The following is a 111,852-nucleotide window of genomic DNA, read 5'->3' on the forward strand; positions in this document are numbered from 1 at the left end:
GTCAATGCGGCGGGCAATTATGCGCTGGTGTTCGGCCATTGGGGGATGCCCGCGCTGGGCCTGCAAGGTTCGGCACTTTCCAGCGTGATTACCGGATGCGTGACGGCGCTGGCCTATACGGGGGCGATTTTCGCCAATCGGCGGCTGCGGCGGCATTATCTGTTCGGCCATCTGTGGCGGCCTGATTGGCAACGCCTGCGCGAGATTGCCGCGATTGGTGCGCCGATCTTCTTTCAGGTGCTGGCCGAGGCGGGCCTGTTTGGGGCGGCGGCCTTCCTGATGGGGCGGATTGGCGAGGCGGAACTGGCCGCGCATACGGTGGCCTTGCAGATCGCCGCCTTCACGTTCCAGATCCCGATGGGCATCGGCCAGGCCGCGACCATCCGCGTGGGATACCATTACGGCGCGGGCGACCGGGCGGCGATGGGGCGCGCGGGCTGGGCCTCGTTGCAGATCGGCCTGTGTATCGCGCTGTTCTCCTCCTCGCTGATGGTGCTGGCCCCGCGCCTGCTGCTCTCGGCCTATATTGACGTGAACGCGGCCGAGCGCGCGGTGATGGTGGCGCTGGCGGTGCGCTATCTGGTGGTGGCCGCCGCATTTCAGTTGGTCGATGCCACACAGGTCATTCTGGCGGGAGCGCTGCGCGGATTGCAGGATACCAAGGTGCCGATGGCAATTGCCTTGCTGGGCTATTGGGTGCCGGGGTTTGGGGTTTCGGTGATGCTGGGTCTGGGCACGGGGCTGCGCGGGTTTGGCGTGTGGATTGGCCTTGCCACGGGCCTTGCCGTGGTGGCCGCGATGCTGCTGTGGCGCTGGAACCGGCGCGAAGCGCTGGGGCTGCTGCACGCGCGGGGCTGAATTTTTCATCGGGCTCGATTTTTTGTTGGGGGCAAGCCTTGACGCCCCTTGGCCCCGCACCCATATCCAGCGCGTTGGCACTCTCAGGGTGGGAGTGCCAAGAAGCATTTTCAACTTGAGAGAGGTAACACTCCCATGTCGTTCCGTCCTCTGCACGATCGCGTGCTGGTCCGCCGCGTCGAAGCCGAAGAAAAGACCGCCGGTGGCATCATCATCCCCGACAGCGCCAAGGAAAAGCCCGCTGAAGGCATCATCGTTTCGGCTGGCACCGGCGCCCGCAACGAAGCTGGCGTTGTGACCCCGCTGGAAGTCAAGGCTGGCGATCGCGTGCTGTTCGGCAAGTGGGCCGGCACCGAAGTCAAGGTTGGCGGCGAAGACCTGCTGATCATGAAGGAAAGCGATATCCTCGGCATCATCGGCTGAGTTGATACGCGTCTTTTAACAATCTCATTTCAAAGGATTATATCATGGCCGCTAAGGACGTGAAATTTGGTCGCGACGTTCGCGAACGCATTCTCAAGGGCGTGGACACGCTTGCCGACGCCGTCAAGGTGACGCTGGGCCCCAAGGGCCGCAACGTTGTCATCGAAAAGTCGTTCGGCGCCCCGCGCATTACCAAGGACGGCGTTTCGGTCGCCAAGGAAATCGAACTGAAGGACAAGTTCGAAAACCTGGGCGCACAGATGCTGCGCGAAGTGGCCAGCAAGGCCAATGACAAGGCCGGTGACGGCACCACCACCGCCACGGTTCTGGCTCAGGCCATCGTGCGCGAAGGCCTCAAGGCCGTTGCCGCCGGGATCAACCCGATGGATCTGAAGCGCGGCATCGACACCGCCGCTGCTGCTGTGGTCGCTGATCTGGCCGCCCGCTCGAAGCCGGTGGCTGATTCGGCCCAGATCGCTCAGGTCGGCATCATTTCGGCCAATGGCGACACCGAAGTCGGCCAGAAGATCGCCGAAGCGATGGAAAAGGTCGGCAAGGAAGGCGTGATCACCGTCGAGGAAGCCAAGGGCCTCGAATTCGAACTCGATGTCGTCGAAGGCATGCAGTTCGACCGCGGCTACCTGTCGCCCTACTTCGTGACCAACCCCGAAAAGATGACCGTGGAACTGGATAATCCCTATATCCTGATCCACGAAAAGAAGCTCTCGTCGCTCCAGACGCTGCTTCCGATCCTCGAAGCCGTGGTTCAGTCGGGCCGTCCGCTGCTCATCATCGCCGAAGACATCGAAGGCGAAGCGCTGGCCACCCTCGTGGTCAACAAGCTGCGCGGTGGCCTCAAGATCGCTGCCGTCAAGGCTCCCGGCTTCGGCGACCGCCGCAAGGCCATGCTGGGCGATATCGCCACGCTGACCGCCGGTGAAATGATCTCGGAAGATCTGGGCATCAAGCTGGAAACCGTCACGCTCGGCATGCTGGGTCAGGCCAAGAAGGTCACGATCGACAAGGACAACACCACGATCGTCGACGGTCTGGGTTCGGCCGACGACATCAAGGGTCGCGTTGAGCAGATCAAGGCGCAGATCGAAGTCACCACCAGCGACTATGACCGCGAAAAGCTGCAGGAACGTCTGGCCAAGCTGGCCGGCGGCGTGGCCGTCATCAAGGTCGGCGGTTCGACCGAAGTAGAAGTCAAGGAACGCAAGGATCGCGTTGACGATGCCCTGCACGCCACGCGCGCTGCTGTCGAAGAAGGCATCGTCCCCGGCGGCGGCACGGCTCTGCTCTATGCCACCAAGGCTCTTGAAGGCCTGAAGGGCGTGAACGAAGACCAGACCCGCGGCATCGACATCGTCCGCAAGGCGATCACCGCTCCGATCAAGCAGATCGCTGAAAACGCCGGCGTCGATGGCGTCCTCGTGGCCGGCAAGCTGCTGGATCAGGCCGATGAAACGCTGGGCTTCAACGCTGCGACCGAAACCTACGAAAACCTGCTGGCCGCAGGCGTGATCGACCCGACCAAGGTTGTCCGCACCGCTCTGCAGAACGCTTCGTCGGTGGCTGGCCTGCTGATCACGACCGAAGCCGGTATCGTGGAAAAGCCTGAAGACAAGCCTGCCATGCCCGCAATGCCGGGCGGCGGCATGGGTGGCATGGACTTCTAAGTCCACGCTTTATCCAAGGCAAAATGAGGAACCCGGGGGGAGCGATCCCCTCGGGTTTTTCCTTATGTTTAGGGAGGTTCCCTAGGTCTATCGCAGGCACGGGGCGCTTCATCGACAGGCGGGATGACATTGGACAGAAATTGGAGTTTACGGGAAATTAGCTTAAACGGGCCTATTTCCAGAACATGCTAAAAGCTCAGAACGCGATTCTCGGCGCTTTGGCGCTCACCGTGGCAATTGCCGCTCCCCCTGTGCTGGCCAAAGGCGATGTCGATGGTCTGGAACAGGCTTTCGACCGCGTGTTCAGCGGCAATGTCACACGACCGCCTCAACCCGCGCCTCTGCTGCCCCGGCAGAACCCCACCAGCATCAGCGGCTTCGAAGCACGTCTGGCTCAATTGGCGGGCGCTTCGCAGGGCCGGATCGGCGTGGCGGCGGTGGACCTTTCCTCCGGGCGCGGCGTCTCGGTGATGGGCGATCAGCCCTTCCCGCTGGCCAGTACGGGCAAGATCGCCGTGGTCGCCACCTTCCTCGAAGGGGTGGATCAGGGCCGCTACAAGCTGTCCGACCGATTCCCGCTGATGATGCCGGTACCCTCGGCGCGATTCTCGACCGCCGTGGCCCCCGTGCGCCCCGGCGCGATGCTTTCGGCCGAACAATTGATCGAACTGGCCATCACCCGCAGCGACAATCACGCCACCGATGCGCTTCTGGCCGCGATGGGCGGGCCGCAGGTGGTGACACGCTGGCTGCGCCGCAATGGAATCAACGGCATCCGGCTGGACCGCGATATTGCCACGATGGTGCGCGACGATGGCGAGGTTGACCCCGCCCGCAAGATCGATCTGCGCGATTCGACCACGCCTCAGGCGATGGCCGTGCTGCTGGCGGGCCTGTATCAGGGCCAGTGGTTGAGCGCGCAGAGCCGCGAAGTGCTGCTGGGCGCGATGGCGCGTTGCCGCACGGGCGTTCACCGTATGCGCGCCGCCCTGCCCGGCGATGCGATGGTGGGCCACAAGACAGGCACGCTGTCGAACACGTCAAGCGACGTCGGCCTTATCCGCAGCACCGATGGTCGCACGATTGCCGTGGCGATCTATGTGACGGGTCAAGGGGGCAAGCCCGGCCGCGATCAGCGGATCGCCAGCATCACCCGTGCGATCTATGACGGCTATCAGGCCGAACCGATGGCCAGCGATCTGGCGATGATCGGCGGGTCGCGCTAGGGCGCATCACACAGTTTCAGCAAAAAGGCGCTGGCGATCTATCGCCCGGCGCCTTTTTTATGGCCTGTCCCGGCCCTTGGGGGCGCGAACAGGCGCCTATGCCCTGTTCGGAGCGAATCTGCCCTTTTCAGGCAAAGGAAAAGGCGCGCAGGAAACCCCACGCGCCCTGACCTCTAAAACTTCGCGCTTTCGCGCAGAAGAATTAGTTCGACGAAGCAGCCGAAGCAACTTCCGAAGCAGCCGAGTCAGCAACCGAAGCAGCCGAGTCAGCAACCGAAGCAGCGTCCGAAGCAACCGATTCAGCCGAGGTAGCGGCTTCTTCAGTCTTCGAGCAAGCGGCGAGCGACAGAGCAGCGCCAGCAACGGCAGCGGCGAGAATGATCTTGCGCATGTGTGTATCCTTGAACAGCGAGTGGACCACGCGCGACACTGTCCACCGGGGTGGTCGCGCCGTGCGGAAAGCCTACCGCAGGAGTAGACTTCACGCGCCAAATAAACGGCTTGTTCATTCGATGCAAGCTCTAGTCGCATTTACCTGTGCATCCCATCGCATTTGCATCAGGATAACCGGGTTGGCTCGGCCTATTTTCCCCCCGAATCCGGCCCCCCTGCGCCTTTTCGTGGGGCCGCCTTGGCCCTATGGATAATCCATGGAAAACACGACACCGCGCCGCCCCCATCTCTATCTGGTCGATGGATCGGCCTATATTTTCCGCGCTTATCACCGGCTCCCCCCCCTGACGAATCCGGCAGGGACCCCGGTTGGCGCGGTGTTTGGCTATACCACGATGCTGTGGAAACTGGCCGAAGACCTGCACAAGGCCGATGGGCCGACTCACCTTGCGGTGATTCTCGATAAATCGGGAAAAAGTTTCCGTAATGACATCTTTCCCGCTTATAAAGCGAACCGCCCGCCCGCGCCCGAGGATCTGGTTCCGCAATTTCCCCTGATTCGCGACGCCACGCGCGCCTTCTCGCTGCCCCTTATTGAGGAAGCAGGGCTGGAGGCCGACGATATGATCGCCTCCTATGCCCGCGCCGCGCAGGCGCAGGGGTGGGATGTCACCATCGTTTCCTCGGACAAGGATCTGATGCAGTTGGTTGGCGATGGCCCGGATGGTTCGCGAGTCGATATGCTCGACACGATGAAGAACCAGCGCATCTTCCTCCCCGAGGTGGCCGAGAAATTCGGCGTGGCGCCCGAACTGGTGGGCGATGTGCTGGCGCTGATGGGCGATGCGGTGGACAATGTGCCCGGCATTCGCGGCATTGGTCCCAAAACGGCGACCAAGCTGATCCAGGAACATGGCAATCTGGATAATGCGCTGGCGGCCGCGGCTACGATGAAACCCAGCAAGCTGCGCGAGAACCTGATCGAACATGCCGATATGGCTCGTCTGAGCCGGGTTCTGGTGGCGCTGAAGGAAGATTGCACCCTCCCCCTGCCTCTGGACGCCTTCGAGCTGGGTGCGATCCCGCCGCAGCCTCTGGCGGCCTTCCTTGGCGAACATGGCTTTACCAGCCTGCTCAAGCGCCTTGATGGCGGGCGGGGCAGCCCGGAGCGGGCCACCCAGTTGCATCCGCCCAAAGCCGTCACGGCCGGCAACACGCCCGCCACCGGCGCCGCGCGGCAGGACACCGCCGCGATGCCCGCCGTCGACCTTGCCGCCTATGAATGCGTGCAGAGCCTTGAAGCACTGGACCGCTGGATCGAGCGGGGCTTTGCCGCGCGCCTTGTGGCCTTTGACACCGAAACCAGCGCGCTGGACGCGATTGGTGCCGATCTGGTGGGCATCAGCCTGTCGGTCGGACCGAATCAGTCCTGCTACATCCCTCTGGGGCATCGCGGCAGCGATATGTTCGCCGAAAAACCCGACCAGATCGATCGCGACGAGGCTTTGCACCGCTTGAAGCCGCTGCTCGAATCGGACGCGGTGATGAAGGTGGGTCAGAACATCAAATATGACCTCAATGTCATGGCCCGTTTCGACATCACCGTTTCGCCCATCGACGACACGATGGTCATCAGCTTTGACATGGACGCGGGCCGCAGCGAGGAAGGCATCGGCGGCGGGCACGGCATGGATGAACTGGCCCAGCGCCACCTTGGCCACACCTGCATCGCCTTTAAGGACGTTTGCGGCACCGGCAAGAAGCAGATCAGCTTTGCCGAAGTCCCGCTGGAACGCGCCACGCACTATGCCGCCGAGGATGCGGACGTGACGTGGCGCCTGCATCGCCTGCTCAAGCCCCGCCTCTCCGCCGAGGGCGCAAGCCGGATCTATGAGCGTGTTGATCGCCCGCTGGTGCCCGTGGTGGCCCAGATGGAGCGCTATGGCATCAAAGTCGACCGCGAGCGTCTGGCTGGCCTCTCGCAGCAATTTGCCGAGGCGATTGCCGCGCTGGAGGGCGAGATCCACGCGCTGGCGGGCAATCCCTTCACCATCGGCAGCCCCAAGCAATTGGGCGAAATCCTGTTTGACCAGATGGGGCTGAAGGGCGGCAAGAAGGGCAAGTCGGGCCAGTATTCCACCGATCAGTCGGTTCTCGAAAAGCTGGAGGCCGAGGGCGTACCGATTGCCCGCAAGGTGCTGGAATGGCGCCAGCTCGCCAAATTGCGCTCGACCTATACCGAGGCGCTGCAGGCCGCGATCAGCCCGGTCACGGGCCGCGTTCACACCAGCTACAGCCTTGTTGGGGCACAGACGGGCCGTCTTTCCTCGACGGAGCCGAATTTGCAGAACATTCCGATCCGCACCGAAATCGGCCGCCAGATCCGCGATTGCTTTGTGGCCGAGCCGGGCAATGTGCTGATGGCCGCCGACTACAGCCAGATCGAGCTGCGCCTTGCAGCCCATATGGCCGATGTGCCCGCCTTGAAGGAAGCCTTTGCCAGCGGCGCCGACATTCACGCTGCAACCGCGCAGGAATTGTTCGGCGAGGTCAACCGCGAGACGCGCGGGCGGGCCAAGACGATCAATTTCGCCATCCTCTACGGCATCTCGCGCTGGGGCCTCGCACCGCGTCTGGGCGTGACGTCCGAGGAGGCGCAGGCGATGATCGACACCTATTTCGCCCGCTTCCCCGGCATTCAGCGCTATATTCACGAGACGCTCAGCACCGTGCGCGAGAAGGGCTATTCCGAAACGCTGTTTGGCCGCAAATGCTGGTTCCCGCGCATCAATTCCAAGAATCAGGCCGAAAGGCAGGGCAGCGAGCGCGCCGCGATCAACGCCCCGATTCAGGGCACCTGCGCCGACATCATCAAGCGCGCCATGGCCCGGATGCAGCCCGCACTGGCCAAAGCGGGCCTGCCCCATGTGCGGATGTTGCTGCAGGTGCATGACGAACTGGTGTTCGAATTGCCCGAGAGCGATGTCGAAGCCGCCAAAGCCGTCATCCGCGCCGTCATGGAGGAAGCCGCCGGGCCATCCGTGGCGATTTCCGTGCCGCTGGGCGTGGAAATCGGCGTGGGGGCCAGTTGGGGCGCCGCGCACTGATGATCACCATCACCAACCTTACCAAGGGCAAATTGCCGCTGGCGCTGCCCGCCGATGCACTCGATCCCGACCAATGGCCCTCGATCGACGAGGTGATGCATTGGTCCAGCCGGATGACTCACGCCGCCGTGGTGCTGGGGATCGGGCTGGGCGTGGCGCTGGTGCTGCATCTGGCCTGCTTTGCTTTCCTGCGGCGCATGGCGCGGCGCAGCGAGAACCCTGCCGAGGCGGTGGCCGCCGCGCAACTCTATCATGCCTTCCGCTGGGCCTTTCTGGCGGGCGGCATGGCCTCGGCGGCGGGCGGCAACAAGCTGATCGGCAAGCTGTGGAGCGGGATCGAAGGCTTTGTCGTCCCCGCGCTCACCGGCTGGGTGCTCTATGCGCTGGTCAAGACCGGCGCCGAATTGATGGCCCGCCGCGCGATCACATCGGGCGATGAATTGACCGCGCGCAGCCGCACCACGCGAATCGCGCTGATTTCGCGCTCGATGGCCTTTGTCATCATCTTCATCACCGTGTCGCTGATGCTGCTGGGGGTGCCGGCGGTGCGCCATATTGGCGCGACGCTGATCGCTTCGGCCGGTTTGATGGGTCTGGCGGTCGGCGCCGCGGCCCAGCCTGCGCTCAAATCGCTGATCGCCGGTTTGCAGATCGCGCTGACCGAACCGATTCGCATCGGTGATTTCGTCGTGGTCGAGGGCGAGCAGGGCCGCGTCGAGGACATCCGCCTGTCCTATGTCGTGATACGTACCGGCGACGAGCGGCGGCTGATCGTGCCAACGGTCAAATTTCTTGATGCCACCTTTCAGAACTGGACCCGCGTGGGTGGGATCACCGGATCGGTGGTGCTGCCAATTCGCCCCGGTTTCGCCATTGATCCCATCCGTCAGGCGTTTCGCGCCGCGATTGACGAGATGGAGACATGGGATCGGCGCACCGGCGATCTGGTGGTGTCGGAGTCGCGCGTTGGCTCGGTCGAACTCAAGCTATTGGTCAGCGCCGCGAACCCGGCCGACCTTGGCGCTTTGCGCAGCGGCTTGCGTGAGGTGATGCTGGAATGGCTGCGGGTTAACGCACCCGATGCGCTTTGCACAGAAACCTGATTGCGCGCGGAGCATCTGCGCGCAATCATTTGCTCCGCCGCAGTTGCGCGCAACGCGGGCAAAGAAAAACCCGGCCGAAGCCGGGCTTGGAAGTTTGGGAGAGGATGCCTGAAAGGCATGCTCTTTATGACCCCAGCCGCGCTTTTGTGCAAGTGCGAAATCTGAGACGCTTGTTGCAAATAGCGCAATCTTAGAAAATGGCGAGAATCTGCACTTCCACGCCCCATGGACGCATCGCGCATCCCCGCGCTGCACCGCAAAAAGCGATGGCGCAAAAAAAGGCCCAACCGTTGCCGGTCGGGCCGTGGAAGTTTTGGGAGAGGATGCCTGAAAGGCCTCGCCTCTATGCCTATCGTGGTGCCTTGCAGCAAATGCACATTCATCATGGCCGATTGCGAGAAACGCAACGGTCAAACTTTCAGTGATTTCCTTAGGTAAATCATCGCGTTACCAATCGCCCATCATGATGCATTTTTTTGGCAATACGTATGCAAGACAAATCAAAGGCCGAAGCATGCCCCCACATGCTCCGGCCCCCAATATTAACGATGCCCGCCATCAATGGGCAAACAGCAGACTCGGCCCTTCCTTGAGGTCGAGAAAATAGCGCGTTACCCCGCCCAGCAGGAATTCGCGCAACCGGCTGTGGCCAAAGGCCCCCATCACCAGCAATTCGGCCTGCAAGCGGGCCACCGCCGCCGCCAGAGTTTCCTCGATCGAGCCGACTCGGACCAGCGAATCGATTTCCGCCTTCACGCCATGGCGCGAAAGATATTGCACCGCGTCCAGCGGCGGAAACACGCCCGCCTTGTCGCCCACGGTCAACACATGCACCGATTCGGCAAGCCGCAACAAAGGCAAGGCCCCGCGCAGCGCCACCGCCGCCTCATGCGAACCATCCCAAGCCACCGCCACGCAATTGACCGGCGTGGTCAACGGGCGGTCCTGATCAACGACCAGAATCGGCGCCTTGCCATCCACCGCCAATTGCCCGGCAAATTCACACCCGCGCGACAGCACGATCACATCGGACAGCAGCGAAGCCTCGGTCATCGCATCGACCGGCTCCTCCTCGCCGCGCAAGATGTCGAAAGGCACATCCTCGCCGCGCAGCCGCTGGGCCAGTTCCTCGGCGAATTCATCGTCGCGCTTGACCGCCTCGCGCACCGCGTCCGCCGCCAGATAGCCGCCGCCCAGCGCATCCATCGCCATAAAGCGGGCCACCGGCGTATCGATCAGCACGCTGACATGGCCGCCCGTGGTGCGCGCCAACGACAGCGCGGTTTCCAGCCTTGCGGGGGTTTCCTCGGTTTGGTCGGCATAAACCAGAATAGAGCGCATATTCGGTCTCCCTTTTTTCTATGGACCGTGTCCCATCCGTGGGGGCAACAATACTCCTGCAAAAGTAACCTACCATGACTCAGGTCAAGCCACGCCATCCAATAGAGCGCACACGAAAAAAGGCGGCGATGCGCAATGCACCGCCGCCTCCAATCCTTAATGGCGCAAGGCTCAGGCCAGAGCGGCCTTCAGCGCATCGGCCAGATCGGCGCGTTCCCACGGGAAGAAGTCGCCATCCGGGGTGCGGCCAAAGTGGCCATAGGCGGCGCTGGGGCCATAGATCGGCTTGTTCAGGCCCAGACCCAGACGGATGCCGCGCGGCGTCAGACCGCCCAGCTTTTCTTCCGCCACCTTGGCAATCGCGGCTTCCAGCGCGGCGTCAGCCACGGTGCCGGTGCCATCGGTATCGACATAGAGCGACAATGGCCGCGCCACGCCGATGGCATAGGAAAGCTGGATCGTTACGCGCGAGGCAAGGCCCGCCGCCACGACATTCTTGGCCAGATAGCGCGAAACATAGGCCGCCGAGCGGTCAACCTTGGTCGGGTCCTTGCCGCTGAACGCGCCGCCGCCATGCGGGGCCGCGCCGCCGTAAGTGTCCACGATGATCTTGCGGCCGGTCAGGCCAGCGTCGCCATCGGGGCCGCCGATTTCAAAGCTGCCGGTGGGGTTGATGTGCCACACGGTTTCGTCCGAAATGAAGCCTTCGGGCAGGATCGCGCCGACAGCCTGCTTCACATAGGCTTCCAGTTCGGCCTTCTTCGCGCCTTCGTCATAGCCCGCCTTGTGCTGGGTCGAAACGACGATGGCGGTGGCGCCCACCGGCTTGCCATGGTGATAGCGCAGCGTGACCTGGCTCTTGGCGTCGGGTTCAAGGAAAGGCGCCGCGCCCGAATGGCGGTCAGCGGCAAGCTGTTCCAGAATCTTGTGGCTGTAATAGAGCGTGGCGGGCATCAGGTCGGGGGTTTCATCGCAAGCGTAACCGAACATAATGCCCTGGTCGCCCGCGCCCTCGTCCTTATTGTCGCCCGCATCCACGCCCTGCGCGATATGCGCCGACTGGCCATGCAGGCGGTTGATGAATTCCAACTTTTCCCAGTGGAAACCGTCCTGTTCATAGCCGATGCGCTTGACCGTATCGCGCACGGCCTTTTCGATTTCGGCCTGCGCGCCCGGCGCCCATGCGCCATTCTCATACACGCCCTTGCAGCGGATTTCACCGGCCAGCACCACCAATTGCGTGGTGGTCAGCGTTTCGCAGGCGATGCGCGCCTCGGGGTCCTTGGACAGGAACAGGTCGACGATAGCGTCCGAAATCTGGTCCGCCACCTTGTCGGGATGACCTTCCGAAACGCTTTCGGAGGTGAAGAGGTAATCGCTGCGCACGTTATCGGACATGGAAATCCTGCCATATAAAGGTTTCTTTATGCGAGCCCCCTACTAGCTCCGAGTGCGCCGCAACACAAGGGCGGCCAGCATAAGAAGAACTAATCCGATCCCAATCGAAAGCATGTTGCCCCAACGCGCAAACAGCGTGGGCGCCAGCGCCGGCGGCACCATCCCGTCCAGCCGCGCCGCCTGCCCGCGCAGGGCCTTCTGGCGGATCACACCATGCCCATCGACCACCGCGCTCACACCATTGGTGGTCGAACGCAGCACCGGCAGCCCCTCCTCGATCGCGCGCAGACGGGCCTGCGCCAGATGCTGGGGCGGGCCCCAACTGCCGAACCAGCCATCGTTGGAGGGGTTGAAAATATAATCGGGCCGATGCGTCCGGTCGACCACCGCGCCGGGAAAGATGATCTCATAACAGATCTGCATCCCCGCCTTGCCCAGCGCCCCCAGATCGAGCGTTTCCGGCCCCGGCCCCGGCCTGAAGTCGAAATCGCCCGGCACCAGCCGCTCCAGCCCGATCTGTTTCAGCCAGTCACGCGCGGGCAGATATTCGCCAAAAGGCACCAGATGCGCCTTGGCATAATGGGCCGTGATCCGGCCATGATCGTCGATCCCGGCAATGACATTCTGGCCCCCGATGGCATTCACGCCCTTCAGGTCCAGATCGACCGTGCCGGTCAGCAGCAGCCCCCCCGCCCCGATCGTGCGCGCCAGACGCCAGCGCGCCAGCCACGGATCGCCGCCAAAGGTGAACTGATAATACCACGCCGGATAGCCATCGCGGACATAATCGGGCACCCCCGATTCGGGCCACAGCACCAACCGCTTCTGCCCCGGCGTCTTGGGCGCGGACAATTTGGCCGAGGCGACATATTGCGCCTCGAAATGATTGGGATCGTCCAGATCCTCCTGCGCGATATTGGGCTGGATCAGCGTATAGGCGATATGGCCCTGCGGCGTGGCCGGTCCCGGCAGGGCCATGGCCAGCAGGCCCGCCGCGAAAGGCCCCGCCATCATCGCGCCGCCGCCTCGCCGCTGCCCCGCAAACCACAGCATCCGCCCCTCGGCCACCACGCCCGCCATGGCCACCACCAGCCCCGACAGGCCATATGTGCCCAGCCACGCCCCCAGCGATGCCAGACCCGGCCGCGCATCGCCGCCCAGCAGCGCCGCGCCCAGCGGATTCCAAGGGAAACCGGTAAAGAGAAACCCGCGCAAAGCCTCGGCCAGAATCCAGCATCCGGCAAAGCCCAGCACCCGCGAGACGCCTTTTCCACGCAGGAACCATCCCCCCGCCATCGCCATGGCCGGAAACAACGCCAGATAGAGCGAGAGCAGGAACACCGCCAACCCGCCCAGCCATGGCGGCATCTTGGCCTGATAGGTGAAAGCCGTGGCGATCCAGTTCAGCCCCAGCGTAAAATGGCCCACGCCCCACAGCCAGCCCGCCAGAGCGGCCCAGCCCGCATGGGGCAGACGCGCGACGATCCACAGCAACAGGGCAACGCTGAACAGGGTGAGCGGCCAAAGGCCGAGCGGCTGAAAGCCCAGCGCGCCAATCGCGCCGATGGCGGCCAAGGCCGCTCCCCGCCAGCCCCAATGCCAGCAGGCGCGCGCGAAAAGCTTCGCCTTGCGCTTGTATTTGCCGAAATATTTGTCGTGCCAAGGCTTTGCCGCGTCATCCATGGCGGCATGCTTTAGCGGGGGCGGCCTATGCCGTCACCCCGCCTTGGCAATATCAACGCAGATTACTCTGCGCTCTCGCTGGGCGCGGCCACCTTGCGGCGGGGCGCGCGACGCTTGGGCGCCGGAGCGGCTTCGGCCTCAACGGCGACCGGAGCTTCAACCACAGGAGCCCGAGCTTCAGCCTTGGGAGCCTTGGGCTCGGCCACCTTGCGGGGGCTGGAGGAAATGGCGGGCGGCAAAGACGCTTCCAGACCCGAACCATCCACCGAAACGGCAGGCTTTTCCGCCGCAGCGCGCGGCGCACGCGGAGCGCGTTCTTCGCGGGGGGCGCGTTCCTCACGAGGAGCGCGTTCCTCACGGGGCGCACGTTCTTCGCGCGGGCGATCATCGCGGCGGGGGCGGCGTTCCTCGCGGCGGCCACGCGGCGCACGCGGGCTGCGATTTTCGCGCAGGAACGGGTTTTCCGCCGGCTCATAAATATTGCCCTGCGCATCGCTCGTCTCGCCACCGGCTTCGCCTGCATCCTCGGCCTGCTCTTCGCTGGCCTCCTGCGCGGGTTCCTCGGCGCGGCGCGGCGCTTCCTGACGGGGTTCGGGACGCTCTTCGCGCTCGCGGCGGGTATAGACCGGCGGCGCGTCGAAAGCGGGGAAATCGCTGTCCACGCCAAAGTCGCCCTGATCGTCGCCATCGTCGCGACCGGCATCGCCATTGTCCTGCCAGCGATCATCGCGGCGTGCGCGCGATTCTTCCTGACGCAGGCGCGTATCGGCTATCACGCGAAAGTAATGGTCCGCGAATTGCAGATAATATTCGGCCTGAACACGGTCGCCATTAAGATGAGCGTCCTGTGCCAGCTTGCGATATTTTTCCAGCAATTGCGGAGCATTGCCCCGCGCCCGGCTATCGATCCGGTTAAGCTGCTGACCACCATTTTGCGGCCGACCATTGTTGTTGCCCCGGCCACGGCGGCGGTTATTCCCACGATTGTTGTTCAAGGGTGAGTATTCCTTAACCCCGGATCGCCGCTCGGCCTCTTTGCCGGCGTGCTCCTCGTCCTGTCTTACGCCTCACCGCGAAATCGCGGCGTGGCCCTGTTTCGTCGGGTCCAGCCTTAATCGGCATATCCTGACGAAGATGCTGGAGTAGCACCAGCCAGAGGGGAAGATCCCATCCCTCGGCGGTCCTGTTGCTCAATTAAAAGCCCCGCCCGCAAAAGCCAAGCGGAATCTTACGTCATCGCCTGTCTTTCCTGCGAAAGCACCAGCGCGCGGGGGCGATCGGCCAGATCAAGCCGCAATTTTACGGCAAAACCGGCCTGTGCGGCGATTTGTCCAACTGCTTGGGCCTGCTGATAGCCTATTTCAATTACGGCCAGCCCGCCCGGATGGAGCAATTCGGGCAATTGGGGAATCAGGATGCGATAATCATCGAGACCCTCGGCCCCGGCAAACAGCGCGCTGGCCGGTTCATAATCGCGCACGCTGGGATCAAGCGCGGCAGAGGATTCCACATAGGGCGGATTGGCCAGAATGAGATCGAAGCGCCCCAACCCATCGGCCCAGCCCGCCTGTGTCCAGTCGGCCAGCACCATCTGCGCCCGCGCGGTCAACCCCAGCGCCTCGGCATTGCCCTGCGCCACGGCCAGCGCATCGCTCGAGGCATCGACGCCCACGCCTTGCGCCCCGGGCCGTTCGTGCAAGACCGAGAGCAGCAAGGCCCCCGTCCCCGTGCCGCAATCGAGCACGCGGGCGGGCGCAGGGAAGGCCTCCAGCGCCGCCTCGACAATCGTCTCACTATCGCCGCGCGGGATCAGCGTGGCGGGCGTGACGCGAAAGGGCAGGCCCCAGAATTCCTGATGGCCGGTGATATAGGCGACCGGCTCATGAGCGGCCCGCCGCGCGATCAAAGCATCGAACCCCTCAGGCGCGGGATCGCCCATATGGCGCAGCAACAGATCGGTGCGGCTGCATCCCAGCGTATGGGCCATCAGCACCTCGGCATCCAGCCTTGCGGTGTCGCTGGTCGCGCTCAGGCTCTCGGCAGCGGCGCGGATCGCCAATGCGACGCTCATTCGCGCGTGATTATTCACCCAGCGCCGCCAGCCTTTTGGCCTGATCCTCATGGATCAACGCCGAGACCAGTTCACCCAGACCCGGCCCTTCGAGGATCTCGGGCAGGCGGTGGAGCGTCAGGTTGATCCGGTGATCGGTGACGCGACCTTGCGGGAAATTATAGGTGCGGATGCGTTCGCTGCGATCCCCGCTGCCCACCATGGCCTTGCGGGCCTCGGCTTCCTCGCCCTGGGCCGCGTCGCGCTGGGCCTCGAACAGGCGGGCGCGCAGGACCTGCATCGCCTTGTCCTTGTTCTTATGCTGGCTGCGCGCATCCTGACAGGTGACGACGGTGCCGGTCGGCAGGTGGGTGATGCGCACGGCCGAATCGGTGGTGTTGACGTGCTGCCCGCCCGCGCCGCTCGCACGATAAACGTCGATCTTGAGGTCCTTGTCCTCGATCTGCACATCCACCTCGTCCGGTTCGGGCAGGATGGCCACCGTGGCAGCGCTGGTATGGATGCGCCCGCCGCTTTCCGTCACGGGCACGCGCTGTACCCGGTGAACCCCGGATTCGAACTTCAGCTTGGCGAAAACGCCCTGCCCGCTGACATGGGCGACCACTTCCTTGAAACCGCCGATCTCGCTGGCGTTCGCGCTGACCATTTCGACCCGCCAGCCCTGCTCGGCGGCAAAGCGTTCGTACATGCGGAACAGGTCGGCGGCAAACAGGGCGGCCTCGTCGCCCCCGGTTCCGGCGCGGATTTCCAGCATGGCCGGGCGGCTGTCGGCATTGTCACGCGGCAGCATGGCGATGGACAGCGCCCGCTCGGCCTCGGGCAGCGCCGTGCGGATGCGGGCGATCTCCTCCTCGGCCAGCTCGCGCATGTCGGGATCGTCGAGAGCGGCAAGGCTTTCCAGCTCGCCGCGCATCGTCGCCACTTCCCCGGCAGCGCGGGCCACCGGCTCCAGCTCGGCATAATCGCGGCTGGCGGCCACAAAATCGGCCCCCTCCAGCGTGCCGGAGGCCAGACGCGCCTCCAGCTCGGCAAAACGCGCCGAGATTTGCGCAAGACGGGTGGAAGGGATGCTCATTTAGGCGATCAGCGCCTCGATCCGCGCGGCATCGGCATCGACATTGCGCAGACGCTGCGTCACGCCATCTTCGCCCCAGCCCAGCGCGAGAATGGCGCGGGTGTTGGTCTTGACCGCCTTGTCGAAACGCTTGCGCGGGCTGCCGGTAGCGACCAGTTCAGCCGACAGGCCGCCACGGCGCAATTTCGCGGCAATCGCCACGCCTTCGGTGATCGCGCGGTCATCCTCGACCACCACGGTCACATCGGTGCGATCCTCGGCAATCAGCCCGCTGCCCGAAACCAGCATCGCCAGCCGCTCAACGCCCGCCGCCCAGCCGACCGCCGGGGTGGGCGCGCCGCCAAGGCTTTCCATCAAACCGTCGTAGCGCCCGCCGCCAAGGACCGTGCCTTGCGCGCCCAGACGGTCCGTCACAAATTCAAACGCGGTGTGGCGATAATAATCCAGCCCGCGCACCAGCGCCCCGTTGCGCGTCCATGCCACGCCCGCTGCGTCCAGACCGCCCGTGACGGCGGCGAAGAAATCCTGCGCTTCGGACGACAGGTAATCGTCGATACGCGGAGCGTTCGGCAGGAAAGCCTTGTCGCGGGGGTCTTTGCTGTCCAAAATCCGCAAAGGATTCTTTTCCAGCCGCTCCTGCGAATCTTCCGAAAGTTCGCCCTTCACCGCGCGGAAATATTCGATCAGCGCCGCGCGCCATGCCTCGCGGCTTTCCCCATCGCCCAGCGTGTTGAGCGTGAGGGTGACGCCCTCGGCAATGCCCAGTTCCTTGAGCAACTGATCGGCCATCACCAGCAGTTCAACGTCGGCGGTGGGTTCGGCGGCGCCGATCACTTCGGCGTCGATCTGGTGAAACTGGCGATAGCGGCCCTTTTGCGGGCGTTCATAGCGGAACAGAGGGCCGTGCGTCGCCAATTTCACCGGCGCATATTGCTTCCAGCCATTCGTCAGATAGGCCCGCGCCAGACCAGCGGTAAATTCCGGGCGCAAGGTCAGCGATTCCCCGCCGCGATCCTCAAAGGAATACATTTCCTTCGACACCACATCGGTTGTCTCGCCAAGGCTGCGCGAAAACACCGTGGTCTTTTCAAAGACCGGCATTTCCACCCGGCGGAAACGGTACAATTTGCGCACGCGCTCGAACGTCTCCACCACAAAGGCGAAAGCGTCGGCATCGGCGCCGAAAATGTCCTGGGTGCCGCGGATGGCCTGCGGCGTTTCGATCTGGGGCTTGCTCATGGATTTGCCCCCTATACGCAGGCGCGCCCAAGGTGAAGCCCCCTGATGAGCCGGGGTGAAAACCGGCCTTGCTGACAATACGGTAAATATCCCGTTCAGCCCTCTTGCTGGCGGCCCTGCTTCGCGTCATGAAGTCATCATGACAAAACCCATGAATTCATGCGCCCGCATCGCTTTGGGCCTTTCCGCCGCCCTCGTGTTCTCCTCGCCCGCGCTGGCCGAACGTTCCGCGCCCACGGCTATTCCCGTGGTGCAGGGCGTGCCCGATGCCAAGGATACCCCCTATCCGGGCGGGACGATCACGCTGGATATTGACGCGACCGACATTGCGCGCGGCCTGTTCCGCGTGACGCAGACCGTGCCGGTGGCGGCGGGCGCGAAAAGCCTGATCCTGCAATTGCCGCAATGGATTCCGGGCGGCCACAATCCGCGAGGCTCGATCGACCAACTCGTCGATGTCAAATTCTATGCCGATGGCAAGCTGCTGCATTGGTGGCGCGATCCGGTCGAGGTCTTTGCCTTTCACATCGATGTGCCCGCAGGCGCCAAGGCGGTGGTGGCCAAATTCGTCCACACCTCGCCTTTGCAGAGCAGCGAGGGGCGCATCACGATGACGCCCGAAATGCTCAATCTGCAATGGAACCAGATGAGCCTCTATCCGGCCGGTTATTACACCCGCCAGATCAAGTATAAGCCGACAGTCACCTTCCCCGAAGGATGGCAGGTCGCCACAGCTCTGGATGGCAAGCAGGTGTCGGGCAACAAAGTCACTTGGGATGTCATCGATTATGAGGCGCTGGTCGATTCGCCGATCTTTGCCGGTGCGCATTTCAAGCGTTTCGACCTTGGGCGCGGGGTGGCGATGAATGTCGTGGCCGACAAGCCCGAGCTGCTCGATATCCGTTCGGAAAATCTGAGCACTTACAAGGCGCTGGTCGAGGAAGCATGGGCCACCTTTGGCGCGCAGCATTTCGACCATTACGATTTCCTGCTGGCGCTGACCGACCGGTTGGGCGGGATCGGGCTGGAGCATCACCGCAGTTCGGAAAACGCGATGATGCCCAAGGCCTGGACCGACTGGAAGGACATGGACTGGGCGCGCAATGTGATCAGCCATGAATTCACCCATAGCTGGGACGGCAAATTCCGCCGCCCGGACAAATTGTGGACCCCCGATTATCGCCAGCCGATGCAGGGCAATCTGCTCTGGGTCTATGAAGGGCAGACGCAGTTCTGGGGCTATGTGCTGGCCGCGCGCTCGGGCATCCAGAGCAAGGAAACGATTTTGGGCGCGATTGCTGCCAATGCCGCCATGTTCACCCAATGGCCGGGCCGCGACTGGCGCAGCGTCGAGGATACCGGCTTTGATCCGGTCATCTCGGGCCGCCGCGCCAAGCCCTATGCCAGCATCAACCGCAACGAGGATTATTACACCGAGGGCGCGCTGATGTGGCTGGAGGCGGATCAGATCATCCGTGAAGGCACCAAGGGCAAAAAGGGCCTCGACGATTTCGCCCGTGCGTTCTTTGGCATCAAGAATGGCGACTGGGGCGAGGTTACCTATAATTTCAAGGATGTGGCCGCCGCGCTAAACGGCGTCTATGCCTATGATTGGGAAACCTTCCTCGACAAGCATATGAACCAGCCCGGTCAGCCCGCGCCTTTGGCCGGAATCGAAAAGGGCGGCTACAAGCTGGTCTGGCGCGACACGCCCAACCCCTATGACAAGGGCCGCTTTGCCGCCGCCAAGGTGCTCAGCCTTGCCCATTCGCTGGGCATCGTGGTGAACCGCGAAGGCGTGATCACCAGTACCTTGTGGAACAGCCCGGCCTTCGAGGCCTCGCTGGTGACCGGCACCAAGATCGTCGCCGTCAATGGTGCGACCTATAATGAGGATGTGATGAAAACCGCCATCATCTCGGCCCGCAGCAGCGACAAGCCCATCACGCTGGTCACCCAGCGCGGCGAGAAGGTGCAGACCGTATCGCTCAATTATCACGACGGGCTGCGCTACCCCTCGCTCGAACGGGTGGGCGACGGCAAGGAGCCCAACGGGCTCGACCTGCTGCTGGCGCCCAAGCGCACGGCGGGCAAGTAAATGAAAAAGCGCGCAGGTTTGCGCTGGCCGCTGCCTGCGCGCTTTTCGCTGTTTCTGGCCCTGTTCGCGCTGGGCACAGGGCTGCTGGGTTTTAACGGGCTGCGCTGGGGTCAGGCGGTGCTGGGCGGGTTTGATCTGGGGGCGCTGGTGTTCATCGCGTCGCTCTGGCCGCTTTCGCGCGATAATAATGCGGCCCAGATGCGGCTGCATGCCCGCCAGAATGACGCCAACCGCTTTGCCGTGCTGGTGATCAGCGCGATGATCATGCTGGTGATCGTTACCGCGCTTTTCGTCGATCTGCCCCATGCCAGAGGCGATACCGGCTATGCCAAGGGGGCAGCGCTGGTGCTTATTCTCGCCAGTTTGGTTCTGGCATGGCTTTTTTCGAACCTTATCTACGCGCTGCATTACGCCCATATCTATTATGGTGCAGAACATGAAGGTGGGCTGCGCTTTCCCGCGCCGGACCATGACGGATCGGCCCCCACCTCATCGCATTGCCCTAATTTCTGGGACTTTTTCTATTTCGCGCTGACCATCGGCATGGCCTTTGCCACATCGGATGTGGAAATAACCAGCCCGCGTCTTCGCCGGGTGGCAACGGTCCATGGCGCGTTGGCCTTTTTCTACAATCTGGTTGTGCTGGCTTTTACCATCAACGTCACGGCGGGCAGTTAATCACTTCACCAATTCGGTGCAGGTATTAAGACCGCGCCGCTGTTGCAATGCAATACAGCGACCGCTAGGGCTTTCCCCGCAGATTCCTGCGCGGCACCCGCAAGGGGCGGTGTCGCTCACATATAAAAATGACGGTGCCATGGACATCAGCAAAATTTCGGTCGGCAAGAGCCCGCCTGACAACCTGAACGTCATCATCGAGGTTCCCACTGGCGGTGAACCTGTGAAGTATGAGTTCGACAAGGACTCGGGCGCTCTGTTCGTGGACCGTATCCTGCACACGCCGATGCGCTATCCCGCCAACTATGGCTTTGTACCGCACACGCTTTCGCCCGATGGCGATCCGCTTGATGCGCTGGTGGTGGCCCGTTCACCCTTCGTGCCCGGTTCGGTGGTGCGCTGCCGCCCGATCGCGGTGCTCAACCTTGAGGACGAAGCCGGCGGCGATGAAAAGCTGCTCTGCGTCCCCGACGACAAGACCTTCCCCTACTATGCCAACGTGAAGGAAAAGGAAGATCTGCCCGACATCATCGCGCAGCAGGTCGAACACTTCTTCACCCACTATAAGGATCTGGAATCCGAAAAGTGGGTGCGCGTGGGCACCTGGGGCAATGCAGCCGACGCACGCCAGATCGTGATCGAAGCGATCGAACGCTATCAGGCCGGCAAGAAGGCCTGAGGCAAGAAGGGGCGGGATCATTTCCGCCCCTTTTTTGGCGCCGCCTTCGCCCGCGCCATGAATGCAAAGGTCAGAATGCAAAGGTTCAAGGTGCAAAGCCCCAGCCTCAGAAGCAATCTTCCGGCTCTTACCGGCATTCGATTCTTTGCAGCCTTTGCCGTTCTGCTCTTCCACTACGGCTCGTCCTTTGCCCAAAGCCATGGCGCGCCCGTGGCCATCGCCAATATCCTGCATAATGGCAGCCTTGGCGTGCCCCTGTTCTTCATCCTTTCCGGCTTTATCCTGAGCTATGCCCATGAGGGTGAGCGGATCGACGGGGCCTTTATTGTCCGCTTCTATGTGGCGCGACTGGCCCGCATCTATCCGGTCTATCTCTTCGCCCTGCTGATGGCGCTGCCCGTGCTGCCCAATCCCTTGCCGGGATCCGTGGCGGTAAAATCGCTGCTGCTGGTGCAATCATGGCAGCTTCCGGGCGACACCCACGATCATGACTGGATATTTCAGGCATGGTCACTGTCGGTCGAATGGTTCTTCTACGCGTTTTTCCCGCTGATCCTGCCGATCAGCCGCTGTTTCAATCTGGCGGCGACCATGGCCGCCATGCTGGTTGCCTGCGCGCTGATTTATGGTCTGGGCACCCCGCTGGGCGCGGCGGCCCCTTTGCCCATTTCTCTGGGCGGATTTTCCGTGGCGCCATGGATACCCGTGCTGCGGTTGCCCGAATTCATCTATGGCATGGGCCTGTGCCGCCTGTTTCTGGTCCTGCGGAACCCGCTCTCGGCGGCACAGTCAACGCTGGTCGAAGGGCTTTTGGCGCTGGCTACGCTGGGGCTGCTGACGCGCGATCTCGATCCGCAGGCGAGCGGGCTTTTCGCGATTCTGGTGGGCCTGCTGCTGCTGGCGCTGGCCTATGGGCGCGGGTTTTTGTCGCGTCTGCTGGGCGGGCGGGTGCTGGGCCTGCTGGGCGGGGCCAGCTATGCGCTCTATATCCTGCAAGGCCCGGCCAGAAATCTGTGCCGGGCGCTGGTGCCCTCGCCCTATGACCGCGTGGTCAGTCCGGTTTTCACCGTCGCCCTTTCGGTCGCGGTCTTTCTGCTGATCGAGAAACCGGCCCGCAAATTCCTGATGAAGGCTCTGGCCAGAGCGCAGCGCGGGGCAACCCAATCCCCCGCGCTCAATCCCCCGCAATAGTCATGCCGTCGACGCGGATGGTCGGCACGTTGATCGTGCGATACCATTCCAGATCGTTGGCGGGCGTCATGGCGCGGAACATATCGATCAGATTGCCCGCCACGGTAAATTCGGCCACTGGCCCGGCGATCTGGCCGCCAAGGATGCGATAGCCCGAAGCGCCCCGGCTGTAATCGCCCGTCACGCCATTGACGCCATGCCCGATCAGCTCGGTGACATAAACGCCATCCTCAATATCCGCGATCAGTTCGGCCACAGAGGCGCTGCCTGCCTCCAGATGCAGATTGCCCGGCGACACGCCCGGCGCGCCACCGCCGCCGCGCCCGGCATGACCGGTGGGCGCAAGGCCCAATTGCCGCGCCGAAGCGCATTCCATCAGCCATCCCGTGATCCGCCCATCGCGCACCACATCGCGCGGGGCCGTCTGCAAACCCTCGCCATCAAAGGGGCGCGAGCGGAACCCGCGCAGGCGCAAGGGATCATCGACAATCCGCACCGCGCTGTCGAACAATTGCTCCTCCAGCCGCCCGATCAGGAAACTGGAGCGCCGGGCAATCGAGGCGCCCGACATCGCGCCCAGCAAATGGCCGACCAGCGAGCCGCCCACGCGCGGGTCCAGCACCATCGGCGCAGGGCCGCTCTTCATCCGCCCCGGATTGAGCCGGGCCACCGCGCGCTCACCGGCCTGTCGGCCGATCTCGGCGGGCGGGATCAGATCTTCGCGGTGGCGCGCCATGCGGTGCGCATAGTCGCGCTGCATCGAACCACCCTCGCCCGCCACCACGCTGGCCGAAATCGAGCGGCTGGTGGCGGCATAGGCCCCGGCAAAACCATGGCTGGTGGCAAGTGCCATGACGGCCCCGCCGCTCGATGCGCCCGCGCCCTCGCTATTGGTCACGCCCGCAATGGCGCGCGCGGCATCCTCGGCCTCTTCGGCAAGGGCGCGCAATTCCTGCGGGCTGGGCTCGCCGCCATCAATCAGATCGAGGTCGGGAAACGGCCCCTTGAACAGCAATTCTTCGGGCGCGAGACCCGCATAGGGATCTTCGGGCGCGCCCTGCGCCATGGCCAGCGCCCGCGCGGCCAGCTCGGCCAGCGCATCATCGGAAAGATCCGACGACCCAATCGAGGCCGACCGCCGCCCGACAAACACCCGCAGGCCGATATGCTCGCTTTCCGACCGCTCAACATCCTCCAGCCGCCCCAGCCGCACCGACACGCTTTCCGAAGCATCGGCGATATAGACCGCATCGGCGGCGTCCGCCCCTGCCTTGCGCGCGCGTTCGATCAGGGCCTGCGCCCGTTCCTGTGCCTGAAGCGTGGTAAGCATGGCGGTCTGGGCAACTCCTGAAGCCTTGGTAGGGGGCAGGCTCTAACGCCCCCTCCGGCCAAGAGCAATCATCCCATGATCATGACGATCAGACGAAAGCCGCCGGTGACGATAAAAGGCAGGCCAATCGCGGCGGCCCAGACCATCGCGCGATCGCGGGCAAAGGCCCCTGCACGCGCCGGATCGCCCGCCTCGGCATCGCTCAGCCTGGTCCAGCGCCGCTCCATCATCCGGCATGCCGGAATGATGGCGCCCACCAGCACCACCAGCGCCAGCCCCGGCAGCACCGAGGCGCTGCCCTCGCGCAGGGCGGCAATGGTCACGAAGATCTGCAGGCCGGTGTAAACCAGCAAGGCATAAGCGATATGATCGCTGATCCGCTTGCGCCAATCCAGCAAAATGCCCCCCTGTTTGCGAGGGGCCCATACGTGATCCGCATGCGGGCGCGATTTACGCGACACCGCGTCGGCAAACGCATCGGCAGGCGCATCAAGGCGTGCCTTGGCCATGAACCCTCTTCCCCTATCCCGGCCTGTTGGCCGCTGGCCCTATTGGCCTTTGGTATGAGTAAAACATCCTTGGCCGGTCCGATCAAGCGCAATCGCCCCGTCGCGCATGGGCGATTTGTCCCAGCCATGCATGAAACCTGCCAATCGGCCGCATCGCCCTTGCCCAATGCGGCCGCGATGCCTAAAATGATCCCAGATGACCCAGACAATCGCCCCCGAAGCTGGCCAGGCCGGCCGCCAGTCCGATCCCAATGGCTCGTTTTCCGGGCTTCAGGTCGTGTCCATCGCCAAAAGCTATGACAAGCGCGCGGTCCTGACCGACATCTCGCTGGAGGTGGCCAAGGGCGAGGTGATGGGCCTGCTCGGCCCCAATGGCGCGGGCAAGACGACGTGTTTCTATTCGATCATGGGGCTGGTGCGGCCGGATTCGGGCCGCATCCTGCTCGATGGGATCGATATCACCAACCTGCCGATGTATCGCCGCGCGATTCTGGGCCTTGGCTATCTGCCGCAGGAAACCTCGATCTTTCGCGGGCTGACGGTGGAACAGAACATCGCCACGGTGCTCGAGCTGGTCGAGCCCGACCCCGCCACGCGGGCGGGCGAACTCGAACGCTTGCTGGAGGAATTTGGCCTCACACGGCTGCGCGCCAGCCCGTCGATGGCGCTGTCGGGCGGCGAACGCCGCCGTGCCGAAATCGCCCGCGCGCTGGCGGCCAAGCCTTCGATCATGCTGCTCGACGAACCCTTTGCGGGCATCGATCCTCTGTCCATCGCGGATATCCGCCATCTGGTGCATGACCTGAAGCAGCGCGGCATCGGCGTGCTGATCACCGACCACAATGTGCGCGAAACGCTGGAAATCTGCGACCGCGGCTGCATCATCTATGGCGGACAGGTCTTGTTCGCGGGCACCCCCGAGGCGCTGGTGGCCGATGAAAACGTGCGCCGCCTCTATCTGGGCGAGGGCTTTACGCTGTGATGCCAGCGGGGGGCGCGTAACGGATTATGGCGCTGGGGCCGCGCCTCGATCTACGCCAGACGCAATCGCTGGTGATGACGCCGCAGTTGCAGCAGGCGATCAAGCTGCTCACGCTGTCCAATCTGGAAATCGAGGCGTTCATCGGCGATGCGCTGGACGCCAACCCCCTGCTCGAACTGGGCGAGGCCGCGCCGGTCGAGCCCATCGAAATCGAGGCCCGCCGCACCAGCCTTGAAAGCAGCCCCTGCGACCAGCTGATCGGCGAAGGCATGGCCGCCGAGGACCGCCCTCTGGACATCAGCGCCGAGACGCTGGACGTCGATCACGACACGGGGGATGCGCCCGAACGATACGAATCCGTCTTTGAAGGCGAAGCGCAGGTTTCCGGCGGGGGCGAGGCCCCGGCGATGGAGGATTACGGCGCCTTTGACGAGACACTGGCCCAGCATCTGCACGATCAGATCGGCGCGGTAGCACGCGATGCCAAGCTGGGCTTCATCGCGCGCTTCCTGATCGATCAATTGGATGATGCTGGCTATCTGGCCGTTTCCCTGCGCGAAGTCGCCATGGATCTGCAAGTCACGCCCGCCGAGGTCGAAGCCGCGCTGGCGCTGGTGCAATCGCTCGACCCCACAGGCGTCGGCGCGCGCAGCCTGTCGGAATGTATCGCGCTTCAAGCCAGGGAAGCGGATCGTTACGACCCAGCGATGGCCAAGCTGATCGACAATCTGGAAATGATCGCGCGCGGAGAACTCCCCCGCCTGCGCCGCATGTGCGGCGTGGATGAGGAAGATTTCGCCGATATGCTGGCCGAATTGCGCGGTTATGATCCCAAGCCGGGCCTGCGCTATGGCGGCGGGGCGGCCGCGCCCGTGGTGCCTGACATTCTGATTACGGCGCGCGCCGATGGCGGCTGGAATGTCGCGCTCAATCAGGCCACCCTGCCCAAGCTGATCCTCAACCGCAGCTATTATCTGGAAATGCGCGGAGCCTGTTCGGGCAAGAATGGCGCCGGAAAAAGCGCTGCCAAGGAGGATCGCGGCTGGTTGTCGGAAAAGCTGGCCGATGCCAACTGGTTGGTGAAAGCGCTGGATCAGCGGCAAAAGACCATCCTGAAAGTGGCCAGCGAATTGGTGCGCCAACAGGAAGGCTTTTTCCGGCATGGCGTCAGCCAGTTGAAGCCGCTGACCCTGCGCGCGGTGGCCGAGACGGTGGGGCTGCACGAATCCACCGTCAGCCGCGTGACCAGCAACAAATATCTGCTGTGTGATCGCGGCACGTTTGAGCTGAAATATTTCTTCACCAGCGGCGTCTCGGGCGCGGATGGCGAAGGCGTTTCGGCCGAGGCGGTCAAGGCCGCGATCAAGCAATTGATCGACAATGAGGACCCCAAGAAGATCCTGTCGGACGACACGCTGGTCGATCTGCTCAAGGCCAAGGGCTTTGAACTGGCCCGGCGCACCGTGGCCAAATATCGCGAGGCGATCGGGCTTGGCTCCTCGGTGCAGCGGCGCCGTCAGAAAGCGCTGGTTGGCAAGCGTTAGGCCGCCAGATCCTCGGCCCGCTTGCGCCAGGCCTGCGCCAATACGGGCATCGCGGCCAGATCGGGCAGCACGCTCGGGTCCGCCTTGTGCCCGCCCCCGATCAGCACATGGAACAGGCGCGACACCGGCCATTCGGCGTGCCCCCGCTCGACCAGTTCGAGAGCATCGCCCACCTGCACCGCGCCCTCCTCAATCACGCGATAATACCAGCCGCTGCGCCGGTTCTTGACGATCCGCGCGGCCAGCGGCGCATGGTCGAAGCGATGGCCCAGCTTCCAGCAAGGCTGACGCCCATGGCTGACCTCGATCAACGCGCTGCCCAGCCGGAATCGGTCGCCCAGCAGCACATTGTCCTCGGTCAGGCCCAGCGTGGAAATATTCTCGCCAAAACCGCCCGGCGCGCTCAGCAGGGGATGATCGCCCAGATCGGCCGCCCATGTGGGATAATGGTCAAAGGCATAGTGATGGATCGCCTTGTCCGGCCCGCCATGATGCTTGCGGTCGGCCTGCTCATCGCCCTCGATCCCCAGAAAGCCGACGCGCACGGGACCTTCAACAGGCTGCTTGGCAATCGCGCTGTGTTCGTCGGCGCCATGTTCATCAGCAAAGCGGAAACGGACGGCGCGGCCGGTCATCACTGCAAGAATGGGGGTGGAAAAAGCGTTCATAGGCCAAGATTTGCGCGCGCCGCACCGAATTCGCAAGCGTGAAATTAGCGCTGGGACGGCATGAAATTTATGTTACGATACACCATCACCCAATCAGGTCGGCATTGACGGACGTAACAAAACAGGGTGGACCGGATCGGGTGACAGAAGGGGAGATCTGTCATGACGTATACTGCACAGACAAGTCTTAAATCCCGTATGGCCTCGCTCGGGGCGGTCGCGCTGCTCCATGTCGGCGCGGCGGTGGTGCTGGTCTCGGGCCTTGCCGCCTATCGCGTGATCGCGCCCGAGCATCATACCGATGCGGTCAATATGCCGCTGGCGCCCCTGCCCCAGCCCGAGGTCAAGCCCAGCCAGAAGGCCGATACCAAGCCGGTTCTGGCGCCCGAAACCGTGATTACCCTGCCGCTCGACCCCATGCCGCAGCTCACGGTCGATCCCATGCCCACGCAGGGGGTCGAGATCACCCCCATCGCCACGCCGGAGCCGCGCTTCACCCCCGAACCGGCCCGCCCCCATGGCCAGCCCAAGATTGCCAGCCCGCGCACGCGTCCGGGCGAATGGGCCAATGAGGATGATTATCCCGCGATGGAACTGCGCATGAACCATGAGGGCGTGGTCCGCTTTCAACTCTCCATCGGCAGCGACGGCCGCGTCTCCTCCTGCACTGTGGTGCAGAGCAGCGGATGGCCGGGGCTGGATGCGGCCACCTGCACGCTGGTGGCGAAACGGGCCCGGTTCAACCCGGCGCAGGATGAAAGCGGCCAGCCGATGGCGGGCAGCTACAGCAATGCGATCCGCTGGATGATCCCGCGCTGACCAACTGCGAGCTGGGGACCTAGGCCTCCAGCTCGACATCCCAATAGAGCCAGTCGCGCCATGTCTCGTGCAGATAATTGGGCGGAAAAGCGCGGCCCCGCTCCTGCAACTGCCAGCTTGTCGGCCGGATGGGATGAGTGAGCAGCGGCATATGCGCCTCACGCGGGGTGCGCCCGCCCTTTTTCAGATTGCAGGGCGAGCATGCCGCGACGATATTTTCCCAGCTTGTCCGACCGCCAAGACGGCGCGGCAACACATGGTCAAAGGTCAATTGATGCGGATTGCCGCAATATTGGCAGGAGAACCGGTCGCGCAGGAACACGTTGAAGCGGGTGAAGGCGGGAAACTCCGAAGGCTTCACATATTGGCGCAGCGCGATCACCGAAGGCAAGCGCATCGCCCAGCTTTGCGAATGCACCTCGCGCTCGTAACTGGCTATAATATCTACTCTTTCCAGAAAAACCGCCTTGATCGCGGTCTGCCATGGCCAGAGGCTTAAGGGATAATAGGAAAGCGGAGTAAAGTCCGCGTTCAACACCAATGCGGGACAATCGCTCAAATGGCGGGAGGGATCCTCCCCGGCGCTGCGGAACCGGGCCGCGCGCTCTATCAGCTCCGCCTTGAGCATGGCTCCTGATAACAAGCGGGAATGACGGTTTGGCGACAATTCATAAGCGCAATCAACACTGACTTGCCGCCAAGGTCAAGGGGTGCCAGAGGGCAAAATGCGATGATCCGAACCCGTTTCGCCCCCAGCCCGAATGGCCTGCTGCATCTGGGCCATGCCTATGCGGCGATTGTCGCGCATGATCTGGCACGGTACCATGGCGGCGAGTTCCTGCTGCGGATCGAGGATATTGACGCCGCACGTTCGCGCCCCGAACTGGCCGAGGCGATGATGGCCGATCTGCAATGGCTGGGGCTGGAATGGGATGGGCCGGTGGTCTGGCAATCCTCGCGGCTGGGCTCCTATGGCGCGGCGGCGGATCGCTTGCGGGCGATGGGGCTGCTCTATCCCTGCATCTGCACCCGTGCGGAAATCGCGGCGGTGGCGACGCAGCATGGCCCCGACGGGTTGATCTATCCCGGCACCTGTCGCGGGCGCGACATTGATCCGGCGGGTGCGGCATGGCGGCTGGATATGGCGCGGGCGGTGGAGATCGCCGGGCCTTTGGTGTGGGAGGATGAACTGGCCGGGCCGCAGACCGCCACGCCCGAGATCTTCGGCGACATCGTGCTGCTGCGCAAGGAGGCGCCCGCTTCCTATCATCTGGCCGCGACATTGGACGATGCCGGCGATGGCATCACACTGGTCACGCGCGGCGCCGATCTGTTTGCGGCCAGCCATGTCCATCGCCTGCTTCAGGGCCTGCTCGGCCTGCCCGTGCCGCGCTGGCATCATCATGGGCTGATTGTCGAAGGCGACGGGCGCAAACTGGCCAAGCGGCGGGGCAGCCCTTCGCTGGCCGATATGCGCCGCGATGGCGTGGATGGGCGGGCCTTGGCCGATGACCTGCGTCATGCCCTTTTGCCCGCTGGCCTTTCGTTGATAACGGGCATAGGCTGCGTCCCATAAGAAATTGGGAGACGGGCGATGCTGAAATATATCCTCATTCCGGTGATTGTGGTGGCCATGGGCTTTGTCGTGGTCAGCCTGGCCAAGGGGATCATCGCCTTTCTGCAGACCACGCGCGATGATCTGGAAAGCGGCGGCGGAAACGGCCCCAGCCCGATGCAGTTGAAACAGAACGAGATGATGTTTGCCCGCATCAAATATCAGGCGCTGGCGGTGATCGTGGTCGCGGTGCTATTGGCCGCGTCGAGATAGTTGCGAACAGGACATAACCTTGGTCAAGCTGAACAAGATTTACACCCGCACCGGCGATAATGGCACCACCGGTCTGGTCGATGGGTCGCGCGTGGGCAAGCACGCCGCACGGATGGAGGCCATAGGCGCGGTGGACGAGGCCAACAGCGCGCTGGGTCTGGCGGTTCTGGCGGTCGATGGCGCGCATCGGGCGGCGCTGCTGCGGATTCAGAACGATCTGTTCGATCTGGGCGCGGATCTGGCCACGCCGGGCGATGATTTCGCGCCCGGCCCAATGAGCCTGCGCATCATTCCCGCTCAGGTGGACTGGCTGGAAAGCGCGATCGACGCGGCGAATGCCGACCTCAATCCCCTCACCAGCTTCATCCTGCCCGGCGGATCGGAAGGGGCCGCGCGCACCCATATCGCCCGCGCCTCCGCGCGCCGGGCCGAACGCGCCTGCGTGGCGCTGGCTGCGGATGAGCCGGTCAATCCGGCGGCGCTGGCCTATATCAACCGTTTGTCGGATTATCTGTTTGTGCTGGCACGCGCGCTCAATAACAATGGCGCAGACGATATACTGTGGGTGCCGGGCGCAAGCCGGGGTGCCTGAATACTAAGGGGTTGATGCAGATGACGACTGTTGGGGTGATCGGCGCGGGCCAGATGGGTTCGGGCATTGCGCAGACTTCTGCCGCGTTCGGCCATGAGGTTTTGCTGGCCGATGTGTCGGTGGAATTGGCGGAAAAGGCCAAGGCCAAGATCGGCAAGGGGCTGGACCGGCTCGTCGCCAAGGAAAAGATCTCGGCACAGGCGGCCGCCGAAACCCTTTCACGCATCACCCCGGTGGGCGATTATGCCGCCATGGGCGAGGCCGGTTTCATCATCGAGGCCGCCACCGAGCGCGAAGATATCAAGGCCAAGATCTTTGAAGCCGCTGGCAAGGTTCTAAACCCGCAGGCCGTTCTGGCCAGCAACACGTCATCCATCCCGATCACCCGCATGGCGCGGCAATCGCCCGATCCGGCGCGCTTCATCGGGCTGCATTTCTTCAATCCGGTGCCGGTCATGCAACTGATCGAGATCATTCCCGGCCTTGCCACCAGCCCAGAAACGATTGCCGCGACCCGCGAATTTGCCACCGGATTGGGCAAGACCGTGGTGCTCTCGCAGGACGAGCCGGGCTTTATCGTCAACCGCATCCTGATGCCGATGATCAACGAGGCGGTGTTTACCCTTGGCGCGGGCACGGCCAATGTGGTGGACATCGACACGGGGGCAAAGCTGGGCCTCAACCATCCGATGGGGCCGCTCGAACTGGCCGATTTCATTGGCCTCGACACCTGCCTCGAAATCACCCGCATTCTGCTCAACAGCACGGGCGACAGCAAATATCGCCCCGCCCCGCTGCTGGCCAAATACGTCGAGGCGGGCTGGCTGGGTCGCAAAACCGGGCGCGGTTTTTACGATTACAGCGGCGAAACACCCGTACCCACGCGCTGAAACGCGCAAGGGCAAGGGAACCTGAGGCTGCCCCGGCGGCTTTCCTGTAGGCAGCGTCCTTTCGGGCGCGACAGGAGAGCCCCATGGCCAGCACGCCAAACCAACCCGTCCCGGAAAACCCCGTTCCGCAAATCCCGACGCCCGACATTCCCCCCGCCATCGAGCCACAGGTGCCCCCTCCGCCGCAGCCCGGCCCCGGCCTGCCCGATCTGACCGACGATCCGCCGCCCGAAACCGTCAACCGCTCTCAGGAAGATGAGCCGACACAGGCCCAGACCTATGGCGAGGCGGCGCAGCAGCTCGACAGTGAGAAATTCGTGCTGGAGGACAGCAGCAAGCCGGTCAGCGGCGAGGTCAGCGACGATGTTCAGGATCTGGTCGATCACATGCGCGACATGGAGGCATCAGGCCGCATCGACATGGATGCCTATCGCGGCGAACGCAATGACGATGACGAAGAGGAATCGCTGGGCCCGGCCGCAGCGCGGGAATAGGCTTTATTTGGCCCAGGGCGAGGACGGGTTGCCGCCGGAGGAAGGTTGCACCACCGGAGCGGCATGGCTGTCGGTCGGGCCGTCATGCTTGGCTTCGCTGGCGGTAAAATAGGCCGTCGCCATCACCCCCGCCGCCCAGAACAAAGCCTTCCAGCGGCTGGCGAAAACGGTGGTCAGGCGGGGGCCGAAGGGAAGCATGGCGCAAGGTCTACACCCGACCCGGTTAAACCTTGCGCCGCCAAGAATGGTTAACCGATCTCACGTTTCAATTCATAAAGCCAGCCCAGCGCATCGCGCGGGGAAAGCGCGTCAATATCAAGCGCCGCCAGCTTTTCACGCAAGGGGTCGCCCTTGGGCGCCTCCTCGACCACATTGGCAAAGAGCGGCAGATCGCCAAGGCCTGCGGCAATGCCCCCGGTTTCCGCTCGGCCCTTCTCCAGCTTGGCCAGCACCGATTTGGCGCGGGAAACCACCGGTCCCGGCACCCCCGCCAGTCGCGCCACGGCCAGACCGAAGGAGCTTTCCGCCGGACCGGTCGTGACTTCATGCAGCAGCACAAGATCGCCCTTCCATTCGCGCGCGCGAACATGGTGGAGGGTCAGCGCCTCACACGTATCGGCCAGCCGCGCGAGTTCGTGATAATGGGTGGCGAACAGGCATCGGCAGCGGTTGACCCCATGCACCGCCTCGGCCACCGCCCATGCCAGCGCGAGGCCGTCATAGGTGCTGGTACCGCGCCCCACCTCGTCAAGGATAACGAAGCTGCGCGGCGTGGCCTGTTGCAGGATGGCGGCGGTTTCGACCATTTCGACCATGAAGGTCGAGCGCCCCCGCGCCAGATTGTCCGAGGCGCCGACACGGCTGAACAGGCGGTCGACCAGGCCAATGGTGGCGCTGCGTGCAGGAACAAAGCCGCCCGCCTGCGCCAACAGGACGATCAGCGCGTTTTGGCGCAGAAAGGTCGATTTACCGCCCATGTTCGGCCCGCCCAAGAGCCAGAGCCGGTCGAACTGGCTGAGCGTGCAGTCATTGGCGACGAAACGCTCACCCTGCGCGCCCAGAGCGTTTTCGACCACCGGATGGCGACCCTCGACAATGGCGAGTTCGCATTTCTCGCTGATCAAAGGGCGACACCAATTGCCCTCGGCGGCGCGCTCGGCCTGTCCGGCGGCGACGTCAATGCGGGCCAGCGCAGCGGCGGTTTGCGCAATCTCGTTGCGCGCGCCAATCGCGGCGGCGGTCAATTCCTCGAAATGCGCTTCCTCGGCGGCCAGAGCATGGCCGCCCGCCTCGGCAATCCGGCTTGCTTCCTCATGCAGCGCCAGCGCGTTGAAGCGCATCGCACCCGCCATAGTCTGGCGATGGGTAAAGCCGCTGTCGGGCGCCATCAACTGATCGCCATGGCGGGCAGGCACTTCGATATAATAGCCAAGCACGCCATTATGCTTGATTTTCAGCGCGGAAATGCCGGTCTGCTCGCGGTAATTGGCCTCCAGCGCGGCAATGGCGGTGCGGGCGTCCTTGGAAATGCGGCGCAGGTGGTCAAGATCGGCATCATAGCCCTCGGCGATGAAACCGCCCTGAGAACGTTCGGTCGGCGGAGTGGCCACCAGCGCGCGCGAGAACAGGTCGATCAAGCCATCATGGCCCACCAGCGCAGGCAGCAGGCCATCGAGCATCGCAGGGCGACCCTCCACCCGCGCCAGTCGCGCCGCCAATCGCGCCGCGCCCGCCAGACCATCGCGCAATTGCCCCAGATCGCGCGGAGATCCGCGCCCCGCCACCACGCGGCCCAGCGCCCGCCCGGCGTCCGGCAGGCTGCGCAATTGCCCGCGCAGATCCTCGCGCAGCAGAGCGTCATCATAGAGCCATTGCACCAGTTCGAGCCGCGCCTCGATGGCGGCGCGATCCAGTAAGGGCGCCGAAAGATCCTCGGCCAATTGCCGCGCGCCGGCACCCGTGACGCAGCGGTCCACCGCCTCGATCAGGCTGCCCGAACGGCCCCCGGTTGATGAGCGCAAGATTTCCAGACTGCCGCGCGTGGCCTCGTCCATCGCCATATGCGCCTCGCCATGGCGGGCAACGGGGGGCAGCAGCAGCGGCAATTTGCCCCGGCCCACATGGTCGAGATAGGCCAACAGCCCGCAGGCCGCCGCCAGCATGGGCCGCGTGAATGTGCCGAAACCATCGAGCGTGGCCACGCCGTGAATGCCACAGAGCCGGTCCGTCCCGCCCTCGCTGGAAAATTCATGAGCCCCACGAGGGATCGAATCGAAAGGCGCCTCGCCCCAATTGTCGGGCGCAATCGTCTCGCTGGCGCCAAGGCGGGCCAGCGCCGCGCCCATATCCTCGGGCGCGCATTCCTCCAGCTCCATGCGGCCCGTGGAAATATCCACCGCCGCCACGCCTACCCTGTCGCGCAGCAAACAGGCTGATGCGAGCACATTGGCCCGGCGCGGTTCGAGCAGGGCTTCTTCGGTCAAAGTCCCGGCGGTGACGAATCGCACGATGTCGCGCATCACCAGCGCTTTGTATCCGCCGCGTTTTTTGGCCTGTTCGGGGGTTTCGACCTGTTCGGCAATCGCCACCCGGCATCCGGCCTTGATCAGGCGGGCCAGATAGGATTCGGCGGCATGGACCGGCACGCCGCACATCGGGATCGGCGCCCCGCCATGTTCGCCACGGCTGGTCAGCGCGATGTCGAGGATCTGCGAGGCCTGTTTCGCATCCTCGAAAAACAGCTCGAAGAAATCACCCATGCGATAGAACAGCATACAACCATCGGCCTTATCCTTTAGACCAAGGTATTGCGTCATCATGGGCGTTGCGGCTGGGGGGGCGGATTTCTCACTCATGCTGATGGGTTAGCCGTAGAATCGATACGATGGAATGCTTGATACCCACGCTTTCCCCTATCGCGGCGCGTTCTCTTTGGTTAGGGCAGCCTTGCAAGAAGGAGAAAGTTTCGGTGTCCGAGGAAAGCCCCGAGCAAGCCAACGTCCGGTTTACCGAGCGCGAAGCGCTGTTCTACCACAACACGATCCGCCCTGGCAAAATCGAGATCATCGCATCCAAGCCGATGGCCACGCAGCGAGACCTCAGCCTGGCCTATTCGCCCGGCGTCGCGGTTCCGGTCGAAGCCATCGCCAAGGATCCCGCCACCGCCTATGATTATACCGCCAAGGGCAATCTGGTCGCGGTAATTTCCAACGGCACGGCCATTCTGGGCCTTGGCAATCTGGGCGCGCTGGCGTCAAAGCCGGTGATGGAGGGCAAGGCGGTCCTCTTCAAGCGCTTTGCCGACGTCGACTCGATCGACATCGAGCTGAATTCCGAAGACCCCGACGCGCTGATCGAAGCGATCGCGCTGATGGAGCCCAGCTTTGGCGGGATCAACCTTGAAGACATCAAGGCCCCCGAATGTTTCGTGATCGAACAGGCTCTGCGTGAACGGATGAAGATCCCGGTCATGCATGATGACCAGCACGGCACCGCGATCATTTCGGCCGCCGGCATCATCAACGCCTGCATGATCACCAACCGCAAACTTGATGAGATCAAGGTCGTGGTCAATGGCGCGGGCGCGGCGGCGCTGGCCTGCACCTCGCTGATCAAGTCGATGGGCGTGCGTCACGAAAACGTGATCGTGTGCGACCGCGACGGCCCGATCTATCGCGGCCGTGAAAAGCCGGTGAACCAGTGGCAGAGCGCCCATGCGGCCGATACCGATGCGCGCACGCTCGAACAGGCGCTGGTGGGCGCGGACGTGTTCCTTGGCCTGTCGGCGGCGGGCGCTTTGCCTGCGGCCTATGTCAAGGAAATGGCGCCCGAACCGATCATCTTTGCGATGGCCAACCCGGTGCCCGAAATCACCCCGCCCGAGGCCAAGGCCGCGCGCCCCGACTGCATCATCGCCACCGGCCGTTCGGATTTCCCGAATCAGGTGAACAATGTGCTGGGCTTCCCCTTCATCTTCCGCGGCGCGCTGGACGTGCGCGCCACCGCGATCAACGAAGAAATGAAGATCGCCGCCGCTCATGCGATCGCCGAACTGGCGCGCGAACAGGTGCCCGAAGAAGTCGCGCTGGCCTATGGCAAGAACCATAGCTTTGGCCGCGATTACATCATCCCCGCCCCGTTCGACCCGCGCCTGATGGAGGTGGTGTCGATGGCCGTGGCCAAGGCCGCGATGGACAGCGGCGTGGCGCAAAAGCCGATCGAGGATTTCAACGCCTATCGTCATCAGCTCAAGGGCCGTCTGAACCCGACCACCTCGGTGCTGACCAATGTCTATGATCAGGTCAAGGCCAACCCCAAGCGCGTGATCTTTGCCGAGGCCGAGAACGAAGTGGTGCTGCGCGCCGCGATCCAGTTCAAGGATTTCGGTTATGGCACGCCGGTTCTGGTGGGCCGCACGCAAGCCGTGCGCGACAAGCTGGTCGAACTGGGCGTGGGCAAGCCGGATTCCTATGAAATCCACAATGCCGCCGACAGCGAGCATGTCGCCGAAATGGGCCTGATGCTTTACGAGCGTCTGCAGCGCCGCGGCTATCTGGAGCGCGACATCAAGCGCATGGTCAATCAGGACCGCAACGGCTTTGCCGCAGCGCTGCTGAAGATGGGCGTGGGCGATGCGATGGTGACGGGCGCGACCCGCCCCTTTGGCCAGACCATGCGCGAAGTGCGCCATGTGCTGGACCCCAAGCCGGGCCACCTGTCCTTTGGCATCCATGTGATGGTGGGCAAGAACAACACCACCTTCCTGGCCGACACGACCTGCAACGAGCGCCCCAGTTCGGAAGAGCTGGCGGTGATCGCCAAGGAAACCGCCAATGTGGCGCGTCGTCTGGGTCATGAACCGCGCGTGGCGTTCCTGTCCTTCTCGACCTTTGGCAACCCCACGGGCAAGTGGCTGGAGCCCATTCGCGGCGCCATCTCGATCCTCGATTCAGAGCCGCAAAACTTTGAATATGAAGGCGAAATGACGCCTGATGCGGCACTCAACCCGGCGGTGATGAAGCATTATCCCTTCAGCCGCCTGACCGCGCCCGCCAATGTGCTGATCTTCCCGGGTCTGCAATCGGCCAATATCGCGGCCAAGCTGCTGCGCGAACTGGGCGGCAATACGGCCATCGGCCCGATCCAGATCGGCATGGAAAAGCCGGTGCAGATCGTGCCTATGACCGCGATTGCGCCCGATGTGCTGACGCTGGCGGTGCTGGCGGCGGCTGGTATCACCGGGTAATCCAGTCAAGGAGGCTGGCGCGGGGATCGTCCTCGCGCCAGCCATACCGGAGATGCGCCCGATGATGATCCGCGATGCGGGCCGGGATGATCTGGCCGCAATTCTGGACATTTATAACCATGCCGTTCTGCACACGACGGCGGTGTGGAACGAAACGCCGGGCACGATAGAGGAACGCCACCTCTGGTTCGATGCCAAGCATCAGCGCGGCTTTCCGGTGCTGGCGGCGGCCCAGGATGACGCGGTGCTGGGCTTTGCCTCCTATGGCGATTTTCGGAGCTTTCCGGGCTATTCGCAAACTGTCGAACATTCGATCTATGTCGCCCCCTCTGCGCATCGGCGCGGGATCGGGCGGGCCTTGCTCGATGCGCTGATCGCGCGGGCAAAGGCGGCGGGATTTCACGCCATGGTCGGCGGGATCGACGCCGGCAACACCGGCTCCATCGCCCTGCATCGGGCCATGGGCTTTGCGCAGGTCGGGCTTATGCCGCAGGTCGGCCATAAATTCGGGCGCTGGCTCGATCTGGCCTTTATGCAGAAATTGCTGTCGGACGCGCCCGCCCCCGGTCAATAAAGCCCCCTAGGCCGGACAGGCCGTCCATTCCACCCGGTTTCGTCCCAAAGCCTTGGCCTGATACATCGCCGCATCCGCGCTGCCCATCAGACCCTCACAGCTCTTGCTGGTTTCCGGATAAGTGGCCACACCAAAAGAGGCGGTAATCGGAACGTGATGCAGGCTCGATAGCGCCTCAATCCGTCCCCGGCATTGCTCGGCCTTGGTCAGCGCCTGATCGAGCGAGCAATCGGGCAGGATCAGCACCAATTCCTCGCCGCCATAGCGGCACGCGAGATCCGATGAGCGCAGATTACCCTGAATGACATGGGCCACATCGCTCAGCACCGCATCGCCCTTGGCATGACCATAGGTATCGTTCAAAGCCTTGAAATTATCGAGGTCGATCATCACCAGACTGAGATGCGACTGATTGCGTTCCGCAAGCCGCTGGAGCCGGTCGAGCGTTTCATCCAGATAGCCACGATTATACAGGCCCGTCAGCGGATCGCGCAGCGATTGATGGCGCAGGGTTTCGCGCAATTGAATATTGGACAGGGCCAGCGAGATCGATTCGGCAATCGCCCGCCCGATCCTTTCGGCATGGCGCAATTTGACGCAGCCCTCCTGCCCCTCGCCGATGAATTTGATCAGGCCGAACACGCTGCCGCGCGCCTGCATCGGAAATTCCAGCGTGACGGTGCTGCCGGTATGATGGCTGCAACAGACCGAGCCATGGAGCGGGTCGTTCAAATGGCTGCGCCCGCGTTTCAGGGCCCAGCAATTGTTGGGCGCCAGCGTCGGCGAAGGTTCGCAGCCCTGCGGCAGATTCCATGCGCCGCTCAATTCGAGCTGATCGCCCGCCTGATTAAAAATATACAGCGCCGTGCCAAGGCTCGGCAGGATCTGCTGCGTGGTGACCTGAAGAACGGCGGTGGCGTCCTCATAGCTGTCGGCGCTTTGCAGCATATCGGTCAGGTTGAACAATTCGTCGGCCTGATGACGCGCCTCCTGCGCCTGTTCCAGCGTATCGAGCGAGGCCATGATGCGCCGACGGCTGAACACGATCAGGCCCAGCAGCAGCGCGATGGCCGCAATCGTCACGAGGCGCGAGATCAGCAGGTCGGCCGGGGCAATGATCGGGCTCATGCCATGGCGGTCCAGCTCGTAAAGCACCGTCATCAGCGAGAGCAGCAACAGGCCCAGCAACGTGTCGCAAAGCGTCATGTCCTTGCGCCCTGCCCCTATGCCGCCCCGCAGACGATCAAGCCAGGCGGAAACCCCCGTCACGTCGCGCGGTTCACCATCGGGGCATTGGTCAAAATATGCGGTCACAGCGCACCACCCTTATTCCGAGATCGGCGTGTGCCACAAATTGATGTAAAATCCTCTTCGATATAACCCTATTGAATCAAGGACATTGCCTAGGGGGAATTACCCGGAAGCCCTCCCCCTCACCACCAGCCCCGAACAGAGCGGCACAAGGCACACCAGCCCGGCCAGCATGACAAAGGACATGGAAAGCCCGGCATATTGGGCTACCAGCCCAATCGCCGCCGGCCCCAGCAGCACGCCCGCATAACCGGTGGTGGAAATCGAGGCGATGGCCAGCGCGGCGGGCATCTGGTTCTGGGATGCGGCCTGGCGGAACAGGACCGGCACGATATTGGCCGCCCCCAGCCCGATCAGCACAAAGCCCGCCCATGCCACCGCCGCCACCGGCGCGCCGATCAGCACGCCAAAGCCCGCCACCGCCACGCCCCCGCCCCACAGCAGAGCCGCCCGATCCCCGATCCGCGCCGTCAGCGCATCGCCCGTCAACCGCCCCAGCGTCATGGCAATGGCAAAGAACATATAGCCGAACCCGGCCCGCTTCACATCGACCAGCCCACCCTCGGTCAGCAGCAGCGCGCCCCAATCGAGCAAGGCCCCCTCGGCCAGAAAGGTGATTGCGGTCAGACCGGCCAGCAACAGCACGATGCCATGGGGCAGCGCGAAATGCGGGCCGTCCTCCACCGCCCGCGTGCGCAACAGGCGCGGCGCGGCCATTATCAGCGCCAGCGCCATCAGCCCCGCCCCCAGCAAAGCCCCGGCCAACGCGCTGCCCCCCAGCGAGAGCAGCAGCGCCATCATCAGCGATCCGGCAAAACCGCCGATGCTGAACAGCGCGTGGAAACCCGACATCAGCGGACGCCCGGCGTGTTTTTCCACCTCGACCGCATGAATGTTCATCGCCACATCCAACGACCCCAGCGAAGCGCCAAACAACAGCAGCGCCGCCCCCAGCGCGGGCACCGTGGACAAAATCGCCAGCAGCGGCAGCACCGCGCAAAGTCCGAAGCCGCTGATCAGAATGACCGGACGCGTGCCGAACCGGCTGCTGAGCGCCCCTGTAGCCAGCATCGCCACCACCGACCCCGCGCCAAGACAGAGCAGCAGCGCGCCCAGCATCCCTTCATCCACCCCCAGCCGCAATTTGGCAAAAGGCACCATCGGCGCCCAGCAGGCGATCCCGAAACCGGCGACCAGAAAGGACAGGCGCGTGGCAAGCCGCGCCGCAGGGCTGTCAGACATTGGGGAGAAACTCCGAAAGATCAGATGGGCGCGCGGGCAAGGATCGCCCTTTGCCCGATTTGCGCCATCAGGGCGGGCGCCAGCGCTGCGGCATCATGTTCGAGCACCAGATGCGTGATCCGGTCGAGCGGCGCGATGCGGAAATGGGTGCGGCTGTCCAGCTTGTCGCTGGTGGCCATGACCACGCTGTGGCGGCTGACCTCGATGGTGGCGCGTTTAAAGGCGGCGTCATCGGCGTAAAAGGCCCCAATGCCTTCCTCGCCCGACACCGCACAGGCGCCCAGAAACGCCCGGTCGATGTTGAATTGTCCCAGCGCCTGCACCGCGCCCGCATCGACGCAGCCGCCCACCTGCGCGTCCACTTTGCCGCCGATCATATAGGTGGCGATGGTGCCGCGCGCCTGAAGCGCCCCGGCGATCACCACCGAATTGGTCACCACCGCTATGCCATCGGGCAGCAGGGGGATGAGCGCCAGATTGGTGCTGCCGCTGTCGATCAGGATCATCTCTCCCGCGCCGATCAGAGCGACCGCAGCGGCGGCCAGCGCCCGTTTGCGCTCATCACTCTGACCAATGCGCTGGTTGATCGGGGTCGATGGGGCCGAGAGCGGCAGCGCGCCGCCATAGACCCTGCGGCACCGCCCCTCAGCAGCGAGGGTGCGCAGATCGCGCCGTATCACATCCTCGGACACATCAAATTCGGCGGCCAGCACATTGGCCACCACGGCCTGTCCTTCATCGAGTCGGCGCGCGATCACCTCGCGGCGGCCAAGGGGGAGATTGTTGTCCATGGGCGCATTATGTGCCGTACGATTTTACCTGTAAATATACATTTACGCACGTTTTATGGAATGAATACGAGAAACATGCAAAAACCGCCTCAACCCGGCGGGGTTGAGGCGGCCTGCAAAATGGCAATTATCGAGCTAAATCAGTCTTTACGGCGATAGCGGAAGTACCAGACCTCATGTCCGTAAACCGTGCGCGCCTTATGCTCATAGCGCGTTTGCGGCCAGCCACCGGGGCGGACCTGAAAATCCTTGGCCTCCTTGGCCAGCCATTCGAACTTGTCGGTATGGCGCTGCATCACCATCAGCGCATGGCGGACATAGACCGCATGGTCGGTGCCGAATCGGAACTCGCCGCCGGGCTTCAGTTTACGGGCGAACATTTCCACCGGGCCGTCATTCATCATCCGGCGCTTGGCATGGCGCGCCTTGGGCCATGGGTCGGGATGCAGCAGATAGAGCATGGTGAGCGAGCCATCGGGAATGCGCGAGAGCACCTCGAGCGCGTCGCCATGATGGATGCGCACGTTGGGGATCGGGGCGTGGGCGCCATTGTCGCCCGACACATGAGTCAGCGCCTGCGCCACGCCGTTGATGAAGGGTTCGGCGCCGATAAAGCCATGATCGGGCAGCATGTCGGCGCGAAAAGCCATATGCTCGCCCCCGCCAAAGCCGATTTCGAAATGCAGCGGGCGATCCTCGCCAAACAGGCGCTGGGCCGTCACCTCGCCTTCCAGCGGCACGGCGATCTGGGGCAGCAGCGTGTCCACCAGCCCTTGCTGTCCGGCGCGCAGGGGCTTGCCCTTGGAACGGCCATAGAGCCGGTTGAGCGTGGTGGGATCGCCTTCTTTATGCGCGGTCATGTCTGTGCCTTCAAGATTTCGCCCGGCGCGATTGGCAGGCCGTTAAGGCAGGGTCAAGGGCCAGCAGGCAATGGGAGGCGCCATGTTTGCCCTTGGCTGCCTTGCGCTGATCGTTCTGCCGCTGCTCGGCTTTATCGCCGGATTGGTGATGGGCGGGCAAAGCATGGGCCTGTGGGGCGCCGGCATCGGCCTGATCGCCGCCCTGCTGATGAGCGCCACCGCCGCCCTCGCGCTGGTCAAGGCCAGCCGCAAACGCTGACCCCAAAATGAAAAGCCCGCCTTCCTTGCGGAGGCGGGCCTTCATGTCGGGCTGTTCGGGGGTGGGCCGGTTCAGGCCGCTACAGCATCCTCGCCCGGATCGCGCAGCACATAGCCGCGCCCCCAGACGGTTTCGATGTAATTCTCACCGCCGCAGGCATGGGCCAGCTTCTTGCGCAGCTTACAGATGAACACGTCGATGATCTTGAGTTCGGGTTCGTCCATACCGCCATAAAGGTGGTTGAGGAACATTTCCTTAGTCAATGTCGTGCCCTTGCGCAGCGAAAGCAGCTCGAGCATCGCATATTCCTTACCGGTCAGATGCACGCGGGCGCTGTCAACTTCCACCGTCTTGGCGTCGAGGTTGACCGAGAGCTTGCCGGTGCGGATGACCGATTGCGAATGGCCCTTGGACCGGCGGACCACGGCGTGAATGCGCGCGATCAGTTCTTCGCGGTGGAAGGGCTTGGTCACGTAATCGTCGGCGCCAAAGCCAAACGAACGGACCTTGGAATCCATCTCCGAAATGCCCGAAAGGATCAGAACAGGCGTCTGAACCTTGGCCACGCGCAGCTTTTTGAGCACGTCATAGCCATGCATGTCCGGCAGATTGAGATCCAGCAGGATGATGTCGTAATCATAGAGCTTGCCGAGATCGAGGCCTTCTTCCCCGAGATCGGTCGAATAGACGTTGAAGCCCTCTGTGGTGAGCATCAACTCGATGGCCCTGGCCGTAGTCGGCTCGTCTTCGATCAACAGCACGCGCATATGGGTGAACCCCCTTGCCCCGAAACCCACGAACGCATCTTCACAGACGCATCCGCTATTAACCATAGGAGGAATGAACGCGAAAGGTTAATTTAATGTAAACCAGCGCGGAAGCCCCCGTTTTTTTAGGGGAACTCGTAAACGTCCCTAATGCGACGCGCCCGACAAAGGGTAAAGGGGATGAACCCCGTAAATGTTAGGAGAAAGACCGCGTAAACGGTTGCCCGAACCGCTGCCGATCATGGTCCAGCGCACCGGCAAAGCCAGTGGAATGAACAGATTGGCCTCCATCACCTCACGCTCGGCCTCGGCATAAAGGGCCGGGACGAGAGGGGCCTCGACATTCCATGCCTGGGCCACCAGATGGTCGACATCGGGGGTGCATATGGAATGCACACCGCAATGCAACTGGTTAAAAAACCAGACCGGTGAAGGATAACGCGCCACTTCATCAATCAGACGCAGATCGGCCGACTCGGCTATCCCCACCCGGCGCAGGCGCAGCCCGATCGCCGCCACATCCTGCGCCAGCCGGGCAAACAACACATTGCCCCCCACCCCGCCCGGCATCGCAATGCTCAAATTCAACCCGTCGCCATCCTCGGGCCTGGCCGAAGCGCTGCGGGCCTTGGCCCATACCGCCACCCGCTGGACAGCTACGGCGCGGCGTTGGTCCATATCCATATCGGTCCATCGCTCGGGGATCTGCACCTCGCCAATGCCGGGCGAAATCAGCCGTGTGGTCGGGCCCCAGCCCGGCACGCCGCCGCCCTGCGCGCCCATCGCGGCCACCAGCCCCGTCCGGTCGATCACCATGGCGAGCGCGGCCCGATTCGTCGGCACCGCCAGAAAACCGGAGTCCTTTTCCACCAGCAGGCCAAACAGGCCCGGCGCCACATCGAATCGCACCGACCGCTGGCCCAGCAGGCCGCGCTGAATCGGCGGCAGATCGGTTATCCGCCCGCCCAGCACCACATCAGCCCGGCCCGCCGCCAGATCGGCCACCGCCCTTTCGCCGCCCATCGCGCTGACCGCCAGCGGGCGCACGCTGGCCGCCCAGCCCTCGGACATCGGCAGGCCGCGCGCATCGGGCGAAATCGGCGTCAGCCAGTCCAGCCCATCGACATGTTTGCGCAGCATCGGCCCCGCGCCCCGTCCGCGATGCTCCAGCCCCAGTTCGGGCTGGGCCAGTAGTTGGAGGAAATTCGGCATGGGCTGGGCCAGCCGGATCTCGATCACGCGCCCGGCCATCGCGCGGATATCCTCGATGACCGCCAGATCCTGCCCCAGCGCGCGGCCTCTTTGCGCGGCCATGGCGCGGCGCAGCGCCTGTTTCGCCGTCTCGCCGCTCAATCTGGTGCCGTCGGGCCATGCGCTGTCGCGCAGGCGGAAGATATAGCCGCGCCCCTCGTCCGCGACGATCCAGCGTTCGGCAAGGCCGGGCACGACCTTGCCTTCCTCATCAAGGCTGACCAGCCCTTCGGCGGTGGCGGCGCGCAATTCGCGCTCAAGCGAGGATGGGCCCGAATCATCGACCATCACCACCCGCAGCGGCTGTTGCTGGGCCGAGCCATGGCATGCCGCAGCCAACAGGGCGGCGATCAGGACGGAAATGCGGTTTTTGCGCAGCATGATTGCGCCAAGCCTAGAACAATTTGCCGCGCAGAGGAACGCCCGGCGCACGCGACTTATGCTTAACCCGTCAGATTTTGCGCAATTGGCCCGGCGTGACCTGTTTCATCGCCGCCAGCGGGCGCAGGGGCACAAAACCCGAGTCGTCAGGGGCGGTCTGCGCAGCGCGCACGCTCTTGGCGTCGATTTCTTCATTAAAGGCGATGCCGCAACGGTTGCCCTGAACCCATGCCACCGACCCGGCCACCCAGCCGACATTGCGCAATTCCACCTCAAGCGCCATGCCCGACACTACGCGCATATCGCCTTCGGCCATCAGCCCGCCGCTGGAAAGATTACGAATTTTGACCCGATGCACCGGGTCGCGCTCGCTCAGGCGCAGACAGGCCAGCATGAACAGGCTGTCCCGATTGATCTGGCGTTGCTCGTCACCGGACATGCGTAGGCTCACTTCCCGCTGCCATGGCCCATCCCGGCATGGATCACTCCAAACCAGGACAGGCCCGCTAATTCACAACAACGTGTTAACGCAAAATGGCAAACAAAGCGTAAATCTATCCGGTAACATGCGGATATCGGCGTTAATCGTCGCGTGATACCCGTTCACGGCGTTCATGAGCTTCCTGGGCTTCAACCGTCATGGTGGCGATCGGGCGTGCGATCAAACGGCCAAGCCCGATGGGTTCGCCGGTGACTTCGCAAAAGCCATATTCGCCTTCCTCGATCCGGCGCAGCGCCGAGTCGATCTTGGAGATCAGCTTGCGCTGGCGGTCGCGGGTGCGCAATTCGATGCCCCAGTCGGTTTCCGACGAGGCGCGGTCATTGAGATCGGGTTCGCGCAGCGGGCCTTCCTGAAGCTGGCTCAGCGTATCGGCCGCCGCGCTCAGGATCAGCTTTTTCCACTGCTGCAACAGCCGCCGGAAGTAGTCCAGCTGTTCGGCGTTCATGTATTCATCGCCGTCGGACGGGACATAATCACCGGCCAGCGATCGTCTGGCCTTGACCAGCACATCGATTTCGTCTGCCAGACCACTTGCCATTATAACCCTCCGAATTCCGTCCGCGGGATTGATAAGCATCCCATTCTATCGCCCGGCCTATAGTTTGCCCCCTGAAGGTCCACAAGCGGCAAAGCCAAGTTTGGGCAGCTTAAACCACCGCAAAATTACGAATAGGGCGCGCCTTGCCCATGTTTGCGTGACAGGATCATGACATGCGCGCAATCGCACCCGAATGACGCCCCCCTACTGGCCGCAGAAATCAGCGGGCCATTTACCAGTTGTTATCCATCTTCCGACAGCTTCCATCTCATGAACGGGAAATGGGGAACTTCGACATGGGATACAACTGGACACAATCGCAGGACCATCTGTTAGGCGCTTCCGATCATAAGGCGGCGGGCCATCAGGGAGCGGGGGAAATCACCGGCCTGATTGCCAATTGCCTGATCGCGGCCAGTCAGGGCTGCGTGGATGCCTATTTCGATCTGGGCGTGGCCTTTTCCACCGGCAGCCATGGTGCGGTGTGCGATCTGATCGAGGCGCATAAATGGTTCAATCTGGCCGCGGTGGGCGGGCATGACGAAGCCGCGTATTGCCGCGCCGAAGTTTCCGAGGAAATGACCGCGCGCGAGATTGCCGAGGCCCAGCGCCGCGCCCGCGCATGGATCGCGGCCAACACCCGCCGCGCGGCCTGAATTACCCGCCGCGCCTGAACGGCGTTCTGGTTTCCAGAAAATTCTGATCTGCGGCAATGCCTTCGCGCTCGCGCCGCAGGAAATCCTCAACCGCGCGGCGAAAACCGGCATGGGCGATGAAATGCGCCGATGTCGTGCGCACCGGCGCATAGCCGCGCGCCAGCTTGTGCCCACCCTGCGCCCCGGCCTCGACCCGGCGCAGGCCCAGTGCGATGGCCGCATCAATCGCCTGATAATAGCACAGTTCGAAATGCAGGAAGGGCTTGTCCACAATTGCCCCCCAATAGCGGCCATAGAGACAATCGCGCCCGATGAAATTGAGCGCGCCCGCCACCGGATGATCCTCTACAAAGGCCATCACCAGCAGGATCTTGTCCGCCATCCTCTCGCCCAGCAGGTCAAACGCCGCGCGGGTCAGATAGGGATGGCCCCATTTGCGGCTGCCGGTGTCCTGATAGAATCGCCAGAATGCATCCCAGTGTTCAGGGCGAATCGCATCGCCGGTCAGCGCGTGAATCGTTACGCCATCCTGCGCCGCGCGCCGCTCCTTGCGCAGATTCTTGCGCTTGTCGGACGATAGCGCGCCCAGAAAATCGTCAAACCCGGCGTAACCGGCATTGGCCCAGTGAAATTGAATATCATGGCGAATCAGCCAGCCCGCCGCTTCAAACGCTGCCACCTGATCGGGCTCGATAAAGGTGGCATGGGCGCTCGACAGTTCCGCATCGCGGCACATCTGCTCGGCGGTGCGAATCAGGGCGGGCATCAACTCGGGCCGCTGCGTCAGCAATCGGGGGCCAGTGGCGGGGGTAAAGGGAACCGCGATCTGCAATTTGGGGTAATAATCGCCCCCTGCCCGCTGCCACGCATCGGCCCAGCTATGGTCGAAAACATATTCGCCCTGGCTATGCGTCTTGACATAGGCGGGCAGCGCGGCGGCCAGATGGCCCGCCTCATCATGGATCGTGATGGGTGCCGGGGTCCATCCGGTTCCCTCGCCCACGCTTTGCGAATCCTCCAGCGCGGAAAGGAAAGCGTGGGAGACAAAGGGATTGGCCCCATTGGTCAAAGCGTCCCATTCCCGCGCCGATAGGCCGGACACGCCGGGCTGCACATGCGCGGTATATTGGACTTCGCTCACGCCAGACCATCTCCTTCGGCGATCAGCGCATCGGCGTGGTCCAACGCCACGTCGCGCTGGATGGCGCGGCGCACCGTCCATGTGGCGATGGGCCACGTTTCGCGCCAATGCGCAACTGTATCATCGGGCAATCCGCGAATATCCACGGCGAGAAACTCTATTTCTGCGGCAGAAAACCGGCGAGGCATCAGCCATTTCGCGCGCCAGCCGGACATGTCGCGCGCCTCCAGCACCATGCCGCGCACCACATCGGGCGCGTTTTGCGCAAACCAGCGCGGCGCGCGCGAATCGAAACTCATGATCGCCACCGGCCCGACATAATCGGCCAGCAATCGCGCAACACCTTCACACAAAGGCGCCGGATCCTCGCGCTTTTCCAGCTTGATCTCGATCAGCAGCGGGACGCGGCCCGCCACCAGATCCAGCATCTGAACCAGCGTGGGGATCACATCGCGCGTTCCCGCAATCGGCAGGCGCGAGAGCACCTCCATGCCGTGGTCCTTCACCGGCCCCCGCGCATGTGTCAGCCGATCCAGCACGGCGTCATGAAACACCACCACCGTATCGTCGCCCGCCAGCCGGACATCGCATTCGATACCATATCCGGCCGCGATGGCGCAGGTGAAGGCGGAGAGTGTGTTCTCCGCCCAATGGCCAATCCATTGTTCGCCGGATCGGGCCATATCATGCAGGCCCCGATGGGCGATCACCGCCCCGCGCAGCCAATCGACCCTTTCCGTCATCCTCAGGCCTTGATCGCCACGATAGCATCCACCTCGACCGCCGCGCCCAGCGGCAGAACCGGCACGCCCACCGCGCTGCGAGCATGCTTGCCGGCGTCGCCAAACACGGCCACCATCAGCTCGCTGACGCCATTGGCCACCTTGGGCTGGTCGATGTAATCGCCGGTCGAATTGATGAAAGCGCCCAGCTTTACAATGCGTTCAACGCGGTCGAGGCTGCCCAATGCGGCCTTCAATTGGGCCAGCAGCATCAACCCGCAGGCGCGCGCGGCGGCATAGCCTTCCTCGGTGCTGACATCTTCGCCAAGGCGACCCTTCACCAGAGCGCCATCGATGAAAGGCAATTGCCCCGAAACATGGGCAAGCCCGCCCGCCTCGACCACCGGCACATAGGCAGCAACCGGGGCAGCCGCGACCGGCAGGGTAAGGCCGAGTTCGGCCAGACGAGCTTCAACAGAATCAGTCATTGGTGTCTCCATGCAGTCGGGCCGTCAGCCAAGGCAAAGCGCTGGCCCAATCGTCGATCCGGGCGTGAGCATGGCCTTGAGTGAAAGCGCAAGTGATATGTGGGGCAAGCAGCGGCTCGCCGCAAAGGTGCAGGCGGGCGATGTCAGGCGTCACCTCGGATGCCGAGCCGTGATGCTGGGCGATATCGTCGATGAACACCGCGCGGCTGGGGCGATATTCGTCGAGGATCGCGCGAATCGCCGGGCCTTTGGGGCCTTGGTTGGTGAACACGCGGATGTTCAGGCCATGATCGGCCAATTGCCTTGTGCGGGCCTCTTGCCGATGATCCTCCAGATTGGTCAGGATCACGATATCAGCGTCGCGCGACAAGGCCGTCATGCCCTCGATCGCGCCCGCGATGGGCGCTTGCCGGTGCATTTCGGTGTCGAAGAAAGCGCCCAGCAGGCGCCACATCTCCGGCCCCGGCACGGCGCTGCCATCGGCGTAATGCATGGATCGCGAGAAATCATTGCCGTTCATGGTGAAGGTGACGCCCTGCGTCTCCGCCAACCAGTCGCGGAAAGGGGCGATCATGTGCAGCAGCACTTCGTCGCAATCGGAAATGACCAGAGGGCGCCCCATCATGCCCCCCAATCCGCATCATCCATCGGCGCAGCCAGCGCGGCATGGGCCTTTTCCAAAGCCTTGGGCGGCACGCCCAGCGCATCGGCGCAGGCGATCAGATCAGGTTCGTGGCTCAAAACAAACTCCAATATCGCGGCCAGCACCACGCGCTCGCCGATCCTTTCGCGCAATTCCTCCGGGCTGACCCCGGTCAGCGCCAACAGGCGGTCGGCATGATCGTCATCGGACAAAATCCAGCCCAAAGCCGCCAGAGCCAGACCTTCGGGCTCTCCATCATCCTTTTTCAGCATGCGCAGAATTGTCAGCCCCCTTGATAGGTCCTAGAGCCTTGGCCCGAACGCATTACGATCACGGGCAGGCGCATGGCAAAGCGAATTATGGTTGTCGAGGACAATGACCTCAATCGCAAGCTGTTCTGCGATGTTTTGAAGAGTCAGGGCTTTACCGTCGAGCCGGTGGGCGACGGGCTGGAGGCGCTGGACAAGGCCCGGGCCTTTGTGCCCAATCTGATGATCATGGACATCCAATTGCCCAATATTTCCGGGCTGGAGCTGATCGAGGGGGCCAAGGCCGATCCCTTGCTGCGTATGATTCCCGTGCTGGCCGTCACCGCCTATGCCGGAAAGGGCGACGAGGATCGCATCCGCGAGGCGGGCGCCGATGGCTATCTGGCCAAGCCGGTTTCGATCGGCCCGTTCATGGCGGCGGTCAAACGTCTGCTGGAAAACGCGCCCGCTTGACATTTGCCCCGCCCCGCCCCTTTTGCGCCGTAATTGTCGGCCAGAGGGCCTTCATCGCATTTGCATAAGGAATCTTGCATGGACCGCGCCGCCACCAGCGAAAAGATCGCCGCGCTGATCGAGCCCTTCAACAAGAAGGGCATCGCCATTTCCGACGCCACCAGCTTTGCCGGCGATCTGGAATTCGACAGCCTGACGGTGATGGATTTCGTGGCCGCCATCGAGGACGAGTTTGACATCATCATTTCGATGAACCAGCAGGCCGAAATCGAAACCTATGGCCAGCTCGTCGACGCCGTGGTCAAGCTCAAGGGTTGAAGATGACTGATCTTTTTTCCAAATTCGACCCCTTGATCCAGATGCGGACGGATCTTCTGTCCACGGGCGTCACCGATCCTTTCGGGCTGGTGATGGAAAAGGTGATCTCGCCAACGGTTGCCATGTGCAACGGGCGCGAGACGATCCTGCTCGGCACCTATAATTACATGGGCATGACGTTCGACCCGGACGTGATCGCCGCGGGCAAGCAGGCGCTGGACGATTTCGGCAGCGGCACCACGGGCAGCCGCGTGCTCAACGGCACCTATGCCGGGCACAAGGCGGTCGAACAGGCGCTTTGCGACTTCTACGCCATGGATCATGCCATGGTGTTCTCGACCGGCTATCAGGCCAATCTGGGCATCATCAGCACGATCGCGGGCAAGGGTGATTACATCATCCTCGACATCGACAGCCACGCGTCCATCTGGGACGGGTGCAAGATGGGCGACGCCGAAGTCGTGCCCTTCAAGCACAATGACATTGAGGCGATGGAAAAGCGCCTCAAGCGCATTCCCGAAGGCGCGGGCATTCTGGTCGTGCTCGAAGGCGTCTATTCGATGCTGGGCGATATTGCCCCGCTCAAGGAAATGATCGCGGTCGCCAAGAAATATGGCGCGATGGTGCTGGTGGACGAGGCCCACTCGATGGGCTTTATCGGCCCCAACGGGCGCGGCGTGGCCGAAGAGCAGGGCGTGCTGGATCAGGTCGATTTCGTGATCGGCACGTTCAGCAAGTCGGTCGGCACGGTCGGCGGCTTCTGCGTTTCGAACCATCCCAAGTTCGAGATCATGCGTCTGGTCTGCCGTCCCTATGTGTTCACGGCTTCGCTGCCGCCTTCGGTTGTGGCAACGGCCGCGACCAGCGTGCGCAAGCTGATGCATGCCGCCGACAAGCGCGCCCATCTGTGGGAAAATTCGCGCGTGCTGCATGGCGGCCTGCGCGAGCGCGGGTTCAAGCTGGGCACCGAAACGCCCCAGTCGGCGATCATCTCGGTGATCATGCCCGACCTCGAACGCGGCGCGGCCATGTGGGAAGCGCTGCTGCACGAAGGGCTCTATGTGAACCTGGCGCGGCCCCCGGCAACGCCTGCGGGCATGACGCTGCTGCGCTGCTCGCTGTGCGCCGCGCATTCGGCCGAGCAGGTGCAGACCATTATCGGCATGTTTGAGCGGGCCGGTAAGAAGGTTGGGATTATTTAAGTCCGTTCAAGGGATTAAAGATGTGAGGGTCTAGACCCTCGCGCTCCCAGCATAGGGTTCGGCATTTTGGTCGGACCCGGCGTTGAAATGAAAAAGCCTGCGGCGCCGTTGAATGCGCCGCAGGCTTTAATTTTATCGGCGCAACGCTGCCATCAAAGCGCCACCCCATAACGGGATTGCAAAGGGGCCCCGCCCTTTGCCCGCCGGAGGCCCCCCTTCACTTCACCGAAGCAAGCGACTCCATCGTCACCCCGGTGCATTCATCGCTCTTGGCACCCTTGTGCCCGCTCAGCATCGCGGCGGCGACAAACCCGGCCACCACCAGCACGATAAACCCGGCCACGGCCACGGCGAGATACTTGTCGATCCAAGCCTTGATCGGCGCGCCGAACAGGCGGAACAGCACACCCACGATCATGAAGCTGATCGAACGCGAGATCACGCTGGCGAGCAGGAATTTGGCGATGGGCATGCCGATGAAGCCCGCCGTGATGGTGATAAGCTTGAAGGGAATCGGCGTCGCGCCCTTGGCGATGATGGCGATAAAGCCCGCCTCGCCGCGCAATTTGCAGGCCGCATAGGGGAAGCTGGCGGTCAGGTGCAGCGCGTCGAGCAGCTTTTCACCCACCATCGCAAAGGCGAAATGGCCGATGGCATAGCCCAGCAACCCGCCCGCCACAGAAGCCAATGTGGTTATAATTGCATAGCGAATCGCGCGTTCCGGGCGCGCCAGACACATCAGCCCCAGCACCGGATGCGGCGGAATGGGGAAGAAGCTGGCCTCGACAAAGGCGAAAAGCGCGAGCCAATATTCGGCGAACGGCCCGGCGGCCTTGCCCATGGTCCAGTCATACAGGCGGCGAAGCATCTGATTTCCCCTTCTATCCGCCCGTTGCTTAGCCAGCGCGGAGCCTATGGGCAAGCGCGGATCACCTAACCCATATGGCACTTTTTTATTGACAGCGTCACGCTCAATAGGTACATATAGGGAACATCGCGAAAGACCGAGTCGCTCCGGCCGCGAAAACCTTCAAGCAATGGATCAAAACTATGGCGGACAATCGCAAGTCCCGCCGTCAGGATGAACTGACGGCGTCTCCACGGTGTGCCCATGCCGGATGGAGCGCAATCTTTCTGGCTGAACTGGCCGCGACATCGAATGTGACGGCCTCGGCGGCCAAGGCGGGGGTTTCGACCCGCGTGGTCTATGACACGCGCCGCCACGATGCCGAATTTGCCCGCGCCTGGCGCTCGGCCCTTTGCGAAGGGTATGACGCGCTGGAAATGGCGCTGCTCTATCGCCTGCGGGTGGGCGAGTTGAAACCGCCGACCGGGGCCAAGCGAGCCTCGCGCAGTTTCGACAATGCCACCGCGCTGCGCCTGCTGGCCGCCCACCGCGAGACGGTCGCCCGCGAACGCGCCATCCGCGAGGAGGAGGACGCCGATGCGATCCTCGCCTCGATCAACGCGAAGCTGGAAAAGATGCGCGAGCGCTGGCTGGCCGCCAAGGAAGCCGGAGCGGAAGCAGGAACGGAGGCGCCCGATGAGCAGTAAGCCGCGCCTGCTGGAATGCCTGCTGGCCCAGCCGATGGCGCAAAGGCTGGCGGCGCTGGCGGTGCTGACCGGGGCCGAGCGTGCCGAATTGCGCCACCATTGGGAACTTTGGGCGCGGCCCGAGCAATTGCCGCCACAGGATGACTGGCGGATCTGGCTGGTGATGGCCGGGCGCGGGTTTGGCAAGACGCGGCTGGGGGCTGAATGGGTTCGCCGCGTGGCCGCCGACAATCCCGATGCGCGGATTGCTCTGGTGGGTGCGTCTCTGGGCGATGCCCGCGCGGTGATGGTCGAGGGCGAGAGCGGCATTCTGGCCTGCTCTCCCCCCCGCCGTCGCCCGCGTTTTGAGCCCTCGCTGCGGCGGCTGGTCTGGCCCAACGGGGCGCAGGCGACGCTGTACTCGGCAGGCGAACCCGAAAGCCTGCGCGGGCCGCAGCACAGCCATGCCTGGTGCGACGAAATCGCCAAATGGGATAATGCCGCGCAGCGGGCAGAGCAAGGCTGGAACAACCTCCTGCTCGGTATGCGCCTTGGCGAAAATCCTCAGGCTTTGGCCACCACCACGCCGCGCGCGGTGCCTTTGTTGATGCAACTGCTGGATCAGGAGGATGTGACCATCACGCGCGGGCGCACGCAGGATAATCTGTCAAACCTGCCCGCGCGCTTCCTCAAGGATATGCGCCGCAGTTTTGGCCGCTCGGCGCTGGCTCGGCAGGAATTGGACGGCGAATTGCTGACCGACATCGAGGGGGCGCTCTGGACCCGCGCGATGATCGAGGCGGCGCGCGAGGCCTGCGCGGGGGCAGAACCTGTGCGCACGGTGATCGGCGTCGATCCCCCGGCCTCGGCGGCGGGCGATGCCTGCGGGATCATCGTCGCGCAATTAGGCGATGACGGCGTGGCGCGGATCCTTGCCGACGCCACGGTCCAGCGCGCCAGCCCGGAAAAATGGGCCCGCGCCGTGGCCGAAGCAGCCGCAAAATGGCGCGCCGACCGCGTCGTGGCCGAGGCCAATCAGGGCGGTGCCATGGTGGAAAGCGTGCTGCGCGCGGCCTGTGTCACCCTGCCCATCCGTCTGGTCCACGCCAGCGTGGGCAAAGCGGCGCGGGCAGAACCGGTCGCCGCGCTCTATGAAACCGGGCGGGTGCGCCATGTCGGCGCCTTCCCCGCGCTGGAGGACCAGCTTTGCGGTCTGGTGGCGGGCGGGGCCTATCAGGGGCCGGGCCGATCGCCCGACCGCGCCGATGCCGCCGTCTGGGCGCTGACCGAACTGATGCTTTCCACCCGTGCCCCGCCGCGCGTGCTCGATCTGTGATTTCTTCGCCCAACCACTTGTTTTGAAAGGCGATCCTATGACCTTCCTTGAAACAATCGCTTCCGCCTTCAAGGGCAAGGGAGCCCGCGTGCCGCTGGCGCAATCCTATGTCTCGCCATGGATGTTTGGCGAGAGCGGCGGGGGGCGCCTGCCCTTCGATTATCACCGTGCGGTGCGCCATGCCTATCTGGAAAATCCGGTGGCGCATCGCGCGGTGCGGCTGGTGGCCGATGGCATTGCCGGGGCGCCGCTGGCGCCGACCGATCCGTCGCTGGCCATGCTGGTGCTGGAAACCTCGGCGGGGCAGTCGCTGCTCGAAACGCTGGCCAGCCAGTTGCTGCTCCATGGCAATGCCTATGTGCAGATCCTGAAGGATGGGCTGGGCTATCCGGTCGAACTCTTTGCCCTGCGTCCGGAACGCGTGACGCTGGTGTTCGGCAATGATGGCTGGCCCACGGGCATCACCTATCGCGTGGGCGAAAGGTCGATGACGATCCCGATGTGCGATGCCGATGCCTCGCCCAATATCATCCATATCAAGGGCTATCATCCGGGCGACGACCACTATGGTGCGGGCTGCCTTGGTGCGGCGGATCAGGCGGTGGCCACGCATAATGCGGCGGCCAACTGGAACCGGTCCTTGCTGGAAAATGCGGCGCGGCCATCGGGGGCGCTGGTCTATGATGCGGGCAATGGCGCGGGCCTTTCGGGCGAACAGTTCGACCGGCTGCGCGAGGAATTGAACCGGGTCTTTTCCGGCTCTCCCAATGCCGGGCGGCCGATGCTGCTCGAAGGGGGCCTGAAATGGCAGTCGATGTCGATGTCGCCCGCCGACATGGATTTCGCCGCCCTCAAATCCGCAGCCGCGCGCGATATTGCATTGGCCTTTGGCGTGCCGCCGATGCTGCTCGGCCTGCCGGGTGACAGCACCTATAACAATTACAAGGAGGCCAACAAGGCGCTCTGGCGGCTGACCCTCCTGCCGCTGGCCGACAAGCTGCTTTCCGCCATCGCCGAGGGGCTGGAGACATGGTTCCCCGATGCGCGTCTGGCCATTGACCTCGACCGCATCCCCGCGCTGGCCGAGGACCGGCAGGCGCTGTGGAGCCAGATCAACGCTGCCGGTTTCCTGACGGACGCGGAAAAGCGCGAGATGCTGGGCCTTCCGGCGCTGGTGCAGCCATGAAGCGCGAGGATATGCTGGCGCGGCTGATGGCGCAGGAAAATGCCGATGGGGGCGATCTGATCACCCTGCGCGCGATTGTCGAGGAGGCCAGTGAACTGGGCGCGGCGCGGATGCTGGCGCGCATGGGGCTGAGCGATGATGGCGCCTCCGATGACCTGTCGGAACTGCGCGAACTGCTGCGCGCATGGCGCGATGCCAAGCGCAGCATGTGGAAAGCGGTGATCGACTGGGCGGTGCGCGCCGGGCTGGCCGCGGTGCTGGTGGGCATTGCGATGCGGTCGGGCGCGGGAGAATTGCTGAAATGACGGCAGAACCTGAAGATAGCCTGCGCTTTGCCGGCTATGCCGCCCTGTTCGACAAGCGCGATGCGGGGCGCGACACGATCCGCCCCGGCGCCTTTGCCCGCACGCTGGCCGAGCGCGACGCCCGCCGCCAAGGCCCCCTGCCCCTGTTCTGGCAGCATAACCCGGACCAGCAGATCGGCTGGATCGAAAATGCCGCCGAGGATGAGCGGGGCCTGCGCGTGATCGCCCGGATCGACAATCCGGCGGGCGGCGCGGCCTCCGCGCTGAAAACCGGCAAGGTCACGGGACTTAGCTTTGGCTATCGCGCCCGCGCCTTTGACCGCGATGCGCAGGGCCGCGAATTGCGCGACATCGACCTGTTCGAGGTCAGCCTGGTTAGCCACCCGATGCAGCATGACGCGCGGGTTCACATGATCGCTTCTCCTTCGGCCGCCTGAACGCGGCCCAACCATCCCCTTTTCCCGTTTTTCGTCGAGCCGCCATTTTTGGGGGCGGCTTTTTTGTCAGAAAGGTAAATACCTCATGGAACATGAAAACCTCAACGCCGGTCTCGACGCCTCGTTCGACATCCTGGCCCGTCAGGAAGCCGCCGATGCGGCGCTGAGCGCCCTGCGCGGCGAGATCGAGGAAGTGAAGTCGCGCTTTCGCACGTCGCGCCCGCCGCTGAGCGCGGCCCATGGCGGCAATCATGAGCTGAAGGGCTTTGTCGATGGCTATCTGCGCGCCGGGCGCGATACCGAGCTGAAGTCGCTCAACACCGCGGTGATGGGCGATGGCGGCTTCGTCATCCCCACCGTGTTGGATCAGCAGATCGCCGAGCGCCTGCTGCGCCTCAGCCCGATCCGCTCGATCGCGCAGGTCGTCCAGACCACCACCTCGGACTATCGCAAGCTGATCGCCACGGGTGCGCCGCAGTCGGGCTGGGCCAGCCAGACCGCAGCACGGGGCGAAACCACAGCGCCCAAATTCGCCGAAATCATCCCCCCCTCGGGCGAACTCTATGCCAACCCCTCGGCCACGCAATTCATGCTGGACGATGCCGGTTTCGATGTCGAAGGCTGGCTGGCGGGCCAGATCGCCAATGAATTCGCCCGCGCCGAAGGGGCCGCCTTCGTTTCGGGCACGGGCACCAATCAGCCGCTGGGCTTTCTGACCGGCGCCACCAGCACCGCCGACGATACCAGCCGCACCTTTGGCACGCTCCAGCATCTGGGCTCGGGTGATGCAGCGGGCCTTGGCACGGCGCCCGATGATCGGCTGATCGACATGGTGATGGCGCTCAAGCCCGGCCATCGTCAGGGCGCGGCCTGGGTGATGAATGCGGCCACCATCGCCCAGATCCGCAAGGTCAAGGATTCGACCGGCGCCTATATCTGGCAGGCCTCGGTGATGGAGGGCCAGCCCAACCGCCTGCTGGGCTATCCGGTGGTCGAAGCCTCCGATATGCCCGATGTGGCCGCGGGCGCCCTGCCGATCGCTTTCGGCAATTTCCAGAACGGCTATCTGATCACTGAGCGCTTCGGCACCCGCCTGTTGCGCGATCCCTACAGCAACAAGCCCTATGTCAACTTCTACGCCACCAAGCGCGTGGGCGGACAGGTGCTGGATAGCGACGCGATCAAGCTGCTCAAGATCACCGCCTAAAGGCTCTCCCCGCCTGGCCCTTCGCGCTGCGACGCCGTTTCGGCGCGAGGGGCACCTTTTCGTTCATGCAAATAAGGGAGACCGCCATGACGCGTGTTATCGTCACGCCACCGGTCCTGGCACCTGCGGCGCTGGCCGAGCTGAAGGACTGGCTTGGCATCACCATTTCGGCGGACGATGCGGGTCTGACCAGCCTGCTCGGCACCGCGCTGGAGGTTTGCGCCGATTATATCGGCATGGTGCCGCTGGCCGCCACCTATGAAGAAACGCTTTGCGTGCCCACGGGGCGCTCCGCCATGCCCGGCCCGGCCGATTGGCAAAGCTGCCATTTCCCCGGCGACTGGCGCGGGCGGATTGGCAATGATGGCTGGCACCGGCTGGGCCTGCGCCCTGTCTCGGCGCTGATCTCGGTCGAAGCACTGAGCGGCACGGGCACGCGCAGCGCCCTTTCCGATACCCAGTATTCGGTGCGGATCGACGGCGATGGGCCATGCGCGATCCGCATTCCCGCCGCCATCGGGCTGGACCGCGCGGTGGTGCGCTTTACCGCCGGACTGGCGGATCAATGGTCGGGTCTGCCCGAATCGTTGCGCCATGGGATCATGCGCCTTGCCGCGCATCACTATCGCCAGCGCGAAAGCGCGGGGGCCGATGCCCTGCCGCCCGCCTCGGTCACCGCGCTGTGGCGGCCATGGCGCCGGATGCGCATGGCATGATCGCCGCCACGTTTCAGCCCGATCTGGGCCAGTTGGCCAATGTGCTGACCCGGCAGGCTGAAGCCATCGCCGAAGAAGCCGCCAATCAGGCCCGAAGCGGCAATGATTCCACCGCCATCTGGCGCGATGCGCGCCTGCTCTGGCCCGCCTTTACCGCCAATCAGGGAGGATAGGCCCCATGGAAATTCCCCTGCGCGCCAGCCTGATCGGCTGGCTGGCCAGCGATGCCACGCTGGGCAGCATGCTCAATGCCATCGTGGAGGAAGCGCCCAGCCGCACCGCTCTGCCGTGGCTGGCCATCGCCACCAGCGCCAGCGTGGACTGGAGCACCAAGACCGAGGCGGGCTGCGAAACCCGCATCGCAATCGAACTGCATCTGCGCGGCGACCGGCCCGAAGATGGCGCCGCCGTGACCAGCGCGGTTCAGGCCCGCATCGCCAGTCTGCCGCATGATCAGGGCACCTATCGCATCGTCACGCTGAATTTCCTGCGCAGCCGCGCCGAGGCGCGGGCCAACAACACGCGCGCGATGCTGCTGGAATATCGCTTCCGCACCATCGCTGTCTGACCCATTTCCTTTCAAGGAGGACACCATGACCGCTCAATCCGGAGCCGCCTTTCTGCTGAAAATCACCGATGGCGCCGCAACGCCCACGTTCAACACCGTGGCGGGCCTGCGCACCACCCAAATGTCGATTGCCGGACAGGCGGTGACCATCACCACCAAGGACAGCGCGGGCTGGCGCGACCTGCTTTCAGGGGCTGGCGCGCGCACCATTTCGGTCAGCGCCGCAGGGGTGTTCATGGGGTCGGCCGCCGAAACCCGCATCCGCGACAATGCGCTGGGCGGGGTGATCGACACCTATCAGCTCAGCTTTGAGGACGGCAGCAAAATGCAGGGCAGGTTCCTGGTCCAGAAGCTGGAATATTCGGGCGATTACAACAGTGAACGCTCATACACGATCCAGCTCGAAAGCTCCGGTCCGGTGGTGTCGGTATGAGCGGCGCCAACCCCTGGCGCGGCGAATCCAGCCTGATCGTGGCGGGCGAGACGCGCGTGCTGCGCCCCAGCTTTGCCGCACTGGTGGCCGCCGAGGAGGAGCTGGGGCCGCTGTTCGCTCTGGTTGAGCGCGCGGCGGCGGGACAATTGCGGCTGGCCGAGCTGATCGGCCTGTTCTGGCACTGCCTTGCCCGGCGTGAGGGCATCACCCGCGAACAATTGGGCGAGGCGGTGGTGGCACAGGGGCTGGCCGGCGTTTCGCCGCAATTGCGCGGCCTGTTGGGCCAGATCCTGCAAGGCGAAGGGTGATGACCGAAGGCGTCTGTTTCGGACAAGGCGCGCGAAGGCTGTCGGGGCTGGCGGCAAGGCTGCTGGGATGGCGGCCTCATGAATTCTGGGCCGCGACCCCTGCTGAACTGGCCGCCATTCTGGCCCCCGATGCCGCCCCCGGCGCCGCACCGCTGAGCCGCGAGGAAATGAACCGCTTGATGGAGCGCGACCATGGCTAACACTTCCAGTTCCAGCGGATCGGATACGGTCCAGAGCCTGCTCATCGACGTGCGCGCCAGCACGCAGGGCTTTGCCCAAGACATCTCCGCCATGCGCAGCGGCTTTGACACCACGCTGCTGCCCGGATTTACGCAGGCAGGCTCTGCGCTCGACAGCGCGCTGACGCAGGCGTTGAAGCGGGGCAGCAGCGGGTTTGGCGATCTGCGCACCACCGCTCTCAAGGCGCTGGCCGATATTGCCGCCAGCGCGTCGAGCAGCCTTCTGTCCAGCGCTCTGGGGCTGGAAAGTAGCTCGGGCACCACCTCAGGCATCTCCTCGCTGATCAGCTCGGTTCTCGGCCTGCCCGGACGGGCGACCGGGGGTCCGGTCTCGCCGGGACAGGCCTATATGGTGGGTGAACGCGGGCCGGAGCTGTTCGTGCCGACATCGGCTGGCTCTGTCGCCTCCAATGGCGCGCTCAACTCCGCATCGCGCAATGTCACCGTGTCGATCCAGCTAAGCGGTGGAAGCAGCGATGCCCCCGCCGCCATGCAGCGATCCAGCCGCCAAGTGGCCAGCGCCGTGCGCCGCGCGCTGAGCCAATCCTGACGCCGCAATCCTGCCCCCGCAAACCTGACAGAGTAGGAATCACCGATGGCCTTCTGGCTTGCCTCCACCCGCGAGGGACAGGAAACCGACTGGATCCAGCGTTTTGACCCGCGCTTCTGGACGGTGAATTTCCCGCGCCCAATGATGGCTGCGATCACCACGCCTGCGCCTGATGCGTTGCGGCTCGACGCCTGTTTTCTGACGCAGGGCGATCTGGCCGGGCTGATTTGGGAGAGCGAGGATACGCTCGACCATCCGCTGCTCGCCTATGCCGCGGCGCGCGATTATTCGGGTGCGACCCTATCATTCCGCTGGAGGTCTGGCGGGCTGATCGCGCTGGATCAGACCAATGGCCCGACGCTGACCATTGAGGGGCGCGATGCGGGCGGCGCGGCGCACACATGGTATGTCCGCCTGTGGAATTTTGCCAGCGGATCGGGCGAAGATGCGCAGATTAGGCTAAACTTTTCCGAGGTCTTCGGCGGCTGGTCGCGCGATTTCGGAATGGACCCGCTCTATCCCGCCGACATCGACCGCATGTTCATCTCCTTGGTGCCTAATGGCTATACCGCCGGATCGACCACGCCTTTAAGCGCCAGCGCCAATGCATGGGTGGAAATGACCAATATCCGCTGCACCGGCCAGAAGGCGATGCTGCGGATCGGCAATGTCTTTGTGCCGCCTCATGGGCTGGCCATGGCCACGGCCTATGACGACAGCTTCAACCAGACGCCCGCCCGCCTGCTGCGCTCTGTCCGTCAACTCGGCTATCGAGGCAGCATCCTGCACTATGTCGGGATGAGCCATTTCTTCCAGTTGACCGCATCGGGCGGCAGCTATCTGGTGGGCCTGTCGGGCGATCCTTTGTGCCTGCCCGCACGGGCTTGGCATGGTGAGTTCTTCGCCGCTTGCAAGGCATGGGGCTATTCGCCGATCGCCTCGCTTTCCTATGAAGTGCTGGCCGCGCATTGCCCGCCGGCATGGCAGCAGCGCGCGGCCAATGGCGATCCGGCGCTGACCGGCTGGTCGCCGCCCTCGGCGCTGATGTCTCCGGCCAATACGGCGGCGATGACATGGCAGAAATCGGTAGCCGCCGCCTTTGCCCAACTGCTGGTCGATGCCGGTTGCACGGTGCGCTTTCAGGTGGGCGAGCCATGGTGGTGGGTGATGAGCGACGGCCGGATCTGCATCTATGACGATGCGGCCAAGGCGGGTTTTGGCGGCAACCCGGTGGCGATCCCCGATCTGCGCGCTGGCCTGACCACGGCGCAAACCGCCTTGCTGGATCAGGCAGGCGCCATGCTGGCGGCCTCGACCATCGCTCTGGCCGAGGCGGCGCGGGCGGTGGCGCAGGCGGCGGGCGTGGCAAGCGAGACATTGTTGCTCACCTTCGTTCCCACGGTCCTTGACCCAGCGACGCCTGAGGCGCGGCGGGCCAATATGCCGGTCGGCTGGGCCAGCCCCGCCTTTGATCGGCTTCAGGTTGAGGATTACGACTGGCTGACCGCAGGTGCCGAGGCCCAGCGTCAGGCCGCCTATCAACTGGTCAATGACCGGCTGGGTTATCCGCCCGAACAGCAGGATTATCTGGCCGGTTTCGTCCTCTTGCCCAGCCAGTCCGGCCAATGGCGTCTGGTTGATCAGGGGATTGGCGAGGCCCGCGAGCGCGAGGCGCATGAAATTTTCGTCTGGGCGCTGCCGCAGGTCTGCCGCGACGGCTTTGTCGCCCTGCCCGTTTCAGAGGACAGCAACGATATGAACGCTTTTGACGATGTGGCCTATCCGCTGCCGCTGGGGCTGGACACCAAGATCAGCCCGTCCTTTTCCACCAGCGTGACCACCACGGCCTCCGGCTTTGAACGCCGCAACAGCCTGTGGAGCGATGCAAAGCTGAGTTTCGATGTCGGGCCGGGCATTCGCTCGGAACAGGATCTGGGCATTCTGCTGGGGTTCTTCCGCGCGCGGCGCGGCCCGGCACGCGGTTTCCGCCTTTGCGATCCCAGCGATTTCAGCTCGAACGGCATGGCCGGCACGCCATCGGCCAGCGATCAGGTATTGGGCACCGGCGACGGCTTGCTGGCCAGCTTCCCGCTCGCCAAACGCTATGGCGCAGATGAGGATGCCCAGTTGCGGCGCATCACCCGCCCACGCAGCGGCTCGGTGCTGGTCAGCGTCAATGGCGTGGCGCAGGCCAGCGGCTGGGTGCTGGGCGCGGGCGGGATCGTGCAATTCACCACGCCGCCCGCTGCTGGCGCTATCGTGTGCGCCGGGTTCCTGTTTGATGTGCCGGTGCGCTTTGAACAGGATCGCCTCGACATTTCGGGCCTGACCTTTCTGGCCGGAGAAGCGCCCTCCGTTCCCCTGATCGAAGTGCGGGAGGCGGTATGAGCCGGGTATGGTTCGCGCAGGAACTGGAAACCGTGGCCACCTATTGGCGCATCGTGCGCGGCGATGGCGTGGCATTGGGCTTTACCACCCATGACCGCGATCTGTGGTTTGATGGGCTCAACCATATGGCGGCGCCGGGCATGATGCCTGCGGCGATCCGACGCACATCGGGACTGGACGATGATTCGGCCGAAATCACCGGCGCCATCAGCCACGACGCGATCAGCGCCTTTGACCTGCAATCGGGCCGGTTCGAGGGCGCGCGCGTGGTGGTCGGGGTGGTCGATTGGGAAACGATGGAGCATCAACCGCTCTATCGCGGCGCGATCGGCACGGTCAGTCAGGAAATGCAGGGCTTTGTTGCCGAACTGGAATCGAGCAAGGCCGAGCTGGCCCGCGATCCGATCCCGCGCACCAGCCCCACATGCCGTGCGCAATTCTGCGACCGGGAATGCGCGCTGTCGGCGGCGCGTTTCAGCCATGAGGCAACGCTTCTGGCGCATAATCTGGACAGCAATCTGATCCATCTGACCACTTCGCTCGATCTGGGACTGTTGCTGGGCGGGACGCTGCGCTGGATCGATGGGCCTTATGCGGGCCTGTCGATGACGATCACCGGCCGCTCCGGCAGCTTCCTGATGCTGGATCATCCGCTCGATCTGGCGCTGACCAGCGGGTTGCGGGTGGCGCTGCGCGAAGGTTGCGATCACACGCTGGCCACATGTGGCGAGCGCTTTGGCAATGCCGCCAATTTCCGCGGCGAGCCGTTCCTGCCCGGCAATGATCTGGTGGTGCGCTATGGGGTGGCAGGATGAGTTCTGCGCTGGATCTGGCGCAGGCTGCCGAGGATCTGGTCGGCACGCGCTTTCGCCTGCATGGCCGCCACCCGGAACATGGGCTGGACTGTCTGGGCGTGCTGGCGGTGGCGTTGCGGGCGACCGGGCGGCCCGACGATTTGCCCACCGACTATGCATGGCGCAACGCCAATCCGCAGCGCGCGATGGATCTGGCCGGACGGTGGGGTTTTGTAGCGGTCGAGGGCGCGATCCTTCCCGGCGATGTGGTCCTGCTGCGCATGGGGGCGGCGGCGCTGCATTTCGTCATCGCCGTTTCGGGCGGCGGCTTTGTCCACGCCCATGCCGGCCAGCGTCAGGTGCTGCGCTCGCCCGCCATGCCCGATGGCGTGATGGTCGAACACTGGCGCCTTGATCCAAACCTTTAAGGAAGCAGACCATGGCTACGATTTTGTTCACGGCGATTGGCACCGCTTTTGGCGGGCCTTTGGGCGGCGCGCTGGGCGCCTTGGTGGGCAGCCAGATCGATGGGTCGATCTTTGGCACCTCCAGCAAGCGTCAGGGCGCACGTCTGCAAGACATGAGCGTCACGACATCGACCTATGGCGCCGCTCTGCCGCGCCATTATGGACAGATGCGGGTGGGTGGCACGATCATCTGGGCCACCGATCTGAGCGAGCATAGTTCGACCAGCGGGGGCGGCAAGGGTCAGGCATCGACCACCACCTACAGCTATACCTCCTCCTTCGCCGTGGCGCTGGCCAGTCGCCCGATCATCGGGATCGGCCGGATCTGGGCCGATGGCAAATTGCTGCGCGGGTCTTCGGGCGATCTCAAGGTTGGGGGCACCTTGCGCATTCATGCCGGGACGCAGGATCAGGCCGCCGATCCGCTGATGGCCTCACTGCTGGGCGGCGATCGGTGCCCCGCCTTTCGCGGCACGGCCTATGTGGTGTTTGAGGATCTGCAACTGGGCGAATTCGGCAATCGCATTCCCAGCCTCAATTTCGAGGTCTTTTGCGATGAAGGAACGCTCAATCTGGCCACTCTGGTTCAGGATGCGATGGAGGAAGCGCAAGTCGATGTGCCGGTCGATGGCATTCTGGGCTTTTCCTGTTCGGACCCGCTGGCCGATACGCTGGCGGCGTGGTTGCCGATTATGCCGATCGTCTGCGATGCCGATGGCGATGGGCTGACCATTGCGCCGCAGGATGTCGCGGCGGTACGGATGCTGGACGAGCCGGTCGCGGCCACCGGCACCGGGGATTTCGGCGGTAAGGGCGGCTATAGCTGGAAGCGCACGCCGCCCGCCAAATCGCCGCCAAGGTCGCTGCGCTATTACGATGTCGATCTGGATTATCAGCCCGGATCGCAGCGAGCCCCCGGCGGCGCCCTTTCGGGCCAGCCCAAGACGATCGATCTGCCCGTCAGCACGACCGGCGAGGAAGCCTATCGCCTGATCTGCAGCGCGGTGCAGAGCGATGACTGGTCGCAGGAAACGATCCAGTGGCGCTGCGCTGAACTCGATCCGGCGGTGGCGCCGGGCAGTTGCGTGACGCTGCCCTCGATTCAAGGCCTGTGGCAGGTCAAGGATTGGGAGTGGCGCGACACGGGGATCGAACTGAGCCTTACCCGCATCGCACCTGCGCAGGCGCTGATCCGGGCGGCCACCGCCTCCGGGCAGGCCAATCTGGCCTCTGATCTGGCGGTTGGGCAGACGCGGATCGTCGCTTTTGAATTGCCCTCCGATGGGAGCAGCACGGGCGATGCCGGGCTGATCTATGCCGCGCTCTCATCCTCAGGCAGCGCGTGGAAGGGGGCGGTCCTCTATGTCGATGATGGCACGGGGGCCTTGACCCAGATCGGGACCAGCGGGCGGCAACTGGCCACTTTGGGCAAGGCGCTGACTGTGCTGGCGGCGGGGCCTTCGCATATGCTGGATCGGTATAATGCGGTTGAAATCGAACTTGCCAATGCGGATCTGGCGCTGGTCGATGCAACGCTGCGCCAATTGTCGGCGGGGAACAATCGCGCCTTGCTGGGCACGGAAATCGTGCAATTTGGTCGGGCGGTGCCGCTGGGCGGTGCGCGGTGGCGGCTGGAGCAATTGCTGCGCGGGCGCGCCGGAACCGAAGCGGCCATCGGCAACCATGCCATCGACGAGCCTTTCGTCCTCCTCGATGACACCGTCATCGAGTTGGACAAGAGCAAGCTGGGCAGTTCAACCGGCAGCCTGATCGCGGCCATGGGGCTGGGCGACAGCGATCCGGTCGAAACCGCGATTGTCTGTCGCGGGATCGCCACGCGCCCCCTCTCGCCCGTGCAGGGGCAGGCAGCGCTGCAATCGGATGGCTCGCTGGGCCTGAGTTGGACACGACGGGCGCGCGGGGCCTGGGTCTGGTCCGACTATGTCGATGTCCCGCTCAAGGAGGAAAAGGAAGCCTATCAGGTCGGTTATGGCGCGACCTCGGCCCCCTACGCCTTTTGGGAGGTAACTTCGGCCAGCCTGATTCTTACCGCCGCGACGCAAAGCGATCTGGTTTCCGCCCATGGTCATGGTGCCCTGTGGGTCAAACAGATCGGCACCTATCAGGCCTCCGATGCTCTGCACTTGTTCGACCTGTGATCCCTGCCCTGCGCGAGATGTCCTAGCAACAGGAGAATTTCTATGAGCGATCCCCTCACCTTCGATAATGCCAGCCCGCGCTTCGGCTTGCCCTTCCTTTATTCCGGGCAGGCGCAAAAGGAGTTCTATGTCAACGAGGCCTTTGCCATCGCCGATGCTCTGATGCACTGCGCCATCGAAGGCACTGCAACCACACCGCCCACCTCTCCGACCAACGGCCAGAACTGGAGCATCGACACCGGCGCCACCGGAGACTGGGCAAGCCATGTCGGTCAGATCGCCTGTCGGCAGAGCGGAAACTGGCTCTATGTTACGCCCAGCAATGGAATGAGGGTTTTCGATCGTTCGACCGGCTGCTTCTGGCTCTACTCGTCAGGCTGGAAAATCCCTTCATCGATCAGCGCACCAACCGGGGGCTCAACGGTGGATTCGGAAGCCCGCAGCGCGGTGAGCCAGTTAATCGTAGCGTTAAGGTTAGCGGGCATTTTGCCTTAAGGCGCCATACAGAGGCCAAAATGCCGCAATCCAAGAATTGAAATTGCCTCACCTGTGGCAAATTTGCAACGATCCTAAGTATTTCTCGGCTTGCACGCCTGTAAGCGAGGGGTTAGACCTGCGCGCAATTGGTAGCCTCTCACTCGCACAAGGGGAAAACACATGCGCAAGATTGCCTTGGGCTTGGCGCTGGCATCTACTGCCCTCGCTACGCCGGCACTGGCCAAAGACAAGACTTGGTACGTCGAAGGCGACGCCGGTGCTGTCATCGTCGAATCCAACCCGCTTGCCAACGTCACCACGGGCGGCACCGCTCTTGGCAACATCAAGTCGAAGCTTGGCTATGACTTCGGCGGCATCGTCGGGTATGACTTCGGTCCCTTCCGTCTGGAAACCGAAGCAAGCTATCGTCGCGTCAAGACCAAGTCTTTTGAAGCGGCCAACGGCACGATCTACACCGCCGACAACAACCAGGTTATCGGCAACACCAGCGCTCTGAGCTTCCTGGCCAACGGCCTGCTCGACTTTGGTCCCGACAATGGCCTGCAGGGCTTTGTCGGCGGCGGCGTTGGCGTGGCTCGCGTCAAGAGCTTCAACGTGACCTCGCTGGTCAGCAATGGCGTGGACGATTCGGCCACCGGCTTTGCTTGGCAGGCTCTGGCCGGCATTCGCGCGCCGATCAGCAAGAACTGGGATCTGGGTCTCAAGTATCGCTATTTCAATGCTCCGGGTGCAAACCGTTTCGTGGGCCTGACCGGCAATTCGCTGTCGGAATCGTTCCACTCGCACTCGCTGCTGGCGACGCTGACCTATAACTTCGGCGCTGAACCGGTGGCTCCGCCCCCGCCGCCCCCGCCGCCCCCGCCGCCTCCGCCGCCTCCGCCTCCGCCGCCCCCTCCGCCGCCTCCGCCGCCCCCGGCTCCGGTGTGCAACAAGGGTCCCTACATCGTGTTCTTCGATTGGGATAAGGCCGACATCACCCCTGAAGCCGCGTCGATCCTCGACAGCGCCATTCAGGCCTATGGCAACTGCGCCTCGGTTCCGGTGGTTCTGGCTGGCTACGCTGACCGTTCGGGTACTCCCAAGTACAACATCGGTCTGTCAGCCCGTCGTAACGCTTCGGTCCGCGGCTACTTCACCTCGCATGGCGTCGCTGACTCGGCGATCTCGAGCCAGGCCTTCGGTGAAGCCAATCCGCGCGTTCCGACCGCCGATGGCGTTCGCGAACTCCAGAACCGTCGCGTGGAAATCACCTACGGTCCGGGTTCGGGCAACTAAGTCCAGCCTTTCAGGCAAAAATGGGAGGGGCGGCGCAAGCTGCCCCTTCTTTTTGTCCGGCTTATCCAGCCAGAAACAAAGGTTGACGCGCAAAAGAATTGGGCCGGAACCCCATGAGGAGCCCGGCCCGGATCAGCAGCTTTTAACGATCGCACTATTTGGTGGCGTAACGCAATTTGTCTTCGACCCCTGCCTCGGCAAAACCGCCAAGACGCAGACGACAACTGTCACAAAGGCCGCAAGCAGAACCATCGGGCTGCGGATCATAGCAAGACCAGCTATGCCCCACATCCAATCCCAGCCGAACCGCCTCGCGAACGATATCGCCCTTGCCCAGAAATTGCAGCGGCGCGTGGATCGTAAATTCACCACCTTCATCGCCCGCCTTGGTCGCCAATCGCGCAACCTCGGTAAAACCAGCAATGAATTCCGGGCGGCAGTCGGGATAGCCCGAATAGTCGAGCGCATTGACCCCGATAAAAATATCCCGCGCCCCGACCGCTTCGGCCCAGGCCAGAGTCAATGACAGAAACACCAGATTGCGTGCCGGGACATAGGTGACCGGAATCCCCGGCTCCAGCCCATCCTTGGGCACGTCAATGTCATCGGTCAGCGCCGAGCCGCCAAACTGGCGCAGGTCCAACGGCAGCACAACATGGCGCACCGCCCCCAGTTCCTTGGCCAGCACCTTTGCCGCATCGATCTCGCAGGCGTGGCGCTGATTATAGTCGATGGTCAGCGCATAGATCTCATAACCCGCCTCACGGGCCAAACCTGCTGAAACCATCGAATCCAGCCCGCCCGAGAGCAGAACAACCGCCTTGCGGCCTGCGGGAACATGAGTCTGGGTCATCATTCCATCTCTATTGTGGCCGGGCCCGCAGGCCCCACCCCACCTTACATCGAAATTGGGAAAAGCTTTGAGCAAAAGGCACAATCGATGGTGATCGCGCCATTCTCATCCCGCATTTCGGCCAATTCGGCCTCGCCAAAGCGTTCCAGAATCGTGCGGTAATGCTCCTCGCTGCACCGGCACCCACGCTTGAGCGGCGCATCTTCCGAAACGCGCACTTCGCTCTCTTCGTGGAACAGCCGCCAAACCAATTGATCGAGCGCCAGATCGGCATCCACCAGTTCGGCATCACGCGTCGATCCGGCCAGCGCCGCCACATGCTCCCAATGCGGATGATCGAGTTGCACGTGCAGGCGCGCGCGGCCTTCCTCACCCTCAGGCAGATGCTGCACCAGCAAACCACCGGCCACGCAATGACCGCCCACATCCGATGTCGCCACACGGATCAGCGTCGGCACCTGCTCGGACTGGATGAAATAGGCCTGACACGCCTGCGCCAGCGAGTCGCCCTCCAGCGGCACAACCCCCTGATAACGCTGCCCGGTTACGGCCAGATCGAAGGTAATGGCCAGATAGCCCTTGCCGAACAGATCATGCAACGTGGGATTGGGCCCCAGAGCCGCCAAACGCTCCTCATCATGGCGCGCATACCCGCGCACTTCCCCATTGCGATAATCGCAGACCAGCAGGTCAACCACGCCATCCTGCGTCTGCGCCTGCATGGTCAACTGGCTGTCCTGATCCTTCAGCAAGGCACCCATCAGCGCCCCCAGCACCAGCGCCTCGGCCAACAGCTTACGAATCGGCGGCGGATAATCATGCGACGATTGCACAAGGTCGAGCACGGGGCCGAGCCGAACCGCCCGCCCCCGTGCATCGCGCGACGGGATGGTAAAATGCAGAACGCAATCCATACCCGTGCTCACAATTGTTCGAATGCCCAGCGCAGCACCGATTTCTGGGCGTGAATGCGGTTTTCCGCCTCATCCCAGACGACGCTTTGCGCGCTGTCGATCACGCTGTCGGTGACTTCCTCGCCGCGATGCGCGGGCAGGCAATGGAGGAACAAAGCCCCCGGTGCCGCCTGCACCATCAGCGCATCATTGACCTGATAGGGCTCCATCGCCTTGATGACGGCCTCGCCGCCGGGCTGCCCCATCGACACCCAAGTGTCGGTCACCACCACCTGCGCACCGCCAGCAGCCTCGGCCGCATCCTGCGTAAAGGTGATCTTCGCGCCGCGCGCGCGGGCCTGTTCAACAAAGCTCGCATCGGGCTCAAAGCCCTTGGGGCCCCCCACGCGAATGTTGAACTTCAACAGCCCCGCCGCCTCGATCAGCGAATGCAGCACATTATTGCCGTCGCCCAGCCACGCCATCTCCATGCCCGGCAGCGCCACGCCGCGCTCCAGCAGCGTGAGCAGATCGGCCATGATCTGACACGGATGCGAGGCATCGGTCAGGCCGTTGATCACCGGAACCGTGGCATAATGCGCCAGTTCCTCGATCTTGGCATGATCATTGGTGCGGATCATGATCGCATCGACCATGCGGCTGAGCACACGGGCCGTATCGGCAATCGTCTCGCCGCGACCAAGCTGCATACCGCCCGCATCCATCACGATCGCGCTGCCGCCCAATTGGCGCATGGCCATGTCGAAAGACACGCGCGTGCGGGTCGAGTTCTTCTCAAAGATCATCGCCAGCACATGGCCATCCAAAGGCGCATCGGCATCGACACGCCCCCTGGTCCAACTGCTGCGCGCCCGCTTGCGGTCGAGCGCGTCATTCAGCATAGCGACAACCGCATCCCCCCCCGCATCGGAGAGGTTCAGGAAATGCCGAGCCATCACGCCACCTCTTCAGGCTGATAGCTGGCGGCGGCGGCCGAAAGCTTTTCCATGAACTCGTCGATATGGCTCTCGTCGATCACCAGCGGCGGCAAGATGCGCAGCGTCTTGTCGCCCGCCGAAACGCTCAGCAACTGGTGATTGTCACGCAGATGAGCAACGAAAGGCCGCGGCTCGACCTTCATCTTCAGGCCGATCATCAGGCCGCGCCCGCGCACCAGCTCGAACAGATCGGGATAATTGCCGATAAACTGCTCCAGACGGCTGGTCAGCTTGGCGCCCATATCGCGCACATGGGCCATGAATTCCTCATTGGCCACCGCGTCCAGCACGGCATTGGCCGCCGACATCGCCAGCGGATTGCCGCCATAGGTGCTGCCATGCGTGCCCGCGACCATACCGCGCGCCGCCTTTTCTGTGGCCAGACAAGCGCCCAGCGGGAAGCCGCCGCCAATGCCCTTGGCCGTCGCAAGAATGTCGGGCACCACGCCGAATTGTTCATAGGCATAGAACGTGCCGGTACGCGCGACCCCGCACTGAACCTCGTCAAAGATCAGCATCAGGTCATGCTCGTCGCACAGCGCGCGCAGAGCCTGCAGGAACTCGTCGCTGGGCACCTTGATGCCGCCCTCGCCCTGAATCGGCTCGATCATGATGCCGCCGGTGTTGGGGCCAATGGCCGCCTTCACCGCTTCCAGATCGCCGAAATCGACATATTTGAAGCCCGGCAGGATCGGCAGGAAATTCTTATGCATCTTTTCCTGATTCGACGCCGAGATCGTCCCCATGGTGCGCCCGTGGAACGCCTCCTTGAAGGTGATCAGCTCATACTTGTCGAGATTGCCAATCTGCTGGTGATAGGCGCGCGTGGTCTTGATTGCGCATTCCACCGCCTCGGCGCCGGAATTCGTGAAGAACACCGTGTCGGCAAAGGTTAATTCCACCAACCGTTTGGCCACGCTTTCCTGATGCGGGCTGCCATACAGGTTCGACACATGCATCAGCGTCGCGGCCTGCTTCTGAATCGCGGAAATCAGCCCTTCGTGGCTGTGGCCCAGCAGATTCACGGCGATCCCGGCGGCAAAGTCGAGATATCGGCGGCCATCCTCGCCAATCAGATGGCAATGCTCACCGCGCACCGGCCGAAAGGCGGTCCGGGGGTAAACAGGCATCAACGGCGAAATGGTCATCGATAGTTCCTTTGCATTCCAGAATGGCCCCAAAAGCGCGAGGCCGCTCTTCAATCCAGACAATGTTCGGTAGAATATTTCGGCGGAAGCTGAAAACGCGAAATGGCGGCGACCCGAAGCGAATCCTTCGGACCTGCCGCCATTTGCGCGCGTTTATGCTGTCGCCGCCCCCGGGTCAAACCTGTCCTTAAAGGAAATCAGGTCTGAGCCCATTGGGGGCCGTGCGTCCTCTTTAAGACAAGAGGTTCGGGATCAACCCTGACGCGGCGAGAGGTTGACCGCCGAGTACTTGCCTCGTCGATCGACTTCGATGTCGAATTCCAGACGGTCGCCTTCGTTGATTTCACGAAGACCCGAACGTTCGACCGCGCTGATGTGCACGAAGGCATCGGGCTGGCCGTCATCACGCGTGATGAAGCCGAAGCCCTTCATCGCGTTGAAGAACTTGACCGTGCCGGTAGCCTTTTCACCGGTCAGCTGGCGCTGGGGAGCTGCGGGCTCGCGCTTGGCGACCGCGATCACGTCACCCACGACCGACAGATCGCTGGCCGACACCTTGCCGCCACGATCCACCAGCGTGAATTCCAGCCCCTGACCTTCGGCCAGACCTTCAAGACCGGCGCGTTCGACCGCACTGATGTGCACGAACACATCTTCGCCGCCGTCTTCACGCTGGATGAAGCCAAAACCCTTTTGAGCGTTGAAGAACTTCACGACGCCCTTGCCCTGGCCAACGACCTGAGCGGGCATGCCGCCACCGCCGCCGCCAAAGCCGCCACCGCCGCCGCGCGGGCCGCCGAAGCCGCCGCCACCACCGCCGCTGCGCGGGCCACCGAAGCCGCCACCACCGCCGCCGCCGAAGCCGCCGCGATCACGGCCGCCGCCGAAGCGGTCACCGCCGCCGAAACGGTCGCCACCACCAAAGCGGTCGCCACCGCCCATGAAGGGATCGAAACCTTCTTCGCCGAACCCGTCGCGCTTGTCTCGGCCCCTGCCGCGACGCCCTCTATCAAAACCCATAAAACCGAAAGCACCTTCGCTTCGCCCTGATCCAAATCGCGTAGCGCGAGGACGAATCGCACCAAACGACAGGGCAAGCAGCCGCGCAAAAAACGCGACCCTCTCCTCTGCACTCTCCGCCTTATCCTAAATTCCGCGTCATAGCGAATAGATTCGCGCGGCCAGCCCGGAATATCCGAAAATAATACGCCATAAGCGCGACCACGCCCCCTTGCGCAAATCCCCGCTTGTCTGATTCCCCGCCCCTTGGCAGAGCGAATCCAGCCTTTTGGCGCGGCCCCTTCCGCCTTCGCGCCTGCCAAGAACAGGAGACGATCATGTTCCGCCAGATTTCCCAGAGCGTCTGGGCCAGCCCGCAAATCGGCCTTGCCGATGTCGATGCCGCCGCCGCGCAGGGCATCACCCTCATCATCAACAACCGCCCCGAAGGCGAAAGCGACGACCAGACTCCGGGCGACGCCATCGCGCAGGCCGCCGCTGCGGCTGGCCTCGGCTATGTCGCCATCCCTGTTACCCATGCCGGTTTCAGCCAAGCGCAGGTAACCGCCATGGTCGATGCCCTCAAGGGCGAAGGCAAGATCCTCGCCTATTGCCGCTCGGGCACGCGCTCGACGCTGCTCTGGTCGCTGGCGCAGGCCAGCCTTGGCGCCGATCTCGACGAAGTCACCGCACAGGCCGCCTCGGCGGGCTATGACGTCAGCCCGGTGCGCCCGCTGATGGACATGCTGGCCGCACAGGCCCGCTAAGCCCCGCCCCCAAACACGAAAAGGCCGCAAGCCCAGCGTTTGCGGCCTTTTTCATATCCATTTCCCTGTCCCGGGCCTGCGCATAAAAAAGGGGCCGGAGCGGCTGGCTCCGGCCCTTTATAAGTTTGTCGTTCGCAGGAGGAACATCGGTAGGCGGGACCGGGGAGGAGGAGAGGGAGGAGATCCCCAGCCCCGCCAAACTGTTGAAACTTAGTAGTTGTAGGCGCGTTCGCCATGCTCGGTGATGTCGAGGCCTTCGCGCTCGGCTTCTTCCGTGGGACGCAGACCGATGGTCTTGTCCAGAGCGAAGAACAGCACCGCCGAACCGACACCCGAGAGAACCAGCGTCAGCACCACAGCCTTGATCTGGGTGATGACCTGAGCAACCATGTCATAGCTGCCGGCCTTCGAGGGGAACACGGTGTAGTCAACCCAGCCCTGACCGCCCAGCGAGGGATCGGCCACGATGCCGGTGCCGATCGCGCCGACGATACCGCCGATGCAGTGGACGCCGAAAACGTCGAGCGTGTCGTCATACTTCAGCTTGTTCTTCACGGTCGAGACGAAGAAGAAGCAGATCGGCGAAACCACCAGACCCAGCACGATCGAGGTCATCGGCGAAGCGAAGCCCGAAGCCGGGGTGATAGCGACCAGACCGGCCACAGCGCCCGAAGCAGCGCCCAGCATCGAGGGCTTGCCATGCTTGACCTGTTCAACCAGCGACCAGCTGACAGCAGCAGCAGCGGTGGCGACGAAGGTGTTGATGAAGGCGAGCGAGGCAAGGCCATTGGCTTCGAGGTTCGAACCGGCGTTGAAACCAAACCAGCCAACCCACAGCAGCGAAGCGCCGATCATGGTCATGGTCAGCGAGTGCGGCGGGGTGGCTTCCTTGCCATGGCCCACGCGCTTGCCGATCACGAGGCAGCCGACGAGACCGGCGATACCTGCGTTGATGTGCACAACGGTGCCGCCGGCAAAGTCCAGAGCGCCAAGACCATAGAGATAGCCGGCATCAGCGGTGTTGGCCGACAGGAAGTCGGGACCGGCGAAATACCACACCATATGGGCCATCGGAAAATAGACGATGGTCAGCCACAGCACGGTGAAGATGATGAGCGGAGTGAACTTCACGCGCTCTGCAAAAGCACCCACGATCAGCGCCGGCGTGATGCAGGCAAAGGTCATCTGGAAGATGACATAGGTGTATTCAGGCAGATAGACGTTGTTCGAGAAGGTGGCCGCATAGGTGCTGGCCGAAACGCCCATCAGGAACGCCTTGGAGAAGCCGCCGACAAACGGCGAACCACCGGTGAAGGCCATCGAATAGCCCCAGCACACCCACACAAGAGCGGCCACCGAAACAATCATGAACACCTGCATCAGCACGCTGAGCATGTTCTTGGTACGCACCAGGCCGCCGTAAAACAGCGCCAGCGCAGGGATGCTCATCAGCAGCACCAGCGCCGAGGACACCAGCATCCAGCTGTTGTCGCCCTTGTTGACCATGGTGGCCATCTGTTCGGCAGTCGGCGCCTTGATCGGCGCTGCCTGCGCAAAAGCGGTGGTGGCGGCAAAGAGCGATGCGCCCAAAGCCCCAGCGCCGCAGATCATCTTGCGGATCATAGTGGGTTCACTCCTAAGGCTAGCGCCGCTCACAGAGCGGTATCCCCGGTTTCACCGGTGCGGATGCGGACGGCCGAGGCCAGATCAAGCACAAAGATCTTGCCATCGCCGATGGCTTCGGTGCTGGCGGCCTGTTGGATGGTTTCGACCACGCGCGGCGCCAGTTCGTCGCTGGCGGCGATCTCGATCTTCACCTTGGGCAGCATGTTGGTCGAATATTCGGCGCCGCGATAGATCTCGGTTTGCCCTTTTTGCCGACCAAAGCCCTTCACTTCGGACACCGTCAGACCGGCGACCCCAAGTGCGCCGAGGGCTTCACGCACCTCGTCGAGCTTGAACGGCTTGATGATGGCGATGATGAACTTCATGCCTATCCCCTATTAGCCAACCGGCCCAGCGCCGGCATGCAAACAGGTATAGCAAGGGGTGTGCCAATTTAGGGTTTTTTGAGATTCCGGGGATTCATCGGGCCGATTACACCCGTCTGGTGGTTAATTGGGCCTGCCCTGCGCCCGATTCCTATGCATCTGCCCAAAATTTAGGCAGCGTTTTGGAGGCAAAAGCCGTCAAACGCATCGCGCGCGCAAAAAACAGGCGCGCCGGAATTTCTATCCCGGCGCGCCTGTTGAAACTGCAAAAGCGGGTAATACCCTTACCGCTCCTTGGTCGCGGAGAATGTCAGCTCAGGATTGCGTTCCTGCTGATAGGACACATCCCATGACGAGCGCGCCAGAAACACCGGATCGCCATCGCGGTCCTTGGCCAGATTGGCGCGGTTGAATTCGACGAAATCGGAGAGCGCCTTGGCCTCGCCCTTGACCCAGCGCGCGGTGTCGAAAGGCGCAGGCTCCAGCATCGCGCCCACCTTATATTCAGCCTCCAGCCGCGAAATCAGCACGTCGAGCTGAAGCTGGCCCACCACGCCCACGATCCACTGGCTGCCGATTTCGGGATAGAAGACCTGAATCACGCCCTCTTCGCTCAGATCGTCGAGAGCCTTGCGCAGCTGCTTGGTCTTGGTCGGGTCCTTGAGCTGAACGCGGCGCAGGATTTCCGGCGCGAAATTGGGCAGGCCGGTGAAGCGCACCTTGTTCGTCTCCGACAAAGTATCGCCCACGCGCAAAGTGCCATGGTTGGGAATGCCGATGATGTCGCCGGGCTGGGCCTCATCGGCGATCTCGCGGTCCTGGGCAAAGAACAGGATCGGCGAATGCACCGCAATCGGTTTGCCCAGCGCCGATGGCGTCAGCTTCATACCGCGCCGGAACGTGCCCGAGACGAGACGCATGAAAGCGATGCGGTCGCGGTGCATCGGGTCCATATTGGCCTGCACCTTGAAGATGAAGCCCGTCACTTCATTGCCCGACGGGTCGATCGTGCCTGCTTCACTGGGCTGCGGGCGCGGCGGAGGGGCGATGCGGGCGATGGCGTCGATCAATTCGGCCACGCCGAAATTCTTCAAGGCCGAACCAAAGAACACCGGCGTCAAATCGCCATGGCGATAGGCCTCAAGGTCAAATTCGGGATAGCCCGCCTGACCCAGCTCGATCTCCTCGGCAAATTCCTCCGGCACCGGCTCATGATCGACCTTGCCCAGAAATTCGCGGCTGTCGCCTTCGGGCCGGCTGATGCGCCCGCTTTTCAGGTCAAGGATGCCCTCGAACTGGCCGCCCATGCCCACCGGCCAGCTTTGCGGCGAAACGTCCAGCGCCAGCGCGTCGGCCACCTCATCGAGGATTTCGAACACCGGACGGCCTTCGCGGTCGACCTTGTTGACGAAGGTGATGATCGGCACATTGCGCATCCGGCACACTTCAAACAGCTTGCGCGTCTGCGGCTCGATGCCCTTGGCCGCGTCAATCACCATGATCGCCGAATCCACCGCCGTCAGCGTGCGATAGGTATCTTCCGAGAAATCCTCGTGGCCCGGCGTGTCGAGCAGGTTGAAGGTGATATGCCCCAACCCTTCAAACTCGCGCGCAAAGGTCATCACCGAGGATGTCACCGAAATCCCGCGCTGCTGCTCGATCTTCATCCAGTCCGACCGGGCGCGCCGCGCCGCGCCACGCGCCTTCACCTCGCCCGCCAGATGGATCGCACCGCCGTTCAGCAACAGCTTTTCAGTCAGCGTGGTCTTGCCCGCGTCAGGGTGCGAGATGATGGCAAAGGTGCGGCGGGTGGCAAAAGGCTGGTTCATGGCGGAGTCGGTCATGGCCGGGCGCTTACATTGCGCCGCGCTTTTCGTCTATCCCGCGCTTACGCACCCGCCGTCTGGCCGACGCAGACGTCCATGCGGAAGCTGCGGCTTTCACCCGGCGGCAACAGGATGATCCCCGGCTTCTCGCTCACCTCTCCATCAAAGCCCTGCGGGTCGGCATAGCCCGCCCATGGTTCGATGCACAGATAATGCGCGCCGGGCACCTGCCACAGGCCAAGGTCGGGACTGTCGGGAAAGGCAATGTCGAGCGCGGGGCCATCCGGCGAGGCATAGCGCAAGGCGCGGCTGGCCAGCCCGATCCAGACCATCGCGTCGGCCTCAAACAGACCTTCCTGCAACGCCAGTTCGCGCGCCGCCACCGGCGTCTCCTCGCCCCCCGGCAACAATTCGCCCGTGGCCTTGCTGACCCGGCGCACCGGTCCCGGTTCGTCCTGCGCAAAGATAATGCGATGCGCCGTCTTTTCGCCCCCGCCCGGCAAGGGCCAGGCAAAGGCGGGATGATAGCCAAAGCTGAAAGGCATCACCGCCTCGCCGCGATTATGCACCGTGGCCGCCATGCTCAAGGCGCCGTCCTTCAGCCGAAACGCCATCTCCAGCCGGAAGGAGAAAGGGTAAACCGCCCGCGTCGCCTCGCTGTCCTCCAGCGCAAAACTCACCGCATCTGCGCTCTGCTGACAAATCGCAAACCGGCTGCGCCGCGCAAAACCATGGCGCGGCAGGGCATATTCGCGCCCCTCATGCCGAAACGCATCGCCGCGCAGCGCACCGACAATCGGAAAGAGCAAGGGCGCATGGCCGGTCCAATAGGCCGGATCGGCGTCGGTCATATATTCGCGCCCCGCCCCATCGCGCAGCGATTGCAGTTCGGCCCCCAGCGGATGGATCAGCGCGCGCCATTCGCCCGAAACAAGGCTCACCATTTCTTCGCTCACACCATTCCCCATCCGGCCAATAAAAAAGGCGCTGCGAGAATGCCCGCAGCGCCCTTTTCTTTCAACCCCTTAGCAAATCAACCGCGCAGGACCGCGCCCTGCTTGGCCGCCGCCGCCGTCACCTTGTCAGCAATGGCTTTCAGGTCGGCGTCATTATAGCTCTTTTCCGAAGGTTGCAGCGTGACCTCGATGGCCAGCGACTTTTGCCCTTCCGGCACGCCCGCCCCGCGGAAATCGTCGAACAGGCGCGCGGCGATGATATTCGCCTTGTCCGCGCCCTTCACCGCGCGCAGCAGATCGCCCGCCGCCAGATCGGCCTTCACCAGGAAAGCAAAGTCGCGCTTCACCGCCTGCAAGGCCGGAGGCGCATAATTGACGCGGGCGAAACCAGCAGCCCCCTTCTTGCCCGGAATGGCGTCGAGGAAGATTTCCGCCACCGCCACCGGGCCATCAAGGTCAAACGCCTTGGCGGTGGTGGGATGCAACATGCCGAAACGCGCCAGTACATTCTTGGGCCCAAGCCGCAAGGTGGCCGACTGGCCGGGGTGGAACTGCGCGCCCGCCTCGCCCATGATTTGCAGATTGTCCACCGGCGCCCCCGCCTCGGCCAGCAAGGCCAGCGCCTCGGCCTTGGCGTCGAAAGCATCGAACGCCTGCGCCTTGCCCGTAGCCCAGCCGCGCGGAGTCTTGTCGCCCGCCAGCACCACGGCCAGCGTCAGACGCTCGGCACCCTTGCCATTGGCATCGCGCAAATAGCGGCGACCAATTTCAAACAGACGCAGCGAAGAGCCGCCACGCGCCAGATTGCGCTTGGCCGCAGAGAGCAGGCCGGGGATCAGGCTGGGGCGCATGACTTTCAGGTCTTCGCTGATCGGATTGGCCAGACGCCACAGCACGCCTTCTGCGAAATGCTCGGCCTCACCCTCAGGCAGGAACGACCACGTAATCGCCTCATTCAACCCGCGTGCGGCAGCAGCACGGCGAAGGCGGCGTTCTTGGCGTTGCACCGGGGTCGCGGTCGGCTTGGCCACGCCATCCTCGCGGGGCAGCGGCATGCTCTCGATCCCGTCGAGGCCGTGGATGCGCACCACTTCCTCAACAATATCGGCCGCACCGTCCACATCCGGGCGCCAGCCCGGCACCGTCACCGCCCAGTCATCGCCCACGGCAAAGCCCAGCGCGGCAAGGATGCGCTTCTGCTCCTCGCCCGCAATCTCCACCCCGCCCAGCTTGGTCACCAGCGCGGGATCAAAAGCCACAACCTTGGGCATGGCAGGCGCAGCACCGGCGCGCACCACTTCGGATGCCTCACCGCCGCAGATCTCAAGGATCAGGCCGGTCAGCAGATCAAGCCCGGTATCGAGGAAAGCCGGGTCCACCCCGCGCTCAAACCGCGCGCGCGCGTCCGAGGTCAGGTTCAGCGCGCGACCCGTGGCGGCAATCCGTTCGGGCGTGAAATAGGCGATTTCCAGCATGACATCGCTGGTATCGTCGCTGCAACCCGAATGCTCGCCGCCCATGATCCCGGCAATGTCATGCACGCCCGCCGCATCGGCGATCACAGTCATCGTGTCGGTCAGATCATAGGTCTTGCCGTTCAGCGCAAGGCACTGCTCGCCCGCAACCGCGCGGCGTGCCACGACCGCGCCCGACAGCTTGGCCAGATCATAGGCATGGGCCGGGCGGCCATAGGTGAGCATCACATAATTGGTGATGTCCACCAGCGCCGAAATCGGGCGTTGGCCAGCAGCCTTCAACGCAGCCTGCAGCCATTCCGGGCTGGGGCCATTCTTCACGCCCTTGATGGTGCGGCCATAAAAGGCGGGGCAGCCATCAATATCCTCGGTGCGGATTTCGACCGGGCAGGCATAGGAACCGGCAATCCCCGGCGCGGCGATGGGCTTCAACGTGCCCAGACCGGCGGCGGCCAGATCGCGCGCGATGCCATAGACGCCCATGCAATCAGGGCGGTTGGGCGTGACCGAAATGTCGAACACCGGATCGGCGCCGTGATAGTCCGCAAAAGCGGTGCCGACCGGCGCGTCCTCGGGCAATTCGATGATGCCGTCATGGCCCTCGCCCAGTTCCAGCTCGCGCATCGAGCACATCATGCCGTTCGATTCGACGCTGCGCACGGCGGCAACCTTGAGCACCATGCCATTGGCAGGCACGACAGCGCCGGGCAGGCCCAACACACCGACCAATCCCGCACGCGCATTGGGCGCGCCGCAGACCACCTGAAGCGGAGCGCCATCGCCGGTATCGACCGAAAGCACCTGCAGCTTGTCCGCATTGGGATGGCGATCGGCGGTCAGGATGCGCGCAACGCGAAAGCCCTTCAGCTTTTCGGCCGGGTCCTCAATGCCTTCGACTTCAAGGCCGATGGCGTTCAGCTTGCCCGCGATCTGTTCGACGCTGGCTTCGGTTTCCAGATGGGCCTTGAGCCACGAGAGAGAGAATTTCATGCCGAAGCCCCTTATGCCTGTACGCCAACGCCGCCCGAAAGGGTCGGCACATCAAGGCCGGAAAAGCCGTAATGGCCCAGCCAGCGCGCATCGCCATCAAAGAAGGCCCGCAAATCGTTCATCCCATATTTCAGCATGGCCAAGCGATCGACGCCCACGCCAAAGGCAAAACCCTGCCACTGATCCGGGTCATAACCGCCAGCGGTCAGCACATGGCGGTTGACCATGCCCGACCCCAGCAGTTCCATCCACGAATGGCCCGGCGCATCGCCCGAACCGCCCACCACGCGGCGGCCATCGACATAGGAATAGCCGGTGTCCACCTCGACGCTGGGTTCGGTGAAGGGGAAATAGCTGGGGCGCAGGCGCAGCACGATATCGTCCCGCTCAAAGAAAGCCTTGAGCATGGTTTCCAGCGTCCATTTCAGATGCGCCAGCGTGATGTCCTTGCCGATCACCAAGCCTTCGACCTGATGGAACATCGGCGTGTGGGTGGCGTCGGAATCGCTGCGATAGACGCGGCCCGGCGCGATGATGCGCAAGGGCTTGTCACCGCCCGCGGCCAGCATCGCGCGGATCTGCACCGGGCTGGTATGCGTGCGCAGCACCATGTCCTGCTCGGTTTCATAACCGCTGGCGTCTTTATCTATATAGAAGGTGTCATGCATCGCGCGCGCCGGATGGCTCTCGGGCATGTTGAGCGCGGTGAAATTGTGCCAGTCGTCCTCGATCTCCGGCCCGGTGGCGACGGCAAAGCCCAGATCGGCAAAGATCTCGGCCAGTTCGTCCATCACCTGAGACACGGGATGCACGCTGCCACGGGCGCTTTCGGGCGCGGGCAGGGTCAGATCGACCGTCTCGGCGGCCAGCTTGGCCTCCAGCGCGGCGCCCTCCAGAGCGGCCTTCTTTTCGGCCAGCGCATTCGTCACGCCTTCGCGCAGCGCATGAATCTTGGGGCCCGTGGTCTGGCGTTCCTCCGGGCTCATCGCGCCCAGCGTTTTCAGCAGGCCCGAGATCGAACCCTGCTTGCCCAAAAACGCCACGCGCAGCGCCTCCAGCGCGTCCAGATCCTGCGCCTTTGCAATGCTGTCGAGCGCCTGTGCGCCGAGACTTTCGTAATCCATGCTCTGTCCGTTTGCTGATGGGCGCGCCGGCATCGGGCCATGCGCCAGCACCCTCTAGGGCGGCGCGGCGTCAAGATCAACCGCGCCCTAACCGCGCCCCGTTTGGCCCGTCCAGCGCCTGCACCGCCGCGCCCGCAATCCGCGCCCGCTCGCGCACAAAGGCCTCGATGATCGGATGCGGCATTTTGGCATATTCGCGCGGGGTCATGCCCATGAATTGCCGAAACTCGCGCACGAATTGGGCCTGATCGTGATAATGTCCGTCCAGCGCGCCGATCCATTTGAGCGATGGGTCGAGCATGAACTGGGCAAGGCTGCGCATGAAGCGCTGGCGGCGCAGCAAGGTTTTCGGGCCAAAGCCGAAGGATTGCTGGCAAAGCCGCTCAACCGTGCGCGCGCTGGTTCCCGCGCGGCGGGCCATTTCGGCCACGCTGGAAACGCCCGGATCGATCATCGCAGCATGAATCGCCTGAACCCTTTGATCATCACCCGGCCCCATGGAGGGCCACTCGGCAAAGAACCGGCCGATCCGCCCCAGTTCGCCCTCGACATCGGGTTCAGGCCCGAAAATCGCCTCGGCCAGCGGCATGAAGGGCGCAAAGCCATCATGCCCCGCCCCGTCCAGCACCGCATCGGCCAGTTCGGACGCGGGCAATCCGACAAATCGCGCCCAGCCCAGCGGCAACAGGCCCACGCCCCAGATCCGGCATGGCCCCACTTCGAAACGCACCGCATGGCCGCTGGGGCCGGTCACCGCAAAATGGCAATCGGCAATGCCCATGCCCCGCGCATTGCGCGCGGCCAGCGGCCCACCGGAGGAAAAACGCAGATTGGCCCATTCGGGATGCAGATAATCGACCACACGCTGGCCGGGCGCGAGATCGATCTCGGCCAAATAGAAGGTCGTGAAATACCGCGCCAGCTCCGCCGGAGGGGCGAAGAACCGGGCTCGGACCGATGATCCGCGCGTCAATGGCATCCCTTATCTTTTTGCCTTATCTTTTTGCGAACCTTATGCCCTGTTGATGGCGCATCCCACAGGTGAAGGCAAGTTCACCTACGCGCATCGGGCAACAAAAAAGGCGCGGAGGAGAAGCCCCCCGCGCCCTTTCTGTCCAATCGGCCTGCGCGCTTACGCGGCGGGCAGAGCAGCCTTGGCCTGAGCCAGAACAGCCGAGAACACGGCCGCTTCGTTCAGCGCCAGATCGGCCAGCGACTTGCGGTCCAGTTGGATGCCAGCCAGCTTGATGCCGTTGATGAACTGCGAATAGGTCAGGCCTTCGGCGCGAACCGCAGCGTTGATACGCTGGATCCACAGAGCGCGGAAGGTACGCTTCTTGACCTTGCGGTCGCGGTAAGCGTACTGACCGGCCTTTTCAACGGCCTGACGAGCAACGCGGATCGTATTCTTGCGACGACCGCGGTAACCCTTGGCCTGTTCCAGAATATTCTTGTGCTTGGCGCGGGTGGTAACACCCCTTTTGACACGTGCCATAACTCAGTAACTCCTCAGTTCAGCCCGTAGGGCGCCCACTTCTTGATCACCTTCGCGTCCGCGTCGGAGATCACCTCGGTGCCACGGTTCTGACGGATGTACTTCGAATTATGGCTGATCAAACGGTGACGCTTGCCAGCGACGCCATGCTTGACCTTACCGGTGGCGGTGATCTTGAAGCGCTTCTTCACACCGCTCTTGGTCTTCATCTTGGGCATTTTCATCTCCTTGATCTAGCGGTCCGTCCCGCTTGCCGTGGCAGCCCTTGATGGCCAGGCAGGCGAGCGAATCTGCCTTGCGGCAAATCCTCCGAACCGGTTGAAGGGGCGGCCCTTAGGGGTATCGCCCCCCAAATGCAAGGGCATTGATGGGGGTGGAGCCTTTGATGTTGCCCCGACATATCCGTGTCACGGCCCGGTGCCAGCCCTCTCCCCCGGCCAACTCACAAACAACTGACACCCTTGCCTTTTGCGAATGATCCGCAAGAAGCTTGCTATTGCGAGTGTTTCGCATTATAAGGCGATTCATTCTCTCTGGAGCCTCGTGGCAATGTATATCTGCATCTGCAATGCCCTGCGTGAAAAAGACCTGCGCGCCACCGCCCGCTGTCATGCCGGTGATGCCGAAACGCTCTACAACCGCCTCGGCTGTCGCCCGCAATGCCGCCAATGCCTCGAAGATGCCGATCAGATCGTGGCCGAAGAGCGCAGCGCCGTTCCGGCCTGAAGATCCATTTGCCTGCCCCATTCCGGCACGTTAGGCTGGCCGCTCAAGCCAAGCCGGAGACAAAACCATGAAGGGCGACGCCAAGGTCATCGAGTATCTGAATAAGGCACTCTATAACGAGCTGACCGCGATCAATCAGTACTGGCTGCATTTCCGGCTGCTCGACAATTGGGGCGTGCATAAGCTGGCCCAGTTCGAACGCCATGAATCGATCGACGAGATGAAGCACGCCGACCTGCTGGCTGATCGCATCCTCTTTCTCGAAGGCTTGCCCAATTTCCAGAATCTGGGCCGGTTGCGCATCGGCGAATCGGTCGAAGAAGTCATCAAGGCCGATCTCGCGCTGGAAATGGACGCGATCCCCCTGCTTAAGGACGCCATCGCCTATAGCGAAAGCGTGCGCGACTTCATCAGCCGCGACCTGTTCCAGAAGATTCTCGAAAGCGAGGAAGGCCATGTCGATACGCTGGAAAAGCAGCTCGACATGATCGAGCGGATGGGCATCCAGAACTACATCCAGCTCAACAGCGAAGCGCCCAAGGATTAAGCGGCAAAGGCCCGCCGCCGTCGGTGGGCCAACAGCCATGCGCGAAAATCACCACAGGCGATCCGGCGCGCCCCGCGCGGCAAAGCACCGCGCCAGACATAGGCATAGGCGGTGATCGCGCCAAGCTTCATCCTGCCCCGCCGGTATTCGGGCCCTTCATAGGCATCCATCCGCGCCAGCGCCCGCGCATTGAAACGCGGCCCCGCGCGATAAACCCTGCCCCGCACCACCCCCGCGCCCGGCACCAGCGCCGGATACCACCCCGCCGGATCAGGCACCGCATAGAGCCGCCCGCGCACACTGGCCGCGCGGCCACTTTCCAGCAAGGCATGGACGGCCCGTTCATGCCGGTTGCCCATGCCCGCCATCAATGTTCCATAGAAGAAGAAATGCAGGCTCAATGCTCGTGGTGGTGCCCGTGCTGGTGATCGTGATTGCAGGCCAGCGCCTCGACCGCATCATCCTGCCGCGCCGGATCGCCCAGCGCCAGCACATGCCCGGTCGAACCGGCGTGCAGCGGATCGCCGTTCCAGTCGCACATCAAACCGCCCGCGCCCTCGACCACCGGCACCAGCGCGGCCCAGTCATGCAGCTTGAGCCCGGCCTCGCACACGATGTCGAGATGGCCGCTGGCCAGCATCGCGTAATTATAGCAATCGCCGCCCATCACCATCCGGCGATAATCGGTCTTGGCGGCCAGGCCCATGAAATGCTCGCCCTCATGGTCGCTGAAATAATGCGGGCCGGTGGTGGCGATGGTGGCGTCGGACAATTCGCGGCAGCGCCGGGTGCTCACCGGCTGGCCATTGAACGTCGTCTTGCGGCCCGATGCGCCCACCCAGCGCTCCCCCGCAATCGGCTGATCGATCACGCCCAGCACCGGCCAGCCCTCGATCACCAGCGCGATCAGCGTGCCAAAGATCGCGCGGCCCGCCAAAAACCCCGCGGTGCCGTCAATCGGGTCCAGCACCCAACTGCGCCCCGAGGTTCCGGCCGTAATGCCATATTCCTCACCGATGATCGTGTCATCGGGGCGCTCGACGCGCAGGATCGCGCGCATCGCTTCCTCGGCCGCCTGATCGGCAAGGGTGACGGGGCTGGCGTCCTCCTTGCGCTCGCTGGCCACGCCGGACCGGAAGAAGGGGCGGATCGCCGCGCCCGCCGCATCGGCAAGACGTTGGGCAAGATCAATGTCGGCATCAAGGTTCAGTTTCATGGGGCTGCTTGTGCCTTTGCCCATGGGGTCGGGTCAAGCCGCAAGGCTGGCAATATAAGATGACAATCGGTTGACAAAGCGGCCCACAAGGGAAATTGAACTACTCAGGTTCAGGAAATGATTTTCACAACAAAAACGAATATCGGGTCCAATATTTATGCTCAAGCCAACCAAACCGGCCCTTGATGAGGCGGTAACCCCGTTGGCCGGTCGGTCAAGCAAGGGCCAACCGCTGTCGTATAATCGCGCGCCCGCGCCCGATCTGGCGCCGTGGCTGGGGCGGATCTATGTCACGCCGGTCAATCTGCCGCCCGATTACTGCCTCTCATCAGGCATCTTTAACGACAGTTCGATGGTGCGCATCCAACTGGGCGGGAAATGGACCGCCCATACCGCAGATGGCATCCACCAGCTTGGCCGAGCGGCTCTGATCTTTGGCCCGCAAAGCAAGATCATGCCCGTCACCGTCGAGGGCAGTTTCACCTCGATAGGCTATGCGCTCAATGCTGGCGCGGGCTATGCACTGTTCGGGCGCAGCGCGCATGAGATGGTCAACCGGCTGGTCCCGCTCGAACATTACGGGCTCAACAGCGAGGAAACGCTGGCCGCTTTCAGCCATACCGAGGACCCGGTGGCGATTGCCGATCTGCTCGAACGGCGTTTTCGCATTCTGGTGGAAAGCCTTGGCCGCCCCTTGCCCAATCCGATCAGCACCGCCTTCGAGGCGCTATCCTATGCCCATCCCAACGCCAGCATCAGCGAGTTTGCCGCCGAAATGGCGATCAGCACGCGGCAATTGGAACGGATCGTGCGGCGCGATTTCGGCATGCCGCCCAAACAGGTGATGCGCCGCGCCCGCGCGCTCGACATGGCCAGCCATCTGCACGGCGTGGCCGACGAGGCCGAGGCCGAGGAGCTGATCCTGCGCTATTTCGATCAGGCGCAGATGACGCGCGAATTTACCGAATTGTTCGGCGTGACCCCGCGCCGCTTTGTGCGCACGCCCAATCCGCTGCTGACGCTGGCGCTGGAATCGCGGCAGGCCAAAAGGCTCGAAGCGCTCGAGCGCGTGCCGCCTGGCGGCAACCGTCCCTGGCAGTAAAAGGCGCCCCTGGCAGTAAAGGCCCCCGCCAGCGGCAGAGGGCCTTATAAGTCTTAGTCGAACAGGCTCGACACCGAGCTTTCATCCGCAATACGGCGGATCGCCTCGCCGATCAGCGGGGCGATGGTCAGCAGGCGGATCTTGTTCGATTCCTGCGTTTCCTCGGTCGGCAGGATCGAGTCGGTGATGACCAGTTCCTTGAGCGCCGAATTGTTGACGCGCGACACCGCCGCACCCGACAACACGCCATGCGTGATATAGGCCGTGACCGAAGCCGCGCCCGCATCCATCAGCGCCTGCGCCGCGTTGCACAGCGTGCCGCCCGAATCGATGATGTCGTCGATCAGGATGCAGGTGCGCCCCTTCACGTCGCCGATGATGTTCATCACTTCCGACACGCCCGGCTTGTCGCGGCGCTTGTCCACGATGGAGAGCGGCGCATTGTTCAGACGCTTGGCCAGCGCGCGGGCGCGCACCACGCCGCCAACGTCAGGCGAGACCACCATCAGACCGGCATCGCCATTGCGCGCCAGAATGTCGGCGGCCATCACGGGGGCGGCAAACAGGTTGTCGGTGGGAATGTCGAAGAAGCCCTGGATCTGACCGGCGTGCAGATCAACCGCCAGCACGCGGTCCGCGCCCGCCGTGGTGATCAGATTGGCCACCAGCTTGGCCGAGATCGGCGTGCGGGGGCCGGGCTTGCGGTCCTGACGGGCATAGCCGAAATAGGGCATAACGGCCGTGATGCGCTTGGCCGAGGCGCGACGCAGCGCGTCGATGCAGATCAGCAGTTCCATCAGGTTGTCATTGGTGGGATAGCTGGTCGACTGGATGACAAAGACATCCTCGCCGCGCACGTTCTCATTGATCTCGACGAAGACTTCCTCGTCGGCAAACCGGCGCACGCTGGCGTCGGTCAGCTGCAGTTCCAGATAGCCCGCAATCGCGCGCGCCAGCGGCAGGTTACCGTTACCGGCAAGGATCTTCATTCGCGTATCTCCACTGCACGCGGCGTGAAAGACTCAGCCGCCGCGTTGCTTCCCTCGCGCGTGCCTCTAGCCAAGATCGGCAGGATTGCAAGGTTTGCCGCGCATACAAAAGGGGGCAGAAGCGCAAACCCCTGCCCCCTTTAGGATAATCGCAGCGCAGATTAAGCCCGGCGGTCGCCCTTGACCCAGCGCACGGTGCCGGTGCTGGCGCGCATCACCACGCTTTCGGTGGTCAGGCGGCCGGTGCGCAGGCGCTTCACGCCTTTCAGCAGCGAGCCATCGGTCACCCCGCTGGCGGCAAAGATGCAATCGCCCTTGGCCAGCTCGGTCAGGTCATAGATCTTGTTCAGATCGGTGATGCCCCATTTGTAGGCGCGGGCCTTTTCATCCTCGTTGCGGAACACGAGGCGGCCCTTGAACTGGCCGCCGACACAGCGCAGAGCCGCAGCGGCCAGCACGCCTTCGGGTGCGCCGCCCTGGCCCATATACATGTCGATGTTGGTTTCTTCGGTGTTGGTGGTGGCGATCACGCCCGCCACATCGCCGTCGCCGATCAGATAGACGCCGCAGCCAAGCGCGCGCAGTTCCTCGATCAGATCGGTGTGGCGCGGGCGGTCCAGCACGCAGACCACGATGTCTTCGGGCGGCACGCCCTTGGCGGCGGCCACGGCCTTGACGTTTTCGGTCGGGCTCTTGGCCAGATCAATGATGCCATCGGGATAGCCCGGCCCCACGGCCAGCTTGTCCATATAGGTGTCGGGCGCGTTGAGCAGACCGCCCTCTTCGGCGATCGCCAGCACGGCCAGAGAGTTCGGACCGGCCTTGGCGCAGATCGTCGTGCCTTCCAGCGGGTCAAGCGCGATGTCGATCTTGGGGCCCTTGCCCGCGGCCGCGCCGACCTTCTCGCCGATATAGAGCATCGGGGCCTCGTCGCGCTCGCCCTCGCCGATCACCACGGTGCCGTCGATATACAGCTCGTTGAGCTTTTCGCGCATGGCTTCCACTGCCGCCGCGTCGGCGGCCTTCTCGTCGCCGCGCCCGATCAGCTTGGCCGAGGCGATGGCGGCCGCTTCAGTCACGCGCACCATTTCAAGCACCAGAACGCGGTCGAGAATCTTGCTGGCAGGAGTAGCGCTCATAATCTGTCCGATTCCTTCAGGAATGTATGGCCCCTATGCCGGCCCTGTTGGTCGGCGGTGTGAATGCATGCTGTGAATACCTATGCAGACACGTCCGCTTACCTATGCATAACCCGATTGTCGAGCGGACAAATGCCGCAGATGCGAGGGCGGCGGCCCAAATCGGGCAACATACGAACCCAGCCATGGAGCGGGCAAAGAAAAACGCCGAGGGCATGGCCCCCGGCGTCGAAATTGTCTGAGTTACTGCGCATTTGCCCCGCGTGTTCAGCGAGGCTGAAACGCCGCGTTACGCGCCCAGAATCTGCATGACCAGCGGCTGGCCAACAAGGCTGGGCGAACCTTCGAGCAAGGTCAGCGCCTTGGCCACGGCCGCTTCGGGCACTTCATGCGTGACGATGGCGACGATAACCGCGCCATCCTTGCTTGCCTGACCTTTCTGGATCAGGCTCTCGATGGAAACGCCCGCATCGCGCATCGCGGCGGTGATTTCGGCCAGCACGCCCGGACGGTCCGCCACAAGGAAGCGGATATAGGCGCGGCCAAGGCGATGACCGGCAGGCGCCGGGGCCATGTCTTCCAGACCGTCAACCGGGATCGAGAAGGCCATGTCGGCTTCAAACCCGGTGTCCATGCCGCGCGCGATATCGATAAGGTCGGCCACCACCGCCGAAGCGGTCGGACCATCACCCGCGCCCGCGCCCTGAAACAGCAGGCGGCCCGAGAAATTGCCTTCGACCACGACCGCATTGGTCGGGCCATCGACATGGGCCAGCAGATTGTCGAAAGGCACCAGATGGGGCGCAACGCGCTGGAACAGGCCGGGCGTGCCGTCGGGTCCGGCATCGGCCTCGGCAGTGCCGATCAGGCGGATGCAATAGCCCAGCGAATCGGCCTGCGCGATGTCAGCGGCCAGGATGCGGCTGATGCCCTGCGTGTCTACGCTGCCAAAGTCGATCTTGGCGCCAAAGGCGATGGCCGACAGGATGGACAGCTTGTGCGCGGCGTCGATGCCTTCGATGTCAAAGGTCGGGTCGGCCTCGGCATAGCCCTTGGCCTGCGCCTCGGAAAGCACCTCGGCGAAATCGCGGCCGGTGTCTTCCATCGTCGAGAGGATGTAATTGCAGGTGCCGTTGAGGATACCGTAGAGGCGCTCGACCCGGTTGGCCGCCGCGCCTTCGCGCAGCCCCTTGATGACCGGGATGCCGCCCGCCACGGCCGCCTCGAAACGCATGGCCACGCCCTGCGCTTCGGCTTCCTTGGCCAGCGCCATGCCGTGATGGGCGATCATCGCCTTGTTGGCCGTCACCAGCGCCTTGCCATGGCGAATCGCATTGCGCGCCAGCACCAGCGCCGGGCCGTCCGACCCGCCCACCAGTTCGACCACCACGTCCACATCATCGCGCGCGGCCATCGCGGTCATGTCATCTTCCCACGCATAGGGCGAGAGATCGACGCCGCGATCCTTGCCGCGATCACGCGCGGAAACGGCGGAAACCTTGATCGGACGGCCCGCGCGGCGGGCGATCAGATCGGCATTGGCCTCCACCAGCCGAATGACGCCCGCGCCCACCGTGCCAAGGCCGGCCAGCGCAATGCGCAGCGGCGGCTTGCCGGATTGGGGCGAAAGAGCGGCGTTATCGGCGGTGTCGGTCATCATGGAATCCTCAGCTTTACGCTGGGCCACCTAGGGGGCAATTGGATTGCCATCAAGCCTATTTGCCCGGCTTGGCGATATCCCCGCCCCACGAAACCCGCGTGCGCGTGCAAGGCCCCAGATCGCGGCGCACCAACAGGTAATCGGCCACGGCCTGATCCTTGGCCTCCTGCGTTTCGCCCAGATTGGCCGAAGCAGGCAGCATTTCGGGCAGCGAGCAGGCCAGACGATACCATTCCAGCGTGCCCTGCGCGGGCGGGGCATTGGCCGCATCGACCACTTCGGAGAAGGACGCGCTCCAGCGCGAGGGCTGGCCTGCGCGGTGCTGGATGATGATCGCGGCAGGCGTACCCTTGGTGGTGGTCAGGAAGATCTGAGTCTCGCCCTCCCCCGCCAGATCGCCCTGCTGATAGAGCGCCATATTGATTCCCGTAATATGGGGCGGCGAATCAGGCGCGCTCAGATCGGCCAGAATCTTGCGAATCTGGGCCTCCAACGGCTGGCTCCACGGCAATTGCGCATCGGGAGAAACCAGTTGAATGTCGCCCGGCGTGGTTCCAGGGCGGGCGAAAAGCAGCACCATCTGCTTCTTTGGATTGGGAATTTTGTGGCGCGAATCGAGCCGGACATCGGCCAGATAGCGCACCGAGGCCGAAACCGAGCCGGTTCCGCTCAACAAATCAATTCCCTGCGCCTCGATATAGGCGCGCTGGACGGTGGCAAAGGGCGAAACATCCCTGGCCTCGGGCATGGGAATCACCTTTTTCAGCTCGGCAAAGACGACCAAAGGCGATGATTCGGCCAGACCAACAAGGTCAGCATACGATTGTACGACATTTTGCGTAAGCGGGGTCTGAGCCCCTGCAGACACCGGAACAAACAGCGGCAATAGAGCCGCAAAGCAAGCCGATTTCCACCCTCGGATGCCTTGAAACATCGCGGAAAACTCCGAAAAATTCGCCATTGGCGCATAACCCCTGCAAAAGGCCCCCAAGGGTGCCCGTTAGATAGGCTTTAACACAAATGAATTTTGCCTGAACCCCACCCCCCTGCGCATAAGGCGTTGCGCCGAGTCGGCAAGGTGGCTAGGATTGGCAAAAAAGCGGACCCCCAATAAAGGGGGCCGATGCGTTCGCCGAAAGCCGACACATAAGGCATTTGGCGAATATCCGGTAAATCCGGCAGGGTGGATATGAGCTTTTCCCCATGGACTTCGCCTTCGGGTTCGGTTCATGGTCGGCCCGGGGCTTGCCCGGGTTTTTGTATGGAGTGATGCGTCTGAATGGCCTACGCTGATCAACAATTGAGCGGTAATCGCCTTACCGCCATTATCATCGTTGCCTTGATTCACATCGTCGTTGGTTATGCCTTGGTCTCTGGTCTTGCCTACTCGGCGGTTCAGAAGGTCATGAAAAAAGTAACGACTGTCGATATCAAGCAAGAGGAGAAACCGCCGCCACCGCCTCCGCCGCCGCCGAAGGACGCTCCGCCGCCGCCGATCGTCGCTCCGCCGCCGCCGGTGAACGTGGCGCCCGTTAGCGCGCCCGTGATCGAGACGGTTTCGGTTGCACCGCCGCCGGCGCCGCCGGCGCCTGTGTTGGCACCGCCTGCGCCTTCGGCTCCGCCGCCGCCGCGCTTTACGCCTGTTGGCGCTGCCCCCAAGGGCAACCCTGCCAACTGGGCGACGCCTGAAGACTATCCCTCGCGCCCCCTGCGTGAAGGTGTTCAGGGCACCACTGGTTTCCGTCTGACGGTTTCCACGGATGGGCGCGTGTCGAGTTGCGAAATCACGGCCAGCTCGGGCAATGCCGAACTGGACGCTGCGACTTGCAAATACGTCACCAGCCGCGCGCGTTTCACGCCCGCCAAGGATGGCGAAGGCCAGCCCACCACCGGCGTTTATGCCAATCGCGTGAAGTGGGTCATCCCGAAGGACTGAGCCACACTCCCCAGGGGATCTGCGGCATGAAGGCCCGGTCCCTACTGTAAATGACCCTATTCTCTACTCGAGAGCCCTTTGAGAGGACCATCGCATGCTTATTGACATTCTGACCGCCGCTGCTGGCGCGGCTCCGCAGAACAAGTTCGGCTTCAAGGAAGCCCTGGAACAGGGCGGTCTGATCGCTCAGTCGACCGTGACCATCATGGCGATTTTCTCGTTCGGTTCGTTCTTCGTGCTGTTCACCCGCTGGTCGGATCAGTCGAAGATCCTGAAGCAGTACAAGGCTCTGGGCACGTTCTGGAAGGCCGCTTCGCTCAAGGAAGGCGCCGCCAAGCTGGAAAAGACCAGCCCGTTCCGTGACATCGTCGAAGCCGGTATCCTGGCTGAAGAAAACCACGGCAAGATGGCTGACTCGCTTGAAGCCCACGACTGGGTTCACTCGTCGCTGGCCCGCACCGAAGCCTCGATCGGCGCGTTCCTTGCTCGCGGCCTGCCCTTCCTCGCCACCGTCGGTTCGACCGCTCCTTTCGTGGGTCTGTTCGGTACCGTGGTCGGCATCTACCGCGCTCTGATCGCCATCGGCCTGGCCGGTTCGGCCTCGATCGACAAGGTTGCCGGCCCCGTGGGTGAAGCTCTGATCATGACCGCCATCGGTCTGCTCGTCGCTGTGCCTGCCGTGCTTGCCTACAACTTCCTGCAGTCGCGCAACAAGCGCATCAACGAGCTGCTGACCGGCTTCTCGGCTGACGTGCTGGCCTACATCAACTCGAAGGGCGCCATCAAGCCCGTCGTGGCTGCTGCTCCGGTCAAGGCTGCTCCGGCTCCCGCCGCCAAGAAGTAAGACATGAGGCAGGCATCCGGGCGGCCAGTCTGCCCGGATGTACGGGAAATCATGCGCGGCATGCGGCATGATTTCCCGGCCCTCCCCTCCCCCCAATCCCTCCTCTCGAAAGAGGGCATTGCAAGAGTAGGATCATAACATGGCAATGTCTGTTGGCGGCGCGGGCGGCGAAGAAAAGCCGATGTCCGACATCAACACCACCCCTCTGGTGGACGTGATGCTGGTGCTGCTGATCATCTTCCTGATCGCAGTTCCGGTTGCGATCCAGACGATCCAGAAGCTGAAGATCCCTGTGATGGTTTCGCAGGAATCGAAGGATAAGGTCGAAAACCTGCTGATCACGGTCAGCACCACCGACGCTGCTGGTCGCAGCGCCGGCGACCCCGGCTTCGAAGGCGCGTCGCGTGGTGGCGAATGCCGCATCTACTTCAACAACATCACCCCCGTTGACTCGACTGAATTGTACGACCAGGCGTTCAAGCGCCTTGACGACATCATCAAGCGCGAGGGCGGTGCAGAGGTGCTGCGCGATAACCCCGAAAAGGTGCCGCAGGTTCACGTTCGTGCCGACGTCGAAGCGCCTTGGCGCTGTGTCGCAGGTGCGATCTTCAACGTGCAGCGCGCGGGTTATCCCACGGTTGGCTTCATTTCGACCCCGGTCGATCCGAACGGCTGATAAGCCCTTTAACTCAGGAGTAACATCCCATGGCAATGTCAGCTGGTAAAGACGACGGCGAGCCGATGGGCGAGATGAACACGACTCCGCTGATCGACGTTATGCTCGTTCTGCTGATCATGTTCATCATCACCATCCCCGTGGCTACCCACGCGGTGAACATCGACCTGCCTTCGCCGCCGCCGCCGAATATGCCCAAGCCGCCGGTCGACCCGATCAAGAACAAGGTCGTGCTTACCCCGGATAACCAGATCCTGTGGAACGGCACGCCGATCGACCGCAGCGTTCTGGGCGCGAACCTCAAGGCTTCGCGCAGCATGACCCCCGAGCCCGAACTTCAGTTCGAGCCGGATGCGCAGTCGGGCTATGAACTGGCAGCGAATGTGCTGAACATCATTAAGGCCTCGGAAGTGACGAAGTTCGGCTTCGTCGGCAACGAGCGCTATGCCACTTTCAACAAGGCTGCCGGGGCCAAGTAAGGCCAAGGTACGCTGCGTTAAACGGCAAGAGAGAGGGGCGGAGCGATCCGCCCCTTTTTTTGCGCCCTGTTCCCGCGCCCTATTCGCCCATGGCGATGGCGGCCAGCGCCTCGGCCTCCAGCAGCAGCTCATCATCGGCGGCGCCGGCGGGCATGCTCTCGCGCCCGATCATGGTCAGCGTCGGCACGGCCAGCGGGCTGACGCGCGACAGGCGTTGATGGCGGATGGCCGATTGCGCCCGGTCCAGCACCTCGGCCACGCGGGCCACATCGGTCATCTTCTGCCGCGCATCGGCCCATGCGGCTTTGAGCAGCAAGTGGTCCGGCTCATAACGGCGCAGCACGTCATAGATGAGGTCGCTGGAGAAAGTGACCTGCCGGTTGGTCTTGCGCTTGCCCGGCATCTGCCGCTCGATCAGGCCGGAGATGACCGAAGCCTCGCGGAAGGCGCGGCGCAGCAGATAGGAATTTTCCACCCACTCGACAAATTCCTCGACCAGAATATCGGGCGAGAGCAGCGCGGCGGGGTCCTCAACGGGCCGCAGCCCCCAGACCGCCAGCGCATAATCATTGGCGACAAAGCCCAGCGGCGAAAGCCCCAACGCCTCCATCCGCCGCGTCATCAACATGCCCAGCGACTGATTCGCGGGCCAGCCTTCGAAGGTGTAGAACACGCTGTAGAACCGGTCCTGATGGGGAAAGCTCTCGACCAGCAATTCGCCCGGTCGCGGCAACACCGACACCCGCGCCTGCACGGCCAGCCATTCATGCACATCCTCGGGGAAATCATCCCAACGCGCCGGATCGTTCAGGATCGCCCGCACCCGGTCGGCCAGATGGGACGAGATGGGAATGCGCGCGCCATTATACGAAGGGATCGCCGCCGACCGCCGCGAGGCGCGCACCAGCAAGGCCCCCTCGCGCAGCGACTCGACCTCCAGATCCAGCCCGGCAAAACGGAACGTATCGCCCGGCCCCAGCGAGGCGGCGAAGTCCTCCTCCACTCGCCCCAACGCGCGGCCATTGCGAAAGGCCACCTCGACCATATCGGCATCGACAATGATCCCGGCATTCAACCGATAGGAGCGCGCCAGATCGGGATGGCTCAGCCGCCACAACCCATCGCGGCCATGGGTGATCCGGCGAAACCGATCGTAGGCCCGCAGCGCATAGCCCCCGTTCGAAACGAAGCCGAGCACCCGCCCCCACTCCTCCTCGCTGACATCGGCATAGGGCGCGGCGCGGCGCACCTCGGCCAGCAGGGCGGCCCCATCGAACGGCCCGGCACAGGCCAGCGCCAGCACATGCTGGGCCAGCACATCGCGGCCGCCGGGGCGCAGGTCCTCGCCATCGCGCGTGCCCGCCCGCACCGCCTCAACGGCGGCCACGGCTTCGAGAAATTCAAACCGGTTGCCGGGCACCAGCACCGCCTTGGACGGGCAATCCAGCCGGTGATTGGCCCGCCCGATCCGCTGCAACAGGCGCGACGAGCCCTTGGGCGCCCCCATCTGCACCACCAGATCAATGTCGCCCCAATCCACCCCCAGATCGAGGCTCGCAGTACAGACCAGCGCGCGCAGCCGCCCGCCCGCCATCGCCGCCTCGACCTTATGCCGCGCCTCGGCGGACAGGCTGCCATGGTGGATGCCGATGGGCAGGTTTTCCTCGTTGCGATCCCACAGCAGGCCGAACGTATATTCGGCCAGAAAGCGCGTGTTGGTGAAGATCAGCGTGGTGCGATGGGCGCGGATCAGGTCGAGGATCTGCGGCACCGCCCAACTCGCCGCATGGCCGCTCCACGGTATGCGCTGGCCCGCGGGCAGCAGGATCGAGACATCGGCGGGCGCGCCCTCCTCGCCAGCAACCAACGCCGCATCCTCGCCAATTGGAGCAAGCCAACGCGCAAAACCTACCGGGTCGGCCAGCGTAGCCGACAGGCCAATGCGCCGCATATCGGGCGCCAGGCCCTGCAAGCGGGCCAAAGACAACGCCAGCAGATCGCCCCGCTTGCCCGCCGCCATCGCGTGGATTTCGTCCACCACGACATAGCGCAGCCCCGCAAACATCGTCGCGCTTTCGGGATAGGACAGCAGCAAGGACAAAGATTCGGGCGTGGTCAGCAACACATGGGGCGGGTCATGCCTCTGCCGCGCCTTGCGGTCCGAGGATGTGTCGCCGGTGCGCGCCTCGACCCGCAGGCCCAGCCCCATCTCGGCCACCGGCGCCAACAGGCCGCGCTGAATATCATGCGCCAAGGCTTTCAGCGGCGAGACATAGAGCGTGTGCAGCCCATCCGCCAAAACGCCCTCGGCGGCATCGCACAGCGTCGGCATGAACCCGGCCAGCGTCTTGCCCGCCCCGGTGTCGGCGGCCAGCAGCACATGATGCCCCGCGCCCACCTGCGCCAGCACTTCGGCCTGATGGCGGCGGACATGCCACCCGCGCCCGGCGAACCAATCGGCAATGCGCGGGTGAACCTGCCTCACCCCCGGCTCACCCCGCTTTGCGCCAGTTCTGCGTCCAGTTGCGCCACCAGCGCGGCAAGGCCAGCCTCGCTGCCGCTCTCGGCGCGGGCCACCAGCATCTCCTGCGTATTGGACGCGCGCAACAGCCACCAACCATCATCGCAAGACACGCGCAGCCCATCCATTCGGTTGACCTGCGCCCCCTGCGCGGCCAGTCTGGCGGCCACTTCCTCAACCACCGCGCGTTTACGATCTGCGGCAACCGGAAAGCGCAATTCGGGCGTGTTGAAGCAGACCGGCAGCTCGTCGAACCAATCCGCAATAGATCCATTTCGGCGCGAAACCGCCGCCATCAGTCGCACGGCGGCATACAGCGCATCGTCGAAACCATAGAAGCGGTGCTTGTAAAAGATATGCCCCGAGGTCTCCCCAGCGAGCAAAGCGCCATTCACCTTCATTTCGGCCTTGATCAGACTATGCCCCGCAGGCCCCATCGCGGGCACCCCGCCCAGCGCGGCGATCCGGTCGTAAACCGCCTGTGACGCTTTGACATCGCCCAGAATGACCGCGCCTGGACAATCGAGCAAAAGATCCTGCGCCAGCAGCGCCAGCAACTGATCCCCAAGGATCGAGCGTCCCCGCCCGTCGATGACCACGATCCGGTCCGCGTCCCCGTCGAAAGCCACTCCGAAATCGAGATGTCTGGAGGCGACCAGGGCCCGCAAGTCTGCGAGATTTGCCTCAACAGTCGGATCTGGATGGTGGTGAGGAAAATGTCCGTCAACCTGCGTGAAGAGAAGATGATGCTCTCCGGGCAAGAGCGCGGTCAGGGCCTCGATGGCAGGGCCGGCGGCGCCATTGCCCGCATCCCAGCCGATCCGAAGATCGCCCGCCTTGTCCCAAAGCCCCGGCAGCAGACCATCGACCAGCCGCGCGACATAGCCGGGCAGAATATCCTGCCCTTCCACCGCGCCGCGATGGACGAGATCACCGCCGATCCATTCACCGGCAACACCTTCTCCGGCAACACCGCTCCGCTTCGCAGCCGCCACATCCGCAGCGAGGAGCCCGATCCGCTGAATTTCGGCGCCGAACAGGGCTCCACCAAAAAATACTATCTTGAAGCCATTATCATCGCGGGGATTGTGGCTGCCAGTTACATGAATGCCGCCGTCTATCTCTTTCATTGAGGCTTCGGCGTAATAGAGCATCGGCGTGGCCCCCACCCCGATCCGCACCACATCCAGCCCGCCATCGCGCAGGCCTTCGACCAGTGCGGCCTCCAGCGCGGGCGCGCTGAGCCGCCCGTCGCGCCCAACGGCAATCCGCCGTCCGCCGCGCTCCCGCAAGGCCTGCGCCACCGCCCGGCCTATCGCATAGGCGTCATCGTCGAACAGATTGCAGCCATAGGTGCCGCGAATGTCATATTCCCGGAAGATCGCCGGATCGGTCATTGGTCGGTTTTGGCCCCGGTTTCGGTTCCCAGCCGCGCCAGCAGCAGATCGCGCGCATCATTGGCCTCATGCACCAGCGCCGCATCGCCGCCGCGATCGGGGTGAACCCGCGTGATCAGCTTCTTATGCGCCTCGATGATCGCCCCGCGCCCGGCCCCGGCCTCCACGCCCAGCAGGCGGCGCGCCCGCTCCACCGGGGTCGGCCCGGTCATCCGCTGCCAATGCACCCATGGCCACTGGCCCGTCCATTGGCGGCACGCCCATGACGCCAGCACCAGCAGCAGGAGCAGCTTGACCATGTCAGCCCGCCGACATCGCCTGCGTATCGCGCTGCACGCGGGGCGCGGGCAGGTTCATGCCCGCCACCAGCGTGCGCAATTCCTGCCGCGCAACCAGATGGCTGGTGCCCAGATCGCCCAGATGGCCCTTGTCCAGCAGGGTCAGCCCGCTGGGGAACAATTCGCGGTAGATCACGCGCTCGGACAGGCCTTGGGCGATACGGAAGCCCACCCGGCGCGAGAGTTCGGCCAGCGCGCTGTCGATACGGCGCATGTTGCGCGCCTCGATATGCTGGGTGCGGTTGCGCACCACCACCCAGTCCATCTCGCGCCGATGCTCGTTGATCGTGGCCAGCGCCCGCTTCTTGCGCGCCTCCCAGATCATTTCGGCATAGAAGGACAGGCGGCGCACCTTGAACGTCTCGGCGTCCACTTGCCCGATCAGGTCGAAATCGACGAAACTGTCGTTCAAAGGCGTGACCAGCGTATCGGCGCTCATCGCCACATGGCGGGCGAATTCATCGTCGCGGCCGGGCGTGTCAAAGATCAGGTAATCGACATTCTGCGACACGCGCGCGGTCAATTCGTCCAGTTCATCGGTGGTCGTCCCGCGAAACACGTCAAACCCCACCGTGGGCAGGTCGATGCCCCGGCGGCGCAGCGTCTCGCCGCGATTTTCCATATAGCGGTGCATGGTGCGCTGGCGCGAATCGAGGTCGATCGTGCCCACCCGCGCGCCCAGATAGGCCAGCGCCACGGCGATATGCACGGCGGTGGTGGATTTGCCCGTGCCCCCCTTTTCATTGGCGAAAACGATGCGGTGGGGACCAGACATGGCGGTTCTCTCATCACAGGGTTGGCATCACAGGCGACAGGGCCGCAAAAGCATTGCTGCCCGCGCCGCCCCGGCTTATCAGCCACCGCGCGAACAGTGTCAAAACCTTACCAAGGGGGCCGTGCCGGTGCAAACCATCAATCACCTCAATCTGCTGCGCGAAGCGGTTGCCGAGCTGCGCAAGAGCGGCCGCGTGGCATTGGTCCCGACGATGGGAGCCTTGCATTTCGGGCACTTAACGCTGATGCGTGAGGCGCGGCGGCATGCCGAACACGTGGTCGCGTCCATTTTCGTTAATCCCCGACAATTTGCACCGGGCGAGGATCTGGACGCCTATCCGCGCCAGTTGGCCGCCGACAAGGCCGCGCTGGAGAGCGAGGGCGTGGCTCTGCTCTGGGCGCCCACGGTCGATGAAATGTACCCTGCCGATTTTTCCACCAATGTCGGCGTTTCGGGGGTCAGCGAGGGGTTTTGCGGCGCGGCCCGGCCCGGCCATTTCGACGGCGTGGCCACGGTGGTGCTGAAACTGTTCAATCAGGTGGCGCCCGACGTCGCGCTGTTTGGCGAAAAGGACTGGCAGCAACTGGCGGTGATCCGGCGGATGGCGCGCGATCTCGATTTGACCGCGCCCCATGTCGATGCGATCATCGGCGTGCCCACGGTGCGCGAGGAGGATGGCCTCGCCCGCTCCTCGCGCAATGCCTATCTGTCGGCGCAGGAACGCGCCGATGCGGTGGCGCTGCCCCGCGCGATGCAGGCGGCGGCGCAGGCCGTGGCGGGCGGCATGGCCATCGGCGATGCCCTGGCCCAGATGGAGCAGGCGGTGCTGGCGGGCGGTTTTCTCTCGGTCGATTATGCGCAGATCTGCGATGCCGATACGCTGGCTCCTTTGACTCAGCGCGGCACGGGACCCGCGCGTTTGCTGGCTGCGGCGCGAATCGGCAAGGCGCGCTTGATCGACAATATGGACGTTCCGCTAGGGTGATTTGTCGGACCAGGGTGGCGAAATTTACCGCAATATGAACGAATTTTCGCCATATTGGCCATTTTGGTTTTTACATTGCATTATAAATACCCATTTGGCTAGTTAACATCTTTTACAGTTGCGCGAATCAGCTGATTCACCTACCCAGAACTTGCCTTTCAGGCATCCTCTCCCAAACTTCCAAAGCCCGGCTCCGGCCGGGTTTTTTTTGCCCATTTTCCGCGCAAAGTAACGGGTGGTTAACGAACCATTTGGGAACATCCTGATTGGAATGAAAACCCATTCTTTGCAGGTGGCCGATTGATCGCGGTCAATTTCTCAACTTCGCAATCCTTTAGGATAGACACCCGCCGCCGGAACCCGCGCGGTTAGGGCCAGATGGGAGCAATGCGAAGTGATGGAACCAGCCGACAGCGCCGCGCGCCCTGCCGCCTGCCCCTCGCATGATCCTTTGGTGTCCGACCTGATCGAGGCGCTGCGCCTGCTGGGCCATCCATTGCGATTCAACCTGATTACACAACTGGCGCAAGGCCCGGTGGCGGTGGGCGATCTGGCCGCACGCAATGGGGTCAGCCTGTCGATCATCAGCCAGCAACTCGCGCTGCTGCGCAAGGCCGGGCTGGTGCAGGGGCGGCGCGAGGTCAAGCAGGTGTTCTATTCACTGGCCCGCCCGCGTATGGCCGAAGTGGCCCTGGCGCTGGCGGAAATGACGCGGACAGAAGCGGCGCTCAACGACTCCGCACCGGCCCGTCCCTGCTGACCCTCTTGCAAAACGGCCCGTAAATCGCCAATTCCGGCGTAATGAAGCCAACCGATCTTGCAGAACTGAAGGCCAATGCCGCGATGATGGCTGCGCGTCTCAAGGTGATGAGTCACCCTGAGCGCCTGTTGATGCTGTGCCGGATGGACGAGGGCGAGGTCAGCGTGAACGAGTTGGTAACGATGACCGGCCTCTCGCAATCGGGCGTGTCGCAACATCTGGCGCTGCTGCGCGCCGAGGATATCGTGAACGTGCGGGTCGAGGCCCAGACGCGCTGGTACAGCCTGAAGGACCGGATCGTTTCGGGCACGATACACGCCCTTTGCGAATTGTTCGAGGCGGAACAGAACCGGGTGAAAAAGCCTTAATTCAGCAACATTTGCCCCCGCCGCCCTTGCCATAGCGGGCCTCCTGGCGGTTGCGGAAAAACTCCTTGCGGGTCATCGCCGCGCGTTCGGGATGATGGGCCAGATGGTGCGCCAGATAGGCGTCATAATCGGGCATTCCCACCAGCGCGCCCATCAAACGGCGCCAAAACCCGCTCATGCCGTCACCTCGTACACGGTGGGCGCATCGCTGCGCAGGGCCACCAGACAGGTTCGCACAGCCGCCACCAAAACGGCCAGCACCACCACCATAAAGAACCCGCAAAGCACCGCATCGACCCGGTCGTTGAAGATGATTCGCTCCATCTGCGCCATGCTCTTGGCCGGGGCCAGCAGCTTGCCCTGCGCCGCCGCCGAAGAAAATTTCGCCGCATGCGACAAAAATCCGACCTTGGGATCATCGGAAAACAGTTTGAGCCACCCGGCCGACAAGGTGCAGATCAACAGCCACACGGTCGGCAGCACCGAGACCCAGGCGTAACGCTGTCGCTTCATGCGGAACAGTACGGCCGTCGCCAGCATCAGCGCGGTGGCCGCCAGCATCTGGTTAGAAATGCCGAACACCGGCCAAAGCGTGTTCACCCCGCCCAGCGGGTCGGTCACGCCCTGATGCAGGAAGAAACCCCATGCGGCCACGCAAATCGCGGTGCCGATCAGGCCCTGCGCCATGCCGCCGATCCGCGCAAACCCCGGCACCGCGCGGGCCAGCAGGTCCTGGACCATAAACCGCCCCGCCCGCGTGCCCGCATCCACAGCGGTCAGGATGAACAGGGCCTCGAACAGAATGGCGAAGTGATACCAGAACGCCTTCATCGCCGCACCGCCGACCACATGGCTGAAAATCTGCGCCATGGCCACGGCGAGCGTGGGCGCGCCGCCGGTGCGCGAGAGGATCGTGTGTTCGCCAATGTCCTTGGTCAATTGCACGATGGCCTCGGGCGTGATGGCAAAGCCCATGGCCGACACCGCCGCCGATGCGCTTTGCGGCGTAGTGCCGATCAGCGCGGCTGGGCTGTTCATGGTGAAATAGATGCCCGGCTCGATGATGGATGCGCCCACCAGCGCCATGATCGCCACAAAGGCCTCGGCCAGCATCGCGCCATAGCCGATGAAGGGCGCGTCGGCCTCGCTGGCGATCAGCTTGGGCGTGGTGCCGCTGGCGATCAGCGCATGAAAACCCGACACCGCCCCGCAGGCGATGGTGATGAACAGAAATGGAAACAGCCCGCCCGACCACACCGGCCCGCCGCCGTCCACGAATTGTGTCAGCGCAGGCATCTTGAGCGCCGGAGCCATGATGAGAATACCGATGGCCAGCGCGATGATCGTGCCGATTTTCAAAAACGTGGAAAGATAATCACGCGGGGCCAGCAACAACCACACCGGCAAGAGCGAGGCCACCGCGCCATAGACGATTAGAATCCAGCAGATCTGGATCGGCGTATAGGTAAAAAGCGGCCCCCAGAACGCCGATTGCGCAACATCCTGCCCAAAGACCAGCGCGGCCAGCAAGCCCACCAGCCCCAGCAGCGAAACCTCGCCCACCCGCCCCGGACGCATCCAGCGCGAATAGACACCCATCGCCAGCGCCAGCGGCACGGTGGCCGCCACGGTGAACATGCCCCAAGGGCTTTCGGCCAAGGCTTTCACCACGATCAGCGCCAGCACGGCCAGAATGATGACCATGATCATGAACGTGCCCAGCAGCGCGATGCCGCCCGCCACCTCGCCCATTTCCATGCGGATGATTTCGCCAAGCGATTTGCCGTCGCGCCGCATCGAGATGCACAGCACCAAGAAATCCTGCACCGCGCCCGCCAGCACCACGCCAAAGATGATCCACAACGATCCGGGCAGATAGCCCATCTGCGCCGCCAACACCGGCCCGACCAGCGGCCCCGCGCCCGCAATCGCGGCAAAATGGTGGCCGAACAGGACATTGCGATCCGTCGCCACATAATCCAGCCCATCGGGCCGCCGGACGGCAGGCGTGGGCCGCGCGCCGTCCAGCCCCATCACCCGCGCGCCGATAAAGCGCGCATAGAAGCGATAGGAAGCCACAAAACAGCCCAGCGAGGCCACCACCAGCCAGAGCGCATTGATCGGCTCCCCATGGTCCAGCGCCACCTTGGCCAGAGCGCCCAGCCCCAGCAAACCCGCAGCCATCCATGGTAATGGGCCAAACATCGCATTCTCCCGGCTATTTCGCCCGCCGGGTTAACGGCTAAATCCCACCTTTGCCAGCGTTCAAACCGTAATTGAGATTATCTCAATCGCCTCGGCCCGGCCGGAGAAATCGACCAGCTCGCCCGCCTCGGCCTCCATCATCGCGCGCGGCAAAGGGGCGGAGAAAGCGAGCAGGCCAGAGGTGGGATCGGCCTCGTCATGGCCCACGATGGTGATGGAGCGGGTCTGACCGTTCAGGCGGAATTGCACAGTGGCGCCAAAGGCAACGCACGAGCCGTCGGGCGCAGGCATCTCCTGCGCAGTGGCGGCGCGGTTGCGCCAATAGCGCAGATGGCGGCGGGCGGATTTTACCGCTTCCTCATCCGGCGCGGCGGCTACGGCGGCCTCCCACTGGGCGCATTTCTCCTCGATCCCAGCCTTGCCGCGCGCCGTCACCAGATTGGGGCCGGGCGGGATGGGCAGCTCGAATTTCGGCTCCAGATGTTCCTCATCGCCATCGCGGCGAAAGGCGACGCTCATTGCATGCTCTCCACTATCATCGCCCGCGTATGACAGCGCGCCGGTTTCACGGCAAGGGAGCCGGAACCCCCGTCAGCACGCCCCCGCGCACCTGCGCCACGCCGGAAAAGGCCGGATAGCTCACCTGCAAGGTGTTGAGGTCGAACCGACTCTCGGCGCCAATCCCGGTGATCTTCACCCCAGCATAGTCCAGCTTCTCGCCCAGCACCGCCCTTTGCGCCCGCCCCGCCGGCTGCACCAGCCAGCCGTATGTGCCCGCAGGCGCCATCAGCCGCGCATGGCCCGCCCCGTCCACCACCAGCGAGGCGCGCTCATCCATGCCCAGTCCGACGACATCCTTCGCTCCCCTTGCGCGCACATTGGCGAGGAAAGCAATCAGCCGCCCCATGCGCGCCCGGATCATGAAATGGCTGTCGGTGAAAATTCGCCGCATCCGGGGCAGGTGCAGGAAACGGTTCACCACAGTCACCCCCGGCCCCATCGGATTGTCCAGCGCCTCTGGGCTGGTAATGCCATCATCGCCAAAGGCGCCATATCCCCACCATCCCATGATCGCCAATCCAGCGCTGGTGCCGCCGATCGGGCGATCGCGCGCCAGCCGGTCGATCAGGCGCGACAGAGGCGTGGCCTGCCAAAAGCGGACATAGCGCGATTGGTCCCCCCCGGCGATAAACACGCCATCGGCCCGCTCCAGCGCGGCAAGGATGCGCGGATCATAGGCGGCCTTCCTCTGGGAAAAGACAAAGGTTTCGACCGAGGCTACCCCGCCGATCTCCTTCATGAAAGCCTCGCCAAGCTCGCCCTTTTGCGAGGCGCGCAGCACGACGATATGGCCATGCCCGGCCCGCGCCACAAACCAGCGGAACGCCTCCACATCCCAATCGCCCCCGCCCGAAAGCAACAGGCCCGGCGCGCGCCACCCCGGCGTGGGCAGGCTGCGGTCGCCTGCCATGTAATGGGCATAGCCATCCTCGGCATAGGCAGGGAGTGGCGCGGCCAGCAGGCCCAGCGCGATCAGACAGGCTTTGGCAAATTTCACGCGCGGCTCCCCCCATGGCGATCAGAGCCCGCAGACTGACAGGCCGGACATGGGCCGACAAACCGCCAAATTGCGCAGTTCATCATGGCGCGCGCCCCGCGCCCGGCCCCATCAAGCCAAATCCTGCATCAATCCACCGCCCCTTTGGTTTGGACCTGTCGCGGCCGAAACCCTAGGCAGGGCGGCAGAAACAGCGCCCCGGCCCAACGCCTGGCGGCGCACAATATCAGGAGATAGCAATGTTCGATCCCGTCTCGATGGCGCACCGGCTGGGCGAAGGCCTGCTGTCGTTTCCGGTCACCCACTTCGATGCCGATGGCGCATTTGAGGAAGGCCCGTTTCGCGCCCATTGCGCATGGATGCTCGAACATGAATTGTCGGGCCTGTTTGCCGCAGGCGGCACGGGCGAGTTCTTTTCCCTCACCCCGGACGAGGTGGCCCATGTCGTGCGCGCCGCTGTGGCCGAGCGTAAGGCCAATGTGCCGGTGATCTCGGGCTGCGGCTATGGCACGGCGATTGCGGTGGACATTGCGCGCAAGGCCGAGGCCGCAGGGGCCGATGGCATCCTGCTCCTCCCGCCCTATCTGATGGGGGGCAAGCAGGAAGGCTTGGCCGCGCATATCGAGGCGGTGTGCCGCGCGACGGGCCTTGGCGTCATCGTCTATAATCGCGGCAATGCGATTGTGGATGATGAAACGCTGGCCGGGCTGTGCGATCGCAACGCCAATCTGGTGGGCTATAAGGATGGCGTGGGCGATATCGAGCTGATGGCGCGCATCTATGCCCGCATGGGCGACCGGCTGACCTATATCGGCGGGCTGCCCACGGCGGAAACTTTCGCCACACCCTATCTGACCATGGGCGTGACCACCTATTCCTCGGCCATTTTCAATTTCATGCCGCAATGGGCGCTGGAATTTTACAAGGCCGTGCGCAGCGGAAACCACGCCCATGTGCAACAGCAATTGCGCGATTTCGTGCTGCCCTATATCAACCTGCGCAATCAGGGGCGCGGTTATGCGGTTTCCATCGTCAAGGCCGGTTGCCGCGTGATCGGGCGCGATGCAGGCCCGGTGCGCAGCCCGTTGACCGACCTTTCGGCGGCAGAGGATGCGCAATTGGCCGCTCTGATTGAAAAAGTCGCGCCTTATGCTCTCCCGCTTCCTGCCTGAAACCGCTAGGCTGGGTTCCATGTTCGAACTCAGCCAGCTTCGCTGCTTCGTCGCGGCGGCCGAAGAACTCCACTTCGGCCGCGCGGCGATGCGGCTCAACATGACGCAGTCCCCGCTCAGCCGTCAGATCCAGTTGCTTGAACGCATTCTGGATGTGACGCTGCTCGAACGCACCAGCCGCACGGTGTCGCTGACGCCTGCGGGGCGGGTGTTTCTGATCGAGGCGCGGCGCATCGTCCGGCTGGCGGAAAGCGCGTCTCTGTCGGCGCGGCGCGTGGCCAAGGGCGATGCGGGCAAGGTGGCCATCGGCTTTACCGCCGTGTCGGGCTATACGCTGGTGCCGCAAATCGTGGCGCAGGCGCGCGCCAGCCTGCCCAATATCGAGCTGGACCTGCGCGAAATGGTCAGCACCGAGCAGACCGATGCGCTGCTCACGGGCCTGATCGACATCGGCTTTGTGCGCCCCCCCGTGGTGCGCTCCGAATTTGAAACGCTCACCATCCTGCACGAACCATTGCTGGTCGCGCTGCCTTCAGGCGATCCGCGACAGGGCCTGTCGACGCTGACCCCCGCCGATCTCGATGGCCAGCCGCTGATCATGTACGCCCGCCAAGGCGCGGGCTATTTCCACGACATGCTGGTGCGCCTGTTTGACGAGGCGCAGGTGGCCCCCAATTTCGTTCAGCACGTGACGCAGATCCATTCGATGCTGGGCCTTGTGCGCGCTGGCCTTGCCGCCGCCGTGGTGCCGCAATCGGCGCTGGGCCTGCATCCGGACGATGTGCAGTTCCGTCAGATGGTCACCCAGCCCGAATTTCCGGTCGAGCTGATCATGGCCTGGCGGCGGGATAATGCCAATCCCGCCCTCGACCCGATGCGCCGCCTGTGCGCCGAGGCGATCGGTTAGGCCCAAGGGAAAGCAAGGCTGGGCCGATTGGCATAGCGCTTCATCGCCAGCACCAGCCGCGCCCCTGCGCCGGGCGCCAGATCCAGCGTGAAATGCCGCGCGCCCACAGGGTGCCCGCGCCCATCCAGTTCCACGCTCTCGACCCGGTGTTCGCCATAGGCCCCGCCCTGCACGATCACACGGCGCGGTTTATCGCCGGTGTTCACCAGAGTCACCTGCGTCTGCGTATCGCCCAGCGAATGCACCAGCGCCGCCACATCCATTGGCAATCCCGCCCGCCGCCGCGCCGGATCGAAATAGCGCAAGCGGCAATGCAGCGTGACCCCGCCCTGCGGCGGGCTGTCGGCATTCCAAGTGGGGCGCGCAATATGCAGCCCGCCCGTGGTCAGTTGCACCAAGGCCTTGGCGCTGGCCGGGTTGAAATCCAGCGTCCAGTCGGCCAGCCGCGTGTCGGGCGTGGTATGATCCGCCCGCCTCGCCGCATCCCGCTTGGCCAGATGCGCCAGATCGGCCTCCAAAGCCGTTTCGGGATAGGCCGGGTTCGCGCCCTCAAGGAAGCTGATCCACGGATCGCTGCCCGCCGCCGCGCGGTCCTCGGGCGCTTGCGTGGCATACCAGATTTCGAACGCGCCCTGACGATACGGCCCGCCCTTCCAACCATGCCAGCCATCCGGGCCGAACAGGGTGGGCGTCTGCAGCTTGCCATCGACCATGCGGGCCTGCGCATTGATCAACGCATTCTGACGCCGCCAGACATAGAGATATTCTCGATCCCCCGTCAGCAAAAGCGCGTTGAAGAAAGCGGTGATCGCGCGGGGCACACGGTTGCGCCCTTCGCGCACCCCCGTTTGCGGCACGCGGGGCGCGAAATTCCAGCCATAGGTGCCGCCCCACCAATCCGCCGCCGCCTTGCCGTCATGGCCGACCTTGCTGGGAAAGATGCCGCCATTGGCCCGCGCGCGATCCATCCACGCATCGGTATAATCCAGCACCCAGCGGCGGAACCTCTCTCCCGCGCCCAGAGCATAGGCATTGAGGCCCAAGGTGGTCGAGTGCAGGTTGAGCGGCGTATCGCAGGCCACATCATCATATTCATCATAATGGCGCAGGAACTGCTCATAGCTGTCCTCGCCATGCTCCAGATGAAACCTGCTGGCGTCAAACGGATCCCCCGCCCAGTCCAAGGGCGTGGCCTTGCGCAGCATGGGCCCCCGGCTGCCGTTCAGGATCGAGCGGATGACGCGGTGTTGCGGGTCATAATTGCCGACGCTTTTATCCGCGCCCGTATAGAAATCGGCATAGCGCCGCGTGCGCATCAGCAAACGCGGATCGCGCGGCGCCGACAGGCCCATCACGTTGAAGGTGGAAAGCCCCTCGGAATTATGCTGCCAGTCCATCTGGACCGGAAATTCGCGGTAATACATGCCCTGTCGCGCAATCGGCACATCGCGGGTCTGGATGCCGGTATATTGCCGCAAATGCCCTTCCCAGAACTTCTGCGCCATGATCAGCAGGCTGTCATCCGCGCCCAGCGCATGCAGCAGCACCCAGTCATTGGTCGCCTCGGCCGCATCGTCCGGCCCGTCATTGGCGCCCCAGCGTTCAAAGCATTTCAGGTGATCCTGCGCATCGACATAGGTGGCGTAATAGTCCTTGCAGGCCTGCGTATGGGCGGACAGCAACTGCCGCTGCAATTGCGCCCAGCGCGGGGCCTGCATCGGGCTGGTGATCCGCAGCGGGGCGGTGGCGGCCATGGCAGGGCTGGCAGCCAGCGCGGCAGCCCCGGTCAAAAGCTGACGACGATCCACCTTCATGCCGCAATCTCCAGACGCCGGATCGGCCCGACGATCACCGTAAAGGCCACAATGGTCAGCACGCAATGCGCCGCCACAAACAGCAGCGCCAGATCGAAAGACCCCGTTGCGCCAACGATATAGCCCACCACAATCGGCGTCACGATGCCCGCCGCATTGCCGAACATATTGAACACCCCGCTCGACAGACCCGCCAGCCGCCGGGGCGCAACGTCCGCCATCACCGCCCAGCCGAGCGAGGCCACGCCCTTGCCGAAAAAGGCCAGCGCCATCACCGCGATCACGGCGGCCTGATTATCCAGCCAGACGCAGCCGAGGATCGAGGAGGCCAGCACCATGCCCAGCACCAAAGGCAATTTGCGCGCCCGGTCCAAACTGCCGCTGCGTTTCAGGATGCGATCCGAGATCACGCCCCCCACCAATCCTCCGCCAAAGCCGCAGATCGCGGGCAGCGCGGCGGCAAAACCGGCCTGCGTGATCGAGAGGCCGCGCTCCTTGACCAGATAGATCGGAAACCATGTGACGAAGAAATAGGTCAGCACATTGATGCTGTATTGGCCGATATAGATGCCCAGCATCATGCGATTGGCCAGCAAAGGCTTGATATTGGCCCAGTTGAAAGCCAGCGATTGCCCACTGCTGCTCTCCAGCGCGATCTGGCCGCCGCCCTCGCGGATCAGGTCCAGCTCGGCGGCGTTGACGCCCGGATGCCGGTCGGGCCCATGGATCATCTTGGCAAAGATCAGCGCGGCAATGACGCCCACCACGCCCATCATCCAGAACACCGAGCGCCAGCCATGCGCATGCACCATCCAGCCCATGATCGGCGCAAAGGCCACCAGCGCGAAATATTGCGCGCTGTTGAAAATGGCCGAGGCGGTGCCGCGCTCGGCGCCGGGAAACCATGCCGCCACCAATCGCGCATTGCCGGGAAAAGACGGCGCCTCGGCCAGACCGACCAGAAAGCGCAAGCAGAAAAGCGCGGCGACCGCGGAAACGCCCGGCACAATGCCGACCAAAGCCTGCGCGGCGGTCAACACCGACCAGATAGCGATGGCGATGGTGTAAATCCGCTTGGTTCCGAAACGATCCAGCAATGCGCCGCCCGGAATCTGCGCCAGCGCATAGGCCCATGCAAAGGCCGAAAGGACGTATCCAGTTGCTACCGGTGTCAGCGATAATTCCTTGGCCGCCGCGCTCCCCGCGATGGAAAAAGTGGCCCGATCCGCATAGTTAAGCGTGGTCACAAGGAAGATCAGCGCGATGATTTTATAGCGCGTTCTTGTGGGAATCTGGGCGCCCGGGCCATGCATCTTTTCTCTCCGGATGGTCATTTTTGACCCCATTCCGATAGGCGTAACGGGCAAAACCGTCCAAGGCAAATCACGCGATGATCCAGCCAAATTTCGGCATGATAGGAATTAAATATAACGATTGCAGGCCCATCAGTGCGGATTCTGCAATGATTGATGCCGGAATCAGGTTGGCGTTTTTGCACAAGCTCGGTCTATCCCACGCTCAATCCGGCAATCCTGACCGGTATGGGATTTTGAGGGGATTACTGATGGCCCATTCCATCCGCCGCGGCGCGAAGGCCGCCCTGCTTGTCACCAGCGCAATCATCGCCGCGCCCGCCGCCATGGCGCAGGAAGCACCTGCCTCCATCGCTAAAGAACCGGCTGCCGCTGAAATTGTTGTCACCGGTTTCCGCGCCAGCCTCAACAGCGCGCTGGGCGTGAAAAAGGCCACCGCCGCCGCCGTCGATGTCATCAAGGCCGAGGATATTGCCGAATTTCCGGATCTCAATCTGGCCGAATCGCTGCAACGCATTCCGGGCGTGGCCATCAACCGCGTGAACGGCGAAGGCCGCAACGTTTCGGTGCGCGGCCTTGGCGCCGATTACACCCGCGTGCGCATCAACGGCATGGAGGCCATCGGCACCACCGGCGGCACCGACAATTCGGGCGGCGTCAACCGCGGTCGCGGCTTTGACTTCAACATCTTCTCCTCCGACCTCTTCAACAGCCTCGCGGTGCGCAAGAGCGCCAGCGCGGATGTGGAAGAAGGCTCGCTGGGCGCCACGGTCGATATGCAGACCGCCCGCCCGTTTGACTTCAAAAAGCCCACCGCCACTTTCTCGGCGCAGGGCAGCTATAATGACCTTGCCCGCAAGACCACGCCGCGCCTCTCGGCTCTGGTCACCAAGAGCAATGACGATCAGACCTTCGGCGTGCTGATGTCCTTCTCCTATGAAGCGCGCCGGTTGAAGGAAGAAGGCGCAAACATCACGCGCTGGACCTATGGCGGTTT

Annotated in this window: 116 protein-coding genes (2 of these 116 running past the window's edge); 58 read left to right on the forward strand and 58 right to left on the reverse strand. The window is 63.6% G+C overall.

The features are described from left to right. The 4 genes from GGR38_RS16305 to GGR38_RS16320 form a co-directional block, all read left to right on the forward strand. On the forward strand, positions 1–858 hold the 3' portion of the coding sequence (locus GGR38_RS16305; protein ID WP_183627232.1) for an MATE family efflux transporter. 528 nt of this gene lie to the left of the window's left edge; only the last 858 of its 1,386 coding nucleotides appear in the window; its start codon lies off the left edge, out of view; the stop codon is at positions 856–858. 135 nt (positions 859–993) lie between these two features. Then, positions 994–1,281, forward strand: coding sequence for a co-chaperone GroES (locus tag GGR38_RS16310; RefSeq protein WP_172339607.1), 288 nt, complete (start codon positions 994–996; stop codon positions 1,279–1,281). Between the two features lie 44 nt (positions 1,282–1,325). Then, the gene (gene groL / locus GGR38_RS16315; protein ID WP_183627233.1) at positions 1,326–2,963 is read left to right on the forward strand and encodes a chaperonin GroEL; all 1,638 of its coding nucleotides are present in this window, start codon (positions 1,326–1,328) and stop codon (positions 2,961–2,963) included. Positions 2,964–3,193: 230 nt separating this feature from the next. Beyond that, positions 3,194–4,189: a serine hydrolase gene (locus GGR38_RS16320; RefSeq protein WP_343059141.1), complete on the forward strand. Its 996-nt coding sequence runs from the start codon at positions 3,194–3,196 to the stop codon at positions 4,187–4,189. A gap of 202 nt (positions 4,190–4,391) precedes the next feature. Here GGR38_RS16320 and GGR38_RS16325 read toward each other — a convergent pair whose 3' ends face one another. Next, positions 4,392–4,580, reverse strand: coding sequence for a hypothetical protein (locus GGR38_RS16325; protein WP_172339604.1), 189 nt, complete (start codon positions 4,578–4,580; stop codon positions 4,392–4,394). Positions 4,581–4,839: 259 nt separating this feature from the next. Here GGR38_RS16325 and polA point away from each other — a divergent pair, with 259 nt between their 5' ends. Next, positions 4,840–7,689, forward strand: a complete 2,850-nt coding sequence (polA, locus tag GGR38_RS16330) for a DNA polymerase I (protein ID WP_183627234.1) — start codon at positions 4,840–4,842, stop codon at positions 7,687–7,689. Further along, on the forward strand, positions 7,689–8,792 hold the full coding sequence (locus GGR38_RS16335; RefSeq protein WP_183627235.1) for a mechanosensitive ion channel family protein: 1,104 nt from the start codon (positions 7,689–7,691) through the stop codon (positions 8,790–8,792). Before polA ends, GGR38_RS16335 begins: the two co-directional genes overlap by 1 nt. 558 nt (positions 8,793–9,350) lie before the next feature. Here the strand turns inward: GGR38_RS16335 and GGR38_RS16340 are convergent. From GGR38_RS16340 to hisS, 7 genes are all read right to left on the reverse strand, one after another. After that, entirely contained in the window at positions 9,351–10,133 is a 783-nt protein-coding gene (locus tag GGR38_RS16340; RefSeq protein ID WP_183627236.1) for a universal stress protein, read from the reverse strand. A 171-nt stretch (positions 10,134–10,304) separates the two neighbouring features. After that, entirely contained in the window at positions 10,305–11,519 is a 1,215-nt protein-coding gene (gene metK, locus GGR38_RS16345) for a methionine adenosyltransferase (protein WP_343059148.1), read from the reverse strand. Between the two features lie 54 nt (positions 11,520–11,573). After that, positions 11,574–13,214 carry an apolipoprotein N-acyltransferase gene (lnt, locus tag GGR38_RS16350; protein WP_183627238.1) on the reverse strand — a complete coding sequence of 547 codons (1,641 nt, stop codon included), beginning with the start codon at positions 13,212–13,214 and terminating at the stop codon, positions 11,574–11,576. Between the two features lie 62 nt (positions 13,215–13,276). Further along, on the reverse strand, positions 13,277–14,209 hold the full coding sequence (locus tag GGR38_RS16355) for a DUF4167 domain-containing protein (protein WP_183627239.1): 933 nt from the start codon (positions 14,207–14,209) through the stop codon (positions 13,277–13,279). A gap of 233 nt (positions 14,210–14,442) precedes the next feature. After that, on the reverse strand, positions 14,443–15,285 hold the full coding sequence (prmC, locus tag GGR38_RS16360) for a peptide chain release factor N(5)-glutamine methyltransferase (protein ID WP_183627240.1): 843 nt from the start codon (positions 15,283–15,285) through the stop codon (positions 14,443–14,445). A gap of 10 nt (positions 15,286–15,295) precedes the next feature. After that, complete coding sequence (gene prfA, locus GGR38_RS16365) at positions 15,296–16,360, reverse strand: peptide chain release factor 1 (RefSeq protein ID WP_183627241.1); 1,065 nt, start codon at positions 16,358–16,360, stop codon at positions 15,296–15,298. Continuing rightward, the gene (hisS, locus tag GGR38_RS16370) at positions 16,361–17,599 is read right to left on the reverse strand and encodes a histidine--tRNA ligase (RefSeq protein ID WP_183627242.1); all 1,239 of its coding nucleotides are present in this window, start codon (positions 17,597–17,599) and stop codon (positions 16,361–16,363) included. It lies immediately after the preceding gene. 139 nt (positions 17,600–17,738) lie between these two features. Between hisS and GGR38_RS16375 the strand changes: the two genes are divergently transcribed. The 4 genes from GGR38_RS16375 to GGR38_RS16390 all read left to right on the forward strand — a co-directional run bounded on the left by GGR38_RS16375 (position 17,739) and on the right by GGR38_RS16390 (position 22,245). After that, positions 17,739–19,697, forward strand: coding sequence for a M61 family metallopeptidase (locus tag GGR38_RS16375; protein ID WP_246404794.1), 1,959 nt, complete (start codon positions 17,739–17,741; stop codon positions 19,695–19,697). Beyond that, positions 19,698–20,375, forward strand: coding sequence for a DUF1345 domain-containing protein (locus GGR38_RS16380; protein WP_183627243.1), 678 nt, complete (start codon positions 19,698–19,700; stop codon positions 20,373–20,375). A gap of 139 nt (positions 20,376–20,514) precedes the next feature. After that, positions 20,515–21,054 carry an inorganic diphosphatase gene (gene ppa / locus GGR38_RS16385; RefSeq protein WP_168602945.1) on the forward strand — a complete coding sequence of 180 codons (540 nt, stop codon included), beginning with the start codon at positions 20,515–20,517 and terminating at the stop codon, positions 21,052–21,054. A 75-nt stretch (positions 21,055–21,129) separates the two neighbouring features. Further along, positions 21,130–22,245 (forward strand): acyltransferase family protein, encoded by a 1,116-nt coding sequence (locus tag GGR38_RS16390; protein ID WP_183627244.1) that lies wholly within the window; start codon positions 21,130–21,132, stop codon positions 22,243–22,245. On the opposite strand, the gene GGR38_RS16395 is transcribed toward GGR38_RS16390, so the two are convergent. Both GGR38_RS16395 and GGR38_RS16400 read right to left on the reverse strand, forming a co-directional pair. Beyond that, on the reverse strand, positions 22,229–23,575 hold the full coding sequence (locus tag GGR38_RS16395; RefSeq protein ID WP_183627245.1) for a TldD/PmbA family protein: 1,347 nt from the start codon (positions 23,573–23,575) through the stop codon (positions 22,229–22,231). The genes GGR38_RS16390 and GGR38_RS16395 overlap by 17 nt on opposite strands. Positions 23,576–23,643: 68 nt before the next feature. Beyond that, positions 23,644–24,084 (reverse strand): hypothetical protein, encoded by a 441-nt coding sequence (locus GGR38_RS16400; RefSeq protein WP_246404795.1) that lies wholly within the window; start codon positions 24,082–24,084, stop codon positions 23,644–23,646. Between the two features lie 196 nt (positions 24,085–24,280). On the opposite strand from GGR38_RS16400, the gene lptB reads away from it, so the two are divergent. Both lptB and rpoN read left to right on the forward strand, forming a co-directional pair. Then, positions 24,281–25,066, forward strand: a complete 786-nt coding sequence (gene lptB, locus GGR38_RS16405) for an LPS export ABC transporter ATP-binding protein (protein ID WP_183627246.1) — start codon at positions 24,281–24,283, stop codon at positions 25,064–25,066. A 26-nt stretch (positions 25,067–25,092) separates the two neighbouring features. Then, the gene (gene rpoN, locus GGR38_RS16410; RefSeq protein WP_183627247.1) at positions 25,093–26,610 is read left to right on the forward strand and encodes an RNA polymerase factor sigma-54; all 1,518 of its coding nucleotides are present in this window, start codon (positions 25,093–25,095) and stop codon (positions 26,608–26,610) included. Here rpoN and GGR38_RS16415 read toward each other — a convergent pair. Then, a complete protein-coding gene (locus GGR38_RS16415) occupies positions 26,607–27,245 on the reverse strand; it encodes an MOSC domain-containing protein (RefSeq protein WP_246404799.1) in 639 nt (212 codons plus the stop codon). The genes rpoN and GGR38_RS16415 overlap by 4 nt on opposite strands. A 195-nt stretch (positions 27,246–27,440) precedes the next feature. On the opposite strand from GGR38_RS16415, the gene GGR38_RS16420 reads away from it, so the two are divergent. Then, on the forward strand, positions 27,441–28,097 hold the full coding sequence (locus GGR38_RS16420; protein ID WP_183627249.1) for an energy transducer TonB: 657 nt from the start codon (positions 27,441–27,443) through the stop codon (positions 28,095–28,097). 19 nt (positions 28,098–28,116) lie between these two features. Here GGR38_RS16420 and GGR38_RS16425 read toward each other — a convergent pair whose 3' ends face one another. Beyond that, positions 28,117–28,725 carry an HNH endonuclease gene (locus GGR38_RS16425; protein ID WP_172339589.1) on the reverse strand — a complete coding sequence of 203 codons (609 nt, stop codon included), beginning with the start codon at positions 28,723–28,725 and terminating at the stop codon, positions 28,117–28,119. Positions 28,726–28,827: 102 nt separating this feature from the next. Between GGR38_RS16425 and gluQRS the strand changes: the two genes are divergently transcribed. The 5 genes from gluQRS (at position 28,828) to GGR38_RS16450 (ending at position 31,901) form a co-directional block, all read left to right on the forward strand. Next, a complete protein-coding gene (gluQRS, locus tag GGR38_RS16430; protein WP_183627250.1) occupies positions 28,828–29,673 on the forward strand; it encodes a tRNA glutamyl-Q(34) synthetase GluQRS in 846 nt (281 codons plus the stop codon). An 18-nt stretch (positions 29,674–29,691) separates the two neighbouring features. Next, positions 29,692–29,925, forward strand: coding sequence for an HIG1 domain-containing protein (locus GGR38_RS16435; protein ID WP_310015511.1), 234 nt, complete (start codon positions 29,692–29,694; stop codon positions 29,923–29,925). A gap of 19 nt (positions 29,926–29,944) precedes the next feature. Continuing rightward, positions 29,945–30,517: a cob(I)yrinic acid a,c-diamide adenosyltransferase gene (locus GGR38_RS16440; protein ID WP_183627251.1), complete on the forward strand. Its 573-nt coding sequence runs from the start codon at positions 29,945–29,947 to the stop codon at positions 30,515–30,517. Positions 30,518–30,537: 20 nt separating this feature from the next. Further along, the gene (locus GGR38_RS16445; protein WP_183627252.1) at positions 30,538–31,407 is read left to right on the forward strand and encodes a 3-hydroxyacyl-CoA dehydrogenase NAD-binding domain-containing protein; all 870 of its coding nucleotides are present in this window, start codon (positions 30,538–30,540) and stop codon (positions 31,405–31,407) included. Positions 31,408–31,490: 83 nt separating this feature from the next. Further along, positions 31,491–31,901, forward strand: a complete 411-nt coding sequence (locus GGR38_RS16450) for a hypothetical protein (RefSeq protein ID WP_183627253.1) — start codon at positions 31,491–31,493, stop codon at positions 31,899–31,901. Positions 31,902–31,904: 3 nt separating this feature from the next. Here GGR38_RS16450 and GGR38_RS16455 read toward each other — a convergent pair whose 3' ends face one another. Both GGR38_RS16455 and mutS read right to left on the reverse strand, forming a co-directional pair. Beyond that, complete coding sequence (locus GGR38_RS16455; protein WP_183627254.1) at positions 31,905–32,099, reverse strand: hypothetical protein; 195 nt, start codon at positions 32,097–32,099, stop codon at positions 31,905–31,907. 50 nt (positions 32,100–32,149) lie between these two features. After that, positions 32,150–34,720, reverse strand: coding sequence for a DNA mismatch repair protein MutS (gene mutS / locus GGR38_RS16460; protein WP_183627255.1), 2,571 nt, complete (start codon positions 34,718–34,720; stop codon positions 32,150–32,152). Between the two features lie 149 nt (positions 34,721–34,869). Between mutS and GGR38_RS16465 the strand changes: the two genes are divergently transcribed. Together GGR38_RS16465 and GGR38_RS16470 are read left to right on the forward strand one after the other, a co-directional pair. Then, on the forward strand, positions 34,870–37,146 hold the full coding sequence (locus GGR38_RS16465; RefSeq protein ID WP_343059143.1) for an NADP-dependent malic enzyme: 2,277 nt from the start codon (positions 34,870–34,872) through the stop codon (positions 37,144–37,146). Positions 37,147–37,207: 61 nt separating this feature from the next. Further along, a complete protein-coding gene (locus GGR38_RS16470; RefSeq protein ID WP_183627257.1) occupies positions 37,208–37,720 on the forward strand; it encodes a GNAT family N-acetyltransferase in 513 nt (170 codons plus the stop codon). 6 nt (positions 37,721–37,726) lie between these two features. Here the strand turns inward: GGR38_RS16470 and GGR38_RS24570 are convergent, their stop codons facing one another. The 4 genes from GGR38_RS24570 to trmB all read right to left on the reverse strand — a co-directional run bounded on the left by GGR38_RS24570 (position 37,727) and on the right by trmB (position 41,924). Beyond that, a complete protein-coding gene (locus tag GGR38_RS24570; RefSeq protein WP_183627258.1) occupies positions 37,727–39,034 on the reverse strand; it encodes a diguanylate cyclase in 1,308 nt (435 codons plus the stop codon). A gap of 99 nt (positions 39,035–39,133) precedes the next feature. Next, on the reverse strand, positions 39,134–40,273 hold the full coding sequence (locus GGR38_RS16480) for an MFS transporter (RefSeq protein ID WP_183627259.1): 1,140 nt from the start codon (positions 40,271–40,273) through the stop codon (positions 39,134–39,136). Positions 40,274–40,293: 20 nt separating this feature from the next. Next, entirely contained in the window at positions 40,294–41,064 is a 771-nt protein-coding gene (locus GGR38_RS16485) for a DeoR/GlpR family DNA-binding transcription regulator (protein ID WP_183627260.1), read from the reverse strand. 140 nt (positions 41,065–41,204) lie between these two features. Then, positions 41,205–41,924 carry a tRNA (guanine(46)-N(7))-methyltransferase TrmB gene (gene trmB, locus GGR38_RS16490; RefSeq protein ID WP_183627261.1) on the reverse strand — a complete coding sequence of 240 codons (720 nt, stop codon included), beginning with the start codon at positions 41,922–41,924 and terminating at the stop codon, positions 41,205–41,207. An 82-nt stretch (positions 41,925–42,006) separates the two neighbouring features. Between trmB and GGR38_RS16495 the strand changes: the two genes are divergently transcribed. Further along, complete coding sequence (locus GGR38_RS16495) at positions 42,007–42,183, forward strand: hypothetical protein (RefSeq protein WP_183627262.1); 177 nt, start codon at positions 42,007–42,009, stop codon at positions 42,181–42,183. Positions 42,184–42,254: 71 nt separating this feature from the next. On the opposite strand, the gene ctrA is transcribed toward GGR38_RS16495, so the two are convergent. The 4 genes from ctrA to dksA all read right to left on the reverse strand — a co-directional run bounded on the left by ctrA (position 42,255) and on the right by dksA (position 45,622). Further along, entirely contained in the window at positions 42,255–42,950 is a 696-nt protein-coding gene (gene ctrA / locus GGR38_RS16500; RefSeq protein WP_168602964.1) for a response regulator transcription factor CtrA, read from the reverse strand. Between the two features lie 147 nt (positions 42,951–43,097). Then, positions 43,098–44,582, reverse strand: coding sequence for an ABC transporter substrate-binding protein (locus tag GGR38_RS16505; protein WP_183627263.1), 1,485 nt, complete (start codon positions 44,580–44,582; stop codon positions 43,098–43,100). A gap of 70 nt (positions 44,583–44,652) precedes the next feature. Continuing rightward, entirely contained in the window at positions 44,653–45,021 is a 369-nt protein-coding gene (locus GGR38_RS16510) for a PilZ domain-containing protein (protein WP_183627264.1), read from the reverse strand. A gap of 142 nt (positions 45,022–45,163) precedes the next feature. Then, entirely contained in the window at positions 45,164–45,622 is a 459-nt protein-coding gene (dksA, locus tag GGR38_RS16515; RefSeq protein ID WP_183627265.1) for an RNA polymerase-binding protein DksA, read from the reverse strand. Positions 45,623–45,903: 281 nt separating this feature from the next. On the opposite strand from dksA, the gene GGR38_RS16520 reads away from it, so the two are divergent. Then, entirely contained in the window at positions 45,904–46,278 is a 375-nt protein-coding gene (locus GGR38_RS16520; protein WP_246404801.1) for an SEL1-like repeat protein, read from the forward strand. Position 46,279: 1 nt separating this feature from the next. Here GGR38_RS16520 and GGR38_RS16525 read toward each other — a convergent pair whose 3' ends face one another. The 5 genes from GGR38_RS16525 to GGR38_RS16545 are packed head-to-tail and all read right to left on the reverse strand — an operon-like array spanning position 46,280 to position 49,544. Then, the gene (locus tag GGR38_RS16525; protein WP_343059145.1) at positions 46,280–47,419 is read right to left on the reverse strand and encodes a GNAT family N-acetyltransferase; all 1,140 of its coding nucleotides are present in this window, start codon (positions 47,417–47,419) and stop codon (positions 46,280–46,282) included. Further along, positions 47,416–48,162, reverse strand: a complete 747-nt coding sequence (locus GGR38_RS16530) for a glycerophosphodiester phosphodiesterase family protein (protein WP_183627266.1) — start codon at positions 48,160–48,162, stop codon at positions 47,416–47,418. The genes GGR38_RS16525 and GGR38_RS16530 overlap by 4 nt, the downstream gene beginning before the upstream one ends. A gap of 2 nt (positions 48,163–48,164) precedes the next feature. Continuing rightward, complete coding sequence (locus tag GGR38_RS16535) at positions 48,165–48,629, reverse strand: RidA family protein (RefSeq protein WP_183627267.1); 465 nt, start codon at positions 48,627–48,629, stop codon at positions 48,165–48,167. Next, the gene (locus tag GGR38_RS16540) at positions 48,622–49,251 is read right to left on the reverse strand and encodes an HAD family hydrolase (RefSeq protein ID WP_183627338.1); all 630 of its coding nucleotides are present in this window, start codon (positions 49,249–49,251) and stop codon (positions 48,622–48,624) included. Before GGR38_RS16540 ends, GGR38_RS16535 begins: the two co-directional genes overlap by 8 nt. Beyond that, a complete protein-coding gene (locus tag GGR38_RS16545; RefSeq protein WP_183627268.1) occupies positions 49,251–49,544 on the reverse strand; it encodes a DUF3572 domain-containing protein in 294 nt (97 codons plus the stop codon). The genes GGR38_RS16540 and GGR38_RS16545 overlap by 1 nt, the downstream gene beginning before the upstream one ends. Positions 49,545–49,616: 72 nt before the next feature. On the opposite strand from GGR38_RS16545, the gene GGR38_RS16550 reads away from it, so the two are divergent. From GGR38_RS16550 to spt, 3 genes are all read left to right on the forward strand, one after another. Continuing rightward, on the forward strand, positions 49,617–49,994 hold the full coding sequence (locus GGR38_RS16550; protein ID WP_168602971.1) for a response regulator: 378 nt from the start codon (positions 49,617–49,619) through the stop codon (positions 49,992–49,994). 78 nt (positions 49,995–50,072) lie between these two features. Then, a complete protein-coding gene (locus GGR38_RS16555; protein WP_168602972.1) occupies positions 50,073–50,312 on the forward strand; it encodes an acyl carrier protein in 240 nt (79 codons plus the stop codon). Between the two features lie 2 nt (positions 50,313–50,314). Then, entirely contained in the window at positions 50,315–51,514 is a 1,200-nt protein-coding gene (spt, locus tag GGR38_RS16560) for a serine palmitoyltransferase (RefSeq protein WP_183627269.1), read from the forward strand. Positions 51,515–51,731: 217 nt separating this feature from the next. Here the strand turns inward: spt and GGR38_RS16565 are convergent, their stop codons facing one another. Further along, positions 51,732–52,382, reverse strand: coding sequence for a YqaA family protein (locus GGR38_RS16565; protein WP_183627270.1), 651 nt, complete (start codon positions 52,380–52,382; stop codon positions 51,732–51,734). Positions 52,383–52,564: 182 nt separating this feature from the next. Between GGR38_RS16565 and GGR38_RS16570 the strand changes: the two genes are divergently transcribed. From GGR38_RS16570 to GGR38_RS16660, 19 genes are all read left to right on the forward strand, one after another. After that, positions 52,565–53,068 carry a hypothetical protein gene (locus GGR38_RS16570; protein ID WP_183627271.1) on the forward strand — a complete coding sequence of 168 codons (504 nt, stop codon included), beginning with the start codon at positions 52,565–52,567 and terminating at the stop codon, positions 53,066–53,068. Continuing rightward, entirely contained in the window at positions 53,058–54,383 is a 1,326-nt protein-coding gene (locus GGR38_RS16575) for a DNA-packaging protein (protein WP_183627272.1), read from the forward strand. The genes GGR38_RS16570 and GGR38_RS16575 overlap by 11 nt, the downstream gene beginning before the upstream one ends. Positions 54,384–54,420: 37 nt before the next feature. Beyond that, a complete protein-coding gene (locus GGR38_RS16580; RefSeq protein ID WP_183627273.1) occupies positions 54,421–55,569 on the forward strand; it encodes a phage portal protein in 1,149 nt (382 codons plus the stop codon). Continuing rightward, a complete protein-coding gene (locus tag GGR38_RS16585; RefSeq protein WP_172339467.1) occupies positions 55,566–55,874 on the forward strand; it encodes a DUF6127 family protein in 309 nt (102 codons plus the stop codon). Before GGR38_RS16580 ends, GGR38_RS16585 begins: the two co-directional genes overlap by 4 nt. Further along, the gene (locus GGR38_RS16590; RefSeq protein ID WP_183627274.1) at positions 55,871–56,311 is read left to right on the forward strand and encodes an HK97 family phage prohead protease; all 441 of its coding nucleotides are present in this window, start codon (positions 55,871–55,873) and stop codon (positions 56,309–56,311) included. The genes GGR38_RS16585 and GGR38_RS16590 overlap by 4 nt, the downstream gene beginning before the upstream one ends. An 85-nt stretch (positions 56,312–56,396) precedes the next feature. Then, positions 56,397–57,518 (forward strand): phage major capsid protein, encoded by a 1,122-nt coding sequence (locus GGR38_RS16595; RefSeq protein ID WP_183627275.1) that lies wholly within the window; start codon positions 56,397–56,399, stop codon positions 57,516–57,518. A gap of 86 nt (positions 57,519–57,604) precedes the next feature. Then, complete coding sequence (locus GGR38_RS16600) at positions 57,605–58,234, forward strand: head-tail connector protein (protein ID WP_183627276.1); 630 nt, start codon at positions 57,605–57,607, stop codon at positions 58,232–58,234. Continuing rightward, the gene (locus GGR38_RS16605; protein ID WP_183627277.1) at positions 58,231–58,407 is read left to right on the forward strand and encodes a hypothetical protein; all 177 of its coding nucleotides are present in this window, start codon (positions 58,231–58,233) and stop codon (positions 58,405–58,407) included. Before GGR38_RS16600 ends, GGR38_RS16605 begins: the two co-directional genes overlap by 4 nt. A 5-nt stretch (positions 58,408–58,412) precedes the next feature. Further along, positions 58,413–58,802 carry a DUF3168 domain-containing protein gene (locus GGR38_RS16610; protein ID WP_183627278.1) on the forward strand — a complete coding sequence of 130 codons (390 nt, stop codon included), beginning with the start codon at positions 58,413–58,415 and terminating at the stop codon, positions 58,800–58,802. Positions 58,803–58,827: 25 nt separating this feature from the next. After that, complete coding sequence (locus GGR38_RS16615) at positions 58,828–59,235, forward strand: phage major tail protein, TP901-1 family (RefSeq protein WP_183627279.1); 408 nt, start codon at positions 58,828–58,830, stop codon at positions 59,233–59,235. Continuing rightward, positions 59,232–59,543, forward strand: a complete 312-nt coding sequence (locus GGR38_RS16620; RefSeq protein WP_183627280.1) for a gene transfer agent family protein — start codon at positions 59,232–59,234, stop codon at positions 59,541–59,543. Before GGR38_RS16615 ends, GGR38_RS16620 begins: the two co-directional genes overlap by 4 nt. Continuing rightward, complete coding sequence (locus tag GGR38_RS16625; protein ID WP_183627281.1) at positions 59,543–59,743, forward strand: phage tail assembly chaperone; 201 nt, start codon at positions 59,543–59,545, stop codon at positions 59,741–59,743. Before GGR38_RS16620 ends, GGR38_RS16625 begins: the two co-directional genes overlap by 1 nt. Next, positions 59,736–60,332 carry a tail tape measure protein gene (locus GGR38_RS16630; protein ID WP_183627282.1) on the forward strand — a complete coding sequence of 199 codons (597 nt, stop codon included), beginning with the start codon at positions 59,736–59,738 and terminating at the stop codon, positions 60,330–60,332. The genes GGR38_RS16625 and GGR38_RS16630 overlap by 8 nt, the downstream gene beginning before the upstream one ends. 45 nt (positions 60,333–60,377) lie before the next feature. Then, entirely contained in the window at positions 60,378–62,720 is a 2,343-nt protein-coding gene (locus tag GGR38_RS16635) for a DUF2460 domain-containing protein (RefSeq protein WP_183627283.1), read from the forward strand. Further along, positions 62,717–63,535: a DUF2163 domain-containing protein gene (locus GGR38_RS16640; protein ID WP_183627284.1), complete on the forward strand. Its 819-nt coding sequence runs from the start codon at positions 62,717–62,719 to the stop codon at positions 63,533–63,535. The genes GGR38_RS16635 and GGR38_RS16640 overlap by 4 nt, the downstream gene beginning before the upstream one ends. After that, entirely contained in the window at positions 63,532–63,942 is a 411-nt protein-coding gene (locus GGR38_RS16645) for a C40 family peptidase (RefSeq protein ID WP_183627285.1), read from the forward strand. Before GGR38_RS16640 ends, GGR38_RS16645 begins: the two co-directional genes overlap by 4 nt. An 11-nt stretch (positions 63,943–63,953) precedes the next feature. Next, positions 63,954–66,140, forward strand: a complete 2,187-nt coding sequence (locus tag GGR38_RS16650) for a GTA baseplate fiber-binding domain-containing protein (RefSeq protein ID WP_183627286.1) — start codon at positions 63,954–63,956, stop codon at positions 66,138–66,140. 42 nt (positions 66,141–66,182) lie between these two features. Next, a complete protein-coding gene (locus GGR38_RS16655) occupies positions 66,183–66,635 on the forward strand; it encodes a DUF2793 domain-containing protein (protein WP_183627287.1) in 453 nt (150 codons plus the stop codon). 162 nt (positions 66,636–66,797) lie between these two features. After that, positions 66,798–67,913, forward strand: a complete 1,116-nt coding sequence (locus tag GGR38_RS16660; RefSeq protein WP_183627288.1) for an OmpA family protein — start codon at positions 66,798–66,800, stop codon at positions 67,911–67,913. Positions 67,914–68,067: 154 nt separating this feature from the next. Here GGR38_RS16660 and queC read toward each other — a convergent pair whose 3' ends face one another. The 5 genes from queC to GGR38_RS24460 all read right to left on the reverse strand — a co-directional run bounded on the left by queC (position 68,068) and on the right by GGR38_RS24460 (position 72,825). Next, complete coding sequence (gene queC / locus GGR38_RS16665) at positions 68,068–68,766, reverse strand: 7-cyano-7-deazaguanine synthase QueC (protein ID WP_183627289.1); 699 nt, start codon at positions 68,764–68,766, stop codon at positions 68,068–68,070. Between the two features lie 44 nt (positions 68,767–68,810). Then, positions 68,811–69,680: an Hsp33 family molecular chaperone HslO gene (gene hslO, locus GGR38_RS16670; RefSeq protein ID WP_183627290.1), complete on the reverse strand. Its 870-nt coding sequence runs from the start codon at positions 69,678–69,680 to the stop codon at positions 68,811–68,813. Between the two features lie 8 nt (positions 69,681–69,688). Beyond that, on the reverse strand, positions 69,689–70,615 hold the full coding sequence (argF, locus tag GGR38_RS16675) for an ornithine carbamoyltransferase (RefSeq protein WP_183627291.1): 927 nt from the start codon (positions 70,613–70,615) through the stop codon (positions 69,689–69,691). Beyond that, positions 70,615–71,805: an aspartate aminotransferase family protein gene (locus GGR38_RS16680; RefSeq protein WP_183627292.1), complete on the reverse strand. Its 1,191-nt coding sequence runs from the start codon at positions 71,803–71,805 to the stop codon at positions 70,615–70,617. Before GGR38_RS16680 ends, argF begins: the two co-directional genes overlap by 1 nt. A gap of 252 nt (positions 71,806–72,057) precedes the next feature. After that, positions 72,058–72,825, reverse strand: a complete 768-nt coding sequence (locus GGR38_RS24460; RefSeq protein WP_183627293.1) for a cold-shock protein — start codon at positions 72,823–72,825, stop codon at positions 72,058–72,060. A 317-nt stretch (positions 72,826–73,142) separates the two neighbouring features. Here GGR38_RS24460 and GGR38_RS16690 point away from each other — a divergent pair, with 317 nt between their 5' ends. Then, positions 73,143–73,571 carry a protein tyrosine phosphatase family protein gene (locus GGR38_RS16690; protein WP_183627294.1) on the forward strand — a complete coding sequence of 143 codons (429 nt, stop codon included), beginning with the start codon at positions 73,143–73,145 and terminating at the stop codon, positions 73,569–73,571. Positions 73,572–73,781: 210 nt separating this feature from the next. On the opposite strand, the gene GGR38_RS16695 is transcribed toward GGR38_RS16690, so the two are convergent. The 9 genes from GGR38_RS16695 to rpmI all read right to left on the reverse strand — a co-directional run bounded on the left by GGR38_RS16695 (position 73,782) and on the right by rpmI (position 83,646). After that, positions 73,782–75,194, reverse strand: coding sequence for an ammonium transporter (locus GGR38_RS16695; RefSeq protein ID WP_183627295.1), 1,413 nt, complete (start codon positions 75,192–75,194; stop codon positions 73,782–73,784). 29 nt (positions 75,195–75,223) lie between these two features. Continuing rightward, positions 75,224–75,562, reverse strand: coding sequence for a P-II family nitrogen regulator (locus tag GGR38_RS16700; protein WP_168603000.1), 339 nt, complete (start codon positions 75,560–75,562; stop codon positions 75,224–75,226). 284 nt (positions 75,563–75,846) lie between these two features. Beyond that, positions 75,847–77,406: a peptide chain release factor 3 gene (locus GGR38_RS16705; RefSeq protein ID WP_246404803.1), complete on the reverse strand. Its 1,560-nt coding sequence runs from the start codon at positions 77,404–77,406 to the stop codon at positions 75,847–75,849. A gap of 44 nt (positions 77,407–77,450) precedes the next feature. Further along, the gene (locus tag GGR38_RS16710) at positions 77,451–78,344 is read right to left on the reverse strand and encodes an aldose epimerase family protein (RefSeq protein ID WP_183627296.1); all 894 of its coding nucleotides are present in this window, start codon (positions 78,342–78,344) and stop codon (positions 77,451–77,453) included. 77 nt (positions 78,345–78,421) lie between these two features. Beyond that, the gene (pheT, locus tag GGR38_RS16715; RefSeq protein ID WP_183627297.1) at positions 78,422–80,809 is read right to left on the reverse strand and encodes a phenylalanine--tRNA ligase subunit beta; all 2,388 of its coding nucleotides are present in this window, start codon (positions 80,807–80,809) and stop codon (positions 78,422–78,424) included. A gap of 11 nt (positions 80,810–80,820) precedes the next feature. Further along, on the reverse strand, positions 80,821–81,933 hold the full coding sequence (gene pheS / locus GGR38_RS16720; protein WP_183627298.1) for a phenylalanine--tRNA ligase subunit alpha: 1,113 nt from the start codon (positions 81,931–81,933) through the stop codon (positions 80,821–80,823). Positions 81,934–82,009: 76 nt separating this feature from the next. Further along, positions 82,010–82,912, reverse strand: a complete 903-nt coding sequence (locus GGR38_RS16725; protein ID WP_183627299.1) for a helix-turn-helix domain-containing protein — start codon at positions 82,910–82,912, stop codon at positions 82,010–82,012. Positions 82,913–83,065: 153 nt separating this feature from the next. Further along, positions 83,066–83,428: a 50S ribosomal protein L20 gene (gene rplT, locus GGR38_RS16730; protein ID WP_168603006.1), complete on the reverse strand. Its 363-nt coding sequence runs from the start codon at positions 83,426–83,428 to the stop codon at positions 83,066–83,068. Between the two features lie 14 nt (positions 83,429–83,442). Then, on the reverse strand, positions 83,443–83,646 hold the full coding sequence (gene rpmI / locus GGR38_RS16735; RefSeq protein ID WP_168603007.1) for a 50S ribosomal protein L35: 204 nt from the start codon (positions 83,644–83,646) through the stop codon (positions 83,443–83,445). Between the two features lie 256 nt (positions 83,647–83,902). Here rpmI and GGR38_RS16740 point away from each other — a divergent pair, with 256 nt between their 5' ends. Together GGR38_RS16740 and bfr are read left to right on the forward strand one after the other, a co-directional pair. Beyond that, positions 83,903–84,154 (forward strand): (2Fe-2S)-binding protein, encoded by a 252-nt coding sequence (locus tag GGR38_RS16740; protein WP_343059146.1) that lies wholly within the window; start codon positions 83,903–83,905, stop codon positions 84,152–84,154. Positions 84,155–84,221: 67 nt separating this feature from the next. Further along, positions 84,222–84,701 carry a bacterioferritin gene (bfr, locus tag GGR38_RS16745; protein ID WP_172339441.1) on the forward strand — a complete coding sequence of 160 codons (480 nt, stop codon included), beginning with the start codon at positions 84,222–84,224 and terminating at the stop codon, positions 84,699–84,701. On the opposite strand, the gene GGR38_RS16750 is transcribed toward bfr, so the two are convergent. Both GGR38_RS16750 and GGR38_RS16755 read right to left on the reverse strand, forming a co-directional pair. After that, positions 84,698–85,102 carry a gamma-glutamylcyclotransferase family protein gene (locus tag GGR38_RS16750; RefSeq protein WP_281379436.1) on the reverse strand — a complete coding sequence of 135 codons (405 nt, stop codon included), beginning with the start codon at positions 85,100–85,102 and terminating at the stop codon, positions 84,698–84,700. The two genes, bfr and GGR38_RS16750, sit on opposite strands and share 4 nt — an antisense overlap. After that, entirely contained in the window at positions 85,099–85,917 is an 819-nt protein-coding gene (locus tag GGR38_RS16755) for an inositol monophosphatase family protein (protein ID WP_425497064.1), read from the reverse strand. The genes GGR38_RS16750 and GGR38_RS16755 overlap by 4 nt, the downstream gene beginning before the upstream one ends. 157 nt (positions 85,918–86,074) lie before the next feature. Between GGR38_RS16755 and GGR38_RS16760 the strand changes: the two genes are divergently transcribed. Then, positions 86,075–87,019, forward strand: coding sequence for an AraC family transcriptional regulator (locus tag GGR38_RS16760; RefSeq protein ID WP_183627301.1), 945 nt, complete (start codon positions 86,075–86,077; stop codon positions 87,017–87,019). 53 nt (positions 87,020–87,072) lie between these two features. On the opposite strand, the gene GGR38_RS16765 is transcribed toward GGR38_RS16760, so the two are convergent. From GGR38_RS16765 to GGR38_RS16780, 4 genes are all read right to left on the reverse strand, one after another. After that, positions 87,073–88,008 (reverse strand): ribose-phosphate pyrophosphokinase, encoded by a 936-nt coding sequence (locus tag GGR38_RS16765; RefSeq protein WP_183627302.1) that lies wholly within the window; start codon positions 88,006–88,008, stop codon positions 87,073–87,075. 161 nt (positions 88,009–88,169) lie between these two features. Beyond that, the gene (glpX, locus tag GGR38_RS16770; RefSeq protein WP_183627303.1) at positions 88,170–89,147 is read right to left on the reverse strand and encodes a class II fructose-bisphosphatase; all 978 of its coding nucleotides are present in this window, start codon (positions 89,145–89,147) and stop codon (positions 88,170–88,172) included. A 289-nt stretch (positions 89,148–89,436) separates the two neighbouring features. Continuing rightward, on the reverse strand, positions 89,437–90,804 hold the full coding sequence (locus GGR38_RS16775) for a homoserine dehydrogenase (protein WP_172339647.1): 1,368 nt from the start codon (positions 90,802–90,804) through the stop codon (positions 89,437–89,439). 58 nt (positions 90,805–90,862) lie between these two features. Continuing rightward, positions 90,863–91,555: a hypothetical protein gene (locus GGR38_RS16780; RefSeq protein ID WP_183627304.1), complete on the reverse strand. Its 693-nt coding sequence runs from the start codon at positions 91,553–91,555 to the stop codon at positions 90,863–90,865. 531 nt (positions 91,556–92,086) lie between these two features. Here GGR38_RS16780 and GGR38_RS16785 point away from each other — a divergent pair. From GGR38_RS16785 to GGR38_RS16800, 4 genes are all read left to right on the forward strand, one after another. Next, positions 92,087–92,743 (forward strand): energy transducer TonB, encoded by a 657-nt coding sequence (locus GGR38_RS16785; protein ID WP_172339435.1) that lies wholly within the window; start codon positions 92,087–92,089, stop codon positions 92,741–92,743. A 94-nt stretch (positions 92,744–92,837) separates the two neighbouring features. Then, positions 92,838–93,587, forward strand: a complete 750-nt coding sequence (locus tag GGR38_RS16790) for a MotA/TolQ/ExbB proton channel family protein (RefSeq protein WP_172339434.1) — start codon at positions 92,838–92,840, stop codon at positions 93,585–93,587. Positions 93,588–93,726: 139 nt separating this feature from the next. Further along, positions 93,727–94,263: an ExbD/TolR family protein gene (locus GGR38_RS16795; RefSeq protein ID WP_183627305.1), complete on the forward strand. Its 537-nt coding sequence runs from the start codon at positions 93,727–93,729 to the stop codon at positions 94,261–94,263. A 29-nt stretch (positions 94,264–94,292) separates the two neighbouring features. After that, the gene (locus GGR38_RS16800) at positions 94,293–94,742 is read left to right on the forward strand and encodes an ExbD/TolR family protein (RefSeq protein WP_172339432.1); all 450 of its coding nucleotides are present in this window, start codon (positions 94,293–94,295) and stop codon (positions 94,740–94,742) included. A gap of 79 nt (positions 94,743–94,821) precedes the next feature. Here GGR38_RS16800 and GGR38_RS16805 read toward each other — a convergent pair whose 3' ends face one another. Genes GGR38_RS16805 through GGR38_RS16820 form a run of 4 tightly spaced genes read right to left on the reverse strand, consistent with a single transcriptional unit; the run spans position 94,822 to position 99,773 of the window. Further along, positions 94,822–97,227 (reverse strand): ligase-associated DNA damage response DEXH box helicase, encoded by a 2,406-nt coding sequence (locus GGR38_RS16805; protein ID WP_183627306.1) that lies wholly within the window; start codon positions 97,225–97,227, stop codon positions 94,822–94,824. Continuing rightward, positions 97,224–98,660 carry a phosphoglucomutase/phosphomannomutase PgmG gene (gene pgmG, locus GGR38_RS16810; protein ID WP_183627307.1) on the reverse strand — a complete coding sequence of 479 codons (1,437 nt, stop codon included), beginning with the start codon at positions 98,658–98,660 and terminating at the stop codon, positions 97,224–97,226. The genes GGR38_RS16805 and pgmG overlap by 4 nt, the downstream gene beginning before the upstream one ends. After that, positions 98,657–98,959, reverse strand: coding sequence for a J domain-containing protein (locus GGR38_RS16815; RefSeq protein WP_183627308.1), 303 nt, complete (start codon positions 98,957–98,959; stop codon positions 98,657–98,659). The genes pgmG and GGR38_RS16815 overlap by 4 nt, the downstream gene beginning before the upstream one ends. A 1-nt stretch (position 98,960) precedes the next feature. Continuing rightward, complete coding sequence (locus tag GGR38_RS16820) at positions 98,961–99,773, reverse strand: division plane positioning ATPase MipZ (RefSeq protein WP_183627309.1); 813 nt, start codon at positions 99,771–99,773, stop codon at positions 98,961–98,963. Positions 99,774–99,900: 127 nt separating this feature from the next. Between GGR38_RS16820 and panC the strand changes: the two genes are divergently transcribed. The 3 genes from panC to GGR38_RS16835 all read left to right on the forward strand — a co-directional run bounded on the left by panC (position 99,901) and on the right by GGR38_RS16835 (position 101,886). Continuing rightward, a complete protein-coding gene (gene panC / locus GGR38_RS16825) occupies positions 99,901–100,758 on the forward strand; it encodes a pantoate--beta-alanine ligase (RefSeq protein WP_183627310.1) in 858 nt (285 codons plus the stop codon). Positions 100,759–101,155: 397 nt separating this feature from the next. Continuing rightward, a complete protein-coding gene (locus tag GGR38_RS16830; protein WP_246404836.1) occupies positions 101,156–101,518 on the forward strand; it encodes an ArsR/SmtB family transcription factor in 363 nt (120 codons plus the stop codon). A 41-nt stretch (positions 101,519–101,559) separates the two neighbouring features. Then, positions 101,560–101,886, forward strand: a complete 327-nt coding sequence (locus tag GGR38_RS16835) for an ArsR/SmtB family transcription factor (RefSeq protein WP_183627312.1) — start codon at positions 101,560–101,562, stop codon at positions 101,884–101,886. A 1-nt stretch (position 101,887) separates the two neighbouring features. Here the strand turns inward: GGR38_RS16835 and GGR38_RS16840 are convergent, their stop codons facing one another. Genes GGR38_RS16840 through GGR38_RS16855 form a run of 4 tightly spaced genes read right to left on the reverse strand, consistent with a single transcriptional unit; the run spans position 101,888 to position 105,649 of the window. Further along, a complete protein-coding gene (locus GGR38_RS16840) occupies positions 101,888–102,064 on the reverse strand; it encodes a YbdD/YjiX family protein (protein ID WP_183627313.1) in 177 nt (58 codons plus the stop codon). Continuing rightward, entirely contained in the window at positions 102,061–104,091 is a 2,031-nt protein-coding gene (locus tag GGR38_RS16845) for a carbon starvation CstA family protein (protein WP_183627314.1), read from the reverse strand. Before GGR38_RS16845 ends, GGR38_RS16840 begins: the two co-directional genes overlap by 4 nt. A 60-nt stretch (positions 104,092–104,151) precedes the next feature. Then, complete coding sequence (locus GGR38_RS16850) at positions 104,152–104,610, reverse strand: GreA/GreB family elongation factor (protein ID WP_183627315.1); 459 nt, start codon at positions 104,608–104,610, stop codon at positions 104,152–104,154. Between the two features lie 46 nt (positions 104,611–104,656). Further along, on the reverse strand, positions 104,657–105,649 hold the full coding sequence (locus GGR38_RS16855; RefSeq protein ID WP_183627316.1) for a cyanophycinase: 993 nt from the start codon (positions 105,647–105,649) through the stop codon (positions 104,657–104,659). Positions 105,650–105,888: 239 nt separating this feature from the next. Between GGR38_RS16855 and kdgD the strand changes: the two genes are divergently transcribed. Together kdgD and GGR38_RS16865 are read left to right on the forward strand one after the other, a co-directional pair. Beyond that, a complete protein-coding gene (kdgD, locus tag GGR38_RS16860; protein ID WP_183627317.1) occupies positions 105,889–106,821 on the forward strand; it encodes a 5-dehydro-4-deoxyglucarate dehydratase in 933 nt (310 codons plus the stop codon). Positions 106,822–106,840: 19 nt separating this feature from the next. After that, on the forward strand, positions 106,841–107,728 hold the full coding sequence (locus GGR38_RS16865) for a LysR family transcriptional regulator (RefSeq protein WP_183627318.1): 888 nt from the start codon (positions 106,841–106,843) through the stop codon (positions 107,726–107,728). Here the strand turns inward: GGR38_RS16865 and GGR38_RS16870 are convergent. After that, the gene (locus GGR38_RS16870; RefSeq protein ID WP_183627319.1) at positions 107,725–109,542 is read right to left on the reverse strand and encodes a DUF8034 domain-containing protein; all 1,818 of its coding nucleotides are present in this window, start codon (positions 109,540–109,542) and stop codon (positions 107,725–107,727) included. The genes GGR38_RS16865 and GGR38_RS16870 overlap by 4 nt on opposite strands. After that, positions 109,539–110,876 (reverse strand): MFS transporter, encoded by a 1,338-nt coding sequence (locus GGR38_RS16875; RefSeq protein ID WP_281379437.1) that lies wholly within the window; start codon positions 110,874–110,876, stop codon positions 109,539–109,541. Before GGR38_RS16875 ends, GGR38_RS16870 begins: the two co-directional genes overlap by 4 nt. A gap of 230 nt (positions 110,877–111,106) precedes the next feature. On the opposite strand from GGR38_RS16875, the gene GGR38_RS16880 reads away from it, so the two are divergent. Further along, a protein-coding gene (locus GGR38_RS16880; RefSeq protein WP_183627320.1) for a TonB-dependent receptor crosses the window boundary here: on the forward strand, positions 111,107–111,852 show its beginning. Its footprint extends 2,023 nt past the window's final position; only the first 746 of its 2,769 coding nucleotides appear in the window; it begins with the start codon at positions 111,107–111,109; its stop codon lies beyond the right edge, outside the window.

Source organism: Novosphingobium sediminicola, from assembly GCF_014196525.1.
GTDB lineage: Bacteria > Pseudomonadota > Alphaproteobacteria > Sphingomonadales > Sphingomonadaceae > Novosphingobium > Novosphingobium sediminicola.

Bases quoted from the DNA above. Each gene is read 5' to 3' on its own strand.
- GGR38_RS16310 (WP_172339607.1), top strand. From the start codon at position 994: ATGTCGTTCCGTCCTCTGCACGATCGCGTGCTGGTCCGCCGCGTCGAA.
- groL (WP_183627233.1), top strand. From the start codon at position 1,326: ATGGCCGCTAAGGACGTGAAATTTGGTCGCGACGTTCGCGAACGCATT.
- GGR38_RS16325 (WP_172339604.1), bottom strand. From the start codon at position 4,580: ATGCGCAAGATCATTCTCGCCGCTGCCGTTGCTGGCGCTGCTCTGTCG.
- polA (WP_183627234.1), top strand. From the start codon at position 4,840: ATGGAAAACACGACACCGCGCCGCCCCCATCTCTATCTGGTCGATGGA.
- GGR38_RS16335 (WP_183627235.1), top strand. From the start codon at position 7,689: ATGATCACCATCACCAACCTTACCAAGGGCAAATTGCCGCTGGCGCTG.
- GGR38_RS16340 (WP_183627236.1), bottom strand. From the start codon at position 10,133: ATGCGCTCTATTCTGGTTTATGCCGACCAAACCGAGGAAACCCCCGCA.
- lnt (WP_183627238.1), bottom strand. From the start codon at position 13,214: ATGGATGACGCGGCAAAGCCTTGGCACGACAAATATTTCGGCAAATAC.
- prmC (WP_183627240.1), bottom strand. From the start codon at position 15,285: ATGAGCGTCGCATTGGCGATCCGCGCCGCTGCCGAGAGCCTGAGCGCG.
- prfA (WP_183627241.1), bottom strand. From the start codon at position 16,360: ATGAGCATCCCTTCCACCCGTCTTGCGCAAATCTCGGCGCGTTTTGCC.
- hisS (WP_183627242.1), bottom strand. From the start codon at position 17,599: ATGAGCAAGCCCCAGATCGAAACGCCGCAGGCCATCCGCGGCACCCAG.
- GGR38_RS16375 (WP_246404794.1), top strand. From the start codon at position 17,739: ATGACAAAACCCATGAATTCATGCGCCCGCATCGCTTTGGGCCTTTCC.
- GGR38_RS16380 (WP_183627243.1), top strand. From the start codon at position 19,698: ATGAAAAAGCGCGCAGGTTTGCGCTGGCCGCTGCCTGCGCGCTTTTCG.
- ppa (WP_168602945.1), top strand. From the start codon at position 20,515: ATGGACATCAGCAAAATTTCGGTCGGCAAGAGCCCGCCTGACAACCTG.
- GGR38_RS16390 (WP_183627244.1), top strand. From the start codon at position 21,130: ATGCAAAGGTTCAAGGTGCAAAGCCCCAGCCTCAGAAGCAATCTTCCG.
- GGR38_RS16395 (WP_183627245.1), bottom strand. From the start codon at position 23,575: ATGCTTACCACGCTTCAGGCACAGGAACGGGCGCAGGCCCTGATCGAA.
- GGR38_RS16400 (WP_246404795.1), bottom strand. From the start codon at position 24,084: ATGGCCAAGGCACGCCTTGATGCGCCTGCCGATGCGTTTGCCGACGCG.
- lptB (WP_183627246.1), top strand. From the start codon at position 24,281: ATGACCCAGACAATCGCCCCCGAAGCTGGCCAGGCCGGCCGCCAGTCC.
- rpoN (WP_183627247.1), top strand. From the start codon at position 25,093: ATGGCGCTGGGGCCGCGCCTCGATCTACGCCAGACGCAATCGCTGGTG.
- GGR38_RS16415 (WP_246404799.1), bottom strand. From the start codon at position 27,245: ATGACCGGCCGCGCCGTCCGTTTCCGCTTTGCTGATGAACATGGCGCC.
- GGR38_RS16420 (WP_183627249.1), top strand. From the start codon at position 27,441: ATGACGTATACTGCACAGACAAGTCTTAAATCCCGTATGGCCTCGCTC.
- GGR38_RS16425 (WP_172339589.1), bottom strand. From the start codon at position 28,725: ATGCTCAAGGCGGAGCTGATAGAGCGCGCGGCCCGGTTCCGCAGCGCC.
- gluQRS (WP_183627250.1), top strand. From the start codon at position 28,828: ATGATCCGAACCCGTTTCGCCCCCAGCCCGAATGGCCTGCTGCATCTG.
- GGR38_RS16435 (WP_310015511.1), top strand. From the start codon at position 29,692: ATGCTGAAATATATCCTCATTCCGGTGATTGTGGTGGCCATGGGCTTT.
- GGR38_RS16445 (WP_183627252.1), top strand. From the start codon at position 30,538: ATGACGACTGTTGGGGTGATCGGCGCGGGCCAGATGGGTTCGGGCATT.
- GGR38_RS16450 (WP_183627253.1), top strand. From the start codon at position 31,491: ATGGCCAGCACGCCAAACCAACCCGTCCCGGAAAACCCCGTTCCGCAA.
- GGR38_RS16455 (WP_183627254.1), bottom strand. From the start codon at position 32,099: ATGCTTCCCTTCGGCCCCCGCCTGACCACCGTTTTCGCCAGCCGCTGG.
- mutS (WP_183627255.1), bottom strand. From the start codon at position 34,720: ATGATGACGCAATACCTTGGTCTAAAGGATAAGGCCGATGGTTGTATG.
- GGR38_RS16470 (WP_183627257.1), top strand. From the start codon at position 37,208: ATGATGATCCGCGATGCGGGCCGGGATGATCTGGCCGCAATTCTGGAC.
- GGR38_RS16480 (WP_183627259.1), bottom strand. From the start codon at position 40,273: ATGTCTGACAGCCCTGCGGCGCGGCTTGCCACGCGCCTGTCCTTTCTG.
- GGR38_RS16485 (WP_183627260.1), bottom strand. From the start codon at position 41,064: ATGGACAACAATCTCCCCCTTGGCCGCCGCGAGGTGATCGCGCGCCGA.
- trmB (WP_183627261.1), bottom strand. From the start codon at position 41,924: ATGACCGCGCATAAAGAAGGCGATCCCACCACGCTCAACCGGCTCTAT.
- GGR38_RS16495 (WP_183627262.1), top strand. From the start codon at position 42,007: ATGTTTGCCCTTGGCTGCCTTGCGCTGATCGTTCTGCCGCTGCTCGGC.
- ctrA (WP_168602964.1), bottom strand. From the start codon at position 42,950: ATGCGCGTGCTGTTGATCGAAGACGAGCCGACTACGGCCAGGGCCATC.
- GGR38_RS16505 (WP_183627263.1), bottom strand. From the start codon at position 44,582: ATGCTGCGCAAAAACCGCATTTCCGTCCTGATCGCCGCCCTGTTGGCT.
- GGR38_RS16510 (WP_183627264.1), bottom strand. From the start codon at position 45,021: ATGTCCGGTGACGAGCAACGCCAGATCAATCGGGACAGCCTGTTCATG.
- dksA (WP_183627265.1), bottom strand. From the start codon at position 45,622: ATGGCAAGTGGTCTGGCAGACGAAATCGATGTGCTGGTCAAGGCCAGA.
- GGR38_RS16520 (WP_246404801.1), top strand. From the start codon at position 45,904: ATGGGGAACTTCGACATGGGATACAACTGGACACAATCGCAGGACCAT.
- GGR38_RS16530 (WP_183627266.1), bottom strand. From the start codon at position 48,162: ATGACGGAAAGGGTCGATTGGCTGCGCGGGGCGGTGATCGCCCATCGG.
- GGR38_RS16535 (WP_183627267.1), bottom strand. From the start codon at position 48,629: ATGACTGATTCTGTTGAAGCTCGTCTGGCCGAACTCGGCCTTACCCTG.
- GGR38_RS16540 (WP_183627338.1), bottom strand. From the start codon at position 49,251: ATGGGGCGCCCTCTGGTCATTTCCGATTGCGACGAAGTGCTGCTGCAC.
- GGR38_RS16545 (WP_183627268.1), bottom strand. From the start codon at position 49,544: ATGCTGAAAAAGGATGATGGAGAGCCCGAAGGTCTGGCTCTGGCGGCT.
- GGR38_RS16550 (WP_168602971.1), top strand. From the start codon at position 49,617: ATGGCAAAGCGAATTATGGTTGTCGAGGACAATGACCTCAATCGCAAG.
- GGR38_RS16555 (WP_168602972.1), top strand. From the start codon at position 50,073: ATGGACCGCGCCGCCACCAGCGAAAAGATCGCCGCGCTGATCGAGCCC.
- spt (WP_183627269.1), top strand. From the start codon at position 50,315: ATGACTGATCTTTTTTCCAAATTCGACCCCTTGATCCAGATGCGGACG.
- GGR38_RS16565 (WP_183627270.1), bottom strand. From the start codon at position 52,382: ATGCTTCGCCGCCTGTATGACTGGACCATGGGCAAGGCCGCCGGGCCG.
- GGR38_RS16570 (WP_183627271.1), top strand. From the start codon at position 52,565: ATGGCGGACAATCGCAAGTCCCGCCGTCAGGATGAACTGACGGCGTCT.
- GGR38_RS16575 (WP_183627272.1), top strand. From the start codon at position 53,058: ATGAGCAGTAAGCCGCGCCTGCTGGAATGCCTGCTGGCCCAGCCGATG.
- GGR38_RS16580 (WP_183627273.1), top strand. From the start codon at position 54,421: ATGACCTTCCTTGAAACAATCGCTTCCGCCTTCAAGGGCAAGGGAGCC.
- GGR38_RS16585 (WP_172339467.1), top strand. From the start codon at position 55,566: ATGAAGCGCGAGGATATGCTGGCGCGGCTGATGGCGCAGGAAAATGCC.
- GGR38_RS16590 (WP_183627274.1), top strand. From the start codon at position 55,871: ATGACGGCAGAACCTGAAGATAGCCTGCGCTTTGCCGGCTATGCCGCC.
- GGR38_RS16595 (WP_183627275.1), top strand. From the start codon at position 56,397: ATGGAACATGAAAACCTCAACGCCGGTCTCGACGCCTCGTTCGACATC.
- GGR38_RS16600 (WP_183627276.1), top strand. From the start codon at position 57,605: ATGACGCGTGTTATCGTCACGCCACCGGTCCTGGCACCTGCGGCGCTG.
- GGR38_RS16605 (WP_183627277.1), top strand. From the start codon at position 58,231: ATGATCGCCGCCACGTTTCAGCCCGATCTGGGCCAGTTGGCCAATGTG.
- GGR38_RS16610 (WP_183627278.1), top strand. From the start codon at position 58,413: ATGGAAATTCCCCTGCGCGCCAGCCTGATCGGCTGGCTGGCCAGCGAT.
- GGR38_RS16615 (WP_183627279.1), top strand. From the start codon at position 58,828: ATGACCGCTCAATCCGGAGCCGCCTTTCTGCTGAAAATCACCGATGGC.
- GGR38_RS16620 (WP_183627280.1), top strand. From the start codon at position 59,232: ATGAGCGGCGCCAACCCCTGGCGCGGCGAATCCAGCCTGATCGTGGCG.
- GGR38_RS16625 (WP_183627281.1), top strand. From the start codon at position 59,543: ATGACCGAAGGCGTCTGTTTCGGACAAGGCGCGCGAAGGCTGTCGGGG.
- GGR38_RS16630 (WP_183627282.1), top strand. From the start codon at position 59,736: ATGGCTAACACTTCCAGTTCCAGCGGATCGGATACGGTCCAGAGCCTG.
- GGR38_RS16635 (WP_183627283.1), top strand. From the start codon at position 60,378: ATGGCCTTCTGGCTTGCCTCCACCCGCGAGGGACAGGAAACCGACTGG.
- GGR38_RS16640 (WP_183627284.1), top strand. From the start codon at position 62,717: ATGAGCCGGGTATGGTTCGCGCAGGAACTGGAAACCGTGGCCACCTAT.
- GGR38_RS16645 (WP_183627285.1), top strand. From the start codon at position 63,532: ATGAGTTCTGCGCTGGATCTGGCGCAGGCTGCCGAGGATCTGGTCGGC.
- GGR38_RS16650 (WP_183627286.1), top strand. From the start codon at position 63,954: ATGGCTACGATTTTGTTCACGGCGATTGGCACCGCTTTTGGCGGGCCT.
- GGR38_RS16655 (WP_183627287.1), top strand. From the start codon at position 66,183: ATGAGCGATCCCCTCACCTTCGATAATGCCAGCCCGCGCTTCGGCTTG.
- GGR38_RS16660 (WP_183627288.1), top strand. From the start codon at position 66,798: ATGCGCAAGATTGCCTTGGGCTTGGCGCTGGCATCTACTGCCCTCGCT.
- queC (WP_183627289.1), bottom strand. From the start codon at position 68,766: ATGACCCAGACTCATGTTCCCGCAGGCCGCAAGGCGGTTGTTCTGCTC.
- hslO (WP_183627290.1), bottom strand. From the start codon at position 69,680: ATGGATTGCGTTCTGCATTTTACCATCCCGTCGCGCGATGCACGGGGG.
- argF (WP_183627291.1), bottom strand. From the start codon at position 70,615: ATGGCTCGGCATTTCCTGAACCTCTCCGATGCGGGGGGGGATGCGGTT.
- GGR38_RS16680 (WP_183627292.1), bottom strand. From the start codon at position 71,805: ATGACCATTTCGCCGTTGATGCCTGTTTACCCCCGGACCGCCTTTCGG.
- GGR38_RS24460 (WP_183627293.1), bottom strand. From the start codon at position 72,825: ATGGGTTTTGATAGAGGGCGTCGCGGCAGGGGCCGAGACAAGCGCGAC.
- GGR38_RS16690 (WP_183627294.1), top strand. From the start codon at position 73,143: ATGTTCCGCCAGATTTCCCAGAGCGTCTGGGCCAGCCCGCAAATCGGC.
- GGR38_RS16695 (WP_183627295.1), bottom strand. From the start codon at position 75,194: ATGATCCGCAAGATGATCTGCGGCGCTGGGGCTTTGGGCGCATCGCTC.
- GGR38_RS16700 (WP_168603000.1), bottom strand. From the start codon at position 75,562: ATGAAGTTCATCATCGCCATCATCAAGCCGTTCAAGCTCGACGAGGTG.
- GGR38_RS16705 (WP_246404803.1), bottom strand. From the start codon at position 77,406: ATGACCGACTCCGCCATGAACCAGCCTTTTGCCACCCGCCGCACCTTT.
- pheT (WP_183627297.1), bottom strand. From the start codon at position 80,809: ATGAAATTCTCTCTCTCGTGGCTCAAGGCCCATCTGGAAACCGAAGCC.
- pheS (WP_183627298.1), bottom strand. From the start codon at position 81,933: ATGGATTACGAAAGTCTCGGCGCACAGGCGCTCGACAGCATTGCAAAG.
- GGR38_RS16725 (WP_183627299.1), bottom strand. From the start codon at position 82,912: ATGCCATTGACGCGCGGATCATCGGTCCGAGCCCGGTTCTTCGCCCCT.
- rplT (WP_168603006.1), bottom strand. From the start codon at position 83,428: ATGGCACGTGTCAAAAGGGGTGTTACCACCCGCGCCAAGCACAAGAAT.
- rpmI (WP_168603007.1), bottom strand. From the start codon at position 83,646: ATGCCCAAGATGAAGACCAAGAGCGGTGTGAAGAAGCGCTTCAAGATC.
- GGR38_RS16740 (WP_343059146.1), top strand. From the start codon at position 83,903: ATGATCCGCAAGAAGCTTGCTATTGCGAGTGTTTCGCATTATAAGGCG.
- bfr (WP_172339441.1), top strand. From the start codon at position 84,222: ATGAAGGGCGACGCCAAGGTCATCGAGTATCTGAATAAGGCACTCTAT.
- GGR38_RS16755 (WP_425497064.1), bottom strand. From the start codon at position 85,917: ATGAAACTGAACCTTGATGCCGACATTGATCTTGCCCAACGTCTTGCC.
- GGR38_RS16760 (WP_183627301.1), top strand. From the start codon at position 86,075: ATGCTCAAGCCAACCAAACCGGCCCTTGATGAGGCGGTAACCCCGTTG.
- GGR38_RS16765 (WP_183627302.1), bottom strand. From the start codon at position 88,008: ATGAAGATCCTTGCCGGTAACGGTAACCTGCCGCTGGCGCGCGCGATT.
- glpX (WP_183627303.1), bottom strand. From the start codon at position 89,147: ATGAGCGCTACTCCTGCCAGCAAGATTCTCGACCGCGTTCTGGTGCTT.
- GGR38_RS16775 (WP_172339647.1), bottom strand. From the start codon at position 90,804: ATGACCGACACCGCCGATAACGCCGCTCTTTCGCCCCAATCCGGCAAG.
- GGR38_RS16780 (WP_183627304.1), bottom strand. From the start codon at position 91,555: ATGCCCGAGGCCAGGGATGTTTCGCCCTTTGCCACCGTCCAGCGCGCC.
- GGR38_RS16785 (WP_172339435.1), top strand. From the start codon at position 92,087: ATGGCCTACGCTGATCAACAATTGAGCGGTAATCGCCTTACCGCCATT.
- GGR38_RS16790 (WP_172339434.1), top strand. From the start codon at position 92,838: ATGCTTATTGACATTCTGACCGCCGCTGCTGGCGCGGCTCCGCAGAAC.
- GGR38_RS16795 (WP_183627305.1), top strand. From the start codon at position 93,727: ATGGCAATGTCTGTTGGCGGCGCGGGCGGCGAAGAAAAGCCGATGTCC.
- GGR38_RS16800 (WP_172339432.1), top strand. From the start codon at position 94,293: ATGGCAATGTCAGCTGGTAAAGACGACGGCGAGCCGATGGGCGAGATG.
- pgmG (WP_183627307.1), bottom strand. From the start codon at position 98,660: ATGACCGATCCGGCGATCTTCCGGGAATATGACATTCGCGGCACCTAT.
- GGR38_RS16815 (WP_183627308.1), bottom strand. From the start codon at position 98,959: ATGGTCAAGCTGCTCCTGCTGCTGGTGCTGGCGTCATGGGCGTGCCGC.
- GGR38_RS16820 (WP_183627309.1), bottom strand. From the start codon at position 99,773: ATGTCTGGTCCCCACCGCATCGTTTTCGCCAATGAAAAGGGGGGCACG.
- GGR38_RS16830 (WP_246404836.1), top strand. From the start codon at position 101,156: ATGGAACCAGCCGACAGCGCCGCGCGCCCTGCCGCCTGCCCCTCGCAT.
- GGR38_RS16835 (WP_183627312.1), top strand. From the start codon at position 101,560: ATGAAGCCAACCGATCTTGCAGAACTGAAGGCCAATGCCGCGATGATG.
- GGR38_RS16840 (WP_183627313.1), bottom strand. From the start codon at position 102,064: ATGAGCGGGTTTTGGCGCCGTTTGATGGGCGCGCTGGTGGGAATGCCC.
- GGR38_RS16845 (WP_183627314.1), bottom strand. From the start codon at position 104,091: ATGTTTGGCCCATTACCATGGATGGCTGCGGGTTTGCTGGGGCTGGGC.
- GGR38_RS16850 (WP_183627315.1), bottom strand. From the start codon at position 104,610: ATGAGCGTCGCCTTTCGCCGCGATGGCGATGAGGAACATCTGGAGCCG.
- kdgD (WP_183627317.1), top strand. From the start codon at position 105,889: ATGTTCGATCCCGTCTCGATGGCGCACCGGCTGGGCGAAGGCCTGCTG.
- GGR38_RS16865 (WP_183627318.1), top strand. From the start codon at position 106,841: ATGTTCGAACTCAGCCAGCTTCGCTGCTTCGTCGCGGCGGCCGAAGAA.
- GGR38_RS16870 (WP_183627319.1), bottom strand. From the start codon at position 109,542: ATGAAGGTGGATCGTCGTCAGCTTTTGACCGGGGCTGCCGCGCTGGCT.
- GGR38_RS16875 (WP_281379437.1), bottom strand. From the start codon at position 110,876: ATGACCATCCGGAGAGAAAAGATGCATGGCCCGGGCGCCCAGATTCCC.